Annotated in this window: 102 protein-coding genes and 1 pseudogene (1 of these 103 cut by a window edge); 56 read left to right on the top strand and 47 right to left on the bottom strand. The window is 72.6% G+C overall.

Annotated features, from left to right (window positions below; all coding sequences use genetic code 11):
• Positions 1 to 328: 328 nt before the first annotated feature.
• On the bottom strand, positions 329 to 1186 hold the full coding sequence (gene ygiD, locus ACWEQO_RS21315; protein ID WP_361457110.1) for a 4,5-DOPA-extradiol-dioxygenase: 858 nt from the start codon (positions 1184 to 1186) through the stop codon (positions 329 to 331).
• Between the two features lie 250 nt (positions 1187 to 1436).
• Here ygiD and ACWEQO_RS21320 point away from each other — a divergent pair, with 250 nt between their 5' ends.
• Together ACWEQO_RS21320 and ACWEQO_RS21325 are read left to right on the top strand one after the other, a co-directional pair.
• Positions 1437 to 2261, top strand: a complete 825-nt coding sequence (locus tag ACWEQO_RS21320) for a response regulator transcription factor (RefSeq protein ID WP_452984820.1) — start codon at positions 1437 to 1439, stop codon at positions 2259 to 2261.
• Positions 2258 to 3787, top strand: coding sequence for a sensor histidine kinase (locus ACWEQO_RS21325; RefSeq protein ID WP_452984821.1), 1530 nt, complete (start codon positions 2258 to 2260; stop codon positions 3785 to 3787). The genes ACWEQO_RS21320 and ACWEQO_RS21325 overlap by 4 nt, the downstream gene beginning before the upstream one ends.
• A gap of 39 nt (positions 3788 to 3826) precedes the next feature.
• Here the strand turns inward: ACWEQO_RS21325 and ACWEQO_RS21330 are convergent, their stop codons facing one another.
• The 8 genes from ACWEQO_RS21330 to ACWEQO_RS21365 all read right to left on the bottom strand — a co-directional run bounded on the left by ACWEQO_RS21330 (position 3827) and on the right by ACWEQO_RS21365 (position 14322).
• Positions 3827 to 4258 carry a PepSY domain-containing protein gene (locus ACWEQO_RS21330; RefSeq protein ID WP_452984822.1) on the bottom strand — a complete coding sequence of 144 codons (432 nt, stop codon included), beginning with the start codon at positions 4256 to 4258 and terminating at the stop codon, positions 3827 to 3829.
• A 741-nt stretch (positions 4259 to 4999) separates the two neighbouring features.
• Positions 5000 to 5767: a sulfite exporter TauE/SafE family protein gene (locus ACWEQO_RS21335; RefSeq protein WP_361457098.1), complete on the bottom strand. Its 768-nt coding sequence runs from the start codon at positions 5765 to 5767 to the stop codon at positions 5000 to 5002.
• A gap of 103 nt (positions 5768 to 5870) precedes the next feature.
• Positions 5871 to 6674: a polyphosphate kinase 2 gene (gene ppk2 / locus ACWEQO_RS21340; RefSeq protein WP_361457095.1), complete on the bottom strand. Its 804-nt coding sequence runs from the start codon at positions 6672 to 6674 to the stop codon at positions 5871 to 5873.
• Positions 6675 to 6797: 123 nt separating this feature from the next.
• Entirely contained in the window at positions 6798 to 7436 is a 639-nt protein-coding gene (locus ACWEQO_RS21345) for a vitamin K epoxide reductase family protein (RefSeq protein ID WP_361457092.1), read from the bottom strand.
• Entirely contained in the window at positions 7433 to 8230 is a 798-nt protein-coding gene (gene narI / locus ACWEQO_RS21350; protein ID WP_452984823.1) for a respiratory nitrate reductase subunit gamma, read from the bottom strand. Before narI (ACWEQO_RS21350) ends, ACWEQO_RS21345 begins: the two co-directional genes overlap by 4 nt.
• Positions 8227 to 9069 carry a nitrate reductase molybdenum cofactor assembly chaperone gene (gene narJ / locus ACWEQO_RS21355; protein WP_452984824.1) on the bottom strand — a complete coding sequence of 281 codons (843 nt, stop codon included), beginning with the start codon at positions 9067 to 9069 and terminating at the stop codon, positions 8227 to 8229. Before narJ (ACWEQO_RS21355) ends, narI (ACWEQO_RS21350) begins: the two co-directional genes overlap by 4 nt.
• Positions 9066 to 10622: a nitrate reductase subunit beta gene (narH, locus tag ACWEQO_RS21360; RefSeq protein WP_452984825.1), complete on the bottom strand. Its 1557-nt coding sequence runs from the start codon at positions 10620 to 10622 to the stop codon at positions 9066 to 9068. The genes narJ (ACWEQO_RS21355) and narH (ACWEQO_RS21360) overlap by 4 nt, the downstream gene beginning before the upstream one ends.
• A 1-nt stretch (position 10623) precedes the next feature.
• Entirely contained in the window at positions 10624 to 14322 is a 3699-nt protein-coding gene (locus ACWEQO_RS21365) for a nitrate reductase subunit alpha (RefSeq protein WP_452984826.1), read from the bottom strand.
• A gap of 345 nt (positions 14323 to 14667) precedes the next feature.
• Between ACWEQO_RS21365 and ACWEQO_RS21370 the strand changes: the two genes are divergently transcribed.
• From ACWEQO_RS21370 to ACWEQO_RS21410, 9 genes are all read left to right on the top strand, one after another.
• Positions 14668 to 15252, top strand: coding sequence for a hypothetical protein (locus ACWEQO_RS21370; RefSeq protein WP_452984827.1), 585 nt, complete (start codon positions 14668 to 14670; stop codon positions 15250 to 15252).
• Positions 15249 to 16229, top strand: coding sequence for an Acg family FMN-binding oxidoreductase (locus ACWEQO_RS21375; RefSeq protein WP_452984828.1), 981 nt, complete (start codon positions 15249 to 15251; stop codon positions 16227 to 16229). The genes ACWEQO_RS21370 and ACWEQO_RS21375 overlap by 4 nt, the downstream gene beginning before the upstream one ends.
• A gap of 349 nt (positions 16230 to 16578) precedes the next feature.
• The gene (locus ACWEQO_RS21380; protein ID WP_452984829.1) at positions 16579 to 17847 is read left to right on the top strand and encodes a nitrate/nitrite transporter; all 1269 of its coding nucleotides are present in this window, start codon (positions 16579 to 16581) and stop codon (positions 17845 to 17847) included.
• 55 nt (positions 17848 to 17902) lie between these two features.
• Positions 17903 to 18391: a hemerythrin domain-containing protein gene (locus tag ACWEQO_RS21385; RefSeq protein WP_452984830.1), complete on the top strand. Its 489-nt coding sequence runs from the start codon at positions 17903 to 17905 to the stop codon at positions 18389 to 18391.
• Positions 18392 to 18596: 205 nt separating this feature from the next.
• Positions 18597 to 22298, top strand: coding sequence for a nitrate reductase subunit alpha (locus tag ACWEQO_RS21390; RefSeq protein WP_452984876.1), 3702 nt, complete (start codon positions 18597 to 18599; stop codon positions 22296 to 22298).
• Positions 22298 to 24064, top strand: a complete 1767-nt coding sequence (gene narH, locus ACWEQO_RS21395) for a nitrate reductase subunit beta (RefSeq protein ID WP_452984831.1) — start codon at positions 22298 to 22300, stop codon at positions 24062 to 24064. Before ACWEQO_RS21390 ends, narH (ACWEQO_RS21395) begins: the two co-directional genes overlap by 1 nt.
• Entirely contained in the window at positions 24061 to 24753 is a 693-nt protein-coding gene (narJ, locus tag ACWEQO_RS21400; protein WP_452984832.1) for a nitrate reductase molybdenum cofactor assembly chaperone, read from the top strand. The genes narH (ACWEQO_RS21395) and narJ (ACWEQO_RS21400) overlap by 4 nt, the downstream gene beginning before the upstream one ends.
• Positions 24750 to 25517 (top strand): respiratory nitrate reductase subunit gamma, encoded by a 768-nt coding sequence (gene narI, locus ACWEQO_RS21405; protein WP_361457062.1) that lies wholly within the window; start codon positions 24750 to 24752, stop codon positions 25515 to 25517. The genes narJ (ACWEQO_RS21400) and narI (ACWEQO_RS21405) overlap by 4 nt, the downstream gene beginning before the upstream one ends.
• A gap of 108 nt (positions 25518 to 25625) precedes the next feature.
• Positions 25626 to 26603, top strand: coding sequence for a pyridoxal-phosphate dependent enzyme (locus tag ACWEQO_RS21410; protein ID WP_361457059.1), 978 nt, complete (start codon positions 25626 to 25628; stop codon positions 26601 to 26603).
• A gap of 31 nt (positions 26604 to 26634) precedes the next feature.
• Here ACWEQO_RS21410 and ACWEQO_RS21415 read toward each other — a convergent pair whose 3' ends face one another.
• From ACWEQO_RS21415 to rhaI, 6 genes are all read right to left on the bottom strand, one after another.
• Entirely contained in the window at positions 26635 to 27273 is a 639-nt protein-coding gene (locus ACWEQO_RS21415) for a LutC/YkgG family protein (protein WP_452984833.1), read from the bottom strand.
• A complete protein-coding gene (locus tag ACWEQO_RS21420) occupies positions 27270 to 28766 on the bottom strand; it encodes a LutB/LldF family L-lactate oxidation iron-sulfur protein (RefSeq protein WP_361457053.1) in 1497 nt (498 codons plus the stop codon). Before ACWEQO_RS21420 ends, ACWEQO_RS21415 begins: the two co-directional genes overlap by 4 nt.
• A complete protein-coding gene (locus ACWEQO_RS21425; protein WP_361457050.1) occupies positions 28763 to 29518 on the bottom strand; it encodes a (Fe-S)-binding protein in 756 nt (251 codons plus the stop codon). Before ACWEQO_RS21425 ends, ACWEQO_RS21420 begins: the two co-directional genes overlap by 4 nt.
• Before the next feature lie 73 nt (positions 29519 to 29591).
• Positions 29592 to 31043 carry a rhamnulokinase gene (locus ACWEQO_RS21430; RefSeq protein WP_452984834.1) on the bottom strand — a complete coding sequence of 484 codons (1452 nt, stop codon included), beginning with the start codon at positions 31041 to 31043 and terminating at the stop codon, positions 29592 to 29594.
• A complete protein-coding gene (locus ACWEQO_RS21435) occupies positions 31040 to 33079 on the bottom strand; it encodes a bifunctional aldolase/short-chain dehydrogenase (RefSeq protein WP_452984835.1) in 2040 nt (679 codons plus the stop codon). Before ACWEQO_RS21435 ends, ACWEQO_RS21430 begins: the two co-directional genes overlap by 4 nt.
• A 116-nt stretch (positions 33080 to 33195) precedes the next feature.
• Positions 33196 to 34356, bottom strand: a complete 1161-nt coding sequence (gene rhaI / locus ACWEQO_RS21440) for an L-rhamnose isomerase (protein WP_452984836.1) — start codon at positions 34354 to 34356, stop codon at positions 33196 to 33198.
• A 262-nt stretch (positions 34357 to 34618) separates the two neighbouring features.
• Here rhaI and ACWEQO_RS21445 point away from each other — a divergent pair, with 262 nt between their 5' ends.
• The 9 genes from ACWEQO_RS21445 to ACWEQO_RS21485 all read left to right on the top strand — a co-directional run bounded on the left by ACWEQO_RS21445 (position 34619) and on the right by ACWEQO_RS21485 (position 44117).
• Positions 34619 to 36136, top strand: coding sequence for a sugar ABC transporter ATP-binding protein (locus ACWEQO_RS21445; protein ID WP_452984837.1), 1518 nt, complete (start codon positions 34619 to 34621; stop codon positions 36134 to 36136).
• Positions 36133 to 37173 carry an ABC transporter permease gene (locus tag ACWEQO_RS21450; protein WP_361457035.1) on the top strand — a complete coding sequence of 347 codons (1041 nt, stop codon included), beginning with the start codon at positions 36133 to 36135 and terminating at the stop codon, positions 37171 to 37173. The genes ACWEQO_RS21445 and ACWEQO_RS21450 overlap by 4 nt, the downstream gene beginning before the upstream one ends.
• Entirely contained in the window at positions 37166 to 38203 is a 1038-nt protein-coding gene (locus ACWEQO_RS21455; protein WP_452984838.1) for an ABC transporter permease, read from the top strand. Before ACWEQO_RS21450 ends, ACWEQO_RS21455 begins: the two co-directional genes overlap by 8 nt.
• 62 nt (positions 38204 to 38265) lie before the next feature.
• Positions 38266 to 39351 (top strand): rhamnose ABC transporter substrate-binding protein, encoded by a 1086-nt coding sequence (rhaS, locus tag ACWEQO_RS21460; RefSeq protein ID WP_452984839.1) that lies wholly within the window; start codon positions 38266 to 38268, stop codon positions 39349 to 39351.
• 31 nt (positions 39352 to 39382) lie between these two features.
• Complete coding sequence (locus ACWEQO_RS21465; RefSeq protein ID WP_361457026.1) at positions 39383 to 39703, top strand: L-rhamnose mutarotase; 321 nt, start codon at positions 39383 to 39385, stop codon at positions 39701 to 39703.
• A 195-nt stretch (positions 39704 to 39898) separates the two neighbouring features.
• Positions 39899 to 40924, top strand: a complete 1026-nt coding sequence (locus ACWEQO_RS21470) for a LacI family DNA-binding transcriptional regulator (protein ID WP_452984840.1) — start codon at positions 39899 to 39901, stop codon at positions 40922 to 40924.
• A gap of 165 nt (positions 40925 to 41089) precedes the next feature.
• The gene (locus ACWEQO_RS21475) at positions 41090 to 42391 is read left to right on the top strand and encodes an alpha/beta fold hydrolase (RefSeq protein WP_361457019.1); all 1302 of its coding nucleotides are present in this window, start codon (positions 41090 to 41092) and stop codon (positions 42389 to 42391) included.
• Positions 42392 to 42471: 80 nt separating this feature from the next.
• Positions 42472 to 43215, top strand: a complete 744-nt coding sequence (locus ACWEQO_RS21480; RefSeq protein ID WP_452984841.1) for a PIG-L deacetylase family protein — start codon at positions 42472 to 42474, stop codon at positions 43213 to 43215.
• Between the two features lie 11 nt (positions 43216 to 43226).
• Positions 43227 to 44117, top strand: a complete 891-nt coding sequence (locus tag ACWEQO_RS21485) for a pentapeptide repeat-containing protein (RefSeq protein WP_452984842.1) — start codon at positions 43227 to 43229, stop codon at positions 44115 to 44117.
• Here ACWEQO_RS21485 and ACWEQO_RS21490 read toward each other — a convergent pair.
• Positions 44041 to 44327, bottom strand: a pseudogene (locus tag ACWEQO_RS21490) (cytochrome P450); the annotation flags it as partial. The gene ACWEQO_RS21485 and the pseudogene ACWEQO_RS21490 sit on opposite strands and share 77 nt — an antisense overlap.
• Positions 44328 to 44450: 123 nt before the next feature.
• Between ACWEQO_RS21490 and ACWEQO_RS21495 the strand changes: the two are divergent.
• Entirely contained in the window at positions 44451 to 45182 is a 732-nt protein-coding gene (locus ACWEQO_RS21495) for a DUF2470 domain-containing protein (RefSeq protein WP_452984843.1), read from the top strand.
• A 27-nt stretch (positions 45183 to 45209) separates the two neighbouring features.
• Here the strand turns inward: ACWEQO_RS21495 and ACWEQO_RS21500 are convergent, their stop codons facing one another.
• The 3 genes from ACWEQO_RS21500 to ACWEQO_RS21510 form a co-directional block, all read right to left on the bottom strand.
• The gene (locus tag ACWEQO_RS21500; RefSeq protein WP_452984844.1) at positions 45210 to 46262 is read right to left on the bottom strand and encodes a hypothetical protein; all 1053 of its coding nucleotides are present in this window, start codon (positions 46260 to 46262) and stop codon (positions 45210 to 45212) included.
• Between the two features lie 59 nt (positions 46263 to 46321).
• The gene (locus ACWEQO_RS21505) at positions 46322 to 47557 is read right to left on the bottom strand and encodes an aromatic acid exporter family protein (protein WP_452984845.1); all 1236 of its coding nucleotides are present in this window, start codon (positions 47555 to 47557) and stop codon (positions 46322 to 46324) included.
• A gap of 146 nt (positions 47558 to 47703) precedes the next feature.
• The gene (locus tag ACWEQO_RS21510; protein WP_361457001.1) at positions 47704 to 48198 is read right to left on the bottom strand and encodes an FBP domain-containing protein; all 495 of its coding nucleotides are present in this window, start codon (positions 48196 to 48198) and stop codon (positions 47704 to 47706) included.
• Positions 48199 to 48424: 226 nt separating this feature from the next.
• Here ACWEQO_RS21510 and ACWEQO_RS21515 point away from each other — a divergent pair, with 226 nt between their 5' ends.
• The 3 genes from ACWEQO_RS21515 (at position 48425) to ACWEQO_RS21525 (ending at position 50782) form a co-directional block, all read left to right on the top strand.
• Entirely contained in the window at positions 48425 to 49714 is a 1290-nt protein-coding gene (locus tag ACWEQO_RS21515; protein WP_361456998.1) for an ROK family protein, read from the top strand.
• Between the two features lie 122 nt (positions 49715 to 49836).
• Complete coding sequence (locus ACWEQO_RS21520; RefSeq protein ID WP_361456995.1) at positions 49837 to 50100, top strand: hypothetical protein; 264 nt, start codon at positions 49837 to 49839, stop codon at positions 50098 to 50100.
• 442 nt (positions 50101 to 50542) lie between these two features.
• Complete coding sequence (locus ACWEQO_RS21525) at positions 50543 to 50782, top strand: hypothetical protein (RefSeq protein WP_361456992.1); 240 nt, start codon at positions 50543 to 50545, stop codon at positions 50780 to 50782.
• 86 nt (positions 50783 to 50868) lie between these two features.
• Here the strand turns inward: ACWEQO_RS21525 and ACWEQO_RS21530 are convergent, their stop codons facing one another.
• The 3 genes from ACWEQO_RS21530 to ACWEQO_RS21540 all read right to left on the bottom strand — a co-directional run bounded on the left by ACWEQO_RS21530 (position 50869) and on the right by ACWEQO_RS21540 (position 52733).
• Positions 50869 to 51336, bottom strand: coding sequence for a VanZ family protein (locus tag ACWEQO_RS21530; protein ID WP_452984877.1), 468 nt, complete (start codon positions 51334 to 51336; stop codon positions 50869 to 50871).
• A gap of 205 nt (positions 51337 to 51541) precedes the next feature.
• Positions 51542 to 52204 (bottom strand): DUF4230 domain-containing protein, encoded by a 663-nt coding sequence (locus ACWEQO_RS21535; protein WP_361456986.1) that lies wholly within the window; start codon positions 52202 to 52204, stop codon positions 51542 to 51544.
• 121 nt (positions 52205 to 52325) lie between these two features.
• A complete protein-coding gene (locus ACWEQO_RS21540; protein ID WP_452984846.1) occupies positions 52326 to 52733 on the bottom strand; it encodes an anti-sigma factor antagonist in 408 nt (135 codons plus the stop codon).
• Positions 52734 to 53097: 364 nt separating this feature from the next.
• Between ACWEQO_RS21540 and ACWEQO_RS21545 the strand changes: the two genes are divergently transcribed.
• The 5 genes from ACWEQO_RS21545 to ACWEQO_RS21565 are packed head-to-tail and all read left to right on the top strand — an operon-like array spanning position 53098 to position 57508.
• Positions 53098 to 54900, top strand: coding sequence for an ATP-binding protein (locus ACWEQO_RS21545; protein ID WP_452984847.1), 1803 nt, complete (start codon positions 53098 to 53100; stop codon positions 54898 to 54900).
• Positions 54897 to 55307, top strand: coding sequence for a roadblock/LC7 domain-containing protein (locus ACWEQO_RS21550; RefSeq protein ID WP_361456977.1), 411 nt, complete (start codon positions 54897 to 54899; stop codon positions 55305 to 55307). Before ACWEQO_RS21545 ends, ACWEQO_RS21550 begins: the two co-directional genes overlap by 4 nt.
• The gene (locus tag ACWEQO_RS21555) at positions 55304 to 55675 is read left to right on the top strand and encodes a DUF742 domain-containing protein (RefSeq protein WP_361456974.1); all 372 of its coding nucleotides are present in this window, start codon (positions 55304 to 55306) and stop codon (positions 55673 to 55675) included. The genes ACWEQO_RS21550 and ACWEQO_RS21555 overlap by 4 nt, the downstream gene beginning before the upstream one ends.
• A complete protein-coding gene (locus ACWEQO_RS21560) occupies positions 55656 to 56261 on the top strand; it encodes a GTP-binding protein (protein WP_361456971.1) in 606 nt (201 codons plus the stop codon). The genes ACWEQO_RS21555 and ACWEQO_RS21560 overlap by 20 nt, the downstream gene beginning before the upstream one ends.
• Complete coding sequence (locus ACWEQO_RS21565; RefSeq protein ID WP_452984848.1) at positions 56258 to 57508, top strand: cytochrome P450; 1251 nt, start codon at positions 56258 to 56260, stop codon at positions 57506 to 57508. Before ACWEQO_RS21560 ends, ACWEQO_RS21565 begins: the two co-directional genes overlap by 4 nt.
• Before the next feature lie 144 nt (positions 57509 to 57652).
• On the opposite strand, the gene ACWEQO_RS21570 is transcribed toward ACWEQO_RS21565, so the two are convergent.
• A complete protein-coding gene (locus tag ACWEQO_RS21570) occupies positions 57653 to 58684 on the bottom strand; it encodes a 7-epi-alpha-eudesmol synthase (RefSeq protein WP_452984849.1) in 1032 nt (343 codons plus the stop codon).
• A 328-nt stretch (positions 58685 to 59012) separates the two neighbouring features.
• Between ACWEQO_RS21570 and ACWEQO_RS21575 the strand changes: the two genes are divergently transcribed.
• Positions 59013 to 59405, top strand: coding sequence for a VOC family protein (locus ACWEQO_RS21575; RefSeq protein ID WP_361456962.1), 393 nt, complete (start codon positions 59013 to 59015; stop codon positions 59403 to 59405).
• An 84-nt stretch (positions 59406 to 59489) separates the two neighbouring features.
• Here ACWEQO_RS21575 and ACWEQO_RS21580 read toward each other — a convergent pair whose 3' ends face one another.
• The gene (locus tag ACWEQO_RS21580) at positions 59490 to 59795 is read right to left on the bottom strand and encodes a DUF4235 domain-containing protein (protein WP_361456959.1); all 306 of its coding nucleotides are present in this window, start codon (positions 59793 to 59795) and stop codon (positions 59490 to 59492) included.
• A 712-nt stretch (positions 59796 to 60507) separates the two neighbouring features.
• On the opposite strand from ACWEQO_RS21580, the gene ACWEQO_RS21585 reads away from it, so the two are divergent.
• The gene (locus ACWEQO_RS21585) at positions 60508 to 62337 is read left to right on the top strand and encodes a ricin-type beta-trefoil lectin domain protein (protein WP_452984850.1); all 1830 of its coding nucleotides are present in this window, start codon (positions 60508 to 60510) and stop codon (positions 62335 to 62337) included.
• Between the two features lie 89 nt (positions 62338 to 62426).
• On the opposite strand, the gene ACWEQO_RS21590 is transcribed toward ACWEQO_RS21585, so the two are convergent.
• Positions 62427 to 64865, bottom strand: a complete 2439-nt coding sequence (locus tag ACWEQO_RS21590; RefSeq protein WP_361456953.1) for a SpoIIE family protein phosphatase — start codon at positions 64863 to 64865, stop codon at positions 62427 to 62429.
• A gap of 315 nt (positions 64866 to 65180) precedes the next feature.
• Between ACWEQO_RS21590 and ACWEQO_RS21595 the strand changes: the two genes are divergently transcribed.
• The 4 genes from ACWEQO_RS21595 to ACWEQO_RS21610 all read left to right on the top strand — a co-directional run bounded on the left by ACWEQO_RS21595 (position 65181) and on the right by ACWEQO_RS21610 (position 68558).
• A complete protein-coding gene (locus ACWEQO_RS21595; protein ID WP_279331846.1) occupies positions 65181 to 65426 on the top strand; it encodes a hypothetical protein in 246 nt (81 codons plus the stop codon).
• 3 nt (positions 65427 to 65429) lie between these two features.
• Entirely contained in the window at positions 65430 to 65807 is a 378-nt protein-coding gene (locus tag ACWEQO_RS21600; RefSeq protein ID WP_361456948.1) for a toxin Doc, read from the top strand.
• 352 nt (positions 65808 to 66159) lie between these two features.
• On the top strand, positions 66160 to 67731 hold the full coding sequence (locus ACWEQO_RS21605) for an RICIN domain-containing protein (RefSeq protein WP_452984851.1): 1572 nt from the start codon (positions 66160 to 66162) through the stop codon (positions 67729 to 67731).
• A gap of 392 nt (positions 67732 to 68123) precedes the next feature.
• Positions 68124 to 68558, top strand: coding sequence for a subtilase-type protease inhibitor (locus ACWEQO_RS21610; protein WP_361456942.1), 435 nt, complete (start codon positions 68124 to 68126; stop codon positions 68556 to 68558).
• Positions 68559 to 68703: 145 nt separating this feature from the next.
• On the opposite strand, the gene ACWEQO_RS21615 is transcribed toward ACWEQO_RS21610, so the two are convergent.
• From ACWEQO_RS21615 to ACWEQO_RS21630, 4 genes are all read right to left on the bottom strand, one after another.
• Positions 68704 to 71532, bottom strand: coding sequence for an NHLP bacteriocin export ABC transporter permease/ATPase subunit (locus tag ACWEQO_RS21615; RefSeq protein ID WP_452984852.1), 2829 nt, complete (start codon positions 71530 to 71532; stop codon positions 68704 to 68706).
• A gap of 1 nt (position 71533) precedes the next feature.
• Positions 71534 to 73756, bottom strand: a complete 2223-nt coding sequence (locus tag ACWEQO_RS21620; protein ID WP_452984853.1) for an NHLP family bacteriocin export ABC transporter peptidase/permease/ATPase subunit — start codon at positions 73754 to 73756, stop codon at positions 71534 to 71536.
• Positions 73753 to 74559: an HlyD family efflux transporter periplasmic adaptor subunit gene (locus ACWEQO_RS21625; protein WP_361456933.1), complete on the bottom strand. Its 807-nt coding sequence runs from the start codon at positions 74557 to 74559 to the stop codon at positions 73753 to 73755. Before ACWEQO_RS21625 ends, ACWEQO_RS21620 begins: the two co-directional genes overlap by 4 nt.
• Before the next feature lie 132 nt (positions 74560 to 74691).
• Complete coding sequence (locus tag ACWEQO_RS21630) at positions 74692 to 74907, bottom strand: type A2 lantipeptide (protein WP_361456930.1); 216 nt, start codon at positions 74905 to 74907, stop codon at positions 74692 to 74694.
• Positions 74908 to 75542: 635 nt separating this feature from the next.
• On the opposite strand from ACWEQO_RS21630, the gene ACWEQO_RS21635 reads away from it, so the two are divergent.
• The 5 genes from ACWEQO_RS21635 to ACWEQO_RS21655 all read left to right on the top strand — a co-directional run bounded on the left by ACWEQO_RS21635 (position 75543) and on the right by ACWEQO_RS21655 (position 81881).
• Positions 75543 to 76880: a S1 family peptidase gene (locus ACWEQO_RS21635; RefSeq protein ID WP_361456927.1), complete on the top strand. Its 1338-nt coding sequence runs from the start codon at positions 75543 to 75545 to the stop codon at positions 76878 to 76880.
• Between the two features lie 338 nt (positions 76881 to 77218).
• Complete coding sequence (locus ACWEQO_RS21640) at positions 77219 to 79669, top strand: SpoIIE family protein phosphatase (RefSeq protein ID WP_361456924.1); 2451 nt, start codon at positions 77219 to 77221, stop codon at positions 79667 to 79669.
• 178 nt (positions 79670 to 79847) lie between these two features.
• Positions 79848 to 80915 carry a glucose-1-phosphate thymidylyltransferase gene (locus ACWEQO_RS21645; protein ID WP_361456921.1) on the top strand — a complete coding sequence of 356 codons (1068 nt, stop codon included), beginning with the start codon at positions 79848 to 79850 and terminating at the stop codon, positions 80913 to 80915.
• A complete protein-coding gene (locus tag ACWEQO_RS21650; RefSeq protein ID WP_361456918.1) occupies positions 80912 to 81091 on the top strand; it encodes a hypothetical protein in 180 nt (59 codons plus the stop codon). The genes ACWEQO_RS21645 and ACWEQO_RS21650 overlap by 4 nt, the downstream gene beginning before the upstream one ends.
• Positions 81078 to 81881: a class I SAM-dependent methyltransferase gene (locus ACWEQO_RS21655; protein WP_361456915.1), complete on the top strand. Its 804-nt coding sequence runs from the start codon at positions 81078 to 81080 to the stop codon at positions 81879 to 81881. The genes ACWEQO_RS21650 and ACWEQO_RS21655 overlap by 14 nt, the downstream gene beginning before the upstream one ends.
• A gap of 148 nt (positions 81882 to 82029) precedes the next feature.
• Here ACWEQO_RS21655 and ACWEQO_RS21660 read toward each other — a convergent pair whose 3' ends face one another.
• The gene (locus ACWEQO_RS21660; RefSeq protein ID WP_452984854.1) at positions 82030 to 83967 is read right to left on the bottom strand and encodes a glycosyltransferase family 2 protein; all 1938 of its coding nucleotides are present in this window, start codon (positions 83965 to 83967) and stop codon (positions 82030 to 82032) included.
• Between the two features lie 226 nt (positions 83968 to 84193).
• Here ACWEQO_RS21660 and ACWEQO_RS21665 point away from each other — a divergent pair, with 226 nt between their 5' ends.
• On the top strand, positions 84194 to 84697 hold the full coding sequence (locus ACWEQO_RS21665; RefSeq protein ID WP_452984855.1) for a metallophosphoesterase family protein: 504 nt from the start codon (positions 84194 to 84196) through the stop codon (positions 84695 to 84697).
• Between the two features lie 222 nt (positions 84698 to 84919).
• Here the strand turns inward: ACWEQO_RS21665 and ACWEQO_RS21670 are convergent, their stop codons facing one another.
• Positions 84920 to 85285: a nuclear transport factor 2 family protein gene (locus ACWEQO_RS21670; protein ID WP_361456906.1), complete on the bottom strand. Its 366-nt coding sequence runs from the start codon at positions 85283 to 85285 to the stop codon at positions 84920 to 84922.
• 123 nt (positions 85286 to 85408) lie between these two features.
• Complete coding sequence (locus ACWEQO_RS21675) at positions 85409 to 87163, bottom strand: ABC transporter ATP-binding protein (RefSeq protein ID WP_361456903.1); 1755 nt, start codon at positions 87161 to 87163, stop codon at positions 85409 to 85411.
• Positions 87164 to 87339: 176 nt separating this feature from the next.
• On the opposite strand from ACWEQO_RS21675, the gene ACWEQO_RS21680 reads away from it, so the two are divergent.
• From ACWEQO_RS21680 to ACWEQO_RS21700, 5 genes are all read left to right on the top strand, one after another.
• Positions 87340 to 88428, top strand: coding sequence for an S-(hydroxymethyl)mycothiol dehydrogenase (locus ACWEQO_RS21680; protein ID WP_452984856.1), 1089 nt, complete (start codon positions 87340 to 87342; stop codon positions 88426 to 88428).
• Positions 88428 to 89057, top strand: coding sequence for an MBL fold metallo-hydrolase (locus ACWEQO_RS21685; protein ID WP_361456897.1), 630 nt, complete (start codon positions 88428 to 88430; stop codon positions 89055 to 89057). Before ACWEQO_RS21680 ends, ACWEQO_RS21685 begins: the two co-directional genes overlap by 1 nt.
• A gap of 109 nt (positions 89058 to 89166) precedes the next feature.
• A complete protein-coding gene (locus ACWEQO_RS21690) occupies positions 89167 to 90093 on the top strand; it encodes an SDR family oxidoreductase (protein ID WP_452984857.1) in 927 nt (308 codons plus the stop codon).
• Positions 90094 to 90140: 47 nt separating this feature from the next.
• Positions 90141 to 90947, top strand: a complete 807-nt coding sequence (locus tag ACWEQO_RS21695) for an SDR family NAD(P)-dependent oxidoreductase (RefSeq protein WP_361456891.1) — start codon at positions 90141 to 90143, stop codon at positions 90945 to 90947.
• Positions 90948 to 91115: 168 nt separating this feature from the next.
• Positions 91116 to 91301 carry a hypothetical protein gene (locus tag ACWEQO_RS21700; protein WP_109378756.1) on the top strand — a complete coding sequence of 62 codons (186 nt, stop codon included), beginning with the start codon at positions 91116 to 91118 and terminating at the stop codon, positions 91299 to 91301.
• Between the two features lie 51 nt (positions 91302 to 91352).
• Here ACWEQO_RS21700 and ACWEQO_RS21705 read toward each other — a convergent pair whose 3' ends face one another.
• Complete coding sequence (locus ACWEQO_RS21705; protein ID WP_361456887.1) at positions 91353 to 92708, bottom strand: S1 family peptidase; 1356 nt, start codon at positions 92706 to 92708, stop codon at positions 91353 to 91355.
• Between the two features lie 188 nt (positions 92709 to 92896).
• On the opposite strand from ACWEQO_RS21705, the gene ACWEQO_RS21710 reads away from it, so the two are divergent.
• On the top strand, positions 92897 to 93283 hold the full coding sequence (locus ACWEQO_RS21710) for a PPOX class F420-dependent oxidoreductase (protein WP_452984858.1): 387 nt from the start codon (positions 92897 to 92899) through the stop codon (positions 93281 to 93283).
• Between the two features lie 28 nt (positions 93284 to 93311).
• On the opposite strand, the gene ACWEQO_RS21715 is transcribed toward ACWEQO_RS21710, so the two are convergent.
• Complete coding sequence (locus ACWEQO_RS21715) at positions 93312 to 93734, bottom strand: Zn-ribbon domain-containing OB-fold protein (protein ID WP_361456881.1); 423 nt, start codon at positions 93732 to 93734, stop codon at positions 93312 to 93314.
• A 234-nt stretch (positions 93735 to 93968) separates the two neighbouring features.
• Here ACWEQO_RS21715 and ACWEQO_RS21720 point away from each other — a divergent pair, with 234 nt between their 5' ends.
• Both ACWEQO_RS21720 and ACWEQO_RS21725 read left to right on the top strand, forming a co-directional pair.
• Complete coding sequence (locus ACWEQO_RS21720; RefSeq protein WP_361456878.1) at positions 93969 to 94820, top strand: ATP-grasp domain-containing protein; 852 nt, start codon at positions 93969 to 93971, stop codon at positions 94818 to 94820.
• A gap of 73 nt (positions 94821 to 94893) precedes the next feature.
• Complete coding sequence (locus ACWEQO_RS21725) at positions 94894 to 95547, top strand: peptidoglycan-binding domain-containing protein (RefSeq protein WP_452984859.1); 654 nt, start codon at positions 94894 to 94896, stop codon at positions 95545 to 95547.
• A gap of 34 nt (positions 95548 to 95581) precedes the next feature.
• On the opposite strand, the gene ACWEQO_RS21730 is transcribed toward ACWEQO_RS21725, so the two are convergent.
• From ACWEQO_RS21730 to ACWEQO_RS21750, 5 genes are all read right to left on the bottom strand, one after another.
• Positions 95582 to 95959 carry a hypothetical protein gene (locus ACWEQO_RS21730; protein ID WP_361456872.1) on the bottom strand — a complete coding sequence of 126 codons (378 nt, stop codon included), beginning with the start codon at positions 95957 to 95959 and terminating at the stop codon, positions 95582 to 95584.
• A 333-nt stretch (positions 95960 to 96292) separates the two neighbouring features.
• Positions 96293 to 97210 (bottom strand): MurR/RpiR family transcriptional regulator, encoded by a 918-nt coding sequence (locus ACWEQO_RS21735; RefSeq protein WP_452984860.1) that lies wholly within the window; start codon positions 97208 to 97210, stop codon positions 96293 to 96295.
• A 109-nt stretch (positions 97211 to 97319) separates the two neighbouring features.
• Positions 97320 to 99011: an ArnT family glycosyltransferase gene (locus ACWEQO_RS21740; RefSeq protein WP_452984861.1), complete on the bottom strand. Its 1692-nt coding sequence runs from the start codon at positions 99009 to 99011 to the stop codon at positions 97320 to 97322.
• 96 nt (positions 99012 to 99107) lie between these two features.
• Positions 99108 to 99611 carry an N-acetyltransferase family protein gene (locus tag ACWEQO_RS21745; protein ID WP_452984862.1) on the bottom strand — a complete coding sequence of 168 codons (504 nt, stop codon included), beginning with the start codon at positions 99609 to 99611 and terminating at the stop codon, positions 99108 to 99110.
• An 86-nt stretch (positions 99612 to 99697) separates the two neighbouring features.
• On the bottom strand, positions 99698 to 100360 hold the full coding sequence (locus ACWEQO_RS21750; RefSeq protein ID WP_452984863.1) for a nucleoside/nucleotide kinase family protein: 663 nt from the start codon (positions 100358 to 100360) through the stop codon (positions 99698 to 99700).
• A 60-nt stretch (positions 100361 to 100420) separates the two neighbouring features.
• Between ACWEQO_RS21750 and ACWEQO_RS21755 the strand changes: the two genes are divergently transcribed.
• The 3 genes from ACWEQO_RS21755 (at position 100421) to ACWEQO_RS21765 (ending at position 103436) form a co-directional block, all read left to right on the top strand.
• Entirely contained in the window at positions 100421 to 101185 is a 765-nt protein-coding gene (locus tag ACWEQO_RS21755) for a beta-phosphoglucomutase family hydrolase (protein WP_452984864.1), read from the top strand.
• Positions 101186 to 101298: 113 nt separating this feature from the next.
• A complete protein-coding gene (locus tag ACWEQO_RS21760; protein ID WP_452984865.1) occupies positions 101299 to 102810 on the top strand; it encodes a hypothetical protein in 1512 nt (503 codons plus the stop codon).
• A 125-nt stretch (positions 102811 to 102935) separates the two neighbouring features.
• The gene (locus ACWEQO_RS21765) at positions 102936 to 103436 is read left to right on the top strand and encodes a DUF5709 domain-containing protein (RefSeq protein WP_452984866.1); all 501 of its coding nucleotides are present in this window, start codon (positions 102936 to 102938) and stop codon (positions 103434 to 103436) included.
• Positions 103437 to 103548: 112 nt separating this feature from the next.
• On the opposite strand, the gene ACWEQO_RS21770 is transcribed toward ACWEQO_RS21765, so the two are convergent.
• The 3 genes from ACWEQO_RS21770 to ACWEQO_RS21780 all read right to left on the bottom strand — a co-directional run bounded on the left by ACWEQO_RS21770 (position 103549) and on the right by ACWEQO_RS21780 (position 106321).
• Positions 103549 to 103755 carry a hypothetical protein gene (locus ACWEQO_RS21770; RefSeq protein WP_361456851.1) on the bottom strand — a complete coding sequence of 69 codons (207 nt, stop codon included), beginning with the start codon at positions 103753 to 103755 and terminating at the stop codon, positions 103549 to 103551.
• A 190-nt stretch (positions 103756 to 103945) separates the two neighbouring features.
• Entirely contained in the window at positions 103946 to 105151 is a 1206-nt protein-coding gene (locus ACWEQO_RS21775) for a glycoside hydrolase family 64 protein (protein WP_452984867.1), read from the bottom strand.
• Between the two features lie 267 nt (positions 105152 to 105418).
• Positions 105419 to 106321 carry a Gfo/Idh/MocA family protein gene (locus tag ACWEQO_RS21780; protein WP_361456845.1) on the bottom strand — a complete coding sequence of 301 codons (903 nt, stop codon included), beginning with the start codon at positions 106319 to 106321 and terminating at the stop codon, positions 105419 to 105421.
• A gap of 196 nt (positions 106322 to 106517) precedes the next feature.
• On the opposite strand from ACWEQO_RS21780, the gene ACWEQO_RS21785 reads away from it, so the two are divergent.
• Positions 106518 to 106778 (top strand): DUF5133 domain-containing protein, encoded by a 261-nt coding sequence (locus ACWEQO_RS21785; protein WP_452984868.1) that lies wholly within the window; start codon positions 106518 to 106520, stop codon positions 106776 to 106778.
• 50 nt (positions 106779 to 106828) lie between these two features.
• On the opposite strand, the gene ACWEQO_RS21790 is transcribed toward ACWEQO_RS21785, so the two are convergent.
• Positions 106829 to 107800, bottom strand: coding sequence for a GlxA family transcriptional regulator (locus ACWEQO_RS21790; RefSeq protein WP_452984869.1), 972 nt, complete (start codon positions 107798 to 107800; stop codon positions 106829 to 106831).
• A 198-nt stretch (positions 107801 to 107998) separates the two neighbouring features.
• On the opposite strand from ACWEQO_RS21790, the gene ACWEQO_RS21795 reads away from it, so the two are divergent.
• Positions 107999 to 108469 (top strand): hypothetical protein, encoded by a 471-nt coding sequence (locus tag ACWEQO_RS21795; RefSeq protein WP_361456836.1) that lies wholly within the window; start codon positions 107999 to 108001, stop codon positions 108467 to 108469.
• A gap of 174 nt (positions 108470 to 108643) precedes the next feature.
• On the top strand, positions 108644 to 108859 hold the full coding sequence (locus ACWEQO_RS21800; RefSeq protein ID WP_361456833.1) for a hypothetical protein: 216 nt from the start codon (positions 108644 to 108646) through the stop codon (positions 108857 to 108859).
• A gap of 48 nt (positions 108860 to 108907) precedes the next feature.
• On the opposite strand, the gene tgmB is transcribed toward ACWEQO_RS21800, so the two are convergent.
• The 3 genes from tgmB to ACWEQO_RS21815 form a co-directional block, all read right to left on the bottom strand.
• Complete coding sequence (tgmB, locus tag ACWEQO_RS21805) at positions 108908 to 109891, bottom strand: ATP-grasp ribosomal peptide maturase (protein WP_361456830.1); 984 nt, start codon at positions 109889 to 109891, stop codon at positions 108908 to 108910.
• A 16-nt stretch (positions 109892 to 109907) separates the two neighbouring features.
• Positions 109908 to 110099, bottom strand: a complete 192-nt coding sequence (gene tgmA / locus ACWEQO_RS21810; RefSeq protein ID WP_279331803.1) for a putative ATP-grasp-modified RiPP — start codon at positions 110097 to 110099, stop codon at positions 109908 to 109910.
• A gap of 119 nt (positions 110100 to 110218) precedes the next feature.
• A complete protein-coding gene (locus ACWEQO_RS21815; protein ID WP_452984870.1) occupies positions 110219 to 110539 on the bottom strand; it encodes a YkvA family protein in 321 nt (106 codons plus the stop codon).
• A gap of 224 nt (positions 110540 to 110763) precedes the next feature.
• Here ACWEQO_RS21815 and ACWEQO_RS21820 point away from each other — a divergent pair, with 224 nt between their 5' ends.
• The gene (locus tag ACWEQO_RS21820; protein WP_452984871.1) at positions 110764 to 112065 is read left to right on the top strand and encodes a hypothetical protein; all 1302 of its coding nucleotides are present in this window, start codon (positions 110764 to 110766) and stop codon (positions 112063 to 112065) included.
• Positions 112066 to 112171: 106 nt separating this feature from the next.
• Here the strand turns inward: ACWEQO_RS21820 and ACWEQO_RS21825 are convergent, their stop codons facing one another.
• A protein-coding gene (locus ACWEQO_RS21825; protein WP_452984872.1) for a hypothetical protein crosses the window boundary here: on the bottom strand, positions 112172 to 112831 show its 3' portion. It continues 561 nt past the right edge of the window; only the last 660 of its 1221 coding nucleotides appear in the window; its start codon lies off the right edge, out of view; it ends in the stop codon at positions 112172 to 112174.

Consider the following 112831-nt stretch of genomic DNA (forward strand, 5'->3'; position numbering starts at 1 on the left):
GCGGACGACCGCGTCGGTGTCGGCCTCGATCACGGGGTCCGGCACCGTGTCCCAGGAGGTCTGTGCCGGGCCGTGGTAGACGAGCCCTCGCATGCCTGCTCCCTCCCTCGCCCCCCCTTCGCCGGCTCCTCTCCACCGTCACCCCCGGGGGGCTCCCCGGCAACACGGGAAACCACGCCGGCCGGGGTGGTCGACCCTTGACGCAGGTCAAGAGGAGAACGTCTCGGTTCCGGGCGTCCGCAGCGCGCACGCCCGTCGTCGCCGGTCGGGACCGCTGATCATGAGCATGAGCAGCAGTCATGGTGACCTGCCCCGGTGTCGTGGCTGCTCAGAGGTTGGAGTCGAGCGCCGGGAAGCCGTCCGGAAGGCCGGCGGCAGGCTCGTCGCCCAGCGTGCCCGACAGGTCGCGGTCCAGCCCCAGGGTGTACGCCGCCATGGAGATCGAGCCGGCGGCGTGGCCGTCGACCAGCAGGTCGAGCGGCTGGGTGTCGGCCAGGCCGGCGATGTACAGGAGCGGCAAGTAGTGGTCCGGCGTCGGCACCGCCTGGCCGAAGTCGGCGTGGGCGTCGAGCGCCGCCACCCCGGTCGGGTCCGTCTGGAGGGCCTCCCGCGCCACGTCGTCGAAGCGGAGTGCCCAGTCGTACCCGCGGTCCGGTTGCCGGAAGTCGACCGCCCGGAGATTGTGCACGATGTTCCCGCTCCCGATGATCAGCACGCCCTCCTCCCGCAGCGGGGCGAGCCTGCGGCCCAGCCGCATGTGGTGGTCGAAGTCCTTGAAGGCGTTCAGGGACAACTGGACCACCGGGATCGACGCGTCGGGGAAGGCGTGCATCAGCACCGACCACGTGCCGTGGTCGATTCCCCAGCTGTCGATGTCCTGTCCCACCCAGGTCGGCTTCACCACGTCGGCCACCAGCTCCGCGACGTCGGGTGCGCCCGGCGCCGGGTACTGCACGTCGAACAGCTCCTGCGGGAACCCGTAGAAGTCGTGGATCGTGCGGGGCCGCGGCATCGCGGTGACCGCGGTCGCGTTGGTGTACCAGTGCGCGGAGATCACCAGGATCGCCCGTGGGCGCGGTACGGACGCACCGAACAGCCGCCACGCCTCGGTGTAGCGGTTGCGCTCGAGCGCGTTCATCGGGTTGCCGTGTCCGAGGAACGCGGCCGGCATCGTCCTGCTGCTCACGGAGACTTCCCTTCGACGAAGTGGGTGACGAACGACCCCAGCCTCGCACCGCCAGGGGGCGAGGCACCCGATCGACGACCGGAGGCCCCTGAACGCGGAGCCCCCGCGGTGCGTACGTGACGGTGGAAACGTCGCCCGACGCCCGGGCCCGCCGTGCGAGTGGCCGACGGAAAGCAGCCACCCGGACGAAGGGGCGCGGTGCCGGGCGACTCCGCAAGGTCGTGTGGGGATGCACAGAGGGACAAGACGCATGGGGATGCAGGCGCTGCTCATCGAAGACGACGAGACGATCGCCGAGCCGTTGATGGAGGGGCTGCGGAACTACGGACTGTCGGTCACCTGGGTCGCCACGGGCGCGGAGGGGCTCTCGGGGCCGTTCGGGGATCCGGACCCTTTCGGGGATGTCGTCCTGCTCGACCTGGGGCTGCCGGACATGGACGGCATCGACGTCTGCCGTGGGATCCGGCAGGTCTCGGACGTTCCCGTCATCATTCTCACCGCACGCGGCACGGAGAGCGACAAGGTGCTCGGTCTGGAGCTGGGCGCGGACGACTATCTGGCGAAACCGTTCAGCCTTCGGGAGCTGGTCGCCCGCATCCGCGCCGTCTCCCGCCGCACCGGAACCACGCCGGGAACCACGGCCGGGGCCGCCCCGGCCCACGGCTGCTCCGTCTCAGGGCCCCCCGGCCCGACAGCGGCGGCCGAAACCCCTCCCGCAGCCGGGGACGTCCCCGGCACGCTGGTGGTCGACCGCCGTACGCGGCAGGTGTGGGTGGACCGGTCGCAGGTCGCGCTGACCCCGAAGGAGTTCGAGCTGCTGGCGCTGCTGTGTGAGGACCCCGGGGCGGTCTGCTCGCGCCGCCAGATCCTCGAACACGTCTGGGACCCCTACTACGAGGGCGCCACCAAGACACTCGACGTCCACGTGGCCACGCTGCGCCGGAAACTGGGCCCCCCGGGCTGGATCCAGACGTTGCGCGGTGTGGGGTTCCGGCTCGCGGTGCAGGCGCCTCCCCCCGGGCCGACCGGACGCTCGCGGGGGCACGCGGGTGCCTTCGAGGGCGCCTCTCCGTGACCCGCCGTCTGCTGCTCACCTACCTGAGCATCGCCGCCCTGGTACTGCTCTGCCTGGAAATCCCCCTGGGTTTCGTGTACTCCCGCGCCGAGCGGGACCGCATGATCAACGCTGCCCGTGAGGAAGCGGCTTCGTTGTCGGCCTTCGCCGAACTGTCCCTGGCTTCCGGTCGGGAGGAGCAGGACCTGCCCCGACGCGTGACGGAGTGCGCCGAGCGCATCGGCGGCCGGATCGCCGTGATCAGCCGCTCCGGCAGCCTCATCGCCGCCTCCCACCCCCTGTCCGAGCAGGAGGCGCGTGAGCTGCTGGGGCGGCCGGACGTCGCCGCGGCCCTGAACGGCACCGGTTCCGCCGACGTGCGCACCTCCGGGATGGGCGGCGTGCAGTACCTGTCCGTCGCCGCGCCCGTCGGTCATGCCACCCCGCCCGACGCCGCCGTCCGCATCTCCGTACCCACCGGCACCGTGCACGGCCGCGTCCACCAGGTGTGGCTGCTGCTCGCCCTGGCCGGGCTCACCGTGCTGGCCGTCGTGGCCGGGTTCGCGTTCGCCGTGGCCCGGTGGGCCGCACGCCCCATCCGCGAACTGCAGCGGGCCACCGTCCGCCTCGCCGACGGCAGTCTGCCCGGGCCGGTCGCCGTGACCGACGGGCCACCGGAGATACGCAGTCTGGCCGCCACCTTCAACCAGACCGCCGCCCGTCTGGAACACCTCATGGCCTCCCAGCGTGCGTTCGCCGGCGAAGCCTCTCACCAGCTCAAGACCCCGCTCGCCGCCCTGCGGCTGCGCCTGGACAACCTCGAGCCGGCCGTCGCGCCCTCCGGCCGGGCGTCCCTGACCGCGGCGCTCACCGAGACCGACCGCCTGGCGCGTCTGGTGGAGGGCCTGCTCACGATGGCCGGCCTGGAGGAGAAGTCCGCCACCCGGGACGTGGTCGATCCGCAACGCGTCTGCGCCGAACGGCACCAGACGTGGGCCCCGGTCTTCGAACAGCGGAATGTGCTGCTGGCCCTCACCGGCGAGCGCACCGGGCCCGTGCTCGTCCTGTCCGGCGCCCTCGAGCAGATCCTCGACAACCTGCTCTCCAACGCGCTGCGTCACTCACCGCCCGGCAGCACCGTGACCATCCACCTGCGCGGCCGCCGCGCGTCCGAGCGCCGGCGCGCCGCTGCCGACGGCCGTACATCGTTCGTGGACCTGCACGTCATCGACCAGGGAACCGGCCTGACGGAGGAGCAGCGCCTCCGTGCCTTCGACCGTTTCTGGCGCGCTCCCGACGCCCCCAAGGGCGGCACGGGCCTCGGCCTGGCACTGGTCCAGCGCCTCGCCCACGCCGGCGGCGGCCACGTCACCCTGCGTGCCGCATCCCAGGGAGGACTGGACGCCGTGGTCAGCCTGCCCCGCGCCGATCCCGGCCGTCCCGGTCCCGGCCGGTCTCCTGCCCCGCCGGGCGCCCGCCGTGCAGGCGGTCGCGGAATCCCTCCTCCCGCCGTCACCGCCACGGACGACGAGCCCGCCCCGGCCTGAACGCGTCGCGCCGGGGTCAGGCCGGGGCGGGTGACCGAATCAGTCGTCCTCGTTTTCGTCCTCGTTCTCGTCGTCCTCTGCCCGATCCTCCGACGGCTCCGAGTCCTGGCCGACGATCCGGCCGGTGAAGGCGTCGACGAGGGCCTCGATCTCCCCGCCACGGTCCCGGGCCTCCACTTCCCACACGGCCCTGCCGTCCTCCTCGTCCAGCTCCACCTTGACCACACGGGCGCCGGGACGGCTGTCGGTGACGATCCCGGCGGCCTGGACGGCGTTGACCGGCCGCGGTCCGAACCGCGCGTCCAGCTCCGGGTCGATCTCGATCTCGAAGCCGGCGGACGCGGCACGGACGGTCACCTGCTCGCCGCTCGACGCCTGCTCGGACTGCCCCGCCGGAGCAAGGGCGGCCCCCACGGTCACGGACAGCAGCACTCCGCCACCGGCCAGGGCGATCAGCTTGGCCTTGCGCATCGGTTCCTCCCTCGGAACGAGACCCGGGCGACCCGGACCGCCACAAGGAACCGCAGCACTGCGTCGCGGTTCCCGGCGGTGCCGGTCTCCCCTGTGTGCACCAGGACGCTAGCGAGTCGTGCACTAGGGAAAGGTTCGGGAATCAGCCCGGTCAGGCCAAGGGAACCCTAAATCTTCGGACCCGCTGTGCGCGGTCCGGCGGAGCCTGCCGCGCGTTCCCGCCGTCCTCCGGGCACCCGGTTCGGGAACCGGGACGCATGAGGAGAGAGCATGCAGGGGTCATTCCCGGGACCGCTTTTCGATCGCCCAGGCCCCTTGGACCACGGTGCCCTTCGATGCCGCTCAGAACGACGCGGCGGGGGCGAAGCGCCGTGAGCCCTCGGTACGGGAAGCCTGTCGGACCCTGGAGGAGGGCGCCGACACGGCCACCGTCCAGGTGGTGCTCAGCCATCGCCTCTCCCGGTCGCCGCGGAGCCGGAGCGACTGCCGGGCCGCGCTGCCCCGGCTGACGCCGCCGCCTTCTCCGGGCTGCCCGGGAAGGCGGACACCGGGCCGTACACCTCGTGGACGGCACCGCTTCGCCCGCGGCCCGCGGTGGAGCGCGGTGCGCCCACCGGCGAACGAGGCCGAGGCCGCCCGTCCGGCGCCCACCCTCCCGGAGGGTGCGACGGATGCGACTGAGGAGGTCAGCGGTCCCGGGAGGGGCGCGGGAGGCCGGCGAAGGCGCCGGTGGCAAAGGGGTCAGCGCAGGAGCAGCTGGACGATGGCGAAGGCGCCGACGACGACGATGAAGGCCCGCAGGGCGGGTGCGGGCAGTCGGCGCCCGACCTTCGCACCGATCTGCCCGCCGATGGCCGAGCCCACGGCGATGAGGAGGACGGCCGTCCAGTCGTATTCGGCGACGAAGAGGAAGAACAGGGCCGCGATGCTGTTGACGACGGCGGCGAGGACGTTCTTGACGGCGTTCAGACGCTGCAGGGCGTCATCGAGCAGCATGCCCATCAGGGAGAGGTAGATGATCCCCTGGGCCGCCGTGAAGTAGCCGCCGTAGACACTGGAGAGGAGGATCCCGCCGAAGAGGACGGGACCGCCGTCGGTCCTGGTGAGGGTGCCCGTGCGCGCACGGCGCCGTTGCACGACGGCGGATATGCGGGGCTGCAGCACCACGAGGACCAGCGCCAGCGCGACGAGGACGGGGACGATCGTCTCGAAGGCGGTCGAGGGGAGGGACAGCAGCAGCACCGCTCCGGTGAACCCGCCGACCGACGCGGCGACGCCCAGCCGCAGCACGAGGCGGCGCTGGCCCCTGAGCTCCCTCCGGTAACCTATGGCGCCGCTGATGGAGCCGGGGATCAGTCCGAGGGCGTTGGACACGGTGGCGGTCACCGGCGGCAGCCCGGTGGCGAGCAGGACCGGGAAGGTGATCAACGTTCCCGAGCCGACGATCGTGTTGATGGTGCCGGCGCCGATCCCGGCGACGAAGACCGCCAGTGCCTCCCAGATGGACAAGGCCGTCTCCTTCACGATCGGTGAGCCGCCTCCCCGCCCGGAAGGTCGAGGGGCCGCACCGATCATGCACGAAGGAGACCCGTCCCCGGTCGACGGGGGCGGGTCAAAGGCCCGCCGCGTGGTCGGGGACGTAGGTCTGGAGGTCGCGTGGCGGGCGCTGGTACCCGGTGGAGGGCGGGCGCTCCGGCAGCTCGATGACCGGGGGCGCCACCTCCTGGTAGGGCACGGTGCCCAGCAGGTGGGCGATCATGTTCAGCCGCGCGCTGCGCTTGTCGTCGCTCTCCACGACGTACCACGGCGCCTCGGCGATGTCGGTGTGCACCAGCATCGTGTCCTTGGCCTGGGAATAGGCCTCCCAGCGGGTGAGCGACTCCAGGTCCATGGGAGACAGCTTCCAGCGTCGCAGCGGGTCCTCCAGCCGCTTGCGGAAGCGGGCCTGCTGCTCGGTGTCGCTCACCGAGAACCAGTACTTGCGCAGCAGGATCCCGTCCTCCACCAGCATCCGCTCGAAGATCGGGCACTGGCGGAGGAAGAGCCGGTACTCCTGCTCCGTGCAGAAGCCCATGACGTGTTCGACGCCGGCACGGTTGTACCAGGACCGGTCGAACAGAACGATCTCGCCGGCGGCCGGCAGATGCTCGACGTAGCGCTGGAAGTACCACTGGCCGCGCTGGCGTTCGGTCGGTCTGGGCAGGGCCACGATCCGCGCCACGCGCGGGTTGAGGTGCTCCGATATCCGTTTGATGGTGCCGCCCTTGCCCGCCGCGTCCCGCCCCTCGAAGACGACGACCATCCGGGCTTTCTCCGCCCGTACCCACTCCTGGAGCTTGACCAGTTCCGTCTGCAGCCGCAGCAGCTCGCCCTCGTACACCGCACGGGACAGCTTCACCGTCTTCTTGTCGGCCATGCCGCCTCCACCGCCCGGTGACCCGTGCCGCTGACGGCCGGGTCACCTCGTCCAGGTCGAACACCCGAACGCCACCGTACTGACCGGCGACGGAGCGTGCACCCGGCAGACCGGCCGCGGGGTTCACAGCAGGGTGCGCCAGTACGGCCGGAAACGGGTGAGGACGAGTACGGCGATCACGCCGTACCAGGCGCCGAGCAGCAGCCAGTGGGTGTCCCGGACCACGGCCGGCACCCACCGGGGAGCAGGGAGGATCCCCCGGTCCAGGCAGTGCACGGTGACGTACCAGAAGAGGGCGATGGTGACGGCCCAGACCACGACGCAGTAGGGGCAGAGCTTGTCGAGTTCGTACAGCGACTGGACGATCAGCCAGTGGACGAAGCCCACCCCGGCCAGCGCCCCGGCGCCCAGCGCGAGCCAGAGCCCCCGGTGGAGGCGGGCCCCGGTGAGGGCGGCGACGCCCAGCGCGGCGACGGCGGCGAACGCGCCCAGCCCGAGCAGCATGTTGGGGAAGCCGAACAGGTTGCCCTGCGGGCTGGACATGACGCTGCCACAGCTCACCACGGGGCTGATGTCGCACGCCGGCCGGTGGGCCGGGTCGTTGAGCGACCGCCAGGCGTCCACGGTGAGCCGGAAGGACGCGAGCCAGCCGACGAGCCCGGTGACCAGCAGCACCAGACCCGTCCGGCGGTCGGCGCCCACCGTGTGCGGGGGCCGGACGGCGGCGGGATCCGCCGCGGGGGAGGGGGCGCTCGTGCTCATGAGGCCGGCCGGGAGCCGGAGTGCGGCCGAATCCGCCCGGCGCCGTCGGACGCGCTCCGCACGGCCGCCGTCGACGTGTTCCTGCGCCGGTAGACCAGGTACGGCCGGACGAGGTACCCGACCGGCGCGCTCCACACATGGACGAGGCGGGTGAACGGCCAGGCCGCGAAGAGCAGACAGGCGGTCAGGGCGTGCAGTCGGAAGAGCAGCGGGGCGCCGGTGATCGCCTCGGGCTTCGGGGCGAGGGTGAACAGGCCCCGGAACCAGACGGAGACGGTGGAGCGGTAGTCGTGACCGGGGCCGAAGACGTTGTGTGCGGCGGTGGCGGCGATGCCCAGCAGGACCGTGGCGGACAGCAGCGGGAAGAGGAGCTTGTCGCTGCGGTCGGTGCCGAGCCGGACCCGTCGGCTCAGCAGCCGCCGGGCGCACAGCATGCCGAGCCCGGCGACCATGGCGACACCGGCCACCGAGCCCGCCCGGACGGCCGTGACGTGGTACGTGTGCTCGTCGATGCCGACGGCCTCGGTCCACGAGGCCGGTACGGCGAGCCCCACCACGTGCCCGGCGATCACCATGAACGCGCCCAGGTGGAACAGCGGGCTGCCCCAACGCAGCCAGCGGTGTTCCAGGAGCTGGCTGGTGCGCGAGGTCCAGCCGAACTGGTCCTGCCGGTAACGCCACACGTGCCCGACCACGAACACGGCCAGGCAGACGTACGGAACGGCGACCCACAGCAGCAACTCGGCGCCGCTCACGGGGGAAGAAGCGGCGGCGGTGAGGGACAGGGCGTTCATCGACGGCCTTCCGTACGGCTCGGCAAGGTGGCGGGCGGCGTGAGCGGCGGGGCACCGGGCGGAACCCGGGTCGGTGCGGCGGGCGGCGGGGGCACGAAGGTGCCCGGAGGGGCGAACTCCCCTTCCCCGTGGATTCCGTAGGGGGTGAGCCCGACCTCCTCGTTCGGCGGGCCCTCGGCGGCCAGTCGGGCCACCGCTGCCCGGTCCTCCTCGGTGGGCGGCGGCAGCAGCGTGAGCAGCGCCGCCAGCACATGCCGGTACGGGGAGCCGGCATCGGTCAACGCCCGGTGGATCAGCTCCAGTCCGCGCCGGTGCCGGCGCAGCGGCGCCTCGCCCGCGCCGGCGCCCACAAGGGCGGCGAACTCCAGCACGACCGGGAGGTGGTCGGGCAGTTCACCTCCGTCGGTACCCCACCCCGCCGCCTGGTAGCGCTGGTTCAGGGTCAGCAGGGCCATTCCGCGGCGGCGGGTGTCGCCGTGCAGGTAGTAGGTGAGGTGGAGACTGCTCTTGCGGCGCAGGTCGAACATCTCGACGTAGTGGCGCTCCAGGGCCTCCGGTTCCCGGGCGGCGAGCCAGGCCGTGAAGTCGGCCAGGTGCCCGGCGGCGGGCGACGCCGGCAGTGCGGCCACGGTGGACGTCAGGACCGGCCGGGCGGCGGCGAGTTCGGCGTCCGGGTACTGCAGCAGCAGTGAGCACAGCCGCAGCAGCAGGGCGCGGGCCTCGGCCTCCTCGGGCGTGAGCCGGACCGGACGGCCGGGGGAGGTCCGGGCCGGGCGGCGCACGGCGGCCCGGACACGGGCGCGGACCTGGGCGGGGACACCGGCGGGCAGCGGGTTCACGAAAGGTCTCCGGAGTTCTTGCGGCGCAGGGTGGGGATGCCGAGCAGCACCCGCCGGCCGTCGAAGGACTCCGGCTCGCCGGAGGACTCGACGGGACAGCGGTTCTCCATGGCGGTGAGCGCGGCGGCGTCCTCCTTGTGGGCGGCGGGGACGACGTAGCGGTCCTCGTACTTGGCGACGGCGAGCAGCCGGTGCAGGTCCTCGGCCTCCTGCCCGGTGAGGCCGACGGCCTTGACCACGGCCTCGTCGCCCTCCTCGCCCAGGGTGCGCTCGCGCATGTACGAGCGGAGCGCGGTGAGCTTCATCAGGACCCCGCCGACGACGTCGGTGTCCCCGGCGGTGAACAACTCCGCCAGGTACTCCAGCGGGATGCGCAGCCGGGTGACGGCGGCGAAGACGTGGTCCGGGTCGTCCTGGTCGCCGCCGGCCGCGTCGACGGCGTCGAGCACCGGGGAGAGCGGCGGCACGTACCAGACCATCGGCAGCGTGCGGTACTCCGGGTGCAGCGGCAGCGCCACCTTGTACTTCGACACCAGGGCGTACACCGGGGAGCGGCGGGCCGCCTCCAGCCAGTCCTCGGGGATGCCCGACTCCCGTGCCGCGGCGACGACCTCGGGGGCGGAGGGGTCGAGGAAAACGTTCCGCTGGGCGTCCAGCAGGTCCTCCTCGTCGGGCGTGGCCGCCGCCTCACCGACCCGGTCGGCGTCGTACAGCAGCAGGCCGAGGTAGCGCAGCCGGCCGACGCAGGTCTCGGAGCAGACGGTGGGCTGACCGGCCTCGACACGGGGGAAGCAGAAGGTGCACTTCTCGGCCTTGCCGGTGGCGTGGTTGACGTACACCTTCTTGTACGGGCACGCCGTCACGCACATCCGCCAGCCGCGGCACTTGTCCTGGTCGACCAGGACGATGCCGTCCTCGACCCGCTTGTACATCGCGCCGGACGGACAGGCCGACACACAGGCCGGGTTGAGGCAGTGCTCGCACAGCCGGGGCAGGTGGAAGAGGAAGGTCTGCTCGAACTCGAACCTGACCTTCTCGGCCCACTCGCCCGACAGGTCGGGGTCACGGCCGGCGTTCTCCGGGGCGCCGCCGAGGCCGTCCTCCCAGTTGGCGCCCCAGGTGATCTCGGTGGCCCTGCCGGTGATCACCGAGCGGGGCCGGGCCACGGGCATGTCGGGCCCGGCGGGGGCGCTGATGAGGTTGTCGTAGTCGTAGGTGACCGGCTCGTAGTAGTCCTCCAGGGACGGCAGGTCGGGGTTGGAGAACAGCGACAGCAGCCGCTTGACCCGGCCCCCGGAGCGCAGCACCAGCCGGCCGCGCCTGTCGAGCATCCAGCCGCCCTTCCACTGCTCCTGGTCCTCGTAGCGGCGGGGGTAGCCGACACCGGGCTTGGTCTCGACGTTGTTGAACCAGGCGTACTCGACACCGGTGCGGTTGGTCCACGTCTGCTTGCAGGTGACCGAGCAGGTGTGGCAGCCGATGCACTTGTCGAGGTTCATCACCATCGCGATCTGGGCCATCACGCGTCCGACAGTGGCTTCGCCACGGGGCATGTCAGTACTCCACTTGCTGGCTGCGGCGGCGGATGACGGTGACCTCGTCCCGTTGGTTGCCGGTCGGGCCGTAGTAGTTGAAGGCGTAGGTGAACTGGGCGTAGCCGCCGGCCAGATGGGTCGGCTTGAGCAGCAGCCTCGTCAGCGAGTTGTGCATGCCGCCGCGCTTGCCGCTGACCTCGGTCCTCGGCACGTTCACATTGCGGTCCTGGGCGTGGTACATGTACACGGTCCCCTCGGGCATCCGGTGGGTGACCACGGCCCGGCAGGCGACCACGCCGTTGCGGTTGTACGCCTCGATCCACTCGTTGTCCCTGACGCCGATCTTCTCGGCGTCCTCCAGGGACATCCAGATGACCGGACCGCCGCGGGACAGGTCGAGCATGTACTTGTTGTCCTGGTAGTTGGAGTGGATGGACCACTTCGAGTGCGGGGTCAGATAGCGGACCGTGACCTCCGCCCGGCCGTCCTCGCGCAGTTGCTCGTCGCCGTAGTGCCGCGGGGTGTTCAGCGGCGGGCGGTAGACGGGGAGCTGTTCACCGAGTTCGGTCATCCAGTCGTGCTGGACGAAGAAGTGCTGGCGGCCGGTGAGGGTGTGCCACGGCTTCCTGTGCTCGGTGTTGATGACGAACGGGGAGTAGCGGCGCCCGCCGGTCTCCGAGCCCGACCACTCGTAGGAGGTCATCACCGAGCGCGGCCGGCTGCGGGTGTCGGCGAAGGTGATCCGCTCGGCCTCGCGTTCGGAGGCGAGCTCCACCAGGCCCTCGCTGCCGGTCTGCCGCTCGAGTTCGCGGAAGCCCTCGGTGGCCAGGCGACCGTTGGTGGTGCCGGACAGGGCCAGGATCGCCTCGCACATGTCGGAGGCGGTGGCCAGCGAGGGCCGGCCGGCGCCCACTCCGTCGCGGACGGTGCCGCAGCGGTGGCGCAGGTCCTCGATCTCCCGGTCGGGGTGGACGGTGACGCCCTTGGTGGTGGTGCCCAGGGTGTCGAGCAGCGGGCCGATGGCCCGCATCTTCTGCCCGGTGGCCGCGTAGTCCCGCTCGACGACCACCAGTTTCGGCATGGTGCGCCCCGGGACCGGCTCGCACTCGCCGGTTTTCCAGTCCTTCACCACCCCTCCGGGCTGGGCGAGTTCGTCGGGGGTGTCGTGCAGCAGCGGCACCGCGAGGACGTCGGTCCGCCTGCCCAGGTGCTCGGCGGCCAGTTCGCTGAACCGGTCGGCGATGGTGAGGAAGGTGTCGTAGTCGGTGCGCGCCTGCCAGGGCGGGGCGATGGCCGGGGTGAAGGCGTGCACGAAGGGGTGCATGTCCGTGCTGGACAGGTCGTCCTTCTCGTACCAGGTCGCGGCCGGCAGGACAACGTCGGAGAGCAGGCCGGTGGAGGTCATCCGGAAGTCCATGGTGACCAGCAGGTCGAGTTTGCCCTCGGGCGCCTCGTCGTGCCAGACCACCTCCCGCGGGCGTCCCTCGGGCGGGGTCTCCTCGGAGCGGACGGCCGCTTCCGCGCCCAGTAGATGCCGCAGGAAGTACTCGTTGCCCTTGCCGGAGGAGCCCAGCAGGTTGGCCCGCCACACCGTCAGCACCCGTGGGAAGTTCTCGGGCGCGTCCGGGTCCTCGGCGGCGAACCTCAGCCGTCCCGACTTGAGTTCGTCCACGATGTGCTCGGCGACCGGGCGGCCCCGCGCCGCGGCCTCGTCCGCCAGGTCGAGGGGGTTGCGGTCGAAGCCGGGGTGACCGGGCGTCCAGCCCAGCCGCACGGCCTGTGCCAGGCAGTCGGCGAACGTCTTGCCCCGGAGCTTGCCCTTGCCCAGCGGGGAGGTCAACTCGTCGGCCCCGAAGGCCTCGTAGCGCCACTGGTCGGAGTTGAGGTACCAGTACGAGGTGCCCGTCATGTGCCGGGTGGGCCGCTGCCAGTCGAAGGCGAAGGCGAGGTGCTGGAAGCCGGTGAGGGGGCGGACCTTCTCCTGGCCGACGTAGTGCGCCCAGCCGCCGCCGTTGACGCCCTGGCAGCCGGTCATCGTGGTCAGCGCCAGGAACGCGCGGTAGATGGTGTCGGAGTGGAACCAGTGGTTGGTGCCGGCCCCCAACGCGATCATGGAACGGCCGTTGGTGCGCTCCGCATTGCGGGCGAACTCCCGGGCGATCCGGGCCGCCTGCCCGGCGGGCACCGAGGTGACCGTCTCCTGCCAGGCGGGGGTGCAGGGCTGCGAGGCGTCGTCGTACGAGGACGGCCAGTCGCCGGGCAGCCCCGGCCGCTCGACACCGTACTGGGCCAGCATCAGGTCGAAGACGGTGGTGACCAGGCGTCCGCCGATCCGGTGGACCGGCACCCCGCGCACCATGCTCGAACCGCCTTCGGTGGGACCCTCGTCGAAGCGGGGCAGCGCCACCGTGGCCCGCTCCCCGGCCCGCTCCAGCAGGCTCAGTTCGGGTACGACGTCGCCGAGGTCGAGGTTCCAGCTGCCCGCGCCGGACTTCGCCCAGCGGAAGCCCAGGGAGCCGTTCGGGACGACGGGCTCGCCCGTGGCGGAGTCCAGCAGGACCGTCTTGGAGTGTGCGTTCTCGTCGTCGCGTCCCAGGTCGGCGGCGGTCAGGAAGCCGTCGGGCACCAGGTCCGCGCCGCGCTCCCGCAGCGTCACCAGGAAAGGCGCGTCGGTGAACTTGCGTAAGTAGTCCTGGAAGTACGGCACTTCACGGTCGACGAGGAACTCGCGCAGGATCACGTGCCCCATCGCCATGGCCAGCGCGCCGTCGGTGCCCGGGTGCGGGGACACCCACTCGTCGGCGTGCTTGACGTTGTCGGCGTAGTCCGGGCTGACGGCGACGACCTTGGTGCCGTTGTAGCGGGTCTCGGTCAGGAAGTGGGCGTCGGGCGTGCGGGTGACGGGGATGTTGGAGCCCCACATGATCAGATAGCCGGCGTTCCACCAGTCCGCGGCCTCCGGCACGTCGGTCTGGTCGCCGAAGACCTGAGGGGACGCCACCGGGAGGTCCGCGTACCAGTCGTAGAACGACAGCAGGGTGCCGCCGATCAGCGACATGAAGCGGGAGCCGGCCGCGAACGAGGCCATCGACATCGCCGGGATCGGCGAGAAGCCGACCACCCGGTCCGGACCGTGCTGTTTGACGGTGTGCACATGGGCGGCGGCGACCAGTTCGGCCACCTCATCCCAGTCGGCCCGCACCAGCCCGCCCTTGCCGCGCGCCCGTTTGTAGGCGCGCGCCTTCGCCGGATCGCCGGTGATCTCCGCCCACGCCGCCACCGGGTCACCGAGCCGCCCCCGGGCCTCGCGCCACATCTTCAGCAGCGTGCCGCGCACATACGGGTAGCGCACCCGGCCGGGGGAGTAGGTGTACCAGGAGAACGACGCCCCGCGCGGGCAGCCGCGGGGCTCGTACTCGGGGCAGTCCGTGCCGATCGACGGGTAGTCGGTGGCCTGGTGCTCCCAGGTGATGATGCCGTCCTTGACGTACACCATCCACGAGCACGAGCCGGTGCAGTTCACCCCGTGGGTGGAGCGCACCACCTTGTCGTGCGACCAGCGGTCCCGGTAGAAACCCTCCCACCGGGGATCGCCCCCGCCGAACACGGCACGGCCGTCGGCCGACACCTCACGGCGCGTCAGCAGCCGACGGGCCGAAAGAGGCCAGTCACGGGCGGTACGTGACTCCCGCGGTCCTGCGTTCTGATCGTTCTCCATGGTCAGGAACGCTAGGCGGCGATGATCTCCGCGCACCTGGGTCCGGCGGCCCCCACCGGCAGACCTTCCGACCCTTCGTGCCCACCCCTGACGGGGACCAACGGCCCTGCCGGAGAAGACCATCGGCCGCTGCCCCGGCCACGGCGCCGGGTGGATGCTGACGGCGACCGAACCGGAGGTGTCCCGTGCCCGACCGCATCGACCGTCCCCGAGACCGCGCCGGTACTCCGGGGAGGGCCGCACGGTGAGCGCCGCCGCGGGCACCGCACTGCGGCTGGAGGTCACCGACACCCCTGCCCAGCGGCACGCCGAAGCGGGCGCGCACGGCACCGTGGAGGTGATCGGGTGGTGGACACCGTCGGCCGGTGGTTCCTGGTGCGGTTCGCGCATGTGGCGGGCGCCGCCCTGTGGGTCGGCGGGCCGCCGGCCCTGTCGCTGGTGATCCTGCCGCCGGCCCGGCGGCTGCTCGCCCCGGAGGCCGAGGACCGTTTCACCGCCGCGGCCGTCCGCCGCTTCGGGATGCTCACCGGCACGGTCTTCCTGCCCGTGCAGCCGGCCACCGGATGGGCCATGGCCCGGCACCGGGGCGTCACCTGGGAATCCCTCGCCGGGCCCGGCAACGGTCGCACCCTCGTGGCCAAGCTCGCCCCGTTCGCCGTGGTGTTGCTCGCCGCGGCGGGCCATGGGATCGCCCATTCCAAGGGCCGTACGGAGGCGGCCCGGACTGACGGTCGTCGCCCTGGTCGGCTCTCTGGGGGCCGTCCTGCTCGCCACCGCCCTGCCGGCCACCCGACCCCTCACGAGAACCGGGCCACATGGCCCGCGGGGTGGGGCCGGTCAACCCTCCTGCCGGAGCGGGACCACGGCGCAGAGTTGACGGAGCGGAGGGGACACTCCGCGAGGAGCCGTTGCGAAGGAGCCGTGCCGTGACGCAGACCCGGGAACTGGATGCCACCGCCGTTCATGACCTGCTGGCCGCGGCGGTCGCGGCCCCGTCGATCCACAACACCCAGCCCTGGCGGTTCGGCCTGGACCCGGACAGCAGGACGATCCAGGTCAGGGTCGACCGCCGGCGGAAGCTGCCGGCCGCCGATCCCCAGTTGCGCGCCCAGCACATATCGGTGGGCGCGGCCGTCTTCAACCTCCGGGTGGCCGCGGAACGTCTGGGCTGGGTTCCCGTCGTCCGGCTGCTCCCCGCCGCGGACGATCCGGACCTGCTGGCCACGGTGCAACTGGTCGGGACCACCACGGCCGGGCAGCTGCCCCTGGCCGGACTGTACGAGGCGGTCGAACGCCGGCACACCAGCAGGATGCCGTTCACCGGCCGCCCGGTACCGGAGCCGATCGCGACCGAGATGATCAGCGCGGCCCGCGTCGAGCAGGCCCACCTGGACGTCCCCGACATCATCGGCACCCGGCGCCTGCTGCACCTGACGGCGGCCGCCGAGTCCCGCAACGCCGCCGACCCGGCGAGCGCCGGCGAGATGCGCACCTGGATCACGCCTCGGGAGGAGAGTGCCCCCTACGGCATCCCCCTCAGCGCCCTGGGGCCGCGGGACGCGGCCGGCCGGATGCCGGTCCGGGACTTCGACGGCGTGCTGCGCGTGCCGCGGCTGCCGGCCGTACGGTTCGAGCGCCACGCGCAGGTGGCCCTGTTGTGGACCCCCTACGACCGGCCGGAGGACTGGCTGAGGGCAGGGCAGGCCCTGGAGCGCGTGCTGCTGACGGCCACCCGGCACGGGGTGCGCACCTCAATGCTGCACCAGGCGATGGAGTGGCCGGACCTGCGGGCGGCCATGGCAGGACCGAGGCGGCGGTGCTGCCCGCAGCTGCTGATCCGCTTCGGGTACGGCGCCGGCGGCGGACGTACTCCCCGTGCGTCGGCCCACCCCCTCCCCGGCCCATGACCTGGGCCGGACCGGTGACCGCTCCGCCGAGCCGGGACCGGCACCGGGACCGGACGGGGACGTTCGGCCCACCGTCCGGGACGAGGGGACAGGCCGTCACCACCGCTCGGGGCCGTTGTTTCACGATTCGGCCCTCCGGGAACCGAGGGGAACAAAGCCGGCCGGTGGGACGACCGGACCCCGCCCCGGGGACCGGTCCGCCCGGTGTCAGGGACCCATGGCCCCTGCGGAGGGAAGACCCCGGAACCGGACAGTGGTCACGGGGCTTCGGTCTGCGGGCAAGGGGCCCACGGTCTCCGCACGGTCCCGGTGCCGCGGCACCCACGGAAGAGGAAGGGACGGACACAGCATGGTCCAGTCGCCGAAGTCCAAGAACGGCAGCCCGCCGTCGGGCGCCGGGGTGCCCGGCCCGGCGTGGCTGATGCTGGCTCTGGCCACCATCGGCTTCGCCGTGAACTTCTGGGCGTGGGCACTGCTCAGCCCGCTCGGTCCACGCTTCCACGACACCCTGGACCTGACCTCGTTCGAACAGTCGCTGCTGGTCGCGGTCCCCGTCGTGGTCGGCTCCCTGGGCCGTATCCCGGTCGGTGCGCTGACCGACCGGTTCGGCGGGCGCCTGATGTTCCCGATCGTGTCGGCGGCCACGATCGTGCCGGTCCTCTACCTGGGCCTGGCCGGGCACTCCTCCCTCACCGCACTGCTCGTCGGCGGGTTCTTCCTCGGCATCGGCGGCACCGCCTTCGCCGTCGGCGTGCCCTTCGTCAACGCCTGGTTCCCGCCCGAGCGGCGCGGACTGGCCATCGGCGTCTTCGGCGCCGGCATGGGCGGCACCGCCATCAGCGCCCTGACCACGGTCTCCCTGGTCGACGCGAACGGCATGGAGACCCCGTTCCTGATCACCGCCGTGGTGCTGGCCGTGTACGCCCTGGTCGCCGCGCTGGTGCTGCGCGACGCACCGGGCCGCACCGTACCGAGCCTGCCGCTGGGCCGGCGGCTGGCCGCCACCATGAAGCTGGGCATCACCTGGCAGGCGTCCGCGCTCTACGCCGTCGCCTTCGGCGGCTACGTCGCCTTCTCCGTCTACCTGCCCACCTACCTCAGGACCGGCTACGACCTCACCCAGGCCGACGCCGCCAACCGCATGGCCGGATTCGTGCTGCTCGCGGTGGCGATGCGTCCCGTCGGCGGCTGGCTGTCCGACCGGCTGGACCCGGTCCGGGTCCTGGCCGGCTCACTGGCCGTGGTCGTGGCCGGCGCGCTCGCGCAGTCGTTCACCCCGGCGCTGGCGCCGGTGGGGACCATCGCTTTCCTCGCCATGGCGGCCGCGCTCGGCGCGGGCAGCGGGGCGACCTTCGCGCTGGTGGCGCGGCTGACCCCGGCCGACCAGGTCGGCTCGGTCACCGGTGTGGTCGGCGCCGCGGGCGGCCTGGGAGGGTTCCTGCCGCCGCTGGTGATGGGCACGCTGTACGGGGTGTACGGGTCGTACGCCTTCGGTCTGGTGCTGCTCGCGATGGTGTCCGCCGCAGCGCTGGCCTACACCCTCACCGGTGTCCGCGCCGCGGCCGAGAGGGCCGGGCGGGACACCGAGGACCGGCACCCCGCCGGGAGCACCGCGTAAGAAGAAGGAACGAAGAGGAAGCGAAGAGAAAGCGAAGAGGAAAGGAGAAGGTCCGGTGTGCGAGTACTGCGGCTGCCAGTCCCTGGCGTCGATCGACGAACTGACCCGTGAACACGACGAGGTCGTCCGCCTGATCAGTCACCTGCGCCCCGCCCACGAGGCCGGTGACGTGGTCCGGATGGCACAGGCGGCCCGGGAGATAGCGGCCGTGCTCGGCCCGCACACCCGGGTGGAGGAGGGCGGCCTGTTCCCCGCCATGGCCGAGGACTTCCCCGACCAGATCGCCGCACTGGAGGCGGAGCACCGGCAGGTCGACGCGGTGCTGGAACAGGCCGCCGACGGAGCCGTCCCGGGCGACCCGGCCTGGCCGGACCGGCTGATGGCGGCGATGGAGCTGCTGCGCGACCACATCCTCAAGGAGCAGGACGGCGTCTTCCCGGCCGCGCTCGCGGTGCTCAGCACCGAACAGTGGGCCGTGGTCGACGCGGTGCGTGAGGAGGTGGGCGGCACCCTGCCCCGCCCCGCTGCCGCCGCGGAGACGTAGAACGGGGCTCCCCGCACCCGGACAGCCGCACTCCACCCTTGTTGATCTTCATAAAAAAGCAGGATCTGTGGTGTGGTGTTGACCCTGGGGTGGGAAGCGGCCCTAGAGTCGAGAACGGCCGAAACCGATCACGATTCGAACGGGCCACCTGTGCCCGGAGCGGAGTGGCACGGTGAGCACGGAGATCAGCCCGGGACGGGCGGGCATGGACGGTGATCTGGCGGAGGCCCTGGTGCGCAGCCGCCGGTTCTTCACCCGGGCGGAGGTCTCCGAAGACCTGCGCACCCTGCACCGGAGCGGCGGACGCCAGGCGGACGAGTTCTACCGGGACCGCTGGTCGCACGACAAGGTGGTGCGCTCCACCCACGGGGTGAACTGCACCGGCTCGTGCTCGTGGAAGGTGTACGTCAAGGACGGCATCATCACCTGGGAGGCCCAGCAGACCGACTATCCGTCGGTGGGTCCCGACCGCCCCGAGTACGAACCGCGCGGCTGCCCCCGGGGAGCCGCCTTCTCCTGGTACACCTACTCGCCGACCCGGGTGCGCTACCCGTACGTGCGGGGCGTGCTGCTGGAGATGTACCGGGAGGCCAAGGCCCGCCTCGGCGATCCGGTGGCGGCCTGGGCCGACATCGTCTCCGACCCCGAGCGCTCCCGCCGCTACAAGCGGGCACGCGGCAAGGGCGGCCTGGTGCGGGCCGGCTGGGCGGAGGCGGCGGAGATGGTGGCCGCCGCGCACGTGCACACCATCAAGGAGCACGGACCGGACCGGTTGGCCGGGTTCTCGCCGATCCCGGCCATGTCGATGGTCTCGCACGCGGCCGGCGCACGCTTCTACTCCCTGCTCGGCGGCGCGATGCTGTCGTTCTACGACTGGTATGCGGACCTGCCGGTGGCCTCGCCGCAGGTCTTCGGCGACCAGACCGACGTACCGGAGTCGGGGGACTGGTGGGACGCCGGATACCTGATCATGTGGGGCTCCAACCTGCCGGTGACCCGCACCCCGGACGCGCACTGGATGGCCGAGGCCCGCTACCGGGGCCAGAAGGTGGTCGCGGTCTCCCCGGACTACGCCGACAACGTGAAGTTCGCCGACGAGTGGCTGCCGGCCCAGCCGGGCACCGACGGCGCCATGGCCATGGCCATGGGCCATGTGATCCTCAAGGAGTTCTTCGTCGACCGGAGTACGGAGTACTTCACCCAGTACGTCAAGCGGTACACCGACCTGCCCTTCCTGGTCACCCTCGACGAGGCCGGAACCGGAACCGGCACCGAGACCGGTGCCTACCTCCCGGGCAAGTTCCTGACCGCCGCCGACCTCGGTGGTGAGGCCGCCGAGGCCGAGCACGCGGAGTTCCGCACCGTGCTGCTGGACGCGGCCACCGGGGAGCCGGTGGTGCCGAACGGCACGCTCGGCGACCGCTTCGGCGAGTCCGGGGCCGGGAAATGGAACCTCGACCTGGGCGACACCGACCCGTCGCTGTCCGCCGACGGCACCCTTGAGGCGCCGGTCACCGTCCTGCTGCCACGCTTCGACGCCCCGGACGGCTCGGCGGGCCGGCTGCGGCGCGGGGTGCCGGTGCGCCGGATCGCCGGCCGGCTGGTGACCACGGTCTACGACCTGCTGCTGGCCCAGTACGGAGTGGCCCGGGAGGGACTGCCCGGCAGGTGGCCCACCTCGTACGAGGACGCGGAGGAGCCGTACACACCGGCCTGGCAGGCCGCGATCACCGGGGTGGACGCGGGCCGGGTGGCCCGCATCGCCCGGGAGTTCGCCGCCAACGCCGAGGAGTCCCGCGGCCGTTCGATGATCATCATGGGGGCGGGGACCAACCACTGGTTCCACTCCGACACCATCTACCGGTCCTTTTTGACCCTGACCACGCTGACCGGCTGCCAGGGCGTCAACGGCGGCGGCTGGGCCCACTACGTCGGCCAGGAGAAGGTCCGCCCGATCACCGGCTACTCGGCGGTCGCCACCGCCGCCGACTGGAACCGGCCGGCCCGGCTGATGATCCAGACCGCCTACTGGTACCTGCACGCCGACCAGTTCCGCTACGACCCGTTCTCCGCGGACACCCTCGCGGCGGCCGGTCCGGGCGGGGCCGGTCCGTTCGCCGGGAAGACCACGGCGGACGTCATCGCGCAGTCGGCACGGATGGGCTGGATGCCGTCGTATCCGACCTTCGACCGCAACCCGCTCGACCTGGCGGACGACGCCGCGGCCGCGGGCCGCCCGGTCGCCGACCACGTGGTGGACGAACTCAAGGCGGGGCGGCTGAGGTTCGCCGGCGAGGACCCGGACGCCCCGGAGAACTTCCCGCGGGTGCTGACCGTCTGGCGGGCGAACCTGCTGGGCTCCTCCGCCAAGGGCAACGAGTACTTCCTCAAGCACCTGCTGGGAACCGACGCCTCCGTGCGGGCCACCGAAGCCCCGCCCGGGGCCCGCCCGCGGGACGTGGTGTGGCGGGAGGAGGCCCCGGAGGGGAAACTCGACCTGCTGCTGACCCTGGACTTCCGGATGACCAGCACCACGGTCTTCTCCGACGTCGTCCTGCCGGCCGCCACCTGGTACGAGAAGTACGACCTGTCCAGCACGGACATGCACCCCTTCGTGCACGCCTTCAACCCGGCCATCGCCCCGCCGTGGCAGACCCGCAGCGACTGGGACGCCTTCCACACCATCGCCAAGGAGTTCAGCCGGCAGGCGGCCGGCCACCTGGGCGTGCGCACCGACGTCGTCGCGGCGCCGCTGCTGCACGACACCCCGGACGAGATGGCGAACCCGCGCGGCCGGGTCCGCGACTGGAAGGCGGGGGAGTGCGAACCGGTCCCGGGCCGGACCATGCCGAAACTCGTCACCGTCGAACGCGACTACGCGGCCGTCGCCGACAAGATGGCCGCGCTCGGACCGCTGCTCGACACCCTCGGCGCCACCACCAAGGGCATCACCTTCAAGGTCGACCGCGAACTGGAGTACCTGCGGCACAAGAACGGCACCGTGCGCGGCGGCACGGCCGACGGCCGGCCGTCGCTCGCGCGGGACACCCACGCCTGCGAGGCGATCCTCGCCCTGTCCGGCACCACCAACGGCCACCTCGCCACCCAGGGCTTCCACAGTCTGGAGGCGCGCACCGGCACCCGGCTCGCGGACCTGGCGGCCGAACACGAGGGCAAGCGGATCACCTTCGCCGACACCCAGGCCGCGCCGGTCCCGGTCATCACCTCGCCGGAGTGGTCCGGTTCGGAGACCGGCGGGCGCCGCTACTCGCCGTTCACCGTCAACGTCGAGCGCCTCAAGCCCTGGCACACCCTCACCGGCCGGCAGCACTTCTACCTCGACCACGACTGGATGTCCGCACTCGGTGAGGAACTCCCCGTCTACCGGCCGCCGTTGAACATGGACGCCCTGTTCGGCGAGCCGCCCCTCGGGGACGTCGGCGAACTGGGCGTGACCGTGCGCTACCTGACCCCGCACAACAAGTGGTCCATCCACTCCGAGTACCAGGACAACCTGTTCATGCTCTCCCTCTCCCGGGGCGGCCCGACGATCTGGATGAGCAAGGAGGACGCCGCGAAGATCGGCGTGCACGACAACGACTGGGTCGAGGCCGTCAACCGCAACGGTGTGGTCGCCGCCCGCGCGGTCGTCTCGCACCGCATGCCGGAGGGCACCGTCTACATGCACCACGCCCAGGACCGGCTCATCGACGTGCCCCGCACCGAGACCACCGGCCGGCGCGGCGGCATCCACAACTCCCTGACCCGGCTGCTGATCAAGCCCAGCCACCTCATCGGCGGCTACGCCCAGCTGTCGTACGCCTTCAACTACCTCGGCCCCACCGGCAACCAGCGCGACGAGGTCACCGTCGTCCGCCGTCGCTCGAACCAGGAGGTGACGTACTGATGGCCGTCGGCGAGGCATCCGCCGGGCCCGCCCCCATCGGGCGGGTGATGGCGCAGATGGCGATGGTGATGAACCTCGACAAGTGCATCGGCTGCCACACCTGCTCGGTCACCTGCAAGCAGGCGTGGACCAACCGCTCCGGCGTCGAGTACGTCTGGTTCAACAACGTCGAGACCCGTCCCGGCCAGGGTTACCCCCGCCGCTACGAGGACCAGGACACCTGGCAGGGCGGCTGGGAGCTCAACAAGCGCGGCAGGCTGGGGCTGAAGGCGGGCGGCCGGTTCAAGAAGCTGATCCAGATCTTCTCGAACCCCAAACTGCCCTCCCTGGACGACTACTACGAACCCTGGACGTACGACTACGAGACGCTCACCAACGCCCCGCTCCAGGAACACACCCCCGTCGCCCGCCCCAAGTCCCTGATCACCGGCAAGGACATGAAGATCGCCTGGTCCGCGAACTGGGACGACGACCTCGGCGGCTCGCCCGACCACGGCGACCAGGACGTCCTGCTGAACCAGGTCTCCGAGAAGATCAAGTTCGAGTTCGAGCAGACCTTCATGTTCTACCTGCCGCGCATCTGCGAGCACTGCCTCAACCCGTCCTGTGCGGCCTCCTGCCCCTCCGGAGCGATCTACAAGCGGGAGGAGGACGGCATCGTCCTGGTCGACCAGGACAAGTGCCGGGGCTGGCGGATGTGCGTCACCGGATGCCCGTACAAGAAGGTGTACTTCAACCACCGCACCGGCAAGGCCGAGAAGTGCACCTTCTGCTTCCCGCGCATCGAGGTCGGACTGCCCACCGTCTGCTCCGAGACCTGCGTCGGCCGGCTGCGCTACATCGGCCTCGTCCTCTACGACGCCGACCGGGTCCTGGAAGCCGCCTCCACCCCCGACGACACCGGCCTGTACGAGGCGCAGCGGCAGGTCTTCCTCGACCCGGACGACCCCCGGGTCGTCGCCGCGGCCGAACGGGCCGGCATCCCGCGGGACTGGATCGAGGCCGCGCAGCGCTCCCCGATCCACTCCCTGATCAACACCTACAAGGTGGCCCTGCCGCTGCACCCGGAGTACCGGACCATGCCCATGGTCTGGTACATCCCGCCCCTGTCCCCGGTGGTCGACGCCGTCCGGGACACCGGACGCGACGCCGAGGACCACCGGAACCTCTTCGCCGCCGTCGACGCCCTGCGCATCCCCGTCGACTACCTCGCCCAGCTGTTCACCGCGGGCGATCCGGCCCCCGTCGACGCGGTCCTGCACCGCCTGGCCGCCATGCGCGCCTACCTGCGCGACATCAACCTGGGCCGCGAACCGGACGACGCGATCCCCGAGGCGGTCGGCATGACCGGCGAGCAGGTCTACGACATGTACCGGCTGCTGGCCCTGGCGAAGTACGACGAGCGGTACGTCATCCCGCCCGCCCACGCCGAACAGGCCCACCGGCTCGAGGAACTGGCCACCGAGTGCAGCCTCGACTACGAGGGCGGCCCCGGCATGGGAGGCTCCGGTCCCTTCGGCGAGACCTCCGGCGGCGCCGCCCCCATCGCCGTGGAGAACTTCCAGGCCCTGCGCCACCGCCAGACCTCCGACACCCCGGCCGCCCCCACCGGAAAAGCCACCCGGGTGAACCTCCTCAACTGGGACGGCAAGGGCTCCCCACCCGGCCTGTTCCCGGACACACCGTCCCGGGGCGACGGCGACGGCGACGGGGGCGGAGACGGCCCGGGCACGAACGGCGACGGAAAGGCGGAGCCGACACCATGAAGCGGAAGTCCCCGAAGCCCGCCGGGCTCCCGAAGAGCACCCGGGCGTCCCGCACCCGGCCCTGGCACCCCTCCGCCTGGCAGGTCCAGTCCCTGCTGCTCGCCTACCCCGACGACGGGTTCGGCGACCACCTGGCCCTGGCCCGCCGGGTCGCCGAGGCCCTCCCCGACCCGGCCGTGGCCCGCCCCCTGCTCCGCTTCGCCGCACACGCGGAGCGGACCGCCCCCGCCGACCTGGCCGCCGCCTACGTCGCCACCTTCGACCACCGCAAACGCTGCTGCCCGTACCTGACGTACTACGCGCACGGCGACACCCGCAAGCGCGGCATGGGCCTGCTGAGGCTGAAACAGACCTACGCCGCGGCCGGCTGGCGGCTCGCCGACGACGAACTGCCCGACCACCTCGCCGTCGTCCTCGAGTTCGCCGCCGCCGACCCCGCCGCGGGAGCACGCCTGCTCACCGAACACCGGGCCGGCCTCGAACTGCTGCGGCTGGCCCTGAACGACGACGAATCGCCCTGGGCGCACGTCCTGGACTCCGTCTCCGCCACGCTGCCCGCCCTCGCCGGCGACGACCGCGAAGCCGTCCTGCGGCTCGCCGCCCAGGGGCCGCCCGAGGAACAGGTCGGACTCGATCCGTACGCGTCCCCCGTGTTCCTGCCCGACCCCGTCGTAGGAGGTCCCCGATGACCGCGTCCGCGCAGCCCGCCACCCTGGCGGCGGAGGCAGGCACCGGCGGCGTCCTGCTCTGGGTCGCCCTGCCCTACGTCTGCCTCGCGGTGTTCGTCCTCGGCCACATCTGGCGCTACCGCTACGACAAGTTCGGCTGGACCACCCGCTCCTCCCAGCTGTACGAGCGGCGGCTGCTGCGCATCGGCAGCCCGCTGTTCCACTTCGGCATCCTCGTCGTGCTGATCGGCCACATCGTCGGCCTGATCGTCCCCAAGAGCTGGACCGAGGCCGTCGGGGTGAGCGAGGACGTGTACCACGTCGGCGCGGTCGTCCTCGGCACCGTCGCCGGCGTCGCCACCCTCGGCGGGATCGCCGTCCTGATCTACCGGCGGCGCACCGTCGGCCCGGTCTTCTCCGCCACCACCCGCAACGACAAGGCGATGTACCTCTCCCTCACGGCGACCATCGTGCTGGGCCTGGCCGCCACCGTGGCCGCGAACATCGCCGGCGGCGGCTACGACTACCGCGAGACCATCTCCCCCTGGTTCCGCTCCCTCTTCTACCTCCAGCCCGAGCCGGCCCTGATGACCGGCGCCCCGGTGCTGTTCCAGCTCCACGCCCTCAGCGCCCTGCTGCTCTTCGCGGCCTGGCCCTTCACCCGCCTCGTCCACATGCTCACCGCCCCCCTCGGGTACCTGACCCGCCCCTACATCGTCTACCGCAGCCGCGACACCGCCCTCGGCACCCGCACCCCGCCCCGGGGCTGGGAACGCACCGGGTAGGCACGGACAGCGCACGCGCTGCCGTGTCGTCACCGTCCGGCCGTTCGGAGTCCGCCGTGTCCTGGCCGCGCCCTTTCGGCCGACGGTGACGGGACATACAGTCACCGCATGACGACCACCACCCCGCTGATCACCCTCGACGACGTCCGTGCCGCCGCCGAACAGCTGGAGGGCGTCGCCCACCGCACGCCGGTCCTGCGCTCCCGCACCCTGGACGCGCTCGTCGGCGCCGAGGTCCACCTCAAGTGCGAGAACTTCCAGCGGGTGGGCGCCTTCAAGTTCCGCGGCGCCTACCACGCGGCCTCCCGCCTCACCCCCGAGCAGCTGTCCCGGGGCATCGCCGCCTACTCCTCGGGCAACCACGCCCAGGCCGTCGCCCTGGCGGCCCGGGAACTCGGCACCACCGCCGTCATCGTCATGCCCGAGGACGCCCCGCCCTCGAAGCGGGCGGCCACCGAGGCGTACGGCGCCCGGATCGTCACGTACGACCGGTACACCGGCGACCGGGTCGCCGTCGCCGAGGCCCTGGCCGCGGAGCACGGCCTGGCGCTCGTCCCGCCCTACGACCACCCGCACGTCATCGCGGGACAGGGCACGGCCGCGCTCGAACTCCTCGAAGAGGCAGGAGAGCTGGACGTACTGCTCGCGCCGGTCGGCGGTGGTGGGCTGATCGCCGGAAGCGCCACCGCGGCCAAGGGCCTGTACCCCCGAACGCGGGTGATCGGCGTGGAGCCGGAGGCGGGGGACGACACCAAGCGGTCCCTGGAGGCGGGGCACCGCGTGAGCATCCCGGTCCCGCGCACCATCGCCGACGGACAGGCACTGCACACACCGGGCGAACTGACGTTCTCCGTCAACCGGCGGCTCCTCGACGGGATCGTCCTCGTCGGCGACGACGAGATCAGGGACGCCATGCGGTTCGCCTTCGAGCGCCTGAAGATCGTCCTCGAGCCGAGCGGCGCCACCCCGCTGGCCGCACTGCTCACCGGCCGCACGGGCCCCCTCCCGCACCGGGTCGGCCTGATCCTCTCCGGCGGCAACGTCGACGCGGCGCGCTTCGCCCGGCTCTGCGGACCCCACGACTGACCCCCGTCGCCCGCGACGCGCCGCACCGGTCTCAGCCGACCAGGACGACCTCCAGGGTGCGGGGGCCGTGGACGCCCTCCACCCGGTCGAGTTCGATGTCGCTGGTCGCCGACGGGCCGGAGATCCAGGTGAGCGGGCGGGCCGGGTCGAGGCGTTCGAGGGCGTACGGGACGGAGGGGACGACCTGGGCGGCGCGGACGACGCAGATGTGGTGGTCGGGGACGAGGGTGATGCGGCGGCGGCCCTGGTCGGGCGAGCCGTCCAGCACGATCGTGCCGGTCTCGGCGACGGCGACCGCGCAGGCGGTGACCACGCTGTCGACCCGGTCCAGCTCGTGCGGGGTGCTCTCCGCCCGGTCCGCGACCCGCGTCACGCCGGTCCGCGCGAGCCAGGCCTCGTCCAGCCCCGGCGGGACGAGCACCGAGGAGGCGCCGCGCGCGGACAGAAGTCCGGCGACGGTCCCGGCCAGACCGGCGGCGTCGGTGCGGTGCACGAGCGCCCGGTAGTCGGCCAGGTTCTCGGCGAGGAGGTCCAGCGTCTCCGCGGCGCTCAGCCGCCCGTGCTCGCGCAGATACCGCCGGGCGACCGCCCGCTCGTACGGGGTGTCGTCCCTCGGCACGTCCGCGAGGGCGCGTCGCACCCGGCCCAGGATCCGTTCCCTGCTGCTCATTCGGCCGCTCCCTTCACGTCGTTCCCGCCCCGCGTACGCCGCCACCAGTCCCGGAACGGCTCGGCGGGGACCGGTGGGAGGTCCCGGGTCCCGCTCCACGCCCGGCCGGGGCCCGGCAGGGTGCGCGGGTGGAGACGGCGGGTGCGGGAGGCGAGGCGCTGACCGGCGCGCAGCACACCCGGATAGGTGAACGCCCAGCGCGCCGCGCGCATCGCCGCACGCTCGGCGGCGTGCCCCTTCGCGGGCCTGAGCACCACCTTGTTGCCGCCCCGGACGACCTCTCCGCCCTCCACGACCCGTTCCCGCAGGTGCACCAGCACCTCGGGGATGTCGATGGCGACCGGGCACACCTCGTAGCAGGCCCCGCACAGCGACGAGGCGTACGGCAGGGACGCGTCGATCTCGCTCGCCGTGCCCCGCAGCTGGGGGCTGAGGATGGCGCCGATCGGGCCCGGATAGACGGAGCCGTAGGCGTGGCCGCCGGCCCGCTCGTAGACCGGGCAGACGTTGAGGCAGGCCGAGCAGCGGATGCAGCGCAGGGCCTGGCGGCCCACCTCGTCGGCGAGGGTGTCGGTGCGGCCGTTGTCCAGCAGCACGAGGTGGAAGGCGCGCGGGCCGTCCGCGTCGGTGGTGCCGGTCCAGGTGGACGTGTACGGGTTCATCCGCTCGGCGGTGGAGGAGCGGGGCAGCGTCTGCAGGAACACCTCCAGGTCCCGCCAGGTCGGCACGATCTTCTCGATGCCGACGACCGAGATCAGCGTCTCGGGCAGGGTCAGGCACATCCGCCCGTTGCCCTCGGACTCCACCACCACCAGCGTGCCGGTCTCGGCGACCATGAAGTTGGCGCCGGAGACGCCGACCTTGGCGCGCAGGAACTTCTCCCGCAGGTGCAGCCGCGCGGCCTCCGCGAGTTCGGCGGGCGTGTCCGTCAGGCCCTCGGGCGCGGGACGGCCCCACGCACCCATCTCGGAGCGGAAGACGTCCCGGATCTCACCGCGGTTGCGATGGATCGCCGGGACGAGGATGTGCGAGGGCCGGTCCCTGCCCAACTGCACGATCAGCTCGGCCAGATCGGTCTCGTAGGCGTGGACGCCCGCTGCCTCGAGGGCCTCGTTGAGCTCGATCTCCTGGGTGGCCATCGACTTGACCTTGACGACCTCCGACTCGCCCGTCCCCTTGACGAGTCCGGTCACGATCCGGTTGGCCTCGTCCGCGTCGGCGGCCCAGTGGACGGTGCCGCCCGCGGCGGTCACCGACTCCTCCAGCTGCACCAGGTAGTGGTCGAGGTGCCGGAGGGTGTGGTCCTTGATCTGCTTGCCGGCCTCCCGCAGCTCCGCCCAGTCGGACACCTCCGCGACGGCCTTGGCCCGCTTGGCGCGGATGGTGTGCGTGGCGTGCCGGAGATTGCCGCGCAGGGTGGTGTCGCGCACGGCCTCCCGGGCGGCGCTCGGAAACGCGGGAAAGCCGGGCATCCCGACGAACGTCCCACTCATACGGCCGGTTCCTCCTCCGTGCTCGCCAGGATCTCCGCGAGGTGCACCGGCCGCACACCGGTGCGCAGCCTGGTCATCGTCCCCCCGATGTGCATCAGACAGGAGTTGTCCGCCGCGCACAGCACCTCGGCGCCAGTCGACTCGGCGTTGCGCACCTTGTCGGCGCCCATCGCCGCGGACACGTCGGGGTTCTTCAGCGCGAACGTGCCGCCGAAGCCGCAGCACTCCTCCGCTCCCGGCAGCTCGACCAGCTCCAGCCCCCGCACGGCCTCCAGGAGGCGCCGGGGCCGCTCGCCGAGCCCCAGGGAGCGCAGCCCGTGGCAGGTGGGGTGGTAGGTCACCGTGTGCGGGTAGTACGCGCCGACATCCGTCACCCCCAGCACGTCCACCAGGAACTCCGTGAGTTCGTACGTCTTGGGCACCACGGGCGCCAGCGTGGCCGCAAGGGCGTCCCCGCGCCCCTGGGCACGGGCCCGCTCGCCCATCCGCGGATACAGCTCCCGCACCATCGCCCCGCACGACCCGGACGGCGTCACGATCGCCTCGTGGTCCCGGAAGACGTCGGCGAAGTGCTCGGCGAGGGGTTCCGCCTGGCGCCGGTACCCGGTGTTGTAGTGCGCCTGACCGCAACAGGTCTGCGCCGTCGGGAAGTCGACCTCGACACCCAGCCTGGTCAGCAGCTTCACGACGGCGCGCCCGGTGTCCGGATACAGCGTGTCGTTGACGCAGGTCAGGAACAGGGCGACACGCATCGCGGCTCCTTGTGGATCGATCGTCGGGTGGGTGCAGGGTAGTGCGCGGGCACCGCGCGGGGGAGACCTCCGGTCAGTCCCGGGCGAGCCGGGCCCGAGCGGCCTCCCACCGCCGGGTTCCGCCACGCGGTTCGTACCGCGTCAGCGACTGGGTACGGGTGAGCAGGCGCCGCATCCCGGCCAGGTCGCCGGCCCGCCCGCGCGCACCGGCCTGGACGAGGACGTTGCCCAGCGCGGCCGCCTCGGCCGGGCCGGCCACCACCGGCAGCCCGCAGGCGTCGGCGGTCAGCTGGCACAGCAGGGCGTTGCGGGTGCCGCCGCCCACGATGTGCACGACGTCGACCGACCGCCCCGCGAGCCGCTGGGCGTCCTCGACCGCGCCGCGGTGCGCGAGGGCGAGCGAGTCGAGGATGCAGCGGGTGACCTCGGCGGGGGAGCCGGGCACCGGCTGCCCCGAGACACGGCAGGCCTCGGCGATCCGCTCCGGCATCCGCCCCGGCGCCAGGAACGCCGCGTCCCCGGCGTCCACCACGGACCGCAGCGCCGGCACCTTCGCCGCCTCCAGGAGCAGTGCCCCCAGATCCGGGTCGCCCCAGGCCCGTACGCACTCCTGGAGCAGCCACAGACCCATGATGTTGCGCAGGTACCGGACGGTGCCGTCCAGCCCCAGCTCGTTGGTGAAGTTGGCGGCGCGGCTCTCCTCGGTCAGGACCGGGGCGTCCAGTTCGAGACCGGCCAGCGACCAGGTGCCCGTGCAGATGTAGGCGAACCGTTCACCGGCGGCGGGCACGGCGGCCACCGCGGAGGCGGTGTCGTGCGAGCCGACCGCCGTCACCGGGACGGGCCCGGCCAGCCCGGTCTCCTCCAGTACCTCGGGGCGCAACTCTCCCGCCGGATCGCCGGGTCGGCGCAGCGGTGCGAACAGGGAGAGATCGATGCCCAGCCGCTCCGCGACCGGGCGGGACCAGTCGCGGGTGCGCGGGTCGATCAGCTGCGTGGTCGAGGCGTTGGTCAGCTCCGTGCCCTGCTCACCGGTGAGCCAGTACGTCAGCAGGTCCGGGATCAGCAACAGCCTTCGGGCCTGTGCCAGTTGGGCGGTGCCGCGGGCCGCCGCCAGCTGGTACAGGGTGTTGAACGGCGCGTACTGCAGACCGGTCGCCGCGTACAGCTCCTCGGCGGGCACGCTCGCCCACACCTTCTCGGCGACCCCCTCCGTACGGGGGTCGCGGTAGTGCACCGGGTTGCCCAGCAGCGCCCCGTCCGCGTCGAGCAGGCCGTAGTCCACGGCCCAGCTGTCGATGCCGACGGACACCGGTTCCTCGCCCACCGCCCGCAGCCCGTCCAGCACCCCGGCGTACAGCCCGAGGACGTCCCAGCGCAGCCCCTCGGGCACGCGCACGGGCCGGTTGGGGAAGCGGTGGACCTCGGTCAGCTCCAGGCTGTCGGGGCCGACCCGGCCGACCATGACACGCCCGCTGGACGCACCGAGGTCGACCGCGGCGTACGGCCGCACGGCGGCGCTCATCGAAGGAACGCGGCGGCGACGCCGGCGTCGACCGGGACGTGCAGTCCGGTGGTGTGGGTCAGATCGCCGCCGGTCAGCGCGAACACGGCGTTCGCCACGTGCTCGGGCAGCACCTCCCGCTTCAACAGCGTGCGCTGTGCGTAGAACTCGCCCAGCTTCTCCTCCGGCACCCCGTACACGGCCGCGCGCCGGGCGCCCCAGCCGCCCGCGAAGATCCCGGAACCGCGCACCACACCGTCCGGGTTGACACCGTTGACCCGGATCCCGTGCTCGCCCAACTCGGCTGCCAGCAGCCGCACCTGATGGGCCTGGTCGGCCTTGGTCGCGGAGTAGGCGATGTTGTTGGGACCGGCGAACACCGCGTTCTTCGACGCGATGTACACGATGTCCCCGCCCAGCCCCTGCGCGATCATCACGCGGGCCGCCTCGCGGGAGACGAGGAAGGAACCGCGGGCCATGATGTCGTGCTGGAGGTCCCAGTCCTTCGCGGACGTCTCCAGCAGCGGCTTGGAGATCGAGATCCCGGCGTTGTTCACCACCAGGTCGACCCCGCCGAAGGCGAGGACGGCGGCCCTGAAGGCGGCGGCGATCTGCTCCTCGTCGGTCACGTCGACGGTCACGGCGACGGCCTTGTCGGATCCGCCCAGCTCCTCGGCCACCGCGGCCGCGTTGTCCCCGTTCAGGTCCGCCACGACGACACAGGCGCCCTCGGCGGCCAGCCGCCGCGCGATCGCCTTCCCGATGCCGCTGCCGGCGCCGGTCACCAGCGCCACCCGGGTGGCGAGCGGTTTCGGCTTCGGCATCCGCCGCAACTTGGCCTCCTCCAGGGCCCAGTACTCGATCCGGAACTTCTCCGACTCCTCGATCGGCGCGTAGGTGGAGACCGCCTCGGCGCCGCGCATCACGTTGATCGCGTTGACGTAGAACTCGCCGGCCACGCGAGCGGTCTGCTTGTCCTTGCCGAAGCTGAACATGCCAACGCCGGGAACCAGCACGATCGCCGGGTCGGCCCCGCGCATGGCGGGGGAGTCGGGCAGGGCGTGGCGCTCGTAGTAGGCGGCGTACTCCGTGCGGTAGGCGGTGTGCAGCTCCGTCAGCCGGGCCACGGCCTCGTCCAGGGGGGCCGCCGGCGGCAGATCGAGGACGAGCGGCCGGACCTTGGTACGCAGGAAGTGGTCGGGGCAGGAGGTACCCAGCGCGGCCAGCCGCGGGTGCTCGGCACGGGCCAGGAAGTCCAGTACGGCCTCGGAGTCGTCGAAGTGCCCGACCTGGGCCCGGTCCTGTGAGGCGACGGCCCGCACGTACGGTGCCAGTGCGGCGGCCCGCTCCCGCCGCTCACCCTCGGGCAGGGCCTGGTACCCCTCGATCACCGGCCCGAACGGCTCCGGCCGGCCGCGCTCGGCGAGGAACCTCTCGGCGGTGCGGATGATGTGCAGCGAGTTGCGCTCGCACTCCTCGGAGGTGTCGCCCCACGCGGTGATCCCGTGTCCGCCGAGCACGCATCCGACGGCCTGCGGGTTGGCCTCCTTCACGGCGGCGATGTCCAGACCGAGCTGGAAACCGGGCCGCCGCCACGGCACCCACACGACGGTGTCGCCGAAGCACTCGGCGGTCAGCTTCTCCCCGTCGGCGGCGCAGGCGAGCGCGATCCCGGAGTCGGGGTGGAGGTGGTCCACGTGGGCGGCGTCGACGAGTCCGTGCATCGCGGTGTCGATGGAGGGAGCCGCACCGCCCTTGCCGTGCAGGCAGTAGTCGAACGCGGCGACCATCTCGTCCTCGCGCTCGACCCCGGGGTAGACGTCGGTGAGCGCCCGCAGCCGGTCCAGCCGCAGCACGGCCAGCCCCTGTGCGGTCAGCGTCCCGAGATCCCCGCCGGACCCCTTGACCCACATCAGCTCCACATCACCCCCGGTGACGGGATCGGTCTCGACGCCCTTGGCGGAGGTGTTCCCGCCGGCGTAGTTGGTGTTCCGCGGATCGGCGCCGAGCCGATGCGAACGGGCGAGGAGGGCGGCGGCTTCGTTGTCGGTTGCCATAAGCGATCAGTCCTTGTGGAGAGTGGAGGAGTGAAGTGCCCCCAAAGGGGCGCGGGGAACTGCGCGACCAGCCACAGACGGCCTGCAGTCCGCGACGAACAGCACAGGGCAGACGCTCACGCCCCCCACCCCGCTTGCTCCCCGCCGACCCGATCGGCCACGATCTCCTCCGCCCATCCGCAGGCGCGGTACGCACTCATCGGGTCGGGGTCCAACCCCATCTCCTCCCGCACCTCACGCAGCAGCGGCCGCACGTCCGTGTTGTACGCGTCCATCAGCACGGCGTTGGCCTCCAGCACCTCCCCCGAGGCCTGCGCCGCGGCCAGCGCCGCCCGGTCCACCAGCAGCGCCTTCGCCGTGGCTTCCTGCACGTTCATCACGGAACGGATGATCGCCGGGATCTTCGCCTCGATGTTGTGGCACTGGTCGAGCATGAACGCGGTCTCGGGCGTGAACCCGCCCCCGCGGACGACCTCGTACATGATCCGGAACAACTGGAACGGATCCGCCGCACCCGCCATCAGGTCGTCGTCGGCGTAGAACCGCGAGTTGAAGTCGAACCCGCCGAGCTTCCGCTCCCGCAGCAGCGTCGCGACGATGAACTCGATGTTGGTCCCGGGCGCGTGGTGCCCCGTGTCCACCACGACCTGTGCCTTCGGCCCGAGCTTCAGGCAGTGCGCGTACGCGGTGCCCCAGTCCGGGACGTCCGTGGTGTAGAACGCCGGCTCGAAGAACTTGTACTCCAGCAGCATCCGCTGGCCCTCGCCGAGCCGCTCGTAGACCTCCGCGAGCCCCTCGGCGAGCCGGTCCTGCCGGGCCGGGATGTCGTCCTGGCCCGGGTAGTTCGTACCGTCGGCGAACCACAGCTTCAGGTCCTTCGACCCGGTCGCGTCCATGATGTCGACGCACTCCAGCAGATGGTCCACGGCCTTCCTTCGCACCGCCGCGTCCGGGTGGCAGATGCTGCCCAGCCGGTAGTCGTCGTCCTGGAAGGTGTTGGAGTTGATCGTGCCGAGCCGCACCCCGCGGTCCTCGGCGTGCTCGGCCAGCGCGGCGTAGTCGTCGACCTTGTCCCACGGGATGTGCAGCGCCACCAAGGGCGCGACCCCCGTGAACTCGTGCACCTTGGCCGCGTCCTCCAGCTTCTCCTGGGGGGTGCGGGGCACGCCCTGCTGCGCGAACACCTTGAAACGGGTCCCCGAGTTGCCGTACGCCCACGACGGCGTCTCGACGGCCTGTGTCTTGAGAGCGGCCTTCGCCGCGGCGAGCTCGGTCACGTCAGGGCTCCTGTGACATCGGGTCGTATCGACCACTGAGTGAAACGATTCAGGACGGGAAGTTATGGCGCTCCCGCAGGGGTGTCAACCCCTGCGGCCAAGACCGTGATCCGTGATCCGGGTGTGACCTGAAGCTGTCGAAATCTTTTCGACCGGAACCCATTGACGTGACATGCGCAGCGCGCCTAACGTCCCGGCAACCCAGTTGAAACCTTTCACGGCGTCGCCAGGGTCGTCCCGCCGACGTCGTCGAGGAGCCCTCATGACCCACCCGTCCGACACGGGTCCGGCCCCGGTTCTCGCACTGAGGGACATCTCCAAGTCCTTCGGCGCGGTCCGCGCGCTGCGGGACGTCTCCCTGGAACTGTTCCCCGGCGAGGTGCACGCCCTCGCCGGCGAGAACGGCGCCGGAAAGTCGACACTCATCAAGACGCTCGCCGGAGTGCACCGGCCGGACGCCGGCCGGGTGCTGCTCGACGGCGAGCCCGTCGTCTTCCACGGCCCGGGCGACGCCCGCGACGCCGGAATCGCCGTGATCTACCAGGAGCCCACGCTCTTCCCCGACCTGTCGATCGCCGAGAACATCTACATGGGCCGGCAGCCCCGGCGTGCGCTCGGCCGGATCGACCACAAGGCCACCCGCACCGCGACCGCCGCCCTCATGGGGAGGCTCGGCGTCGAACTCGACCCCGACCGGCCGGCCCGCGGACTGTCCATCGCCGACCAGCAGATCGTCGAGATCGCCAAGGCCCTCTCCTTCGACGCCCGTGTCCTGATCATGGACGAGCCGACCGCCGCCCTCACCGGCAGCGAGGTCGCCCGCCTCTTCGACGTCGTGCGCACCCTGCGCGACCAGGGCGCCGCCGTGCTGTTCATCTCCCACCGGCTGGAGGAGATCTTCGAGATCTGCGGGCGGGTCACCACCCTGCGCGACGGCGCCCGGATCGCCAGTGAGCCGCTGGACGGCATGAGCGAGGACGACCTGGTGCGCCGCATGGTCGGCCGCGACCTCGAGGAGCTGTACCCCAAGCAGGAGGTGCGCCCCGGCGGGATCGCCCTGAGCGTGCGCCGGCTGACTCGTGAGGGGGTCTTCACCGACGTCTCCTTCGACGTGCGGTGCGGCGAGATCGTCGGCCTCGCCGGACTCGTCGGCGCCGGGCGCACCGAGGTGGCCCGCGCCGTGTTCGGCGTCGACCGCTGGGACGCCGGCGAGGTCGAGGTCGACGGACGCGCGCTCACCAACGGCGCCCCGTCCACCGCCATGGCCGCGGGCCTCGCCCTGGTCCCCGAGGACCGACGCGCCCAGGGCCTGGTGATGGACATGTCCATCGAGCGCAACATCGGTCTCACCGGACTGCGGACGACCGTGAGGGCCGGCCTGATGGACCGGGGCGCCGAGCGCAGCCGCTCCCTCGACTGGGCGGTCAAGCTCCAGGTCAAGTACGCCCGGATCGCCGACACGGTGAACACCCTGTCCGGCGGCAACCAGCAGAAGGTCGTCCTCGCCAAGTGGCTCGCCACCGGCCCCAAGGTGCTGATCGTGGACGAACCCACCCGGGGCATCGACGTCGGCACCAAGGCCGAGGTGCACCGGCTGCTGTCCCAGCTCGCCGCCGACGGCGTGGCCGTGCTGATGATCTCCTCCGACCTGCCCGAGATCCTCGGCATGGCCGACCGCGTGCTGGTGATGCACGAGGGCAGGCTCACCGCCGAGATCCCCCGCACCGACGCCACCGAGGAAACCGTGATGGCCGCAGCCACGGGGAGGACCGCCGCATGACGGTCGCCGCTCCCGAAGAAGCCCCCGTCGCCGAGGCGCCCCGAGGGGGAGCCACCCGGCTGGTCGACCGCGTCTTCACGATGCGCGAACTCGCCATCCTGCTCGTCCTCCTGGTGATGATCGCGGTCGCCCGGGCCGGCAACAGCGAGTTCCTGTCGGAGCAGGGCATCAAGGACCTGCTGCTGAACGCGACCATCCTGGTCCTGGTCGCCACCGGCCAGGCCCTCGTCGTCATCACGCGCAACGTCGACCTGTCCGTCGGTTCCACGCTCGGCATCAGCGCCTTCGCGGCCGGTCTCCACCTTCAGGGCGGCGGGAACCCGGTCGTCGCCGTCGCCCTCGCCGTCCTGCTCGGCATCGGCTTCGGCCTGCTCAACGGACTGCTCGTCAGCCTCGGCCAGGTGCCCGCCCTCGTGGTCACCCTCGGCACGCTCTACATCATCCGGGGCATCGACTCCATCTGGGTCGGTTCCCGCCAGATCACCGCGGCCGACCTCCCGGGCGGATTCGTCGACTTCGGGTCCGGCGGCATCTCGGCGGTGCCGTACCTGGCGATCGTCGCCCTCGCGGTGCTCGCGGCGACGGCGTACTACCTGAAGCACTTCGGCAGCGGACGCGAGCTGTACGCGCTCGGCTCCAACCCCGAGGCCGCCCGGCTGGCCGGCATCCCCGTACGCAAGCGGATCCTCGCCGCGTACACCTTCTGCGGCGCCCTCGCCGGACTCGCGGGCGCCCTGTACCTGGCCCGGTTCGGCAACGTCGACTCCGGCACCGGCAGCGGCTACGAACTCACCGTCGTCAGCGCCGTCGTGGTCGGCGGCGTGGTCTTCACCGGCGGCTCCGGCAGCGTCTACGGCGCGGCGCTCGGCGCGCTGCTGCTGACCTCCGTCAACAGTGTGCTGCCCGCGCTCGGCGTCAGCTCCGTGTGGGTGCTCGCCATCAACGGCATCCTGCTCATCCTCGCCATCGCGGTCGACCGGATCGTCGCGCTGCGCGTGGCCACCGCCCTGAAGAAGAGGAACGCCCGCCATGGCTGACCCCGCTCTCGCGCGCGCCGTCCGCCGGTCCCCGTCCGTGCGGTGGGACACGGTCGTGGGCGCCCTGCTCGTCGTGGTCCTGCTGCTGTCCTTCGCGACCGTCGACGGCTTCGGCAACGCGCTCAACCTGTCCTTCCTGATCGGCAACACCCTGCCGATCGCGCTGATCGCCCTGCCCATGACCCTGCTCGTCGTCTCCGGCGAGATCGACCTCTCCGTCGCCTCCACCGCCGGCCTGTCCGGCGCGGTGATGGGCGCCCTGTGGAACCAGGGCCTGGCCATCGAGACGATCATCCCGATCTGCCTGCTCATCGGTGTGGTCTGCGGACTGGTCAACGGTCTGCTCGTGACCCGGCTCGGGCTGCCCTCCCTCGCCGTCACCATCGGCACCCTCGCCGCCTACCGCGGCATCGCGCAGATCGTGCTCGGCTCCGACGCGGTGACCGACTTCCCCGCGCAGTACCTGGACCTCGCCGCCGGACGCATCGGCGACACCTTCGTCCCGTACGCCTTCCTGCCGTTCCTGGTGCTGCTCGCGATCGCCGTGGTCGCGCTGCACGCCACCCCGTTCGGGCGGTCGCTGTTCGCCATCGGCGCCAGTGAGGAAGCCGCCCGGTTCGCCGGCATCCGGGTCGGGCGGCAGAAGCTGGTCCTGTTCACCCTGACCGGCCTGATGGCCTCCCTCACCGGAGTCTTCTGGGCCCTGCACTACGCCAGCGCCCGCTACGACAACGCCACCGGCCTCGAGCTCTCCGTCGTCGCCGCCGTGCTGCTCGGCGGCATCGACTTCGACGGCGGCAAGGGCACCCTCGGCGGCGCGATCGCGGGCGTCTTCCTGCTCGGCGCGCTGCAGAACGTGATGAGCCTCGTCAACGTCTCCGCCCAGTCGCAGATCGTCGTCACCGGCGTCCTGCTCGTCGTCTCCGTGCTCGGCCCGCGCGTCGCACGACAACTCTCCGCGGCTCGTGCCGGACGCCGGGCGGCGTCCGGCACGCCACCGGCGCCCAGGACACCGACCCCGGCCCCGTGAACCCACCTCGCCCGCCTCGTCCGCCCGCCCGTCCCGCCCTCCTCGCCCGTAAGGAATCCACCATGCGCAAGACCTCCCTCCGCCGGACCTGCGCGGCGCTCGCCGCCGTCACCTCCCTCGCCCTGGCCGCCACCGCCTGCGGCGGCACCACCAAGGACGACGTCAAGAGCGAGGGCGGCGGTCGGGCCGCCACGGCCGGCAAGGCCGACCCGAACGCGCCCACCAGGAAGGGCCTGACCGTCGGCTTCCTCCCCAAGCAGGTCAACAACCCCTACTTCACCACCGCCGACAAGGGCGGCGAGAAGGCCCTGAAGGAGCTGGGCTCCACCTACAAGGAGGTCGGCCCCTCCAGCGCCACCGACACCGCCGGCCAGGTCTCCTACGTCAACACGCTCACCCAGCAGCAGGTCGACGCCATGGCCGTCTCCGCGCAGGACCCCGGCGCGCTGTGCACCGCGCTCAAGCAGGCCATGAAGAACGGCATCAAGGTCGTCACCTACGACTCCGACACCACCGCCGACTGCCGCAACGCCTTCATCTCGCAGGCCAGCGGCGAGGACCTGGGCCGGACCGAGGTGCAGCTGCTCGCCGAACAGATCGGTTACAAGGGCGAGATCGCGATCCTGTCCGCCGCGCAGACCGCCACGAACCAGAACGCCTGGATCGAGTTCATGAAGGACGAACTCAAGGACCCCAAGTACAAGGACATCAAGCTGGTCAAGGTCGCCTACGGCAACGACGACGCCCAGCAGTCCTTCCAGCAGACCCAGGGACTGCTCCAGGAGTACCCGAACCTGAAGGGGATCATCTCCCCGACCACCGTCGGCATCAAGGCCGCCGCCCAGTACCTCTCCGGTTCCAAGTACAAGGGCAAGGTCAAGCTGACCGGCCTCGGCACCCCCAACGACATGCGCAAGTACGTCAAGAACGGCACCGTCGAGGCGTTCGAGCTCTGGGACCCGGAGAAGCTCGGCGAACTCGCCGCGCGCACCGCCGTCGCCCTGGCCTCCGGCCAGATCACCGGCAAGGAGGGCGAGACCTTCGAGGCCGGCGCGATGGGCGAGTACACCATCGGCAAGGACGGCGTGATCAACCTGGGCAAGCCCACCGTCTTCAACGCCGAGAACATCGACCAGTTCGACTTCTGAGCATCAACGCGCAGGGAGGGAGCGGTACTTCATGCAGCGCGTCTGTTTCCTGCTCAAGGTCCGCCAGAACAAGCTCGCCGAGTACCGCGAACGCCATGCCGCCGTGTGGCCCGAGATGCGCGAGGCGCTCTCGGCCACCGGCTGGCACAACTATTCGCTCTTCCTGCGGGACGACGGCCTCCTCGTCGGCTACCTCGAGACGGAGGACTTCGAGGCCGCCAAGGCCGGCATGGAGGCCACCGAGGTCAACGCCCGCTGGCAGGCCGAGATGGCCCCCCTCTTCGAATCCCTCGACGGCGCCCGCCCCGACGAGGCGATGCGACCGCTCACCGAAGTCTTCCACCTCGCCTGAGAGCGGAGCCCGCCACGGTGGGACGACGCACCCCGCCGGCCGGAGCCGCCCTCGGCACCGCGACCGGCCCCGTCCCGGCAGCAGCAGGGGCGGCCGTGCCGGTAATGTGAAGGCTCACCCGCCGCCCTGTGAAGTCCCGCCCGCCACTCTGCGGAGTCCCACCCGCCCCCACGTTTCCTCGGAGGTTTCTGCCCGATGGCCCAGTCGGTGGGTATCAAGGACGTCGCCCGCGTCGCCGGAGTCTCCGTCGGCACGGTCTCCAACGTGATCAACCGCCCGGACACGGTCGCCGTCGAGACCCGGGCACGGGTGCTGTCCGCCATAGACCGGCTGGGCTACGTCCGCAGTGAGTCGGCGCGGCAACTGCGCGCGGGCCGCAGCCGGATCATGGGCCTGCTCGTCCTCGACATGGGCAACCCCTTCTTCGTCGACGTGGCGCGCGGCGCCGAGCGCGCCGCGCGTGCGGCCGGACTCGGCGTGATGGTCTGCAACAGCGACCAGAACGCGAGCGAGGAGGCCGAGTACCTCTCCCTCTTCGCCGAGCAGCGGGTGCGGGGCGTACTGCTCACCCCGGCCGACGCCACCGGCCGCACCATCGAGGCCTTCCGCCGGCACGGCATCCCCTTCGTGCTGGTCGACCGGGTCGCCGAGGGCACCACCGAGTGCTCCGTCTCCGTGGACGACGTGACGGGCGGCGCGCTGGCCGTGCGCCACCTCGTCGACGCGGGACACCGGTCCATCGCCTACGTCAGCGGACCGCCCGGCCTGAACCAGGTCCGGGACCGGCGCACCGGCGCCCTGAACGCCCTCGCCGAGGCCGGACTCGGTCCGGAGAGGCTGCGCGAGCTGCCCACCGACCGTCTCGACGTCGCCGCCGGACGGGACGCGGGCGCCAGGCTGCTCGGCCTCGCCGACCGCCCCACCGCCGTGTTCTGCGCCAACGACCTGCTCGCCCTCGGCGTGCTCCAGGCCATGTACGCGGCCGGCGTCGGCGTCCCGGACGACCTGGCGATCGTCGGCTACGACGACATCGAGTTCGCCGCCGCCGCGGCCGTCCCCCTCACCTCGGTACGGCAGCCCGCCGTCACCATGGGCGCCCTGGCGGCGGAGCTGCTGCTGGAGGAGACGGAGGCCGGAACAGCGGCCGCACCCCACGAGCACCGGAGGGTCGTCCTGCGCCCGGAACTCGTGGTCCGGCGTTCCAGCCTGTTGGCGCGTTGACCGTCGCATGCAAAGAACGGAAAGAGCGGAAAGGGATTAAAGGACTGAAAGAGCCGAAAGAATGGGAAGGTGCGAAAAGGATTGAGTGATCCCGGGCTCGAAGGCCGGACGGACATGTGTTGAACTGGGTCGCGATCCGACAATTCATTCGTCCCAGGAGTCCCGTTGACCGTCAGCTACCGCCAGCCCGGCGTCGTCCTCACCGACCGCCGCTTCACCGTGCCCCTCGATCACGACGCCCCCTGCGGGGAGACGATCGAGCTGTACGCGCGTGAGGCCGTCGCCGCGGACAAGGCGGACCGGGACCTGCCGTGGCTGATCTACCTCCAGGGCGGCCCCGGCTTCGGGGCGAACCGTTTCATCGGGCAGCAGGCCTGGCTCGGCCGGGCCCTGAAGGAGTACCGCGTCCTGCTGCTCGACCAGCGCGGCACCGGCCGCTCCACCCCCGCCAACCGGCAGACGCTCCCGCTGCGCGGCGGCCCCGCCGAGCAGGCCGACTACCTGGCACGCTTCCGCGCCGACTCCATCGTCCGCGACTGCGAGGCGATCCGCCCCGAGGTCACCGGCGGCGCCCCCTGGACCGTCCTCGGCCAGAGCTTCGGCGGCTTCTGCACGGTCGCCTATCTGTCCACCGCCCCCGAGGGCCTCGCCACCGCCGTGATCACTGGCGGCCTGCCCTCCCTGGACGCCCACGCCGACGACGTCTACCGGGCCGCCTACCCGCGCATCGAGCGCAAGGTCGCCGCCCATTACGCCCGCTACCCGCAGGACGTCGAGCGCGCTCGCCGAATCGCCGACCACCTCCTCGTCCACGAGGTCGTCCTCCCCAACGGCTACCGGCTCACCGTCGAGGCGTTCCAGTCCCTCGGCATCCTCCTCGGCAGCGGTGACGGCAGCCACCGGCTGCACTACCTCCTGGAGGACGCCTTCGTCCGCACCTCGGCGGGCCCCGCGCTCTCCGACGCCTTCCAGGAGCAGGTGCAGGGCCTGCTGTCGTACGCGGGGCACCCGCTGTACGCGCTCGTCCACGAGTCGATCTACGGCCAGGACGGCCGGGCCACGGCCTGGTCGGCCGAGCGGGTGCGGGCCGAGTTCCCGCAGTTCGACGCGGCGAAGGCGCTCGCGGGCGACGGGCCGCTGCTGTTCACCGGCGAGACCGTCCACCCCTGGGTGTTCGACTGCGACCCCGCGCTGCGCCCGCTGCGCGAGACCGCCGAACTGCTGGCCGCCCGCACCGGCTGGACGCCGCTGTACGACCCGGCCCGCCTCGCCGTCAACGAGGTCCCGGTCGCGGCGGCCGTCTACCACGACGACATGTACGTCGACACGGACCACTCCCTGCGTACCGCGCGGGCGATCCGCGGCCTGCGCACCTGGGTCACCGACGAGTTCGAGCACGACGGCGTGCGCGCGGGCGGACCCCGTGTGCTGGATCGGCTGCTGGCGCTGGCCCGGGGCGAGGTGTGAGCGCGGGGGCGAGGCGTGACCCCGGTGCTCCGCGCGGGCCCCGGGGGAGGGCCGGCGGTGGTACGGGTTAGTCTGCGGACATGACCGAGGTGACGTTCGCTCAACTCGAGCCCATGCCCGACGACTGGCAGCGCGCGCTGGCAGTGGTCGCCCACCCCGACGACATCGAGTACGGCTGCGCCGCCGCGATCGCGACCTGGACCGACGCCGGCCGTGAGGTCGTCTATCTGCTGGCGACCCGCGGCGAGGCGGGCATCGACACCCTGGAGCCCGCCGAGGCCGGTCCGATCCGGGAGCGGGAGCAGAGGGCGAGCGCGGCCGTGGTCGGCGTGTCGACCGTGGAGTTCCTGGACCACCGGGACGGCGTCGTCGAGTACGGCACCGCCCTGCGCCGGGACATCGCCGCCGCCATCCGCCGCCACCGTCCCGAACTGGTGGTCACTCTGAACCACCGGGAGACCTGGGGCGAGACGTTCTGGAACACCCCGGACCACGTGGCGGTCGGCCGCGCGGTGCTCGACGCGGCCGGGGACGCCGGCAACCGGTGGATCTTCCCGGAACTGACCGAGCAGGGCCTCGAACCCTGGAACGGCGTCCGCTGGGTCGCCGTGGCAGGCTCCAGCATGCCCACCCACGCCGTGGACGCGGCCGCCGGTCAGGAGCGGGCGGTGCGCTCCCTGCTCGAACACCGCACCTATCTCGAGGCGTTGACCGACGAGGATCCCGAGGCGTACGTACGCAGCTTCCTGCCGGGGGACGCCCGGCAGTCGGGCAAGCGGTTCGGGAACCGGCCGGCGGTCACCTTCGAACTGTTCCCCCGGTGACGGGCGGCGGCATGGACGACGGAAACACCCGGGACGCGAAGGGCGCGTCGGCCCCGGACCTGCGCGGCGACTGCGGGGAGTGCTTCGGGCTGTGCTGTGTCGCCCTGCCGTTCACCGCGTCCGCCGACTTCGCGGTGGACAAACAGGCCGGCAGCCCCTGCCGGAACCTGCGGGCGGACCACCGCTGCGGCATCCACGCGCGGCTGCGGCAGGAGGGATTCAGCGGCTGCACGGTCTACGACTGCTTCGGCGCCGGGCAGAAGGTCTCGCAGCTCACCTTCGGCGGACAGGACTGGCGCACCGGGCCACCGGAGCGGGCCCGCCGCATGTTCGAGGTGTTCCCGGTCGTCCGCCAGCTGCACGAACTGCTCTGGTACCTGACCGAGGCGCTCACCCTGCCCGCGGCGCGTCCGGTCCACGCCGAGCTGCGCCGGGCGCTGGAGAAGACCGGGCGGCTCACCCGCGGAACCCCTGAAGAACTGGGCGCGCTGGACGTGGGCGCCCACCGGCAGGACGTCAACGTGCTGCTGCTGAGGGCGAGCGAACTGGCGCGGGCCGGGGCACGCGGGCGCAGGAAGGACCGCCGGGGCGCGGATCTGATGGGTGCCCGTCTCAAGGGAGCCGATCTGCGCGGGGTCAGTCTGCGGGGCGCCTACCTCATCGCCGCCGACCTCACCGGCGCCGACCTGCGGGGCGCGGACCTGATCGGCGCCGACCTGCGCGACACCGACCTCACGGACGCCGATCTGACCGGGGCGTTCTTCCTCACCCAGCCCCAGCTCAACGCGGCCCGGGGAAGCGCCGGCACCAAACTGCCCGGGTCGCTCACCCGTCCCGCGCACTGGACGGCCGCGCCGTCCGCCGCTCCGGGTGCGGCCACGGTCCCTCCGGCGCCGGCGTGAGCCGCTCGGTCACGCGCAGCCGGCAGTCCGGATCGGGCCGCGGTTCGTAGCGGCGCAGCGTCAGTCCGAGAACCGGCGTCGCCTCGTGCGGCGCGAACCGGCGCCCGGTGCGGGCCCGCGCGCCCCCGTGTCGGACGGCTGGGAAACGTACGAGGGCCGGGACCGCACGGCCGGCGCCTCGAACCGGTCCGGGTCGAACCGCTCGGCGTCGGGCCACGCTCCCCGGAGTCCCGGTGCGGCATCAGGGCCGGCGCCGGCAGCCGCACTCCCCGGTTGGCGTGCGCCCCGATCTTCGCTAGGTTAGGCAAGGCTTACCTAAGAGGAGGTTCGGGGATGGGTGATGACACGCACGTCTGGACGGCCGAGCCCGGTGCGGCGGAACGGGCCCGCTCCGTGCTCGCCGCCGCATGGTCCTGCGCGGTGACCGCGGGGGGCTTCCGGGAGGAGTTCGTCGAAGTGCACGGGATGAGCGACGACGGCCGCGTCCTGCTGGAGGCGCCCGAGGAGAGCGCGCTGCTCACCGCCGCGATCTGCGCGCCCCGCGGAGAACCGTCCGCCGTGCTGGAGTTCGCCGACGTCGCACCCGTCCCGGTGCGCAAGAGGATCCGGGCCAGGCTGTGGCTCGCGGGCCGGTTCACCGTCGAGGACGGTCGGCTCGCCCTCCGGGCCACGCGTGTGGTGCTGCGGCAGGCGTCCGGAGCCGTCGTCGTGGACCCGGACGAGTTCGCCGCGGCACGCCCCGACCCGCTCGCCACCGCCGAGGCCCGGCTGCTGACCCACCTCGCCGACTGCCACGGCGACGCGGTCGACCGGCTCACCCGTCTGGTCGACCCGGGCAGCCTGCACGGCGCGGTCCGGGTGCGGCCGCTCGCCGTCGACCGGCACGGACTCACGCTGCGCATCGAACGCCTCCGCACCGGCGGCGACGTACGGCTGCCGTTCCACCGGCCCGCCGACGACCTCGGCCGGCTCACCGAGCGCATGCACGTACTCCTCTCCCGGGCGAGCACGGTCTCCTGCCCCCGGCCGCTGCCGCAACGGCAGCGTGCCGACGGGGACGGCTGAGGAGGCCCCGGGCCCGGTCGCCCGCCCCTACCAGTCGCCGTCCTCGACCGGCTCGCCCTGTGCGTCCCCGAGCGGTTTCACCTGATGCGGCGACGGGGGCTGCCAGGGCTCGTGGTCGTCCCCGAGCCAGTCGCCGACCGGTTTCACGGACCGGAGCGTGTCGGACGGCTCGAGGTCCTGCGCGTCCTGGTCGTAGTAGTCGAACCAGGGCAGCCCCGCCCGGGTGTAGGCGGCCCGGTCCACCGGGGACGGCGGCGGCGCCTCACCCGTGATGCTCCGCCACCGGGGAGGCGTCACCAGGTGGACGAAGACCCGGCCGGCGGGCCGCTCGGACCAGTCCGTCAGCGGCCGGTCGTCCTGGTACACCTCCTGCCGCATCGAACCGCCGACACCGAGCCCCATGGCCGCGGCGGCCCGGGGCGCGCCGCCGGACGCCCCGGGCGCCGCGCCCGGCGCGGGCGGCGCCGCCATGGCGGGCGCGGCGCCGAAGCCCGCGGTGCGGGCCGAGAACCGCGCCCGCTCCGCCCGCAGGCGCTCCTGCTCCTCCTCGCGCCACCGGGCCAGCGCCCCGGGGTTCAGCGGGAAGGACTGCAACTGGACACCGCCCCACACCTCCTCGCCGGTGACCTGGCCCTCGACGGTAGCGCCCAGCCCCAGCGGCACGGCCACGAACTGGCGGACCGTGCCCTTCCCGGAGTTGATGCCGTCCAGCCAGGGCTGCCGGGGCAGCACCAGGTAGTTCTGCGGGTCACGGGCCGGCCGGTCGCTCCACGGGCGGCCGGAGACCGCACACACCTTGCCGGCCCCCACCTGCAGCGCGACCGGCTCCCTGGTGCCCGCGAAGCTCAGCCACATGGCCTCCCGCAGATACACCGGGAGCATCACACCGCCGCGCACCCGCCAGGCTTCGGGCACCGACTCCGCGTAGTCCGCGACACGCCGTACCGGGAACTCGCCCAGGCCCGGCGGCAAGGAGTGGGTTCCGGTCTCCGGCAACCGCAGCGTACGGATGAACCGCACCGCCGCACCGCCAGGCAGCAGCAAGGTGTTCCCGTCGATCCGCACGGTGGTGTCGGTCATCCGCGTGCCCCCTTCGTCTCTCCGCGGCCGACGGCACGCACGCCGTCGACCCGGTCCCGTCACAGAGAACGCCCGGCGGCACCCCGCTGGTTCCGGCGCAGCCGCTCCCGCATCCGGGTGAGCCGCGGCAGGCGTTCACGCTGCTCGCGTGCGTGCCGGTCCAGCTCCTCCAGCAGCCGTTTCGAACGGTGCTCGATGGCCATCTCGTCGAGGATGCGGTCGACCTCGGTCAGCAGCGCACCGTGCAACTGCCACTGACGGGCGTCCCGCCGCACCTCCTCCAGCAGCAGTCGGGCCAGCCGGTCGCGGGTCGTGGCGGCCTGCTGCAGTTCGGTGATGAGCCGCTCCTCCGCGGACTCCGCGCTCTCGCTGACGCTCGCGGTGACCAGTACCGAGAAGCTGACCACCGCGTCGGAGACCTCGGACAGCAACTGTTCGACAGCGGCACCCGCCTCCGGTGGGAACAGGGGGTCCGGCTCGCGTTCCTTCGCGAGGTCGGTGAAGGTGCGCGCCAGCACCCGCAGGACGACCGTGCAGATCTCCAGGGTGTCCAGACCGGTGCGCAGCACGACCCGGTGCAGCAGGCCCTCCCGCACCCGCGGGTTCAGCCGCAGGCTGTCCTCGGCCTGCCGGAGGTCCGCGTCCACCTCGGAGATGTCGTGATCGAGCCGGCGGGCCTCGTGCAGCCGGGCCGCCGCACGGTGGTGGGGGGTGTGCTCGGAGGCCTGCTCGCCCAGGCGCAGCATCAGCTGCCGTACCCGCCGGGCCAGCGACTCGATCGACTCACCGGCCTCCTCCACCCACACCGGAGGGGCCAGCAGGAGGTTGAAGGAGAGCCCGACGACGGCGCCGATCAGCGTCTCCACGATCCGCGCCCACGCGGTGTCCCCGTGGTGGGTCACCCCGAGCACCAGCATCGCGCTGATCGCCACCTCGGGTACGAACTCGTCCACGCGCACGAGGTGGCCGACGATCAGTGAGGACAGGATGAGCAGGCCCAGACTCCACCAGCTCAGCCCCACCAGCAGGCTGAAGAGGATGGCGACCACCACCCCGGTCACCACGGCGTTCACCCGGCGTACGCCGGTGGTGAGCGTGGAGAACAGGGTGACCTGGACGACGAGCAGAGCCGTCAGGGGAGCGGTGAGCGGTGCGGCCTCCGGGCTCAGCCGCACCGCGATGACGTAGGCGATCGTCGCCGCCGCCGCCGAACGCAGCGTCTGCACGACCACGGGATCACGCCGCTGCTTGACGAACTGCCTGGCCGGCGCCACCCACTCACGAACCACTCGCATCTTTCGACGGTTCCCCCTCCCCGGACGCGTCGAACGTGTTCAGGCAGGACCGTAGTCACCCGGGTGACGAACCGGTGCATCCACTGACGAACACTGACCGGTGGGCACCGGCGGGCACCGGTGCCCACCGGTGCCGCGGCCGGGTGTCACACCTTGTCGAGGAAGGCGTGGAGGTTGTTCAGCGTGCGGGTGACCTGCTCCTCCAGGGTGAGGGTCTCCTCGAAGCGGGGGCCCGTCTCCGGGATCTTCCTGCCGCGCAGATAGAGGGAGCAGGCGAGGTCGGTGCACATGTAGGCGCCGACCGAGTTGCCCTCGCGCCCGGCCGTGCCCGCCCTGCGCGCGGTCATCAGGGAGACGCCTCCGCGCGGATGGGTGGTCAGGCACAGCGAGCACATGCTGCGGTGCAGGAACCCGCGACGGGCGGGCTGGAAGCGCAGCGCCACCCCCATCAGACGGCCCTGGTCCGCGCGCTCGGTGACGAGGTAGCCGCGGTCGGGCGCGCCCGGGTCCCGCCAGCCCAGGAAGTCCAGGTCGCTCCAGGCCCGCTCCCCGAGGTCGTGGGGCACGAACAGGCGCTTGGCCTCACCCTTCGAACAGTTGACGAAGGAACCGCGGATGTCTTGTTCGGTGAGTGATCTCATGGGGTTCTTCCAGTCCGGCCTTTCTGAACCTGGAGGTTCTGGTTCCGGCCCAGGGTAGGGATCTCGAAGGAGCGTGAGCCAGTGCTTTTCCCCGAGGAGGCCTCGTCGTGGGCCGGCCGTGGTGGTCCACAGTTAGTTCACAACATTAAATAAGGAGGGAGGGAAGTCGCGCCGATCCGGCCCCGACGGTATGTTGCAGGTCGGGCAGGGTTTCGGGAGGAGTCATATGGCGGGGCGGAACGGGCGCACGGTACGCGACCTCAGACGGGCCAACCGTACGGCCGTGCTGCAGCGGCTCTACTTCGACGGCCCGCTCAGCCGCTTCGAGCTCGGCCCGGCGACCGGGCTCAGTTCCGGCTCGGTGAGCAATGTCGTCGCCGACCTGATCGGTGACGGCCTGGTCGAGGAGGCGGGCAGCGTCGACTCCGACGGCGGTCGCCCGCGCACCCTGCTGCGGGTGGTACCGGCCAGCGGCCACATGATCGGCGTCGATGTCGGCGAGACCCGGGTGCGGATCGAACTGTTCGACCTGACTCTCACCGAACTCGCCCGGGCCGAACGCCCGCTGGATCAGCGGCGCTACGAGGTCGAGGGCATCGTCGACCACATCCGTGCCGGAATCACCGAGGTGCTCGCCACCGCCGGCCTCGATCCCGAGCGGCTCCTCGGTGTCGGCATCGGCGTCCCCGGCATCGTCGAGCACACTCCCGACCGGGGTGCCGTCGTGCACGGGCAGACCATCGGCTGGGACGCCGTCGAGCTGGAGTCCCTGCTGCGCGGCGGCTCGCCCCTGCCCGAGGGCGTCCGCCACTTCATCGACAACGGGGCCAGGACCCTCGGCCAGGCCGAGATGTGGTTCGGGGCCGGACGCGGCGCCCGCAACGCCCTCGTGGTCCTCTTCGGCTCCGGCGTCGGCGCCTGCCTCGTCACCCCCGAGGTGGAGCACGGCCGCGCGGTCGAATGGGGGCACCTGACCGTACGGGTGCGGGGCCGCCGCTGCCGCTGCGGCGCACTCGGCTGCCTGGAGGCCTACGCGGGCGCCGAGTCGCTGCTCGCCCGGTGGCGGGAGGAAGGCGGCCGGGGTCCCGGCGGGACCGACGAGGAGACGGCGCTGACCTCGATGCTCGCCGCCGCCTATCCCGCCGACGGCACCGCCGCCGACCCGGTCGCCCTCGCGGTGCTGGAGGAGACCGCCGAGTACCTGGGAGCAGGCCTCTCCGACCTGATCAACCTCTTCCAGCCGGAGCGCATCCTGATGGGCGGCTGGGCGGGCCTCCAGCTCGGCTCCCGCTTCCTGCCCGCCGTGCGCAGGCACGCCCTGTCGTACGCGCTGCGCCACCCCGCCGAGAACGTGACGATCGAACTGGGCAGCCTCGGCCCCGACGCCGTCACCGTCGGGGCCGCGATCCTGCCGCTCGCCGACTTCTTCGCCCGCGGCGGACGGCGCCCCGACCCGGACCCGCAGTCCCCGCCGCCCGCCTGGCGCAGGGCGCTCCAGGAACGGACGCCGCGCTGAGGTTTCGCAGCTCACGGCGCAGGTACCCGCGCGGCAGCCCGAGCGACGGCGGTACGGACGCGTCCGTACACGCCGGCCGTGCGTGACGGCGTGCGGAGGACGTGCGGAGGAGGGAGAGGACCATGACCGACCACCGTGACGAAGGACCGGGCGAGAACGGCCAGGGCGTCCCCCGGGACATGCCCGACCAGCAGGCCGGTGAGGGCGAGGACCCCTGGGAGGTCGCACCCGCCGCTGCCGAGGAGAAGTCCGCCGGACCGGATGCGTCCGGTGAGCGGCGGCCCGACGTCCCCGACACGGACGAGGCCGGCACCGGCCGCCGGGGCGCACCGCACTCAGCCTCCGCCGACCCGGACCAGCCGGTACCGGACGAGCCCTCCGGCTGACGCGCGGCACGAACCGCACGGAGGGAGACACGGGAAAGGGGAAGCCCCGGCCGTGACGGGGGAATCACGGCCGGGGCGGTCAGGGGTGGGCGCGGAGGGCGGTCGCCTCTCGGCGGACGGCTCCACAGGGCTTCAGCCGGACGATCGTCCCTGTGGGCGGAAGATGAGGCCCGGGGACACTGTTCCCTCCGCACCCACGCCTCTCCCAACGGGGAACGGCCTCGGGGTGTGCCGTCCGCATGCCCGTTCTGGGGTGATGCGCATCACCCCGAACCGTGCCCCGGAGCGTGGACGTGACCGAGGGCCCGCAGGTCGGGCGGCCCCCGGCGTATGCGCACAGGGAGCGGTGCTCCGTGGTTCCCGGGTCCGGCCGCCGGGCTCCCGCCTGCCGGGTGCGTCACCGAACCCGCGTTCGGCCGGTTTGCGGCATACCCTGTGATACATGACGGAAAGCGGGAGTCTGTACGTGACCCGTCCACGGATCATGGTGCTCGGCGTGCAGCCCGGTACGCCGCCGTTCCGGATCGTGGAGATCGACGGAGAGGTGATCGGCGAGGCGAGGGCGATCACCGATGTACTGCTGGCCGCCGCCGCGTTCGGGATCACGGTCCATGATCTCGACGACCCGGACACGGTGCGCTGGGTGGGAGGGGACAAGTTCACCTGGACCGTTCGCCGGTAGAAGCCGGCAGAAGCCGGTGGAACGCGAGAGCGGACGCGGGGAGGGCGACGCCCTTCACCCCGAGGGTTGTGGTGGCGCCGCCCGGATCACGCCCGTCCCCGGCCCGTCGGCTCGGCCTCGGGCGTCGGCCCGGCCTTCGGCCTCCGTGCGTGCACGGCACGGCTGAGCCGCCGTCCGAGCAGCAGATATCCGATCAGCGCCCCACTGGTGTTCAGGATGACGTCGTCGATGTCGAAGGCGCGTCCGGTGATCATGGCCCCCTGCGCGAACTCCACCATGAGCATCACGCTCCCGGTCAGCAGCAGCACGCGCAGGAAGCCGCGGGTGCGCGGGGCCACCACCGGCGCGAGGAGACCGAAGGGCACGCCCAGCAGGATGTTGCCGCCGACCTGACGCAGGGCGTCGCGCAGTGCGGGCTGGTCGAGATAGGCCCGCAGGGAACGGCCGGGGTGCAGATTGGTGTGGATCAGCGCCTCCGAGGCGGGGGAGGGCTGCAGGGTGAGCCGGGCCAGCAACATCGCGAAGGCGACCATGAAGGTGAAGGCGCACGCCATCGCGAGCAGCCGGACCGGCAGGGGCAGCGGGCGCGGCCCTCCGGCGCCGGGGGCGGGCCCAGGACCGCTGCCCGGCGTGCGGCGCCACCCGAAGAACCGGCGTGAGGCAGTGCGGGGCATTCCGTCCTCCTATGGTCAACTGCGGTGCCAGACAGCTCAGTTACCCGGTGGCGGGCCCATCACGCCGACCCTGTGCCGGTACGGCTCAGTCGCCGTAGGCGATCTCCACCTTCGTGAACCCCAGGGAACGCAGCAGTCCTTCGAGCATCCCCGTGGTGTTGCTCTCGGCGCGGGCGGTCAGCCCGCTCTCCTTCGCCGCGTCACCGATGTGCCGTACCGCGAGCTTCTGGACGGCCTGCTCGCTGTTGGGGTTGTCCGAGAAGAGGTCCCCGAGACGGTCGAGCAGCCCGCGCTGCTTGGAGACCGCGTAGGACCGCTCGGGGTCGAGTGCCGGGGTACCCAGACGGGCGTGCGGCAGCCGCAGCGTGGCGGACGTACGGTCCTCATCGACCTGGACGTCGTCCTTGCCGAGCTTTCCGAGGTCGACGTAGGCGTCGACGGTGCCCGCGCCCACGTACAGGGTGCGGCTGCCGCGGACCGCGTCGGGCAGGAACCTGGCGTCCTTCTCCAGGTCCACCACGACCTGGAAGTTGCCGGTCGCCGCGTCGTACCGGCTGATGTCCTGGATGGACTCCAGGAGCGCGGGACCGGAGCGGTCCTGGGCCTCCGTGCCGAACAGGTCCTTCAGCCCCGGCAGTACGCTCAGCCGGACACCGGCGAACAGCACGGCGAGCACCACCACCACCGCGGTCAGTGCCTTCGCCCAGCCCGGTATGCGTCCGGGCAGGCGCCTGATGGGAGTCGTCATGGTGACGGCCCTCCTTCCTACTGACCGGATGCCCCCCACTTCCCGTGACAGACAAGGAAGTTGAGATGTGGAAGACATCGCCGGGAGCATGCGGGGGCGCACGCGGTGGCGGCCCGGACGCTCACCCCGGGCCGGGGGTGCTCCCGGGATGCCCCAGGACCGCGTCCAGGGTGGGCCGAGGGGGCAGCAGTCCGGCCAGGCCGGTGATCCGCAACAGGCGCAGGGTCAGTGCGTGGGTGCACACGAGGTGCAGCCGGCCCCGCTGGTCCAGCACCCGCTGCCGGGCGCGGTACAGCAGGCGCAGACCCGAGGCGTCCAGGAACTCGACCCGGGTCAGGTCGAGCACGATGCGGCACTCGGGGGCCGAGGTCGCCGCATCGAGGTGCGGGACGACCTCCGCCTCCGCGGCTATGTCGATCTCGCCGCAGAACTCCAGCACGGTGTGCCCCCGGTCCTGGCGGACGCGGAGATACCGGGTAGGCGGTGCAGGTTGGTGCCGCACCACGCCATCGCCTCCAGCCTGCTCCATGCATGATGGGATCGGCCCAACGCCGGTCCCTGTACTGCAAGTTACCTTCGGGCGGGTGGATGCGGGCATGTTTGAATGTCATATGTCTTCGAATTGCAGCCAAGTTCTTCCGGGCGACGATCGTCGTTGGGTCCAACTGCCATGCATATAAGGCAACTTGTGCCTCATCGGGTCTCCCCCGGAGCGTGACGGAACCCTCACCTCCGCCGCCCCTCGAAGGTGATCCTGCTGTCGCGGAAACCGATAAGCTCCTTGTCAGCGTTGCGAGTTGAAGCGATCGCGCCGCGTCCGTTCGCGGTCCGCACTCCTGAGTGCGATCCCTTGCACACCCCCCTGTTCGATCGTGTTGCTTCGAAGGATGCAGATGGAACTCGCCACTCCGCCACCGGCGGTGCGGCCCCCTGTCGCCTGGTACAGCTGGTGGTTGATGCCGCTGGGCCTGGGCGGCGGGACGGTCGCCGCCACGTTCATGAGCTCGGATCGCATGACGACGGCCCTCGCCGGTGCCGCCACCACGGCGGCCGGTGCGGTGTGCGTACGGTTGTTGCTCCGCACCCGGACCCGACTGGCCCGGACGGAGCACGCCCTGCGCGCCGCGCAGGCCGACCACGAGGAGCGGCTCACCGAGCGGGACTCCGCGCACGAACGGCTCCTCGCCGAGCGGGACACGGCACACCAGGACCGGCTCGCCGCCCAGGCGCAGTCCTTCGAGGCGAAGCTCGCCGAGCAGGCCGAGCGCCACGACGCCCGGCTGGCCGAGCAGGCCGCCGGGCACGAGGTGCGGATCGCCGAGCAGCGTGAGGCCCTGCGAGAGCAGTCGGCGCACCGACTGGCCGCGGTGACCCGGCTCGCCGACGAGCAGTTGCCGGAGGCGATCGAGCGGCTGCGCGCCGGTGACGCCATCGACGACGTGCTGCCGGGCGTCGACCGGAAGGCCGAGGGCGGCGCCGAACTCCAGACCGAACTGCGCAGGACCCTGCGGATCGCCCTGATGGCGCTCGAGGAGGAGTTCGACCGCTCCACCTCCGCCGAACAGGCCGTCATCAGCATCGGCAACCGCATCCATGTGCTGACCAGCAAACTCCGGGGCCGGCTGCACGAACTGCAGGGCGAGCACGGCCGCCTCCCGGTCGTCGCCCGCGGCCTGATGGAACTCGACCAGGAGATCGGCCCCGCCGACTGCCTCGCCGCCAGCGTCGGCGTGCTCGGCGGCTCGGACCGGCCGGGCAGGCAGTGGCAGGAGCCGCAACGACTGCTGAGCGTGATGCGCGGCGGCATCGGCCGGATCAAGGACTTCCACCGGGTCCAGCTGCGCCGGCTGCCCGAACTCGGCGTCGACGGCGGCCTGGTGGACCACCTCACGCTGATCTTCGCGCATCTGCTGGACAACGCGGCACGCTACTCGCCGCCCACCGAGCCCGTGGTCGTCTCCGGCAAGGAGGTCCCGAACGGCGTCGGCATCGAGATCCAGGACTCCGGCAAGGGCCTGAGCGAGGAGAAGAAACGCGAGGCCGAACACGCCCTCGCGGGCACCGCGCCCGGCGCGGGGATCGGCGGCATCACCGAGGACGCGAACATCGGCCTCAGGGTCGTCGGCGTCCTCGCCCGCCGCTACGGCATCCGCGTCACCTTCACGGACTCGCCGTGGCTCGGCACCTCGGTGGTGGTCGTCGTACCGCACAAGTACTTCAACCGGCTGCCCGCGGCCGCCGCGGCGCCGACCGCCCCCGCACCGAGGGCCCCCGCCGCCCCGTCCGTCCTGCCGTGGACCGCGGTCACCGACGACGGTGAGGCCGACCGCTGGCCGGCCGACTCCACCGTGTCCCCGGAGCCCGACGGTCCACCGGCCACCACACCCGGCGGACTGCCCCGCCGCCGCAGCACCAGGCGGACCGAGCCGCAGCCGCAGCCGACGGGACGGCGCGAGCGCGGCGGGCCGAGCACCGTCACCCCCGTACCACCGGACGCGTCCTTCGCCGGCCTCGCCGCCTTCGCCACCGCCGGACGCGACATCGCCGGACGCGACAGCACGGCACACGGCACGGGGACGCACGATTCCCGAGAACGCGACACCGGCGCGGCGCCCGAAGCGGCCACCACCGGTGACACCCCCGCAGGACGCGAGTCCACCGAGCACCGCACCGAGGAGAGCGACCACACCCCATGACACAACAGGGAAACGACGTGAGCTGGGCGCTCCGCGATCTCGTCGAGAGCATCCAGGAGATCCGTTTCGCCCTCGTGGCCTCCAGCGACGGCAAGGCCATCACCTCCTTCGGGGCGGAGGACCCCGACGACGTGGACCGCTTCGCGGCCGTGGTGGCCGGTCTGCAGGCGCTGGCCCAGCCGGTCGCCGAACAGTTCCCCTCCCACGCGGGGCAGCTGCGGCTGGCGATGATCGAGGTCGACGGAGGCCATCTCTTCGTGGTCCGCGCCGGCGTGGAGACCTACCTCGGCGTGCTCGCCCGCGAGGGCCTCGACCAGGGCCTGCTGGGACACCAGATGAGAGACCTCGCCCGCAGAATGGGAGAGCTCCTCGGCACCACTCCGCGCCTGGAGGAGCACTCTGGATGAGTGCTCCCCGCCGTCCGTCGGATCCGTCCGGTCTCGAGCGTTACTACGTCCTCACCGGAGGACGCAGCGGACCGGGCGGTTCGGCGTCGAGTCTCGACGTGGCGACCCTCGTCGTGTCCCGCTCGGCTCCCGCCCCGGGGATGCAGCACGAACACGAGGAGATCGTCCGGCACTGCCGCGATCCGCTCTCGGTCGCCGAACTCGGCGCCCACCTCGGACTGCCGTTCAACATTCTCGCCGTGCTGCTGTCGGACCTGCTGGACGAAGGCCACGTCGAAGCCCGTGACCCCATGCCGGCCCACGACGCCGGCCACGGGCCCGACCTCGCGCTCCTTGAGGAGGTACTCAGTGGACTTGAAAGGCTTTGAGCAAGCCGGCCGGCACACGGCCGGGGGCACCCGCTCGGTGAAGGTGATGATCGCCGGCGGCTTCGGTACCGGAAAGACCACGATGGTCCGGTCGGTCAGCGACATCAAGCCGCTCACCACCGAGGAGACCCTCACCCAGGCCAGCGCCGCCGTCGACCGGCTCGTCGGTGTCGCCGACAAGGCGGAGACCACCGTCAGCCTGGACTTCGGCAAGATCGGCATCAACGACAGCCTGGTCCTGTACCTGTTCGGCACACCCGGTCAGGAGCGGTTCTGGTTCCTGTGGAACGGGCTGTTCAAGGGCGCGCTCGGCGCGGTCGTCCTGGTGGACACCCGGCGGCTGGCCTCCAGCTTCCGGGCGATCGAGGAGATGGAGCGGCAGGAGGTGCCCTTCGTCATCGCCCTCAACGTCTTCCCCGACTCCGAGCACTATCCGGTGGACGAGATCCGGGACGCCCTGGACATTCCCGAACACATCCCGGTCGTGGCCTTCGACGCACGGGACCGGGCCGCCAGCCGCGATGTGCTCGTCGCCCTCATCCACCACCTGCGGGAACGTTCGGCCGTGGCCGTGGAGCCCCGATGAGCGACCCGACCGAGAACGCCCCCGGCCCGGCCCGCGGCTGCCCCGTCGCCCACCACGGCGCGGACCTCACCCGGCTGTACGGGCAGGAGGCCGCCGCCGACCCGGGCGGCATCCACGAGCGGCTGCGCAAGGAACACGGGTCGGTCGCGCCGGTGCTCCTGGAGGGCGACGTGCCGGCCTGGCTGGTGCTCGGCTACCGGGACAACCGCCGGGTGCTCGACAACCCCCGCCAGTTCACCCGGGACGCCCGGATCTGGCGGGACCGGCGCGAGGGCCGCGTCGCGGACACCTCACCGCTGGTCCCGATGCTCGGCTGGCGCCCCGACTGCGTCTCCCAGGACGGCGAGCCGCACCGCAGGCTGCGCGGAGCCGTCACCGACGGGCTCCAGGCCGCGGTCGGCCGCGGTGTCCGACGGCACGCCACGCACTTCGCGAACAAGGAGATCGACGCCTTCGCGGATTCGGGCAGCGCCGATCTGGTGAGGGACTACGCCGACTACCTGCCGATGCTGGTGCTCACCCGTGTCCTGGGGCTGCCCGAGGCGGAGGGGCGCGACCTGGTCGAGTCCTGCGCCCAGGTCCTCAGGGGCGGCGAGGACGCCGTCACCCACGACAGCCGCATCCAGGAGATCCTCGGGGCGCTCGTCGTGCGCAAGCGGTCCGAACCCGGCAGCGACCTCACCACCGCCCTGCTGGCCCACCACGCCGGACTCGACGAGGACGAGGTGGTCAGCCATCTGCGGCTGGTGCTGATCGCCGGCCACACCACCACCAGCAACCTGCTGGCCAGGGTGCTCGAACTGGTCCTCACGGACACCGCACGGCTCTCCGGACTGATCAGCGGCCGGCTGAACGTCTCCGCGGTCGTCGAGGAGGTCATGTGGAACAGCCCCCCGCTGGCCGTTCTGCCGGGCCGGTTCGCCACCAGCGACCTGGAACTCGGCGGTCACCGCGTCCGCGAGGGCGACCTGCTGGTGCTGGGCCTCGCGGCCGGCAACCAGGACCCCGAGATCCGCCCGGACGCCGGGGTCTCCGTGCAGGGCAACCAGTCGCACCTGGCGTTCAGCGGGGGACCGCACGAGTGCCCGGGCCAGAACATCGGCCTGGCCGTCATCGAGATCGCCGTGGACGTCCTGCTGCACCGGCTGCGGGACCTGCGCCTGGCGGTGCCGCCGGGAGAGCTGTCCTCGACCGCCTCCACCTGGGAGACCCGGCTGGACCGCCTGCCCGTCGAGTTCGGCGTCTGACGCCGGAGCGGCGGGCGACACCACCGGCGCAGACGACACCACCGGCGCAGACGGCGCCGCCGGGGCCGCGACCGCCGACCGGGCCGGCCGCCGTGACCGGTGGTGCTGCGCGGTCCCGCAGAGGGGCCGCGCAGCACCACCGGCTCACACGGTCAGCAGGTCGTCGACCGAGCCGCGGCCCGCCTGCTCGGCCGTGGCCACCGCCCCCTCCTTCGCCGCCGCGTAGCGGCCACTGGTCAGGGCCCACTCGTAGTTGCCCTCGATCCAGTGCTGAATGGCCTGTACACCCATGTCCACCCGGACGCGCTCCTCCGAGTCGAGCCCCAGTTCGTCGCACATGCCGGGCACCCGCGACTCGAGGGCGAGGTACTCGTCCAGGCAGGCGGTCGTCATGCGGTACGCCTCGGCGGCGGCCTTTTCCCAGGAGCAGCCGCGCTCCCGGTGCAGTACGGCGATCAGGTTGTGGCCGTCGCCGCGGCGCCGCTCCCGCTCGAAGGAGTGGATGTCGTTCATGAACCCGATGGTGTCCGCGGCCAGATCACGCATCCGCTCCATCAGCGGATGCGCCATCGCCCGGGCGGGCACCTCGAAGCCGCGGCTGCGTTCGCCGACGTCGATGCTGTGGTGGATGCCGACGGTACGGCGCCGGAACTCGGTGTACTCGTCGAGGCCGAGCGTCCCGGCCAGTCCGCGGGCCGCCAGGTCGACCTCCTCGCAGTGGGCCACCAGGAACCGGCCCCAGGACGCCGCGAACCGGGTCCGCCAGGTCAGGGACATGCCATCCGAGAGGTGTTCCCAGACCTGTGCCCAGGCCAGCGTGATCGGGCAGACCACCCGAGGGGTGCTCCCCGCCGGCCGCAGCGGGGTGACGATCAGCTCCCGTGCCACGTCCGCTATCAGGTCCGCGCGGTCCGGCCGGCCGGAGTCGAACTGGTCGTCGAAGAGGAAGGCCAGGGAGAACCAGTTCATCAGGACGACCATGTCCTCGGCCGAGGCGTACGGATAGGTGCGGGCGGCGGCCTGCGGCAGGTCCCAGGACCGGTACTCGTCGAACCCGTCCCGGCTGCGGACCAGGCCCATCTCCCACACCCAGCGCAGATGGCGCGCGCGGGCGTGTTCCAGATGCTCGCTGACGGGGGTGCCGAAGGGGAGGTCGAACCGGACGTCCTGAGACATGTGCTTCCTTTCGGGAGACGGAACGCAGAGTCCCCCAGCCCTGCGGGCGGGCCGTCCTCGCGACCGCCCGCACACTTGAACTCGGCTTCACGGGACGAAAGTTGAACCGGGAAGCGGTACGTAGCTGCCCAGATCCCAAATGATCTACACCGAGCGTTCCTCGTGATGTCTGTTACTTCACAAGCCACTTGAGGTGCTTACCGCCTCAAACTCCCCTGAAGTCACTGGACTTGGCGCACGGATTGAAACCGTCGAGTGGGGACAGGTGCCAGGTACGGGCCGGGGCGCCGCCCCGGGCCCGGACGGACCGGATCCCGCGGAGGAAGACATGGCACTGGTACATGCCGGAGTGGTGGTGCTCGACTGCGCCGAGCCCGAGAAACTCGCCGAGTTCTACCGGGAGCTGCTGGAGGGCGAGGTGGCCGACGCCGACACCGACCGGGTGGAGATCCGGGCCGCAGACGGCTTCCGGCTGGCGCTGCGCCGCGACGTCAACACCACCGCACCGAGCTGGCCGCGCCCCGAGAACTCGCTCCAGGCGCACCTGGAGTTCGCGGTCGAGGACCTGGACGCCGCGGAACGCCTGATCGTGAGCCTCGGCGGCCGTGCGGTGGAGACGAGGGAGGTCGTCGGGCCCCGGGAGGAGCGCGGCTACGCGGATCCGGCCGGGCACTCCTTCACCCTGCGCCGCGGGACGCCGGTGGGGCCGAAACAGGGCTGACGGGCGCCTCCCCGCGAAGACGCCCGGGCCCCCGCGCCGGGGACGGGGCCGGAGCGGGGGAGCAGGGGCAGGGCGCCGCCCCGGTCAGTCGCGTCCGCCCTTGTCCGGGACCGGCCAGTAGCCCGTCGAGCGCTCGATGGCCTTGGCGCCCGCGCGGTCCACGGCGCTGCGCACCGCCGCGAAGATGGCGCCCTGGATCGCGGCGGCCAGCAGGATCTCGCCCCAGCGGCGGTCCCGGTCCAGCGCGTCGGGCGCGTTGTCCTCGTGCCGGATCACCTTCCACGTCTTCTGGAAGGCGAGTCCCGCCAGGGTGCCGCTCGTCCAGCCCAGCACGAACCCGATGGGTTTGTACGCCAGGGGCAGCTTCTTCTTCTTGGTCTTCTTCGCCACGTGGATCTCCCAGGTCGGTTCCGGCGTTCAAGAGTCCCTGTGACCACGTTCCCCGTTTTGCGCCATGGGCACGGCCCCACCGCACCCGACCGGGTGCCCCGGGAACGCGAGAGGCGCGGGAGGCGGACCGGGGAACCCCGCCGCCGGGGCCCGGCTCACGGGTGCCCGCCGGCCGGGCCGCCATGCACGGCGGAGCGCGGACGGAGCCGGCCCCCGGACGGGAGCGGATCGACGGCCCTGCGGTGTCCCCGCGGACGCCGGCCGGTTGATCACCGCCGAGCCGATCACCGTCGAACCGACCACCGCTGAGCCGACCGTCCCGGCGGTGCCCCGGCCCGCTCGCTTTTCCGGCTGCCCTTTCCGGACACCGGGCGTCGAACCGGGTGATCGGGTGCACGGAATCGAGTATCCCGAATCCTGTTGACGCTTTGTCAAAACTCTTTTTCCGTAGGAGAAATGCGCGAAATCACGGGGTGCCTTGTTCCTCCTCGTTGACCTGTGCAAAAGTGGGTCGCACCGGCGTGCGGACGATATCTTTTGTCCTGGCGTGCGCGTGGCCGCTCCCGCGGGCCGATCGGCTCCTGAAGAGCTGCTCCGGACGGATGTTCGAAATGCCGAATCCCGTGCGGACGGGCTTCCGTCGTATCGTCGGTGAGGCTGCGGGCCCGTTGGTACGGACTTTATTCCGCGCATCCTCGAAAGGACTGCATCCGTGAAGGACACCGGCCTGTCGCATTTTCGGGTTCCGGCCCATTCGTCCGAGGTGACGGACGAGCAGCTGGCCGCCGAGTTGCGGAAGTGGACGGGTGCCACGCCGGCACTGCACCCCGCCGGTGAACTGCTCGACCGGCACTGGGAGTCGGTCTTCGGGTACGCCCGGCTGTGCACCGACGGACCGCGGTCCGCCGGGATGCTCACCACCGCCGCGTTCACCCGGCTCTTCGGCGAGACCCTGAAGCACAACGGACCGAGCTCCGCGTGGCGTCCCCAACTCCTCGTCACGGTCCGCAGGATCGCCGCCGAGTGGATCGGCGACCACCGGCGCGAGATGCTCCGCCCCGACCTCACCGCCGAGTCCGGTGACGACCGGCGGCCGGCCGCCCGACTGCTGCCGCCGCCCGAACGGCGCCTGCTGTCAGGGGCGTTCCAGCGACTGCCGCAGGCGGCGCGCTGTCTGCTGTGGCACGCGGAGGTCGAGTCGGAGCCGCTCCACGTCCCTGCCGGGCTGCTCGCACTGGACGAGGAGAGCGCCGGCATCGAACTGCGCCGGTCCCGGGACCGGTTGCGCGACGAAGTCCTCCAACTCCACGGCGAACTGGCCCCCGACCAGGAGTGCCGGCGCTATGTCCGTCTGCTCGAGGTGACCTACCGGCGAGCGGGCACCGAACTCGATCCGGACCTGCGCACACACCTGGACGGCTGCGTCCACTGCCGGCACGCCGCGGACCAGCTCGCCCGCTTCACCACCGGACTCGGCACGGCCCTGGCGGAGGCGGTCCTCGGCTGGAGCGCACGGGAGTACGTGGCGAGCCGGGCACGAGCAGCCGACGCCGCCGACGGGCCTGCGGAGGGGGCCATGGACGGTGGTACGGCGGCCGCGGAGCGGCCGACGCCCGAGAGCATCGTCGACATGGCCTTCCCCGGCTCCGGAGACGGGCCCTCGGGTGCGACGGAGGAGTCGTTCACCGGCCCGGCGCCGATCCCGCCCCTCCCCGCCGAAGAACCCCGCACCGCTCCCGCCGCGCCCCCGGTCCCGAGCACCGCCCCCTCTCCCGTCGGGCACCCCGCCCCCCGCCCCGCCGCCCGCTCCGGGCGACGTGCGGCGCCCCGCACCGGTTCTCGCGGTGCCGTGCTCCGCGCCGGTTCCCGCGTCGCCCGGAAGACAGCCCGCCGGGCCGCGCGCCGGCGCAACCTCGCCGCGGGCATCCTCACGGTCAGCGGGCTGATCGTCCTTCCGCTGGTGCTGTGGACCTCGGGCGGCTCCGACGCCTCCGCGCGGGGCACCGGCCGTCCCTCCGGGACCCCCGGTGCCGAGGAGAGGCCCCCGTCGGCCGGCGGCCCCCCGCGGTCCGGCTCCGGCGAGGTGGTGAAGGGCGCCCTGCGCGGCCGGCTGCACAACACCGCCTCCGGCCTGTGCGTCGGCGTGGTCGGCGACCGCGCCGTCGCGGGAGCCGAGACCGAGCTCACCGCCTGCTCGGCGGGCACGATCCAGCAGTGGACGTACGAGACGGACGGGCTGCTGCGCAACGCCGCGGAACCGGACCTGTGCCTCGACTCCCGTCTCGGTTACTCGGTGCGGCTGGCCCGGTGCACGGGCCCGGCGCGGGCGAACGCCGACAGCGCGCGCTACGACTTCACCGTGCAGGGCAGCCTGGTGCCCCGCTCCGGCCAGGACCTGGGGCTGGCGCCCGCGGCGACCGACGGCTCGGGTGCCCTCGTCCTCAAGACCCGCGACGATTCGGACGCCCAGCGCTGGGCGATCCGTGCCTCGGAGTCCGACCCGCGGAAGAAGACCGCCGACCGGGGCGCCGACGGACCGTGACGGTGAGGCGTCCGCCGCGGACGGACGCCCGCCCCCGCGTCAGGGGCCAGCCCCGCGTCAGGGGCCGGCCCCGAGGGTGCGGAAAGCGCTCACGGCTCCTCCTGCTCCAGCGGGCCCAGTTCGGCCCAGATGGTCTTGCCCTCGGCGGTGTGCCTGCTGCCCCACCGCCGGGTGAGCTGGGCGACCAGGAGCAGTCCCCGCCCGCCCTCGTCCCAGGTCTTGGCGCGCCGCAGGTGCGGGGCGGTGTGGTTGGTGTCGGACACCTCGCAGATCAGCGTCGCCGCGTCGCAGATGAGCCGGAGCCGGATGGGCGGGGCGCCGTAGCGGATCGCGTTGGTGACCAGCTCGCTCACCACCAGCTCGGCGGTGAACGACGCCTCGGTCAGGGACCAGACGTCCAGCTGGTCCAGGACCTGTTTGCGGATCGGTGCGACCAGCGCCGGATCGGCCGGGATGTCCCAGGTGGCGACCCGGGAGGACGGCAGCCCGCGGGTACGGGTCAGCAGCAGGGCCGCGTCCTCCGTCCTGCTGCCCGGACCGAGCAGGGTGTTCAGGACGCGGTCGCAGGCCTCGTCGAGCGAGCCCGAGGCCGCGTCCGACAGGGCGTCGGTGAGCATCGCCCGGCCGGTCCCCGTGCCGCCCGCCGGGCCTTCGGTCAGCCCGTCGGTGTAGAACGCCAGCACCGAGCCCTCGGACAACTCCAGCTCCACGGACTCGAAGGGCAGACCGCCCAGGCCCAGCGGCGGTCCGGACGGCAGGTCGAGCACGCGGGCCGGCCCGTCCGGCGGAACCAGCACGGGCGGCGGATGCCCCGCCCGTGCCAGGGTGCAGCGCCGGGACACCGGGTCGTACACCGCGTACAGGCAGGTCGCGCCGACCTCGCCGTGACCGCCGTCGGCGGCCTCGCCACGGCCGCCGTCGACGTCGCCGGCCGACTCATGGGCGAGGTGCAGGACCAGGTCGTCGACGTGGGTGAGGAGTTCGTCGGGGGCCAGATCGATGTCGGCGAGGGTGCGGACGGCCGTACGCAGCCTGCTCATCGTCGCGGAGGCCTGGATGCCGCGGCCCGCGACGTCCCCCACCACGATGGCCACCCGCATCCCGGACAACGGGATCACGTCGAACCAGTCGCCGCCCACACCGGAACGCGCGGCCGGCAGATACCGGGAGGCGGAGTCCACCGCGGCCGTCCGGGGCAGGCCGCGGGGGAGCATGCTGCGCCGGAGGGTGCGGGTGGTCTCGCGCTCGCGGGAGTAGCGGCGGGCGTTGTCGATGCAGACGGCGGCCCGTGCCGTGACCTCCTCGGCGAGCAGCACGTCGTCGTGGGTGAAGGAATCGGGGTGCCGGAACCGGGTGAACACCGCGACGCCGAGCGTGGTACCACGGGCCTGGAGGGGGACGGACAGGATCGAGTGGACGCCGAGCTCCCGGATCTGCCGGGCCTGGGTCTCGTCGGCCGCGAGCCACGGGTTGAGGTCGCCCGAGGGCACCGAGGCGACGACGCTGTGACCGGCGATCAGCGAATCGGCCTGGGGCGCGGTGGCCGGGTAGACGATCACCTCGTCCGGGCCGGCGATCGGCTCGAAACCGCCCGGGGCGTAGGCCCGGTGGGCCATCCGGCGCAGCGCGACCGGCAGGGCCGGCGGGCCGGTGGCGCCGGCACCCAGGTCGTTCTGTTCGAGCAGGTCGTTCTGCTCGAGCAGGTCGACGCTGACGAAATCGGCGAGCGCGGGCACACAGACCTCCGTCAGCTCCTGCGCCGTCCGGGTGACGTCGAGGGTGGTGCCGATGCGCATGCTGGCCTCGTTGACGAGCTGCAGCCGGGCCCGCGCGCTGTACTGCTCGGTGAAGTCGTGAGCCGTCACGCACACGCCGGCCACCCGGCCGCCGTCGTCGGTGAGGGGCGCGATCCGGGCCAGCCAGGCCTGTGCGCGACCCGCCCCGGAGAAACGTACGCGGGTCTGCATGTCGTGGCCCCGGCCGCTCCGCAGCACCTGGCTCATGTGCCGCTCCAGCTCGAAGTGCCGGGGCCGGCTGCCCAGCTCGGTGGGCCTGAGTCCGCGCAGCTGGCGGGCGGGCAGCCCGAGGAGGGCCGCCATCGCGTCGTTGACACCGCGCAGGCGCAGGTCCCGGTCGAAGACCGCGGTGGCGCACGGGGACTGGAGCATGGCCGCCCGGAGCAGCGGATCCTCGGCCGGGTCGGTCTCCCCGGACCCCAGCGGTGTGACGGCCAGCCAGTCGCCGGTGCCGCCGTCCTCCCGCAGGACGCGGTGGGCGAGGACCCACACGGTGACGGTGCCACCGTCCTGGTGCCGAAGCGCGAGCGTGCCGTGCCAGAGCGTGCCCGACGGCGGTGGGGGCGGTTCGGCGCCGGCGACGAGCAGGTCGGCCGCGGGGCGGCCGACCACCTCCTCGGCGCGGTGGCCCAGCAGCAGCCGGGCGCCTTCGTTCCACCGCACGAGGGTGCCGTCGGCGGCGATGACGGCGCGGGCCGTCACCGGATCGTCGAACGGGTCGTCCGGCCTCATCGTCGCCACTCCATCGCGCACACTCACCGTGAACTGGTGGACCGCCAGAGTTCCAGCCTAGTGCGTCGAAGCCGGACGTGGCCCGCCACCCCGGCCGGCCCGGGACCGCGGGGCCGGGACGGGAGTGGCGGGCGCGACGCCCGAAGCGGTCGCCGGGGCAGGCTCCTCGCGGTGCCCGTACCGGCGCCGGAGACGCCGTCCCGTTCCGCGGGGCGATACTTCCCGCACGCTCCCGCCTGTCCGGTCGGTACCGGTTCATCACTGCTCTGAGCTGCTGGTATTTACGATTGAGTACCTGAGCGGTACCGTGAGGGCATGCCTGCTCTCAATGTGGAGTTCAGTGACCGTGAACTCGAGGACCTGCGGCAGATCGCCAAGGAGCGCGGTACATCGATGAAGGCGCTCGTGCGCGAGGCGGCCGCGGCCGACATAGCGCGCCACCGGGCGCTGCAGGAGGGCGCGGAGGCGTTCCGCCGGTTCTTCGCCTCCCACGCCGACGAATTCGCCGCCGCCTTCCCGGACGACGAACCGCGCGCCAAGGACGAAGGGCGGGCCGCCTGACCGATGGGACCCGTCCTGCACATAGACGTGCCCTGGCTGCTCCAGCGGCACGAGGAGGTCCTCCCGGACCAGCCCGCCATCAACGACTTCTCGGCGCTGGTCGCGGCCGTCGCCCGGCACCGCGTCGACCCGCCCCGCCTCGGCGTGAACTCGGACCCGGCCTGGCGGGCCGCCGCCCTGCTGCACACCCTCGCCCTGCTCCGGCCGCTGCCGTCGGCCAACGCCCGCTTCGCCTGCGCGACGGCCGTGGCGTACATGTTCGTCAGCGGAGCGGGCATCGACCCGCCCTACGGCGCGATCGTCGACCTGGCCCGCGATCTGATGTCCGGCGCGGCGGACGTCTACGCGGCGGCGGACCGGCTGCGGTCCTGGCAGATCTGACGCCGCCGCCCGGAATGCGGACCGGGGAGAACACAGCGGAGACGCCGGGGAGAACGTGCAGGTGGAAAGCGGGCGCGAGGGGCGCCGGCCGGGCTTTTCACGTCGGCGTTCCGGTCGGCGGGCGGAGGTGGTCCGAGTGCCTTGTTGGCCGTGTACGGGTGTGCGAGAGTGAGCCGCCCGCGAGGGGGTAAAATCCGGGGTCGCACGCGCGTTGACGAACCGGATCCGATTTCACCGTCGGTGAATTCGCGACCTCCCGCGCAAAGCCGCCAAGAGGTATGGACCATTCGGGGACTTTCCTTCTGGGCGTCAGAACTTCTGTGTCACCTGCGCGTGGGAAGGAACCACCTCAGTGCCCACCCCTCATTCCCGTCGGTCCCCGTATCCCCCTCCCGGCGGGAATCCGGGGGAGTCCGACGAGGCCCTCGCCACGTGGCTGCGGGGTCGTCCGGAGAGCGAGGCCGCCCGGTCCGTGGCGCTGCTGACGGCCCGTCACTGGACGTCCATGCACGACTACGCGGCCATCTGCCTCGCCTCGTCGGGGCCGACGGCCGCCATGGTCACCGCGGCGGCACAGCACCGGGTCCTGGACCGGATCGCCCTCGGCGAACCGGCCGTCGCGCTGCGCCCGGTGCTGCTGGTGGCCGTGCGGGACACGGTCCGGGAATGGGCCGCCGACGACCGCACCGCGGAGACTCTGCCCGACCTGCAGAAACCCGCGGGCGGACGCGGTATGCGCGCGGCGAAGACGATGACGCCGGACAACCGCACGCTCGCCCAGCGCTCCTTCCGCTCCCTGCCGGCCCTCGCGCGCTGCGTGCTCTGGCACGTGGAGGTCGAGGCGGAGCCCGTGTCGGTGCCGGCCGGTCTGCTCGGCATCGATCCCGACATCGCGTCGGGCGCGCTCGAGCAGGCGCGTGACGCGTTCCGTCAGGGCTGCGTCCAGGCCCACCAGGAACTCGCGCCCACGAAGGACTGCCGGTTCTACAACCGCCTCCTCGACGTGCCCATCCGCCGGGGCAAGGCGCTGCTCCCCGACGTGCAGCAGCACCTGACGGACTGCCGCCACTGCCGGAACGCGGCCGAGCAACTGAGCCATTTCGAGGGCGCTCTCGGCACGCTCCTCGCCGAGGCGGTCCTCGGCTGGGGCGCCCGCCGCTACCTCGACTCCCGCCCCGGCCGGGCGGCGCCGGGCCCGCGCGGCGGCCGCGCCGCCCGCCGCGGGCACCGCGGCGGGCGGTCCGGCGGCAGCCGGCGCCGTCTCCTGTCCCGGATACCCGCACCCGCCCGCCTCACCGGCCTGGGGCTCCCGGACGCGGTGCGCTCCACCCGTACCCTGCTCACCGGCCTCGGAGCCGTCTCGGCCGGCGTGCTGGTGAGCGTGCTCATCGCGGGGCCCCCCGCGACCGAGGGCGGTACCGGCCCGACGGGGGCCGCCAGCGCGGCCGGCGGCCGCGGGGTCGTACCGACCGAGTCCCCGCCGGGCGTGGCCGGCCTGCCCACGGGGCTGGAGCAGACCCTGCTGCGCAACGCCGCCTCCGGCCTGTGCCTCGACACCCGGGGCGAGCCCAGGAACGGCGTCGGCACCCGGCTGGCGCCGTGTTCCTCGGGGTGGAGCCAGCAGTGGACCTACGAGGACGACGGACTGCTGCGCAGCGTGGCCGATCCCGGCCTGTGCCTGGACTCGCACAAGGACGCCGGCGTGGTCGTCCTCGCCACCTGTGCCGAGGAGAACGACGGCCGGGGCGACGACGTGCGCTACGACCTCACCGTGCAGGGCGAGTTGCTGCCCCGCTGGGACGAACGGCTGGCGCTCGCCCCGGCCGGCCCCGACGCGAACGCCGACGTCGTCGTCAGGGTGCGGGACCGGGCCGAGGACCAGCGCTGGGTGCCCGAGCCGGTGGAGTCGGCCGAGGACTCCTGACGCGAACCGTGAACCGTGTGCCGGGGCGGGGCGGTTCACCGCCCCGGCAGGGCGAGGGGGAGATCCGGTCCGGCGATCGGACGGCGGACGGATCATGAACACGAGTTGTCGCGGAATGGTCGACCGGTAGCGGGATCGGAATGTTTCAGGCCTATTGCTGAACGATGGGGATTCGGCCATCTGGCCACTTCGTACACGCGGCACCCCTGTGATTACAGGGTCCACACTTCCGCTTTCCGTGACTTCGCGCCACTGATTCAATACGCAAGGTTACCGAAACCGGCGGGGTCGACGTGTGTTTCCGGGGCGGACTCGGCAGACTCCCGCTCGCCGGTCCGGCACCACCGAGCACGGCCCGGCACCTCGTCGAAACGAGCGGAAGGATGCACACAATGCGGAACACCGCGCGCTGGGCCGCCACCCTCGCCCTGACGGCCGCGGCCGTCTGCGCACCTCTGTCCCACGGCGCGTCGGCCGCCCCGAGCGGCGATGCGTCCGCGCTCTACGCCCCGTCGGCCCTCGTGCTCACCATGGGGCGCGGTGAGAGCGCGGCGGCCGTCACGCCGGAACGCGCCGTCACCCTGACCTGTGCCCCCGAGGCCTCGGGCACCCACCCGGCCGCGGCCGCGGCGTGCGGGGAACTGGCCGAGGTGGGCGGGGACCTGCGCGCGCTGACCGCCGCGGAGGGAGTGTTCTGCACCAAGCAGTACGACCCGGTCGTGGTCACCGCCGAAGGCGTGTGGCAGGGGCAGCGCGTGTCCTACGAGCGCACCTTCCCCAACGAATGCGTGATGAACGCCCATGGTTCGGGCGTCCTCACGTTCTGAGACCGGGACCGCACGGTTCCCGTGACCGCGCGGCGGTCGGGGTACTGGGGAGTACCGACCTCCTCGCGGAACGTGCGGTCTCGCACAAGGAGGCCGGCGGGCGGAGTGGGGCCGCCCGCCGGCCTCCGGCGTTCACGGGCCGTCGTCACGCCAGCTGCCGCCGCACCAGTTCGTGCAGCCGCCCGGCCGGGTCGGCGAGCAAGTGGGCCGGGGGACCCTGCTGGACCACCTTGCCGTGCTCCATCACCACCACCCGGTCCGCGTCCAGCACCGTCGACAGCCGGTGCGCGATGACGACCCGGGTGGCCCGCAGCGCCCTGGTGCTCTCGATCACCGTGCGCTGCGTCTCGTTGTCCAGGGCGCTGGTCGCCTCGTCGAAGAAGAGGATGCGCGGCCGGCGGATCAGCGCCTGGGCGATCATCAGCCGCTGCCGCTGGCCGCCGGAGAGCGTGCCGCTGCCCGAGACGATGGTGTGCAGCCCCATCGGCATCCGCCGGATGTCCTCGGCGAGCCCCGCCATCTCGGCCGCCGCCATCGCCTCCTCGGGCGTGTACGGCTCGGTGCCGCAGATGACGTCCAGGAGGGAACCGGTGAACGGCTGGGCGTGCTGGAGCACCACACCGCACTGCCGGCGCACCGCCGACCGGTCGAGCGCGGCCAGGTCCTGACCGTCGTACAGCACACTGCCCGACAGCGGCCGGTCGAAGCCGATGAGCAGCCGCAGCAGGGTGGACTTGCCGCAGCCGCTGGGGCCGACCACCGCCACGAACTCGCCCGGCCGCGCCTCGAAGGAGACGTCGTCGAGGACCAGCGGGCCGTCGTCGGAGTAGCGGAAGGACACCCGCCGTGCCTCGAGCGCCCCGCTCAGCGGGCCCGGCCGGGTGCTCGCCGCCCGTACCTCGGGGGTCGCGTCCAGCACCGGCCGGATCTGCTCGAACAGCGGCAGCACGGCCACCCCGGAGACGAACGCGCCGGTCAGCTGGGTGACCGAGGTCAGCACCATCGTCACCGACGTGTTGAAGGCGAGGAACTCGGCCGCCGTCATTGAGCCGCGCGCCGGGCCCGCCAGCAGCATGAACATCGCCAGTGTGCACAGCGGCAGACAGACCGCGCCCAGCACCGCCGTCAGGTTCTTGATCCGGCCGGCCCTCTGCTGGAGCTCACGGCTGCGGGCGAACTCGGACGCCCACGCCCCGTACGCGTAGTTCTCCGCCGCCGCCACCCGCAGCTTCGGCAGTCCGCGCAGTGTCTGGAAGGCCTGGTTGTTCAGCTTGTTGGTGAGCACCACCAGGCGCCGCTGCCACCGCACCTGCCACAGTCCGAGCCCCGTGAACACCGCGGCGACGACGACGAGCATCCCGATCGCGGCCAGCGCCATCGGCACGCTGAACCACAGCAGCAGCCCCAGGTTCATCGCGCCGACGGTGACCGACTGGGCCACCGTCGGCCCGACCCCGGCCAGCAGCCGGCGGATCGCGCTGATCCCCATGGCCGCGCTCGCCAGCTCACCGGTCGAGCGCTCGGTGAAGAACGACGTCGGCAGCCGCAGCAGCCTGTCCCACACGGCGGGCTGGAGGGTGGCCTCCACCCGGCCCTCCAGCCGCAGCAGGGTGAGGTTCTGCAGCAGCATGAAGGCGGCGGCCACCACACTGCCGATGATCACCGCGAGACAGACCTGCGCGATCAGCCCGGTCTGCGCCTTCGGCACGAACTCGCCGAGCACCTTGCCCGTGGCGATCGGCACCAGCGCCCCGATCGCCACCGTGACCAGACCGCTGAGCAGCAGCCCCGTCAGATCGCCGCGGGTGCCCGACACGCAGAACCGCAGCAACCCGAGCGGACCGAGCCGCCGCTCGGGCAGCGGTCGGTAGAACATCACCGCCCGCTGCTCGAACTCCACGGCGTTCGCCTTCTCCACCGGCGTCTCACGCCCCGTCGCGGGATGCACCGCGACGTATCCGCCGCGCCGCCACAGCAGCGCCACCGGCGCGCCGGACAACGCCCGGTGACCCACCAGCGGACCGACGTCGTCCCGCCACCAGCGCCCCTCCAGCCGTACGGCACGGGTGCGCAGACGGGACGCGACGGCGATCTGCTCGACCGGATCGAGACGATCGCCGCCGGTGCCGGGCCGGTCCGGCCCGGCGAGCGAGATCCCGGCCGCCCGCGCGACCAGCTCGCAGGCCGCGTACGTGGCGTCCGCGTCGGCCGCGGTCGTTCCCCGCGCCGACCGCTCGCCGATGGCGGCGAGCAGCGTCCGGTCGGCCCGGTCGCGGACCGCCTCACCGGCCCTGATGCCCTCGGCGGCGCGTGTCTCATGGGTGTGCTCCACCTGCTCGATCCAGCGGTCCAGCGTGCTCATCAGCCGGTACTGCTGGTCGACCAGGCTCTGCCACAGCGCCGGGTCCATCAGCAGGTCCGCCGCGGCCTCGGCGCCGTACGGCGAGCCGTACTGCACGCTGCCCGGCGGCACCTGCATCCAGAACACGTCGTCGTCGCCGGGCGCGGCGGCCCGCTCGGCGGCCATCGGCGCCTGGAAGAGCACCGACAGACTGCGGCCCACACCGAGGGCGAGGGCGTACTCCAGCGGACTCGCGGCCGGCGGGACGTACTGCGGATCTCCGTACTCGTCGTACGACCAGGTCCGGGTGTCCGCCGCCCGGTACAGCTCGCGCAGGCCGATACGGTGCACCACGCAGTCCCGCAGCGGCCGGGCCACCAGGGTGTGCCGCGGTCCCGCGCCGGGGCCGAGCAGCAGCGAGCCCGCCTCCAGCCGGCCCAGGTGGTGCCAGTGGCCCCGCTCCTCGGCGTCGACGGCGAACAGGTCCACCGCGCCGGCCGCGATCAGCCACAGTGTCTGCGGCCCCGCCAGATCCAGCCGGTTGAACCCGGCACAGTCCGTCCGCGTGCCCAGCGCACCGAGCGCACCCAGCACGAGGTCGCCCCCGTGCCCCTCCCGCACGGTCGTCGTCATCTCACCGCTCCCCGACCAGCGCGGCGTACGCGCCCCCGCGCGCCACCAGTTCCTCGTGCCGGCCGCGCTCCACGACCGTGCCGTGGTCGAGGACGACGATCTCGTCGCTGTCCCGGACCGTGCTCAGCCGGTGCGCGATCACCACACAGGCACAGCCGCGCCGGCGCAGGTTGTCCATCACGACCAGCTCGGTCTCCGCGTCCAGCGCGCTGGTCACCTCGTCCAGCACCAGGATGCTCGGCCGCCGCACCAGCGCCCGCGCGATCTCCAGGCGCTGGCGCTGCCCGCCGGAGAAGTTCCGGCCGTCCTGCTCGACCCGGCTCCGGATGCCGCCGGGCCGGCGCGTGATCACGTCGTACAGGGCCGCGTCCCGGAGCGCCTCCTCCACCGCCTCGTCCGGGATCGACGGGTCCCACAGCGCCACGTTGTCGCGGACGGTGCCCTCGAAGAGGAACACCTCCTGGTCGACGAAGGACACGGACGCGGCCAGCGCCCCGCGCGCGATGTCCTCGATGCGCTGCCCGTCGATCCGGATCACGCCCTCCCACGGCGTGTACAGGCCCGAGAGCAGCCGGGAGACCGTGGACTTGCCGCTGCCGGAGCCGCCGACCAGCGCCACCTGCTGCCCCGGCCCGACGGTCAGGTCGAAACCGGTCAGCAGCGGCTCGTCCAAGGGGCTGTAGCCGAAGGTGAGGTTCTGCAGTTCGACATGGCCGTACAGCCGGCGCGTGGACTCCCCGGCGCCGGGGCGGCCGTAGAGCGGGTCGGCCCGGAAGTTCTCCACGTCCTTCAGCCGGGTCACGTCCGCCGCGAAGTCCTGGATCCGGCCCGCGACACCGTTGAGCCGGGTCAGCGGCGCGGTGAACCGGGTGACCAGCGCCTGGAAGGCGACCAGCAGACCGACCGAGATGTACCCCTCGACCGCGCGCATACCGCCGATCCACAGGATCAGCGCGCTGTTGAGCGTGGCGAGCGTCGGCGCGACCACGCCGAGCCAGGCGCTCGGCACCCCGAGCCGCTGCTGTTCCTCCAGCGTGATCGCGTGCTGCCCGGCCCACTTGCGGAAGTAGCCGTCCTCGCCGCCGGTCGCCTTCATCGTCTCGATCAGCTGCAGACCGGTGTACGCCGTGTTGGTGAGGCGCGCGGTGTCCGCGCGCAGTTTCGCCGTACGGGTCGCGCGCAGCCGGACGACGATCCGCATCGCCAGGACGTTGAGCAGCGCCACCCCGATCCCGACGAAGGTGAGCTGAGGGTCGTACGTGTACAGCAGCACCGCGTACAGCACGACGACGACGGCGTCCACGCCCGCCGCCGACAGGTCCCGGGACAGCGTCTCGGCCACGGCGTCGTTGGACTGCAGGCGCTGCACCAGGTCGGCCGGGCTGCGCTGGGAGAAGAACGTCACCGGCAGCCGCAGCAGATGCCGCAGGAAGCGGGCGCTGGACAGCGTGGAGGAGACGAGCCGCCCGCGCAGCAGGTTGGCCTGCTGGAGCCAGGTCAGCACCAGGGTGAGCAGCACACAGGCGCCCATCGACGTGAACAGCACGCCCAGCATCGACGTCCGGCCGCCGATCAGGAACTCGTCGATGAAGGTACGGCTGAGTCCGGGCACCGCCGCGCCGACCGCCACCAGCAGCAGGCTCGACAGCACCACCGCGGGCAGCGTGCCCGCCGTGCCGCGCAGCCGGGCCGGCATCGCGCCGAGGACGCCCGGTCTGCGACCGCCCCGGGTGAAGTCCGGCCCGGGTTCCAGCGTCAGGACGACACCGGTGAAACTGCCGTCGAACTCCTCCAGCGGCACGAACCGGCGGCCCTTGCCGGGGTCGTTGACGAACACCCCGCGACGGCCGAACCGGCGGCCCATGCCGTCGTAGACGACGTAGTGGTTGAACTCCCAGAACAGGACGGCCGGCGCCGCCACCTCGGCGAGGGCGGCCAGATCCATCTGCATGCCCTTGGCGGTCAGCCCGTAACCGCGGGCCGCCTTCAGCAGGTTGCTCGCGCGCGAGCCGTCCCTGGAGACACCGCAGGCGATCCGCAGCTCCTCCAGCGGGACATGGCGTCCGTAGTGGCCGAGCACCATCGCCAGCGAGGCGGCGCCGCACTCCACGGCCTCCATCTGGAGCACGGTGGGCGTACGGACGGCCTTCCCGCGCGCCTTGGGGGCCTTGCGCCCGGGCGGGGCGGCACGGCGCCGGCCGCGGGTCTCCTGTGCGGTGGTCACGGCAGCAGCCAGTCGACGGGACGTTCGTCGGACAGCCGGACGGCGCCCGAGGCCAGGGTCATCGAGGTCAGGGGGAACGGCGGTCCCTGGGCGGAGGACCACCGGTAACCGCTCTTCGTGGCGGACGACTTCTCCAGTCGGACCGTGACGGCCACCGGCCTGCCCTTCCTCGTGAACTGCTCGCCCAGCTGGCTGTCCCCGAGGAACGCGGTGATCTGCTGGGCGGACTGCGCGGAGCGGTCCACCGACTTCACCTTCCCGCGCAGCACGCCGTACTCCTGGCTCGGCACCGACTGCACGGTGAGGTCGACCGCGGCGCGCGCGGGAATACCGGCGGCGCTCTCGGCGGGGACGTAGACGGTCGCGTACAGCGGGTCGTCGGCGTCGGCGACCTTCTCCACGGCGGCGACGTCCGCGCCGGTGGCGATGATCTGCCCGACGTCGGCGGCGAGTGCGGTGATCCGGCCCGCGTCCAGGGTGCGGACGACGGTGTCGCCCTGCTCGGTACGGACCTTCAGGAGGGGGGAGTCCGCGGGCAGCCGCTCTCCTCGCTTCGCGAGGACCGCGGTGACCTGCCCGGCGAGAGGGCTCTGCAGGACGTAACTGCCCTGCCCGTGCGTCAGGACGGCGGGTGCGGCCACCGTGGAGGTCACGGACCCGGTCACCGCCCACACGGAGGCGGCCGCCATGGTGACCACGGTCACGGAGAGGACCAGCCAGCCCTGCGGCCGGGCGAAGCGCACCGGGAGATCGAGTTCCTCGGGCGACCGGAGTCTGACGAGGGCCTGTTGGCGGAACTGCACGGTACTTCCCTCACCTGCGTGAACTCTGCGGAGAACGGCGGGGTACGGCTCGGCCGAGCCGGCGGGGTCCGGAGCGACACCGAGTCCCGGAGCCGGGGGGCGGCTCCGGGACTCGGCGGCACAAGGGCGCGATCAGAGACCGGCGACCAGGTTCGTGACCGGGGCGGTGTTCAGGCCGGTGACACCCTCGGCGGTGCCGACGGCCGTGTCGACCAGACCGGAGACCGGGGCGATGCCGTCCACCGAGCCCGTGACGGCGCTCACGGCGTTCACGGACAGGCCGCCGGAGACGTTGTCGAGCTCGGCGTCGGAGATCTCGGCGGTCTCGACCTGGGGGGTGGAGTTCATGAGGGAAATTCCCTTCGTATGGGAGTGACACAAGGGGGAGAGCGGCTCCTCAGGGACAGAGGAAAGCCGCGACCACGAGCGCCGGACCCCGTCGCCGGGTGTCCGCAACGGCCTCGCGGTGCGATGGATCAAAGCACGCACCGACTCCGGGCTTCCACTCGAACAAGCCTCCCACCAGGGGAGTTGCGACCTTGTGGCGCACAGGAGTGCAGAGAAGGGCACGGCCCGGTGGCGACTTCTTCACACGGCTCGCGGAATCGCCCCGTCCCGCCGCTTGCGCCCCTCGAACCGGAATCCGGCACACCGGTCCCAAAGGTGTGAGGGGGACGGCCGGCCCGTGGACGGCCTCCGGCTCCGGTGACCGCGTCGGGAAGCCGATGTGCAGATTCACCGAAGCCGGGATCCCGGTCGCCGTTCACGACGGAGAGTGCGTGCCCGGTCGCGACGCGTACCGCATCCGGATGTCCGCCCAAACGGTCGGCAGAGCACATGAGTTGGCCGATTTCGCAGGGTGAACCGGGTCTCCGCAGAAGGATTTGAACGCCTCGCCGGGCCCGTGCGTACCAACAGCCATCCAGGCGCCGACAGCCGCCGAACGGCGGCACGACTCCGGTCCCCCCAGGAGGTCGAGAAGTTTGAGTCACAAGCGAATTCCGAAGCGCAAGGCCGCGATAGCGGTGGGCGGTGCGGTGGCGCTCGGCGCCGCCGCGCTCCTGCTCCCCAACGCCAATGCTTCACAGGACGGCGCGACGGACGGCGCCACGGCGGCGGCGCCGAAGACACTGAAGGCCACGGACGCCTCGGACCTCGCCTCGAAGCTCCCCGGGCTCCTCGGCGACGCGTTTGCCGGTTCCTACTACGACAAGGGCAAACAGCGACTCGTCGTCAACGTCGTGCCCGGCGACGACACCAACGTGATCGTGCAGGCGAAGAAGGCGGGCGCGACCGTCCGCGAGGTCGACAACAGCATGAGCGAGCTGGAGGCCGGCGCGCGGACGCTGAAGACCGAGGCGACCATCCCCGGCACCTCGTGGGCCGTCGACCCGCGCACCAACAAGATCCTGGTCACCGCCGACTCCACGGTGACCGGCGACAAGTGGGACAGACTGGAGTCCACCGTGCGGGACCTCGGTTCCGGCATGGCGACCATCAAGAAGTCCGAGGGCACGTTCAGGACGTTCGCCTCGGGCGGGGACGCCATCTTCGCCGCCAACTCCCGCTGCTCCCTCGGCTTCAACGTCACCGCGGGCGACGGCACCCCCGCCTTCCTGACGGCCGGTCACTGCGCGCTCGGCGGACGGCAGTGGTCCGACCAGCAGGGCGGTGCCCCGATCGCCACCATCGACCAGGCCGTCTTCCCCGGTGAAGGCGACTTCGCGCTCGCCACGTACGACGACCCGAACACGCAGGCGCCGAGCGACGTCGACGTGGGCGGCCAGACGGTGCAGATCACCGAGGCCGCCGAGGCCACCGTCGGCCAGGAGGTGTTCCGGATGGGCAGCACCACCGGGCTCGCCGACGGCCAGGTACTCGGTCTCAACGCCACGGTGAACTACCCGGAGGGAACGGTCACCGGTCTCATCCAGACCGACGTCTGCGCCGAACCCGGCGACAGCGGCGGCTCGATGTTCACCCGGGACGGTCTCGCGATCGGCCTGACCTCGGGCGGCAGCGGCAACTGCACCGTCGGCGGCGTGACGTTCTTCCAGCCGGTCACCACTGCCCTGGCCGCGGTCGGCGCGACCCTCGGCGAGGGCGGCGCGGGCGCCGGCGTCGGCGCCCAGGCGGGCGACGAGGACGCGGACGGCGGTGCGGACGTCGGCCAGGAGGCCGGCGACGGAGCGGGGCAGGAGGCCGACCAGGGCGCCGGCCAGGGCGCCGGTGACGAAGCCGGACAGGGAGCCGGCCACGGGAACGGCCACGGGGCCGGCCGGGACGCGGAGGACGGCGGCGGTCGGACCAGGACCCACTGACCGGATCCACTGACCGGACCCACCCACTGGACCCATCGACCGGGACCTGCCCGACCGCACCGGGCGGAGCACCCGCGGTGGGCCGCCGCCCCGGACCCCGCCACGCGACCGTGGCAGGGTCCGGGGCGGCGGCACAGACCGGCCGGCACGCCCCCGGAACCGGCGCCGGGCGACTCCCCGGTCCGTCGGTGCGGAGGGCGGGGAGCGACCCGGGGAGAGGCCCGCCCCGGTCGTCGGACACCTCGCCGGACCGTCGAGGCCCGAGCGGACCGCCGGCCGGACCGCCGGACCGCGACGTGGTGCCGCAGGGGCTGCGCGGGGCTCGTACAAGCGCTGTAATGGCCAACGTGGTCGGTGAGGGCGCTGCGGGACGCAGCACGAGAACGCTGCGAGCGGAAGCCGCCCTGACGGCGATCACCGCCGAACCGGAGACACCGGACCGGTTGCGCCGGGTCCTGGAACAGGCCCTCGTCTTCGCCGGCGCCGCGCTCGTCGCCGTGTACACGTCCAGCGTGGAGGGCGAGCAGCTGCTCCTGGTCGAGTCGGCCGGGATCCCGCGGAGCCTGTGCGGGGTGCGCGACAGCTACTCCGTCGCCGGGCGCTCCCCGGCCGCCGAGGCCGTACGGGGCGGCCGGCCGGTGTGGCTCGGGCCGGCGGAGCTGGCCGCCCAGGCCCAGGCACGGCGCGTACCCGCCCGTGACTTCTTCCTCGCCGCCCTGCCCGTGCGCCACGACCCCGGAGGCTGCCTGCTCGCCGTCAGCGAGCGCCCCGGCGGCTTCGACCTCGAGGACAGGGCCTGCCTGGGGCTCGTCGCCGACGCGGTCGCCTTTCCCGAGCCGCCGGCCGCCGACGGCGGCGGCGAGCTGCCGCCGGGAACCTTCAGCATCGCCATGGACACCGGACGGGTCCGGCTGGGGGATGAGGTCCTGGACCTGTTCGGTCTAGGTCCGGAGGACTTCGACGGGCAGGTGGAGACCCTGATGGGACTGACCGTGCCGGAGGACCTGCCCTCCGTGATGTCGGTGGTCGAGGCCGACCACCTGACCGTCGGCGAGCGCGAGCTGGAGTTCCGGGTGCTGCAGCCCACCGGCCCGCCGAAGTGGCTCCGGCTCCGCGGCCGGCTGCTCCAGGGCGGAGAGGGCCGCCCGGCCCGTCTCGTGGGCTCCGTCGCCGACGCGTCCACGCTGCGCTCCGACGTCACCGACGTGGCCCGGGTGCAGCGCCTCGCCGCCACACTCGACATCGCGGTCACCGTCCGCGATGTCGGCCGGGCCGTGGTCGCCGCCCTGCGCGGGCCGCTCAGGGCCGACCGGATCGCGGTCGCCGAACTGGAGAACGACCGGCTCGTCGTCACCGTCCTCGACCCGCCGGAACCGGACGCCTGGCCGGAGCTGTGGCGCGCGGAGTGGCGCGGCGAATGGCCCGAGGCACCGGTGCGCACCATGCCCACCCTCGCCGCCGTCCTGCGCGAGGGCCGGCCCCGGATCTGGCCCGCGGGCAGCCCGCTGGAGACCTCCCTGGCCGAGGTCGGCCCCGGCGGCCTCGCGATGCTGCCGCTGCCCGCCGGCAACCGGATGGCCGGCGCCTGCCTCATCGGTTGGGACGCCCCGCACGACTTCGGAGCCGACGAACGCGCCCTGCTCACGGCCGCCGCCGGCCTCGCCGGACAGGCCCTGATGCGGGCCCGTTCCCTCGACGCCGAACACGAACTGGTCGGCATGCTCCAGCGCCAGCTGCTGCCGCGCCGACTGCCCCGGCTGCCCGGCGCGGTCGCCGTCGCCCGCTATCTGCCCAGCACGGTCGGCCTGGAACTCGGCGGCGACTGGTACGACGTGATCCCGCTGCCCGACAACCACGTCGCCCTCGTCATCGGCGACGTCCAGGGGCACAGCGCGGGCGCCGCCACCCTCATGGGACAGCTGCGCACCGCGCTGCGCGCCTACGCCGTCGAGGGGCACGCGCCCGACGTGGTGGCGTCGCGCGCCAACCGGCTGCTCATCGACATGGAGAGCGACCTCTTCGCGACCTGCTGCTATGTCGACGTCGACCTGGAGCAGGGCTCCGCCTGGTGCGTACGCGCCGGGCACCTGCCGCCGGTGCTGCGGCACCCGGACGGCCGCACCGAGATCGCGGAGGCGGAGGGCGGCCCACCGCTCGGCGTCATGACACAGGCCGACTTCCCCATGAGCCCGCTCCGGCTCCGGCCCGGCACGACCGTCGCCCTCACCACGGACGGCCTGGTCGAGTCCCACGAGGCCGACATCGACGAGGGCATGGACGACTTCGCCCGCCGGCTCGCCGCCGCCGACCCGGCCGACCTCGGACTCGTCGCCGACACCCTGCTCGGCAAGGCCGCGCGCAGCGACGACGTCGCCCTGCTGCTGATGCGCTACGACGGCATGGCCCTGCGCCCGCTGCGGGAGAGCTGGACGGTGTGGCGGGTGCCCCAGGCGGTGGGCCACGCCCGCCGCTTCACCCGGCGCACCCTGCGCTCCTGGGGCGTGACCGAGGATCTCGACGCCGCCCTGCTCATCGTCTCCGAACTGGTCACGAACGCCCTCGTGCACACCGAAGGACAGGTCCGCCTCGACCTCATCCTCGTCGGCGACCGGCTCCGCCTCACGGTCGCCGACGCCTCGCCGCGCAGTCCCGTCAAGCCGAGCAGCATCAGCTGGGAGGCCACCGGCGGCCGCGGCATCCTGCTCGTCGAGGCGGTGTCGGCGGCCTGGGGGACGCTCCCGGTCAGCGGCGGCAAACAGGTGTGGGCGGAACTCGTCCTGCGCCGGTGAGCAGGTGGTGGCACCGGCCGCCGACCACGGTCCCGGCGCCCGGGTCATCCCTTCGAGTGATACGGCCGACGGGCGCGCACCGGGACAACGGCGACCGGACGGCTCCCGGCGGGGATTTCTCGATGAACCGTCAGAAGAAGTGACATTCCATTCGCCGCGCACCACTATGGTGAGTCAGATGAAGGCTCTCGTGCTCGCCGGCGGCGCCGGGACCCGGCTGAGGCCGATCACCCACACCTCGGCCAAGCAACTGGTGCCCGTGGCCAACAAACCCGTGCTCTTCTACGGGTTGGAAGCGATCGCGGACGCGGGTGTCACCGAGGTCGGAATGATCGTCGGTGACACGGCCGCGGAGATCGAGAACGCGGTGGGCGACGGATCGAAGTTCGGCCTGCAGGTCACCTACATCCCCCAGGAGCAGCCGCTGGGGCTGGCGCACGCCGTGCTGATCGCCCGCGACTGGCTCGGCGACGACGACTTCGTGATGTACCTCGGCGACAACTTTATCGTCGGCGGCATCACCGGTCTCGTCGAGGAGTTCCGCAGGCACCGGCCCGACGCGCAGATCCTGCTCACCAGGGTCGCCGACCCGCGCTCCTTCGGTGTCGCCGAACTCGACGCGGGCGGGCAGGTGATCGGCCTGGAGGAGAAACCCGAGCGTCCCAAGAGCGACCTCGCCCTCGTCGGCGTCTACCTGTTCACACCCGCAGTCCACGACGCGGTGCGCGCCATCAAGCCGTCCTGGCGCGGCGAACTCGAGATCACCCACGCCATCCAGCACCTGATCGACTCCCGAGCCGAGGTGCGCTGCACCGTCGTCCAGGGCTACTGGAAGGACACCGGCAACGTCGTCGACATGCTGGAGGTCAACCGGTCCGTCCTCGAAGGGATCGAGCGCCGGATCGACGGAGAGGTGGACACCGCTTCCGAGACCATCGGCCGGGTGGTGGTGGAGGAGGGGGCCCGGATCAGCAACTCGCGTGTGGTCGGCCCCGCCGTCATCGGCGCCGGCACCGTCGTCAGCGACTCCTACGTCGGACCGTTCACCTCCGTCGCGGAGAACTGCCGGATCACCGACAGCGAAGTCGAGTTCTCCATCGTGCTGCGGGACTCCTCGATCGAAGGCGTCCGCCGCATCGAGTCCTCACTGATCGGCCGTCACGTCGAGGTGACCCCGGCGCCCAGCGTCCCCAGCGCCCACCGGCTCGTCCTCGGAGACCACAGCAAGGTGCAGATCCATTCATGAACCTCCTCGGCGCCGGAGCCGACGACCTCATCATCGAGGCCCGCCGCCCCACCGCCGACGCCGTCGACGGCCGTCGGCAGGACATCGGCCTGCCGACGCCGCGCGACCGGCGTGTCGCCCTGCACGAAGCACCGCCCCGTATCCGCAAGGAGAGTCACCTTCGTGAAACGCCATGAGTTCCTGCGGGAACTGCACAAGGCCAGCGCCAACCGCAACTACCTGGAGATCGGCGTCAACGACGGCCGCAGCCTGCGCCTGTCACGCGTCCCCAGCATCGCGGTCGACCCGGCCTTCAAGGTCGTCTCGGAGCTGAAGTGCGACGTTCACCTGGTCAAGGCCACCAGCGACGACTTCTTCGCCCGTGACAACCCGCTGGCCCACCTCAAGGGCGGCCGCCACCCGCTGCGCAACCTCCGCCGCGGCCGCAGCCCCATCGGACACTGGCGGCGCACCACGCTCGACCTGTCGTTCATCGACGGCATGCACCTGTTCGAGTACGCCCTGCGCGACTTCATGAACGTGGAGAAGCACTCCGACTGGGCCAGCGTGATCGTCCTCGACGACATGCTGCCGCGCAGCGTCGACGAAGCGGCCCGGGACCGGCACACCACGGCCTGGACCGGTGACGTCTACAAGATCACCGAAGTGCTGGCGCGCTACCGTCCCGACCTGGTCACCGTCCTGGTCGACACGCAGCCCACCGGCCAGCTCGTGATCTTCGGCGCCGACCCGGACAACACCGTGCTGCACGACAAGTACGACGAGATCATGGCCGAGTACAAGGTGCCCGACCCGCAGAAGGTCCCCGAGACGATCCTGGAGCGGGCCGGCGCGGTGCCGCCCGAGGCGCTGATCGAGGCCGGCTTCTGGCGCCCGCTCGTCCAGGCCCGCAACCGCGGCCTGTCGCGGCGCCTGGGCTGGGAGCCCCTGCGCCGCGCGCTCGACCAGGTCGGCGTCAGCCGCTGAGTCCTCCCGGCCGCGCCGCCCTCCGCAGCGTGCGCGGCAGGCCGCGCACGAGGGCAGCCGGCCGGGGCGCTCCGCCTCGGCCGGCGTGGGTCTCTGCTCGTCCTGGGACGACAGCACGGGGGCATCCACCGGCCCGGTGCGCGTGCCGTCACCGCCTTCGGGAGATCAGTGGAGCCGCCCTCCTCCGGACGGCGCCGAGCATCCGCCGCGCCCTGCGCACCAGGTTCCGTACGGCACCGGGGCGCGGAATCGGCACCACCAGCGCCCCGCCCCCGCCGGTGCGGAGCGCGAACGGCAGTCCCTCGAAGCGCGGTTCGGCGGCGTCCGGGTCCAGGCAGAGCGCCACCCGCCAGATCCCCCGGGAGAGCTCCGGGGGCAGCGCCGCCTCCAGCCGCGACCCCGGCCGTTCCGGTTCACCGGCCAGCGTGCCCGGTGCGTACAGGGTCCGGCCGCCGGACGAGAACCGGAGCCGCACCCCGGCGCCGTCGGCGGCGTGCAACGGCACCCGGGCGCGCAGCCGCGCCCCCGAGACCGTCACGTCCGCCCGCCGCACCCGGCCCAGACCGAGCCGGCCGCCCCGGACGGCGACGTCCAGGGAGAGATTGCCGTGCGGCTCCGTCCAGTACGGCAGGCACGCCCGGCCCGCGGCGACGCCCGCGTACGGCTCCGGGCGGGCGGCGCGCGGGGCCGGACCCAGCCGGCACTCCTTGGTCCAGCCGCCGAGCTTGACCCGTACGACGGCGTCCCAGGTCCCGTCTCCGGGGAGCGTGCCCGGGTCGACCCCGGCGGTCGCACGCAGCACCAGCCGCACCCGCTCGCCGTCCTCGACGGGCAGCGTCTCCCGGGTGAACTCCACGGGCTGGAAGTACTGGGCGGAGCTGGCCCGTTCACGCAGCAGCAGATCCACCGAGGCCCGGTCGAAGCGGGCCGCGGTCTGAGCACCGACCCACGCCACCGCCTCCTCCACGTTCTTCGGGGTGTCGGTCAGCGGAGCAGGGGCGGCGCCGACGGGGGACGTCATCGGCGCGCCCGCGGAGACGTACTCGGCGGTGAAGCCGAGACGCAGCGAACCGCCCTCCCACTCCACATCCGTGGGCGCCGCCTGCGGCGCGACCCCGGCCTCCCACTGGGCGAAGGCCACCACGTCGTCGTACCGGTCCGCCGCCGTCAGCGAGGCGACCACCTGCTGCGTCGGCTGCAGTCCGGCCGCGACGGCCGGGCCGAACCGCTCGACGACCACCTTGTGGATCTCCGCGAACAACTCCCTGCGGTAGTCGTCCGGCAGCCCCAGCAGCCGCCGGGCCCGCAGCCGCTCCACCATCTCCACCCGCAGCCAGCGACGGAACAGCCTGTCGCGCACCGGGCCGGGCTCGGTGTACCGCTCGACCACGTCGAGCGCCTCACGGAGGTTCTCGAAGTAGCCCACCGGGTCGAAGCGCTGGAAACCGGCGTTCGAGGCGTCGTCGCGTCTGATGTGGTAGTAGCAGACGTAGTCGCTGAGCACGGAGACGTTGGCCGCCCGCAGATACGCCTCCGTGACGAAGACGTGGTCCTCCAGGCGCCGCCGCCCCTCCGGGAAGCGCAGCCCGATGTCGTCGAGGAACGCCCGGCGGAACATCTTGTGCGGGGTGAGACTGTCGATCAACGGCGCGTTCTCCACCGTGGCCCGCGGATGGTTGCGGCGGAACAACTCCACCGGCACACCGCGGTTCCTGCCGGCCATCTTGCCGACGACCACATCCGCGCCGTTGGCCACGCCGTAGGCGTACATCCGCTCCAGGGCCTCGTCGCCCAGGTGGTCGTCGTTGTCGACGAACATCACGAACTCGCCCCGGGCGGCGGCGATCCCGACGTTGCGCGGCTTGCCGGACCAGCCGGAGTTCTCCTGGTGGATCACCCGCACCCGGGGGTCCTCGGCGGCCAGCCGGTCGAGCCGTGCCGGAGTCCCGTCGGTGGAGCCGTCGTCGACGAAGATCACTTCGTAGGAGTCGGGCGGCAGCGACTGCCGGCGCAGGGAGGAGATGCAGTCCTCGATGTAGATCCCCGGGTTGTGGACGGGAACGATGACGCTGACCTTGACCGGCATCTGGATTTGTGGCCCTTCGGGTCGCTTGCCGCTGCACGGGCGACTTCTTCCGCGGTGTCCGATCGTAACTCCGTGGTCACCGCGGTCCCGTCGTGCAAACGCCGTCGAGACCGTGCCGTGATCCTCCCGCCCGGGCTGCGCCGATCGGCTTGCCCGGGCGCCCACTTGGGCGTGGCGGCACGGCCGCGCCGGGCGCGGCCCGGGGCGAGCCCCTAGTGTGCCGACCGTGCGCCTGCTCCTGATGTCCGACACCCACCTGCCCGTGCGGGCGAAGCGGCTGCCCGCGCCCCTGCTCGACGAACTGCCGCGGGCCGACGTCGTGTTCCACGCGGGAGACTGGGTCGACACGGCCACGCTCGACCTGCTCGAGAGCCGCAGCCGCCGGCTGGTCGCCGTGTACGGGAACAACGACGGGCCCGAACTGCGCGCCCGTCTGCCGGAGATCGCGTACGCCGAACTCGACGGCCTACGCTTCGGAGTGGTCCACGAGACGGGCCCCGCGAGGGACCGGGAGGCCCGGTGCGCCGCACGCTTTCCCGAGCTGGACGTACTGGTCTTCGGGCACAGTCACATCCCGTGGGACTCCACCGCCGCCACGGGCCTGCGTCTGCTCAACCCCGGGTCGCCGACGGACCGCCGCCGACAGCCCCACGCCACCTACCTCACCGGCACGCTCACCGACGGTCGGCTTGTCGATCTGGAACTGCACCGGCTGCCACCACGCCGGTGACATCGGCTCCCGAGGCATCCGCGCCCGTCGGGCACCGGTGACCGGTGCCCGACGGGCCGGACCGCTTCGCTCCGGTGGAAGCGGCCCGGACGCTGCGAGTAGTTGCTCTGTCACGGACCTCCTTCCCGCGATCGGAGGTGATACGAGCCCCATTACCCACCCCGACCGGGTTAACACACCCTTTTCATCTCTTTTGTCGGATCCGGTGCCGACCGCGGCGGATCACTCGTCCCAGGCCTGGATCATCGTCTGATCGGTGATCTTGCCGTCCCGCAGTGAGAGCATCGACTCCGAGAGCACCCGCACTCCGTCGGGGTACACGCAGCTCTCGCTGTACGCGGCATGATCGCCCTGGACGACGCACCGCTCCAGCCGGTGCGTCATGTCACGGCTGTACACGTCGTCGAGCATGGCGGCGATCTCGTCCCGGCCGTGCAGGACCTTCGGGTTGCTGGGCTGGGTGTTGCGGTCCACGATGCGCAGCTCGGCGTCGTCCGCGTAGAGCGAGACCATGGGCGCCGACGTCCGCGCCTCGATGCCCCGGCGCAGTGTGTCGGTGCCGAAACCGGCGTCTGCCGAGGTTGTCATGGCGGCCTCCTTGGAGGGCCCGGCCCGGTCCCGGGCGGGCCGCACCGGGTCTCTCCTACGAGACTCCTCCGGCCCGGTGGGAGCCGCAAGCCCGGCCCGCGTGCGACGCGCCGCCGAAAGGGCTCACCCGCTCGTCGCGAGGAACTGCGTCGCCGCCAGCTCCGCGTACAGCGGATCGGCGGTCACCAGCTCACGGTGGGTTCCCACCGCGCGGACCCGGCCGGCGTCCATCACCACGATCCGGTCGGCCATCGTCACCGTCGACAGCCGGTGCGCGACGACCAGCACCGTCGTCGTACGGGCCACGTCGGCGACGGTGTCGCGCAGCGCCGCCTCGTTCACCGCGTCGAGCTGCGAGGTGGCCTCGTCGAGCAGCAGCAGCCGGGGACTGCGCAGCAGCGCGCGGGCGATGGCGACCCGCTGGCGTTCCCCGCCGGACAGCTTGGTTCCGCGGTGCCCGACCAGCGTGTCGAGCCCGTCCGGGAGCCTGGCCACCAGCCCGCCCAGCCGCGTCGTCTTCACCACCCGCGCCACGGCGTCGTCGTCCGCCTCCGGGTTCCCGAGCAGCAGGTTGTCGCGGAGGGAGCCCGACAGCACCGGAGCGTCCTGCTCCACATAGCCGATCGAGGCCCGCAGCTCCGACAGCTCCCAGTCGGCCAGATCGCGTCCGTCGAGGGTGATCACGCCCGCGTCGGGGTCGTAGAAGCGTTCGATGAGGGAGAAGACGGTGGTCTTGCCCGCGCCGGACGGGCCCACGAACGCGGTCATGCCCTGAGCGGGCACGGTGAACGTCACCCCGTGGTGGACGTACGGCAGATCGTCGGCGTAGCGGAAACGCACGTCCTCGAAGGCGAGCGCGGCGGGAGCGGTGCCCGGTGCCGGCAGGGGCGCGGCACCGGCCGCCGGCTCGGCGGGCAGCCGCAGCGCCTCCTGGATGCGCGCCAGCGCGGCACTGCCCGTCTGGTACTGCGTGATCGCGGCGACGACACTCTGGATCGGAGCCATGAGATAGAAGACGAACAGCAGGAACGCCACCAGCGTGCCGATGTCGATGGCCTCCGTCGCCACCCGCGCGCCGCCCACCGCGAGCACCGTGATGAACGCGACCTGCATCGCGAGCCCGGCCGTGTTGCCCGCCGCGGCCGACCACCCGGCGGCGCGTACGCTCTGCCGCCAGGACTCCTCGGCGGCCTCGTGCAGCGCGCGCTCCTCCCGCGGCTCGGCCCCGGACGCCTTCACCGTGCGCAGCGCGCCCAGGACCCGCTCCAGCGAGGCGCCCATCACGCCGACCGCGTCCTGCGCCCGCCGGCTGGCCCGGCTGATGCGGGGCACGATCACGCCGAGTATCGTCCCCGCGCCCACGATCACGGCGAGGGTGACCGCCAGCAGCACGGGGTCGACGAAGCCCATCAGCACGACGGTCGCGATCAGTGTGAGGCCGCCCGTGCCGAGGCCCACCAGCGAGTCGGTGGTGACCTCGCGCAGCAGGGTGGTGTCGGAGGTGATGCGGGCCATCAGGTCGCCGGGCTCGCTGCGGTCCACGGCCGTGATGCGCAGCCGCAGCAGGTACGACGACAGCGAGCGCCGCGCCCCGAGCACCACCGACTCCGCGGTGCGCCGCAGCACGTACGAGCCCAGCGCGCCCAGCACGGCGTTGGCGACGACGAGCGCCGACATCAGCAGCAGCGCGCCGGTGATGGCCCGGTCGGCCGACAGGTCGTCGATCAATTCCCGGGCGACCAGCGGCAGCATCAGCCCGGTCGCCCCCGTCAGCAGGGAGAGCGCGGCCCCGCCCAGCAGGGCCCACCGGTGCGGTCGTACGTATCCGAGGAGTGCCCGCCAGGCGGGCGGACCGGTCTTCTGCGCTGCGATGCTCACGTCGCTCCCTGGGCGTCGGACGGAAGGCTCAGGCTACGTCGCGGGAGCCGGGCCGTGACAGGGCGGGCAGGCCCGCACGGGCGCCGCGACCTGCGGTGGAGCCCACCGGCCGAGACACCGGCAGGTCGCGTAGGGTCTCAAGAAGATGTACACCGGAAGATGAAGGAGCCAGCACCATGGCGCAGGAAGTGCGCGGCGTGATCGCACCGGGCAAGGACGAGCCGGTACGCATCGAGACGATCGTCGTACCCGACCCGGGGCCGGGCGAGGCGGTCGTCCGTATCCAGGCCTGCGGTGTGTGCCACACCGACCTCCACTACAAGCAGGGCGGCATCAGCGACGACTACCCCTTCCTGCTCGGCCACGAGGCCGCGGGCGTGGTGGAGTCGGTGGGCGACGACGTCACCGACGTGGCACCCGGTGACTTCGTGATCCTCAACTGGCGGGCGGTGTGCGGCACGTGCCGCGCCTGTCTGCGCGGACGTCCCTGGTACTGCTTCGACACGCACAACGCCAAGCAGAAGATGACCCTCGCCTCGACGGGCCAGGAACTCTCCCCGGCCCTGGGCATCGGAGCCTTCGCCGAGAAGACCCTCGTCGCCGCCGGACAGTGCACCAAGGTCGACCCCGAGGTCGCCCCGGAGGTCGCCGGCCTGCTGGGCTGCGGCGTGATGGCCGGCATCGGCGCCGCGATCAACACCGGCGACGTCGGCCGGGGCGACAGTGTCGCCGTCATCGGCTGCGGCGGCGTCGGCGACGCGGCCATCGCCGGGTCCCGGCTCGCCGGAGCGGCGAAGATCATCGCCGTCGACATCGACGACCGCAAGCTGGAGACCGCCCGCTCCATGGGCGCCACCCACACCGTCAACTCCCGTACGTCCGACCCCGTCGAGGCGATCCGCGAACTCACCGGCGGCTTCGGCGCCGACGTCGTCATCGAGGCCGTCGGCCGCCCCGAGACGTACCAGCAGGCCTTCTACGCCCGCGACCTGGCCGGAACGGTCGTCCTCGTCGGCGTGCCCACCCCGGAGATGAAGCTCGAACTGCCGCTCCTCGACGTGTTCGGCCGCGGCGGCTCCCTGAAGTCCTCCTGGTACGGCGACTGCCTGCCCTCCCGGGACTTCCCGATGCTCATCGACCTGCATCAGCAAGGCCGCCTGGATCTCGGTGCGTTCGTCACCGAGACCATCCAACTCGACGAGGTGGAGAAGGCCTTCGAACGGATGCACAAGGGCGACGTCCTGCGCTCGGTGGTGGTGCTCTGATGGCCGCCCGCATCGAACACCTCGTCACCTCGGGACAGTTCAGCCTCGACGGCGGCACCTGGGACGTCGACAACAACGTGTGGATCGTCGGCGACGACCACGAGGTGATCGTCATCGACGCCGCGCACGACGCCGACGCCATCGCCGAGGCGGTGGGCGACCGCCGGCTGAAGGCGATCGTGTGCACCCACGCGCACAACGACCACATCGACGCCGCTCCCGCCCTCGCCGAGCGCACCGGGGCCAAGATCTGGTTGCACCACGACGACCTGCCGCTGTGGAAGCAGACCCACCCCGACCGCGACCCCGACTCCTGGCTCATCGACGGCCAGGTGATCGAGGCGGCCGGCGCCGACCTCACGGTGCTGCACACCCCCGGACACGCGCCGGGCGCGGTCTGCCTGTACGACCCGGGGCTGGCCACCGTGTTCACCGGAGACACCCTGTTCAAGGGCGGCCCCGGCGCCACCGGCCGTTCGTTCTCCCACTTCCCGACGATCATCGACTCGATCCGGGACCGGCTGCTGACGCTCCCGCCGGAGACCGAGGTGCGCACCGGCCACGGCGACTCGACCACCATCGGCGCGGAGGCGCCGCATCTCGAGGAGTGGATCGCCCGCGGCCACTGACGCGCCGGGAAACCCGGAAACCCGGGAAACCGGAAAAGGCGACAGAGGATGTCCGGCTTACCCGTCACTCTCATAGCGACAGCAGATCGTCGGTGACGGGAGGCCGGACATGCCGGGGCAGTGGGCAGCATCGTTGAAGGACAAGGTGGCGCTGGTCGCCGGGGCGACCCGGGGGGCCGGACGGGGCATCGCCGTCGAACTGGGCGCGGCGGGCGCCACCGTCTACGTCACCGGACGCAGCACCCGTGAGCGGCGCTCCGAATACGACCGCCCCGAGACCATCGAGGACACCGCCGACCTGGTCACCGCGGCCGGCGGCCGGGGCATCGCCGTCCCCACCGACCACCTGGACCCCGCTCAGGTCAAGGCCCTCGTCGACCGCATCGCCGACGAGCAGGGCCGTCTCGACGTCCTCGTCAACGACATCTGGGGCGGCGAGCACCTCTTCGCATGGGACGCCCCCCTCTGGGAGCACGACCTCGACAAGGGGCTGCGCCTGCTCCGGCTCGCGGTGGAGACCCACGCCGTCACCAGTCACCACGCCCTGCCGCTGCTGCTGCGCCACCCCGGCGGACTGGTCGTCGAGGTCACCGACGGCACCGCGGACTACAACCGCGACACCTACCGCGTCTCCTTCTTCTACGACCTCGCCAAGACGTCCGTCCTGCGCATGGCCTTCGCCCTCGGTCACGAGCTCGGTCCGCGCGGCGCCACCGCGGTCGCGCTCACCCCGGGCTGGCTCCGCTCCGAGATCATGCTCGACGAGTTCGGCGTGCGGGAGGACAACTGGCAGGACGCCCTGACCCGCGTCCCCCACTTCGCCATCTCGGAGACCCCGCGCTACGTGGGCCGGGCCGTCACCGCCCTCGCCGCCGACCCGCGGGTGTCCCGCTTCAACGGCGCCTCCCTCTCCAGCGGCGGCCTCGCCCGGGAGTACGGCTTCACCGACCTCGACGGCAGCCGCCCGGACGCCTGGCGCTACCTGGTGGAGGTCCAGGACCCGGGCAAACCCGCGGACACCACCGGCTACCGCTGACGTCCCGCCCCTCCCCGGGTGATCGTCCGGCGCAGTAGCGTTCCCGCATGACGACCGACACAGGGCGCTTCGCGGGGTACGGCATTCTGATCACGGGCGCGGCACGCGGCATCGGGGCGGCGACCGCCCTGCGGTTCGCACAGGAGGGGGCACGTGTCCTGATCGCCGACGTGGACGGCGCCGAGGCCGGGCGCACCGCGTCGGCGCTCCGGGAGCGAGGCCTGTCGGCCGAGGGCGTCACCTGCGACGTGGCGGAGCGCGCGTCGGTCGAGGCAGCCGTCGCGCATGCCGTGGACGCCTTCGGCTCGCTCGACGTCCTGGTCAACAACGCCGCCCACTGCACACCGGAGACCCCCCTCTTCGAGGACGAGCCGGACCGGGCCTGGGCCCGCGACCTCGACGTCACCCTCACCGGCGCGTACCGCTGCTGCCGCGCCGCGCTCCCGCACCTCGCCGCCGGCGGCCGGGGCGCCGTCGTCACCATCGGCTCCGTCAACGGCATCCAGGACTTCGGCAACCACGGTTACAGCGCCGCCAAGGCGGGTCTGGCCTCCCTCACCCGTACCCTCGCCGGTCACGCCGGGCCCCGGGGCGTGCGGGTCAACCTGGTCGCTCCGGGCACGGTGCGCACCAGGGCGTGGACGGGCCGGACCGACGGCCTCGCGGCCCTCGAGGCGGTGCGCGGGCTCTACCCGCTGGGCAGGGTGGGCGAACCGGAGGACATCGCGGCCGCCGTGGCCTTCCTCGCCTCCCGCGACGCATCGTGGATCACCGGCACCACCCTGGTGGTCGACGGCGGTGTCACGGCGGTCAACTCGGGATTCCGTCAGGCGCTGGCGGAGCCGGAGAGCTGAGCCGGGCACCCCGTGCGACGGGGGCGGGGCGCGGGGGCGAGCAGCGGCCGCAGTGTGAACTCGCCCATGTTGCACGGCAGATGGACGTGATCAGTAACACTGTCCGATACGCCCCATGCGCCGGATATCCGCGTTGTTGCTCACGCGGCTTTCACAACCGGGGGTCGTATGCTTCACAGCATGTCCACCACTCTTGAACCCTCCTCCGAGCGATCGGCTGCCGAGGTCAACGAGGAGATTCGGGCCCTGTGGCTCCGGTCGGGCGGGACACTGAGCGGCGAGCAGCGCGCGGAGTACCAGCGTCTCGTCCAGGAGTGGGCCTCGGCCCTTCCGCGGCGGGCCGAGGCGGCCTGAGCGCCGCACAGGCCCGCCGTCCCTCGCTCACACCCCCCCCTCGAACGGGGCCTAGCCCCACGTCGCCGAGTAGTGGCGCCGGTACGCCTTGCGGTCCTGCTCCGTGCGGATCCAGCGGGTCGCCACCAGTGCCGCCAGGCTGCCCCCGATGACCAGGGTGCCGGGACCGACCGCACGCGGGTCGGCCAGTCGGGACAGCACGCTCGACGCGGTGTCCTCCGTCGCCGACGAGCCCGGTGACGCGGAGTCCGGCGCCACCGCGCCCTGTGTCTCCGGCGGAGTTGCTGTGCCCGAGCCGTCGCCGGCCTTCGGGGCCACGATGAGGTCCACCTTGAGCTGCGACAGCGCCTTCGTGACCGGCTGGAAGAACGTCGTGCCGCCCGCCTGCCGGCAGTCGCCGCTGCCGCCCGACGTCACACCGAGCGCGATGCCCTCGGAGAACATCGGGCCGCCGCTGTCGCCGGGTTCGGCGCACACATTGGTCTCGATGAGGCCGCTGACCGTGCCCTCCGGGTAGTTCACCGTCGCGTTGAGCGCGGTCACCTCCCCGTCGCGCAGCCCGCTGGTGCTGCCGCTGCGGAAGATCCGCTGGCCGACCTCGGGGTCTCCCACCCCCGTGATCCGCACGCCCCGTCCGTCACCGATCGCCACCACGCCCGCGCCCTCGCCCGCCCGGCCGTCGTCGTACTCGATCAGGGAGTAGTCGTCGCCGGGGAAGCTGCCGCCGACCGTGGTCCCGATCTGCTGCCTGCCCTGGTCGTCGGCGAACCAGACGGACCCGTCGGGCCCGCAGTGCCCCGCGGTGAGGATGAAGTCACGCTTGCCGTCGGTCACGTTGAAGCCCGCGGAACAGCGCCCGGCGGTCGACAGGATGGGCACCGCCCCGTTGAGCAGGGTGGTGAAGGCGCCCCCGGTGCGCTCCATGCGGACGAACCCGCCCGCCTCCTCCGCGACCCGGGTCAGATCGGACCAGTCGTCCGCGGACACCGTGCTGTCGCCGCGGACCACGACCTCGTTGGACCGATAGTCCACGGACCAGGCCGTTCCGGGCACGCGCGGCGCCGAACGCAGGCTCTGCGTGGCCGACTTCAGATCGCGCATGCTGTGGCGCACCATCTTCGGGTCGGCGCCGGCCTTCCGTACCTCGGCCGCCGCCTTCTCGTCGGTGACCGCGACGACCGTCCGTCCGTCGGCGTCGAGCCAGCTGCCCGCCGTGCGGGAGGCGCCGAGCCGGGAGACGAGTTCGGAGCCGGGTCCGGTGGCCTCCTCGGCGGCGTAGGGAGCCGTGTCCGGCTCCGACGGCTCACTCGCGACGGCACGGGTCACCATCGTTCCTCCGAGGAGGAGTCCGCCGACGGCTGCCAGCCGTGTCACTCGCCGGACGACCCGTCGTCGTGCGTGCCTCATGCATGACTCCCGAACCAGAACAGCGCGGTGCGAACACCGCGGGGCCTCCCCTGAGTCGAGCGCCCTCTCTTCATACGCGCGCGGGCCCCGTCGTGTTCACCGCCGAGGTGATCCGAAAATACGCGGCCGCGCCGGCCGGTGCGCACCGGCCGGACGGGAGGGCGCGGGCAGGTCCTAGACTGCCGGGTATGGGCGACACGACGTGGGAACAGCTCGGAGCGGGAAAGTACCTGTTGGTCACCAGCTACCGGCGCAACGGGACGCCGGTGGCCACCCCGGTGTGGGTGGTGCGGGACGGGGACGCGCTCGGTGTCTGGACCGTCGCCGACTCCTGGAAGGTGAAGCGCATCCGCGCCCGCGCCGACGTCCTGGTCGGCCCCTGCGACATACGGGGCACCCCGACCGGCGACCAGCTCCCGGCCACCGCGGAGATCTGCGATCGGGCCACCACCGCCCGCTACCGCGAGCTGATCGCCCGCAAGTACGGTCTGACGGGGCGGCTGACGCTGCTCGGCAGCCGCCTGCGCCGGGGCCGGGACGGCACCGTCGGAATCCGCATCACCCCGACTGCCTGAACGGCTCCGGACGGTGCCCGGCGGGGCGTCAGGTCCAGGCCCGGTAGGGCTCGTCGATCAACTGGAAGACCGGTTCGCCCCGTACGGGGTCCTTGGCCGTGGACAGCCGCACCCGGTCGCCGCCGTGGATGCCGATGGGCGGGCCCATGACCCGGCCGCGTACGACGAAGCCCTCGGCCATCTCGATCAGGGACACGTTCCGGGCCGCCGGCGTGTTGCGGTGCACCACCGTGGAGTGGCGGACCATTCCGACGCCCGTGCTGAGCTCCGTGCGCAGGTCGCTGCCCTGGCAGACGGGGCACAGCAGTCGCTGGTACACGGCGGTGCCGCACCAGGTGCACCGCTGGAAGGCCATGGCCTCGACGGAGGCGGAGGTGCCGCTCCGGGGTTCGAGCAGACCCGTCACGGAGCCGGTTGCCTGCTGAGCCACGTTTCCTGAGGGGTGATACACGCTGGTCAACTCCCTGCACTCGGCCGGAAATCCCGCGTGCACGGTCGTCCGGCACGCCCGTGCCCGGTCCGTCTCGCCACCGAGCACGGCCACAGAGTATGGCACTCAGTGCCACCCGTAAAGGCACTCGGTATCACAATCTCTCCATGCGGACGGATCCGGTATGCCCGGTGTCGTATCGGAGACCGGGCGCCGTTCATATGATCAGGGCGCCGTCGTCCCGAGGAGTCCCGCATGCCACCCGCGCGCCCCCGCCTCCGAGCCCGTCCCCGCCTCCTGTACGTCACCGACCTGGCCTACCCGGCCCGTGGGCGCCGCTACGGCGACGAGGACGTCTTCCTCACCTCCCGGCTGCGCGAGGACTTCGACCTGGCGCTGTGTCACCCGCGGGACGCCGCCGCACTGCTGGACGGCTTCGACGCCGTCGTGGTCCGCAACAGCGGTCCCGTGCTGTCGTACCCGGACGCCTACCGGACCTTCCGTGAACGGGCCACGGCGACCGGCACACCGGTCTACAACCCGCTCACCGGCCGGGGCGACATGGCCGGCAAGCAGTACCTGCTCGAACTGGGCGCCGCCGGCCACCCGGTGATCCCCACCGTCGACCGGACGGAGGACCTCGACCGGCTGCCCGCGGCGGACCGGTACGTGGTCAAACCCCGGCTCGGCGCCGACTCCGTGGGGCTGCGCGTCGTCGGCCGGGACGCCGTGGACGGCCTCGTCGACGGCAGCGTCCTGGTGCAGCCGCACATCGACTTCGCCTACGAGGTCTCCTTCTACTTCGTCGACCACGACTTCCAGTACGCCCTGTACGCTCCGCGCACCGACCGGCGCTGGCAGTTGGAGCCCTACCGGGCCGGCCCGGGCGACCTGGAGTTCGCCCGGCGGTTCGTCGAGTGGAACACCCTCGACCACGGCATCCAGCGGGTCGACGCCTGCCGCGCCCCGGACGGCGAACTGCTGCTGGTCGAGTTGGAGGACCTCAACCCGTACCTGTCCCTCGACGCCCTGGACGAGGCGTCCCGGGAGGCCTTCGTGTCCGCCGTGACGGCCTCCCTGCACCGCTTTCTGCGCGCCGCGGGCTGAACCTCCGCCGCTCTCCTCCCGTATCCCTCACCGTGGGCGGATCCGCCCACGTGCGGAACGGAAGGAGAGCGGCATGCCGACGCCGTCCGATCCAGGGCAGTCGCACGACGGCCCGACCCTGGAACCCGTCCGCGTCCTACGCCCACGCCGCACGGACGCGCTCGCGGAGATGTTCCGGGAGTTCGAACGGGAGAAACGGGAGGGGCGGGGAGACGGGGGAGACTACGAGTCCGTCACCCTGCCCCGGCCGCCGACCGGCGCGGAGGAGGAGACACAGGAACTCCCGCCGGTCGCCCCCGAACCGGTTGTCCGGCCGGCGGCGCGGCGTGCCGCTGCGGCGGTCGCCGTGGCCGCGGCGGCGGTGCTCGGGTTCGGCGGCGCGGTCCTGCTCCTCGGCCTTCTCGGCGACCGCACCGACGACCGGGCCGCCGCCGGCCCCAGCCCCTCCGCGAGCCCTCCGGTGAGTGCGCCCGCCGCGCCGCCCGAGCCGGCCCCGGCGGGTCCCGGATTCCTCAGCGAGGGCGACGCCGGGCCCGAGGTGACCGAACTCCAGGAACGGCTCCTGCGCATCCCGGACGTCTACCGCGACGGTGCCACCGACGGCCGGTACGACGCCACCCTGACGGCAGCCGTCGCCCGTTTCCAGCTCTGGTACGGCATCCGGGGCGACGAGACCGGCGTCTACGGAGACGACACCCGCCTCGCGCTGGAGTCCCGTACGGGATGACGCCGGACGCCGGCCCCCGCGCCTCCCGTCGTGGTCAGCGGCCCGCTGCCAGCAGGGCCCGGGTGACCGCGCGCACGCTGCGCGCGATGTGCTGCAACTGCATGACCTCGGCCGCGTACAGCTTGATCGTGTGCTCGATGGCCCCTTCGTGCAGCCCCAGCCGGGGCAGATCGGCCCGTGCGGTCTGCAGGGCGGTGCGGGCCACCCGGATCTCGTGCTCGACCTGGATCTGGGCGTGCCGGGCCAGCAGGACGGGGTGCCGGATGAACGCGGGATAGCTCGCGTAGCGCGCCGGCACCAGCTCGCGCAGCCACTTGGCGGCCGAGCGTTCCCAGTCGTAGCTGCCGGGCGCCTTGACCTGGCAGGGCCAGTCCGGACTGCTGAGGCGCGTGGACGTCACGGTCATGATCATCGCTCCGGGTGTGCGGCGTCGTAGGGATGCACGACGGGGTGGGGCGGCCCCGGGCCGGGGAAGGCCGAAGGCCGCCACGGGCGGCCGGGCAGGGGCTGCCCGGCCGCCCCCTGGCCGTCGGAGCGGGTAGGGCCCGGCGGCCACGGGTGTTCGGGGCGTGGATCGCGGTCCGGAGCGGACGCGTCACGGCCCGGGAGCAGTATTTATATATGCCATCTACTTTGCAAGGCGTATGAAAACATTCATGTGTGCTTCATGTGCTTCAAAGGGACGGCTCGCCTGTCGGCCGCGTACGTCCGTGGCCCGCGGCACGGGCCGGCGGCCGGCCGCCGCTCACTCCTTGAGGAAGAACCGGTGCTGGTCGGCGACCTGTTCGTACTCCTCGAGCCGGGCCTGGGTGCGCTCCGGATCCGCGTCCGTCATGGCCTGCAGCAGCGCCGCGCACATCACGCCCGGAGCGGCGTAGGAGTCGAACACCAGGTGCGACCCGGTGCCGGTGGCGAAGGTGACGTCGGCTTCGTCGGCGAGGGGGCCCAGCGCCAGATCGGTGATCAGCGCGACCCTCAGCCCGGCGTCCCGGGCGACCCGCACCGCCGTCAGGGTCTCCTGGGCGTGCCGGGGCATGGAGAACACCAGCACCCAGGTGCCGCCGGCCTCCCGTGACTGCAGGAGCGCGTCGTAGGCGACGCTGCCGCCCCGGGTCACCAGCCGGACGTCCGGGTGGATGCGACGGGCGGCGTAGGCGAAGTACTCGGCCAGCGAGACGGAGATGCGCAGCCCGAGCACGGTCAGCGGGGCGGACGCCGACAGCGTGCGACCGGCCTCGATGACCCGGTCCGCGTCGGCGAGGTCCCGCCGCAGGTTCTCCAGGTTCTCGATCTCGGCGTCCACCGCCGCCTGCAACTCGTTGCCCCGGTACGCCTCCGCCGGCCCGCCGGGGAGCGTGCCGAGGGCGATCGCCTGGAGCTTCTCCCGCAGCGCGGGGTACCCGCTGAACCCGACGACCGAGGCGAACCGGGTCACCGAGGGCTGGCTCACCCCGACCCGCTCGGCGAGGTCCGTGATCGACAGGAACGCCGCCTCGGTGAGGTGCTCGATCAGGTACTGGGCGATGCGCCGCTGACCCGGGGAGAGCCGGGGCCGGTCGAACAGCGTGCGGAGTTGGGACGTCGGGGACACCTCCGTGGTCCGCCCCGCCTTCCCCGAGGTGATCGCGGACGCCTGGGCGCGTACCTGCTGCGGCGATGGCACCGGGGTGCCTCCTTCGTCTCCCACGAATGTTCAATTTAGCCCACGCACGGTGGCGACCGGGCTCGAGCGACACCGAGGCCGCCGGGCGGCCGACGTCCGTGCGGGCCCGTCACCGCCGGTAGAGGGTGATGGAATGGCCGACGTCGTCGACCGGACGGCTGCTGTCGATCAACTCGGCCAATCTGCCGGTCGCCTTGGCCGCCGCCGAGTCCGACACGGCCAGCACCCCGCGCACCCGGCCCGGTGGCACCCGCAGCGGATCGGCGGCGCGGATGCCGTAGTACGACGGCACCCCGCTGCCCTTGTACACCAGCCAGATCCGCTCCCCCCGGTACCGCTCGCGCAGCCGATCGGCGAGCCGGCCGAGATCCTGGCCCCAGTCCACGTTGGAGTCGTGCAGCCGCAGCCGCGTCTTCGCCGGGCCGCCGAAGGCCTCGTTGGAGTACGGCAGATAGTGCGGATACGTCCGCAGCGAGCCGGCCGCGACGAACGCCACCAGCACCGCGGTGACCACCGGCACCCACCGCCACCGCAGGACGAGCACGCACCCCGCCGCCACCGCGAGGAACATCGGCAGGAACAGGGCGTACCGCGTGCCGAAGTCCCGGCTGCCGTACATGGCGGCGGCCAGCAGCACCGCCGGAGCCGCCGTCAGATACGGCGCCGCGGGCCGCAACCGCCGCACCGCCACCACCGCGGCGGTTCCGGCGGTCCACAGCGCGAGCGCGCCGAGCGGCGTTTTCACCAGCAGCGCGGCCGGCAGGTAGTACCAGAGGGAGCCGGTGTAGACCCGGCCGAAGAGGAAGCCCTCCCAGGGGCGGTTCTCGAGGGCGAACTGGACGCGCACGCCGTCCCGGTAGGGCTCGGGGAACGGCAGCGACTCCACGGCCAGGCCCCGCAGTCCGTGCACCGCGGGCACCTGCTGCGGATCCCAGCGCAGTCGCGGATCGACGACCAGGTAAGCGGCCCAGACGACGGCGACCGCGACCAGCCCGACGACGGACGCCCCGGCGAGCGCCCGCAGCAGCCTGCGCCCCGCGGCGCCCCCGGACGCCCGCCAGACCGGCACCGCGGCGAGGGCGAGCAGCACCGGAATCACGGGCAGGGTGCTCATCTTCGTCGCCAGCGCCGCCCCCAGCGCCGCACCGGCGAGCGGCAGATGGAGCCGGGGCCGCAGCCGGGCCCGCCACAGCAGCCACACCGAGGTCAGGACGGACCCGGCGGCCGGTACGTCGAGCGTCGCCAGGGAGCCGTGGGCGATCACGTCGGGGGAGAGGCAGTACAGCGCGAGCGCGACCGACGCACCCGCGTCACCGGTGAGTTCGCGGGCGAAGGCGAACACCACGAGCCCGAACAGCAGCGTCAGCGCGATCACCGGAAGACGGGCCCACAGCATCAGCCGCCACGGGTCGTTGCCCGACTCGTACAACAGATGCCGCCCCAACTCGCTCTGGTTCCCGCGGAATTCGGGATCGAGGTGTGGATCCGCGACCGCGACCCCGGCGGCGACCACCAGCTTCCCGAGCGGGGGATGCTCGGGGTTGTACCGCAGGCTGCGCTCCTCCAGATACACGGCGGCCGCGCCCACGTACACCGGCTCGTCGATCGTCGGAGTCTGCCGCACGGCGGCGGTCACCATCGCGACGGCCATCTGCCCGAGCAGCAGCACCGTCACCACGGCCACCGGCCACCGCCGCCCCGGGCCGGCCGGGCGGACCACGGCCGCCGTCGGCACGGACCCCCGCTCACCCTCGCCGGGCAACGCCCGCCGCGGCCCGCGCCCCACCGGAAGACGACTCATACCGCCCCACTCTCGCACCGCCGCGCCCTTGTCGGGCGTCAAGCGGCCGGAGGGGCGCGCCGTTCCTCCGGGCGGCGGCGGGGCGGCGGGTGAGTGTCAGGCAGCGCGCCGCACGACGGCCGGCGCCTGAGCGGCGAGGTCCGCCAGCGGGGCGCCGCTCAGCCGGCACACCGTCCAGTCGCCCAGGAACTCCGCCCCGAGCGACCGGTAGAAGCCGATCGTCGGCTCGTTCCAGTCCAGCACCACCCACTCGAAGCGCTCGAAACCGTTCTCCCGGCAGATCGCCGCGAGGGCGGCCAGCAGTGCCCTGCCGTGCCCGGCGCCCCGGACGTGCGGACGTACGAAGAGGTCCTCCAGGTACATCCCCCGGGCGCCCGTCCAGGTGGAGAAACGCGGGAACCACAGGGCGAAGCCCGCGACCCGGCCGTCGGCGTCGTCCTCGGCGATCAGGACGGACGCGGCGGGGTGCGCGCCGAACAACGCCTCGCGCAGCTGCTCCTCGGTGGCGCGGGACTGCTCGGCGGCCTTCTCGTAGGCGGCGAGTTCGTGGATCATCGCCAGGATCTCGGGGACGTCGTGCACGGTGGCGGTTCGGATCATGGCCCGGAGCATGAAGCACCGGGCCGTGCCGTGTCCATCGGGAACGACCCGGTGGACGGCCCGAGCCGCTCAGGGCGGCGGCGCACTCATGCCGCGGTGTCCGCGCGCGGCACCGCGGACGTCGGCACCACGAGGTCGGCGCGGCGCCGGGTCGGGGCGATCAGTTCGGCGTTGGGCTGGTCCGTGCGAAGGGCCCAGGCCACCGCCTCGTCATGGCGTTTGCCGAACTCCTCGTGGCGGGCCACCAGCCGGCGCAGCCGCTCCTCCTCGTCCAGCTCGCAGAACCACACCTCGTCGAGCTGCGGCCGGACCCGGGCCCAGGCGCCGGTGTCCAGCAGCAGGTAGTTCCCCTCCGTGACCACCAGCCGGGCCGTCGGCGGCACCGGCACGGCACCCGCGACCGGCTGCTCCAGCACCCGTTCGAAGCCGGGCGCGTACACGACGTCGTCGTACGTCTCCTCGCGCAGGCGTCGCAGCAGCTCCGCGTACCCGGCGGCGTCGAAGGTGTCCGGGGCGCCCTTGCGGTCCCGGCGGCCGAGGCGGTCCAGTTCGGCGTCGGCGAGGTGGAAGCCGTCCATGGGGACGTGCGCGACCCACGGCTCCCCGGTGCCGTTCAACTCCCGCACCAGGTGCCCGGCGAGCGTGGACTTGCCGGAGCCCGGGCTGCCGGCGATGCCGAGCACCGCGCGCCGGCCGATCCCGGTGAGGGCGCGGGCGCGGCTGAGGAGACCGTCGAAGGTGGGCGTCACACGGACGAGTCTGTCATCCGCGCTGTTCGTGTCCGCCGCCGAGCGGGGAAGGTGTCCGGTATGACGGATCTGGGCCTGCCCAAGACCATCCTGGCCTGCCTCTTCGACCTCGACGGCGTCATCACCAGGACGGCCGCCGTGCACGCGGCGGCCTGGAAGGAGACGTTCGACGCCTTCCTGCGCGAGCGGGACGGTGCCGGCTTCCGGCCCTTCGACGCCGGCGACTACGCCGAGTACGTCGACGGCCGTCCGCGTGCCGACGGCGTACGCACCTTCCTCGCCTCCCGGGCCGTCGGACTGCCCGAGGGGGAACCCGGGGACCCGCCCGACGCCCCGACCGTGCACGGGCTCGGCAACCGCAAGAACGAGCTGCTCCTGGAGCGGATCCGAGCCGGCGGGGTCGACGCCTACGACGGCACCCTGCGGTACATCGGGGCGGTCCGCGCCCGCCGGCTGCGCACCGCTGTCGTCTCCGCCAGCGCCAACTGCCTCGACGTGCTGCGCGCCATCGGCGCCGAGCACCTCTTCGACGTCCGCGTCGACGGCGTGGTCGCCGCCGAACGCGGCCTGCCGGGCAAGCCGCGCCCCGACACCTTCCTCGCCGCGGCCCGGGACCTCGGGGTGCCTCCCGGCCGGGCCGCCGTGTTCGAGGACGCGCTGGCCGGCATGGACGCGGGCCGCGCCGGTCACTTCGGATACGTGGTCGGCGTGGACCGCGTCGGACGACCGGACGCGCTGTACGCCCACGGCGCCGACCGGGTCGTGACGGACCTCGAGGAGCTCCTCGAGGGACCGGGGGAGCGGCGGCCCCCGCGGACGGGATGAGGCGAACGGCCGTACTCCGCTCTCCCCGCCTGTCCCTTGCGGGTTAGCTTGTCCGTGTTCGCGCAGTTCGCCTGCCGGCGGCTCGCCGGAGCGAGGGATGCAAGGGACGGACGATGCCCGACGGAAGCGGCCTGCTCCTCACCGGAGGACGGCGACGCGCGCACACGTCCCCGGGCGCGCCCCGCCCGGCCGCCGGCGCCGCACCGCTCGTGGCCCTGGCCGCCGTCTTCGCCCTCGCCCAACTCGTCCTGGTCCGACCGGGCCTGGGACTCGGCTGGGACGAGATCGTCTACGTCAGCCAGGTCACGTCCCACCACCCGGCCGCCTTCTTCAGCGCCCCGCGCTCCCGCGGCGTCTCGCTCCTGGTGGCGCCCGTCGCGTCCTGGTCCTCGTCCACCGTCCTGCTGCGCGTCTACCTCGCCCTGCTGTCCGGCCTCGCCCTGTACCTGGCGCTGCGCGCCTGGCGTGGCCTGTTCCCCACCCGGGTCCTGGTCGCCGCCGGAGCCTTCTACGCCTCCCTGTGGGTGACCCTCTTCTACGGCCCCCAGGCCATGCCCAACCACTGGGTCGCGATCGGCGCCCTGATCACGGTCGGCTCCTTCCTGCGGTACCACGCCGACCGCGCGGCGTGCGGCGCGCTGTGGGGCGTCGTGGCGGGGGCCGCGCTGATGGCGTGGATGCGGCCCACCGACGCCGTCTGGGTGACGGTCCCCCTGTTCGTCCTCGCCCTGGCCGGCCGCCACTGGCGGCTGCTGCTCGCGTCGGCGGCGGGTCTCGCCGCGGGCGCGGCCGAATGGGTGGCCGAGGCCTACGCGGGCTACGGCGGCCTGGGGGAGCGGCTGGCCGAGGCCTCCCGCATCCAGGGCGGGCTCGGTTGGCACCTGGCCGTCGACGACCAGCTGCGCAGCCTGGGCGGGCGCGGCCTGTGCCGCCCCTGCACCGGGCCGATGCCCCATCCGGTGATCACCCTCTGGTGGTTCGCCCTGCCCCTGCTCGCCGTCCTCGGACTGGTCGTCGCCGTACGGGCCCGGCGTGCCCTGCGTACCGTGACACCGCTGGCCTGCGCCACCACGGCCGCCCTCCCGTACCTGTTCATGATCGGGTACGCGGCGCCCCGCTTCCTCCAGCCCGCCTACGCCCTGCTCGCGATTCCCGTCGCCGACGGACTGTGGCACCTGGTCGGGAAACCGGACGGGAAGCGGCACCCGGGAGGGAGACGGCGCCCGGTCGTGGCGGCACTGGTCGCGCTCGCCCTGGCCGGCCATCTGGCGGTGCAGCTGGCCGTCCTGGTGCGCACCGTCGACCGCAACACCGAAAGCCGCCGGGACTGGACCCGCGCCGCCGGCGAACTGCACCGGCTCGGGGTCCGCCCGCCCTGTCTGATCACCGGCCACGAGGCCATCCCCGTCGGCTACTACACCGGCTGCTCCTCCGGCGAGACCGGCGGGAACAACGAGAACATCACGGTGGCGGAGATCCTGCGCACCGCGGACCGCGTCCCCGTGGCCGCGCTCACCGGCCCCGGCGGCGTCCCACCCCACTACGCGCGGCCCTGGCCGGTCCACCGGGTCGGCGACCTCGAGGCCCGCATCGCCCCGGCACCCCGGCAGGACGCCTCCGGCTGACGCCCGGACCGCCGGGGCGCGGCAGGACCCCGCAGGTCGAATCGGGGTTGGACGGCTCATAACGGGAAACGTGAACCGGACACCCGAGAGGAACGAGCCGACCCAACACGACCAGGGAGGACACCGTGGGCACCGATCCGATGGCGGACGACGTGTACCAGCCCACCGGAGGCAACGAGGAGCAGGAGGACGCCGCGCCCCTCGACCGGCAGAACGCCGTCGACGAACGGACCTATGACGACATCCTGGACGAGGGCTACTCCCCGCCGGAGAAGCCGCTCGGCGTGACCCGGCACGGCACCACGGCCGCCGAACAGCACGAGGGCGAGAGCCTGGACCAACGGCTGGCCCAGGAAGTGCCCGACACCGCCGTGCCCGGCGGGGACGGCGTGGGGGACCTCCCCGGGGGAGAGGGCGAACCGGTCGACCCGGAGACCGGCACCGAGCGTGCCGGACGCCTGGTCGCACCGGACGAGGGCGTCCGCACCGACAGCACGAAGGAGGCCGTCGCCGAGGACGTCGGCATCGACGCGGGGGCCGCCGGTGCGGAAGAGGCCGCTGTACACGTCGTGGAGGACGAAACGGCGTTGCCGGAGGGCCGGGACGGGAACCGGGACAGGACCTGAGCCGGTCGGACCCGCCCCGGCCTGCTCGGGCCCGGCCTGCTTCGTCCCGGCAGGTCGGGGCCGATCGGGCCGGGACCTGGCATCCGGGGCGCCACACCACCGGGCCCGGGGTTCAGGGAAGCAGCTTGTCCAGTGCGGCGGGTCCCTCCTCCGCCAGTTTGCGCTTGGCCCATTCGAGACTCTGCGGGGTGAGGTCCTTGCCGGAGGCAAGGACGAGGTCCTCCGGCGACACATCGGTGCCGGTACGGGCGTGGAGCAGGCCGTCCGGGGTGGTGCGGTCCTCGGACGGCCTGGACTCCTCGGGCTGTGACGTCGACATCTTCTGGCTCCTCGGGTCCGGACGTTGTAGCGGCCCGGTGCGGTCATCGGGTCCGATATCACCATTCAACGCGGGAGCCCGCCGTGCATCCGGAACACGTGGGGCACCGCCTCGAAGGGCCGCTCCTCACGTGCAGGAGTACCTTCCCCGGCCCGCGGAAAACACTGCGAAGACGCCGTCCGGACGGGCCTTAGAAGGGCGACAGCGTCAGGCGCAGGCCGGTGGGGGCCGTGTCCTGGATGTAGGAGGCGAAGTCGGCGACGTCGTCGAAGGCGAAGCCGTACGCCTTTCCGTCCCGGGTGGCCGTGTGCACGGCCTTGGAGTAGTGGTTGGTGAGCTCGGTCCGGTAGAAGGCCGAGGCGTCGGTGGTCGGCTGGTCGGGGTGGCTGAGCAGCGTCGAGCGGTTGAAGCCGGCGCCGAGCACGGCGGCGACCGGGCCGGTCGTGCCGTCGTTGGGAGCGGCGAGCGCGCCGTCGCAGAAGAGCACGTCCCGGGTGGACGGCTTGCCGAAGGAGACCTGGGCGGGCCCGTCGAAGGTGAACCGGTCGCCGCGCACCCGGCCGGTGAAGGTGCCGGCGTTGGTGGTGATCTTCAGGTCCCGGCCGGTGTAGGTGCTCCACACCTCGTCGATGTACGGGGCGAGGTAGTCCTCGGCGAACAGGCCCGAGTCCAGTCCGTGTCCCGGCGCGATGATCCGGGTGTCGTCCACGACGAGCCGCGAGAACGCCTCCGCCCGCCTGACGGCGTCGAACACGGCACGGCGACCCCCCTCGCGGAAGGCGCCCGTGGTCTGGTCCTCGGAGCCGGTGAGCCGGATGCTCAGCGGCAGGCTGAACATGTCGACCATCGTGGTGTTGCAGAACATGCCCGCGGAGTTGTGGGTGAACTCGGCACAGTCGTGCAGCACGCCGTAGTTGGGGTCCGAGGTGACCCAGCCCGCCGGATACTGCAGCGCCGCGTTGCCGTCGCCGTCCGCGACGGCCTTGAACTTGAGCTTCCCGCCGAGGGCCACGTAGACACGGCCGGACATGTACGGCAGGGACAGCCTGGTCTCGCCGCTGCCGGCCAGGCTGATCGCGTAGTCGGTGAAGCCGTCGGCGCCGTTGTCCGACAGGGCGATCGGGGCCAGGGCGCCGTCGGGGGTGACCCGCACCTGACGGCCGTCCTGGTTGCCCACGATGTAGAGGTGCACGCTCGCGTTGTCGAAGGAACCGCTGTTGTTGACGACCGTCAGCGGGAGGGAGCCCGCGGCGGCCGTGGCGGCCTTCGTGCCGGCGGGCGACTCCGCGAGGGCGTGGGGGGCGAGCGCGGCGACGGCGGGCGCGGCCACGGCTGCCCCACCGAGGGCGAAGAGGACCTTCCGGCGGCCGAGGGAACGCTGGTGACGAGGAGTCATGTGGGGGGTCTCCTGAGGTGATCGTGGGGGTTCCGGACGGCGTCGACCCGGCCTGGGACCTCGGGAGTGGAGCGCCCCAAGGAGCCTGAGAGCGCTCTCAGGCCGTGCGCCGACGCCTGCGCACGGCCTTGATGGTACGGACCGGAACGACCCCCGCCAACGGTCCGACTTGTCCCTCGACCTGCCCTGAACAGCGGTTACTTGAACGGTGTACGGAAACCCCGCGATTGCTTAAGCGCTTCTTAAGCGTCGTTTAAGCCGGAGACGTCAGGGGCCGGAACGGACCGCTCCGCTGTCGAGCAGGGTCTCCGCGGTGGCCAGGATCTCGGTGACGCGGAGCGCGAACGCGGCGTCGCAGGGATGAGGCCTGCCGGTGTCCGCGGCGGCGCGGAGCGCGTCGACGGCCCGTCCGAGGGCGGGGACCGCCCCGTGGGCCGTCTCCGGCAGGACGGTGACGCCGGACTTGCCGCGGAGTTCCACGGTGGCGCCGGCGGCGGCCGGGGGCGCGGTCAGGCTCAGGGTGATGGTGCTCGAAGCGTCGCTCGTGTGCTCCAGCACGAGGTGGACGGTGTCACCGGGGCCGTGCGCCGCCGCCGACACCCGCCGGACGTCGCCGAGCAGGGGCAGCAGTACGGACAGGGCGTGCGGGCCGACGTCCCACAGCGCCCCCTTCTCCCGCCGCCAGGGCGAGTCCGCGAACGGACTGTCGCCGGAGGTGAACACCGATCCGAGCCACTCCGCCCGCGCGGTGAACCAACTGCCCACGCCCGCCTGCTCACTGATCCACGCGGCCGGTTCGGGCTGGAAACGGGTGGTGAAGAAGACCACGGAGGCGACCCGCGTCTCCTCGACCGCCTCCGCCACCGCCCGCCCCTGCGCCACCGTCGGGGCGAGCGGCTTGTCGAGCAGCAGATGGCGTCCCGCCCGCGCCGCACGGACCGCGAGGCCGGCCTGCACGTCCGGCGGCAGGGCCACGGCGACGGCGTCCACGTCGGCGATCAGGGCGTCGACGTCGTCGTACGCGCGCGTGCCGTGCCGGCCGGCCAGCTCCGCGGCGGCGTCGGAGCGGCGGCCCCACACGCCGACGAAGTCGAGGTCCCGGTGCCCGCTCAGCGCGGGGGCGTGTGCCATCTGCGCCCAGGGGCCGGTGCCGAGCAGTCCGATACGCATGCCGTCGCTTCTCCCGAGCCGTGTCCGCCGCCGGCCGGTGGTGCCCGGCCCGATGTCGGCCCGAGCGTGTCACACCGGCCGGGGCGACGGAGCACCGGGTCTCACCGATTCAGGCCAGTCGAGCAAATGGGATGAATGTTTCGGTGCGCTCCGGGTAAGCGCCCGTCACACTCGGAGATCAGAGAGAGGCGTTTTCGTGCTGGTACCGGATCCCAAGAGGGTCAGACAGTTGCTGACGCGTTACGCGACGCTGCGGATCGCGCAGGCGGAGCGGTACTCGCCCGTCGCGGCGCGCGAGCTGGAGGACATCACGTACACGCTCTGCGTGATGACGGGAACGGCGGGCATCCGCGAGGCCGTCGCCCGCGCGGACGCGCTGCTCACCGGGGAGCGGACCGTGACGGACGTCCGGACCACGGACGTGGACGACGAGAGCGGCCGGGCCCTGGTCGGGTGACGGCTTTCGGGCCGTGTTCCGCCGTTCCGCCGCAGCAGGCGGGTCTTCGGCTACGAGCCGGCGCCCGCGACGGGCCGTCGCCCGTGGAACGCCGACCGGTACGCATGCGGTGTGGTGCCCACCACCTTGCGGAACCGCTCACGGAACGCCGTGGGTGAGCCGAACCCCGACTGCTGGGCGATCCGTTCGACGGTGTAGTCGCTGTTCTCCAGCAGGTACTGTGCCCGCCGCACCCGCGCCCGCAGCAGCCACTGCACCGGAGTGCTGCCCGTCTGCTCACGGAACCGGCGGCCGAAGGTGCGCTCGCTCATCCCGGCGCGCGCCGCCATCGTCCCGAGGGTGACCTCGTGCGCCAGATTGTCCTCGAGCCACTCCATGAGCGGTTCCAGGGCCGACCCGCGGGGCACGGGCGGGTGCTGGTGCACGATGAACTGGGCCTGCCCGCCCTCCCGTTCCAGCGGCATGACGGACATCCGGGCCGTGTTCGCGGCCACGGCCGAGCCGAGGTCCCGGCGGATCATGTGCAGGCACATGTCCAGGGCGGCGGCGGCGCCGGCCGAGGTGAGGATCTGCCCGTTGTCGACGTAGAGCACGTCGGGCTGCACCTCGACGTGCGGAAAGTCACGGGCCAGCCGGCTCGCTGCCACCCAGTGCGTGGTGGCGCGCAGCCCGTCCAGCAGCCCGGCCTCCGCCAGGACGAACGCGCCCACGCACACCGAGGCGATCCGGGTGCCCGCCCCGGCCGCCCGGCGCAGTGCCGCGCGGACGGCGGGGGAGAGCGGCGCGGCACCCTCGGCGCAACCCGGGACGATGATCGTGTCGGCGTCCGCCAGGGCCTCCAGCCCGCGGTCGACGCGCAGGACCAGCCCGCCGTCCGCCACCACCTCGGGTGTCTCCGCGCACGGGCGGACCCGGTAGGCGGGCCGGCCGTCGGGCAGGTGCGTCCAGTCGAAGGTCTGCATGGGGGCCGCCATGTCGAACGGGATGACCCGGTCGAGCAACAGAATCGCCACGGAGTGCATGAGCGCCACGATAGACGGATTCCCGCCACCGGCAGGAGCCGGGCGGAGCCGGGGCGGCGGTACGGCGACGTCCGGGAGGGCAGCTCGGGGGTGTTGGCGGGAACCCGTCGGAAGCTGTCGATCCAGCCCCTGGGCGCTCGTCCCCGGGACTTCTAGCGTGGGCCCGGCACCGCTGCCCGCACCAAGGAAAGAGCCCAGGTGACCAAGTTCCTGCTGTCCGTCCACGTCCTCGCCGCCATCATCGCCGTCGGTCCCGTGACCGTCGCGGCGAGCATGTTCCCGCCGGCCGTGCGCCGGGCCGCCGCCGAGGGCGGCGGGCCCGCGGCGGCGGGGGCGACCACGGTCGGAGTGCTGCACCGCATCTGCGGGGTCTACGCCCGGATCGGGATCGCGGTGCCCGTCCTCGGGCTCGCCACGGCCCTCGCCATGGGGGTCCTGGGCGACGGCTGGCTCATCACCTCCATCGCCCTGACGGCGGCTGCCGCGGGCATCCTGATCGCCTTCGTCCTGCCCGGCCAGGAGGAGTTCGTCGAGCAGTTGGCACAGGGCCATGCCGTCGACCGGCGGGCCACGGTGCGACTGGCCATGTCCACCGGTGTGTTCAACCTGCTGTGGGCGACGGTCACGATCCTCATGATCGTTCGCCCCGGCTCCACGACGGGAGCCTGACCGAGCCGGGCCGGGCCGCGCCGGGCCCGGCCCGGGGCTCGCGCGGGCCGCCCCTCCTGTCCCGGTCTGCGTCAAGTCGTACGGGTGAATTCCCGCGTCATGGTGTCCGGGCACCTACACTCGGCAGTCGCGCCTCCCGCTCCGGGGGCGACGAGCAGAGAGGCGCGTTGCCGGGTGTTCCAGGATTCCCCCATCTACGACCGACTCATCACGGAGCGCGGCGATGTGCCCGCGCAGGTCCGCCGGGAGGCCGAACGAGTGAGCAGGGAACTGGAGCTGGTCATGCGGCCCCTGCAGTCCTCCGGGTACACCCCGGGCCTCGACCGTCCGCAGTCTCCGGGAAACGGCTGGCAGCGCACCGCCCTGTTGCCCGGCCCCCGGCCGCACTGACCCGGAGGGAACGGCCCGCACCGCCGCGCCCGGAGGTGGTAGCGGGTCTCAACGCGCCGTGGTGCGCACCCCGTTGACACCCGGGGTCTCCTTGGGCAGGGGCCGGGCCAGCCACTCGGCGACGGCACGGGCGATCGGCTGTCCCGTCTCCACCTCGACGAATCCGAACTGACCTGACTGGTTGCACTCCAGGAACCACCACGTTCCGTCCGCGTCCTCGGCGAAGTCGAAGGCTCCGTAAGCCAGTTCGGCCTCGCGCAGATAGGCGCGGACGGCGTCGGCGGTGCGTGGCGGCACCTCGACCGGCTCCCAGGGAGAGGGGGATGTGGCGAAACGCACGTCGACCTCCGTCGGTTCCGTGTCCGGGGCCGTCGCCTTGCGGGCGGCCAGCAGGCGCTCGCCCACGACGGTGAGCCGGATGTCGGCCCGCTTCGCGATCCGCCGCTGGAGCAGCGTCGGCCCGAACGCCACGGCGGCGAAGTCGGTGTCCGGAGCCACCCGGCTGGTCGGCACGGCCCGCGGCGGGTCCTGCGGATGCGCGCCGGAGACCGGTTTGACCACCAGGTCCGGGAAGCGCTCGGCGAACTCCCGGGCGGCGCGCGGAAAAGTGGTGATCACCGTGGCGGGCACGGGCAGGCCGCAGCGCTGGGCCAGTCGTAGCTGCCACGGCTTGTGACGGGCCTGCCGGGCCGCGTCCGGATGGTTCATCCAGCGGGCGTCCGAGCCGCGCAGCATGCCGTAGAGGGCCTGGGCGGCCTCCTCGGTCAGCCACGGGGACGGCCGGGCCGCCCGCCCGGCCGGGACGCCCGGCCTGCGCACCCACACGGACCGCAGCCCGCCGATGCTCACCAGCCTTCCCCCGGCGGAGAGATGACCGCGAAAGCGGCCGTGGACGTATTCACCCGAGAGCGAGACCCCGCCGGTCAGGTCTGCCGGGTCGAGGCGCACCACCGGAACCCCGGAGCCGTGCAGATGCACGACCACCATGTCGGCGGTCACGTCCTCTTCACAGGTGAGGATCAGTACGGTCATCGTCTGTGGTCCATGGTCAGTCGTCGAAGTGGGTCTTGGACCCCGCGGTGGACGTCGTGGTGCCCACCTCCCGCAACAGTGCGTGATCGCAGGCCGCCACCCGTCCGTCGACGAGTACGTTCAACTGCAGTCCAGAGTCGTACACATACGGAGTGGTTACGGCCAACTCCGGTGCCGGACGTGCGTAGTTGAGCGCGAACGGTTGCATCGTCTCTCCCTCGTCGGTACCGCGCCGACCAGCGACGGCCCACCGTGCGCCGCTGCTTGGTCCGCCGACTTGTTTTGGCTTCCAGAGACTTATACGAATCGAACGGGTGGTTGGTTTCCTTACGGAGCGTAGTCGTCGGCGGGTTCACGGTCCGGTCGCCGGGGCGTCGCCCCGAGGGAACGTGCGCCGAGGGGGCCGCGCATGGTGCGCAGGGCGAGCAGCAGGACGCCGATGTCGTCCAGATATATGGGGTCGGGCAGCAGGTCGGCCGGCAGCACCAGATAGAGGACCGCACCCCAGAAGACCCAGCGCGGGCCCGTGGGCAGGCCGGCGTCCCGCAACGCCCGCCGGGTGCGCACCAGCCGCACCAGGAGGGCCACGGCGCAGGCCAGTACGGCGGCCGCGACGACGGCGACGACGAGTACCACGGTGGTGTCCACGGGTGTCCTCCTCCAAGTGCGGCGAGGCGATGGTGTCTCTGTCTGGATGCCCGGTAACGGCCCCGGCTATGGCATCCGTCGGAAGCATGGAGCAATACAGGTCATACCCATGGCCCAGCCGAGTGGCCGTGTGGAGCGAGGGGGCCTAGTAATGGTCCACGTAACGTCGCTCGTCGTACGTCCGGGGGCGAGGAGCGGCCTCAGCCTTCTTCATGGAGCCGAGCATGACCACCTGCTCTTCGTCACCCTCCTCGAACACCTCGAACGAATCCGCGATACTCGCCGGGACGGATCCGGCCCTTCCACCACCTCCGACGACGCCCCCTCCGTCCGCCGGGACGGTCTCCGTCACCGGCGCCGGCCTGCTGGACCCGGCCCCGCCCGGCACCGGGGACGCCGTCGGCGGCCTGATGTGCGCGGCGGTCTCGGACCGCCCCCTGGAGGAGGTCGCCGACCTCATCACGTCGCTGGCACGCTCGCCCGAGCACACGCCGACCGTGGTCGACGCCCTGCGCGCCGTCGGGGTGGGCCGGCCCGTGGAGGACGTCGCCCGTCTGGTCGCCCTGCTGACCCGGCCGCCCCGCGACGCCGACAGCGCCGACGAGGTGATCCGAGCCGCGGCGGCGCACCGTCCCGTGGCGGACGTGACCCGGCTGGTGGAGCTGCTGCAGAACGAGGAACTGGCGCCCCACTGTCGTGAGGAGGCGCTGCGGGCCGCGGCTTCCGGCCGCTCCGTCGAGGAACTCATCGAGTTGATAGACCGGCTGGCCGCCCAGGAACCGCCGGAACGCTCCGGCAGCCCGGTGACGGCCCCGCCCCGCTCCGGGGACGGCGACGGGTACGCGGACGACGCGTACGGCGCGGACGACGACCGGCACCGAGCCCCGTACCGGGCCGGGAGCAGCGGCCAGGGCGGGGACGGGCGCGGAACGACGCCGGAGGCCGGGTACCGGACCCTCCACCGCGGTGCCCGGGGCGCGGCGGCCCTGCGCTCGAGACGGCGGGTCAGGCACCACCGGCCCCGCACGCGAACGGGGCAGGGCACGCGACCCGGCCGGAGACCCGACGGCACCGTCCCCGTGCACCCGCCCGAACCGGCGGACCGGTCCCTGACCTGGTCCAGCTGGCTCGCCGCGGTGGCCCTCGCCCTGTGCGCGGTGGCCCACTTCCCCCTGCACTGCGACGGTTCCGCGCTGGGTCTGCACGCCCTCACCGTCGGTCTGTCGGTGCTCTGCACGGCGCTGGCCCTGATCCTGGTGGTGCGCCCCGGCGCGCTGGTGCTCGCGCCGGCGGTCGTCGTACCCGCGGCCCTGGTCGGGGCGCACGCCTACGGTTCGTCCTTCCCGTCCGTCCTCCTGTCCCGGGCCGTCCGCCTCGCGCTCGCCCCGCAGTGGCTGGCCGGCGCGACGGCGATCACCGCCGCGCTGCTGGCGCTGACGGCCCTGATCGTCCGGGTGGTGTCCCCGTTCCCCGGCAGGCACTGGGCGGTGTGGCCGGCGCCCGGGACACACCGGGCGCCGGACTGAACGCACGCCGGCCGAGGAGGGACGCCGGGTTCACCGGGCCCGGGCCGGAACCGGCCCGGCGCGGGCCGACCGGGCGCGGGCCGACCGGGCAGCGACGGGGAAAGCCCTACGGGTCCGAAGCCGCCGACCGTCCGTCGGTGGCCGGCGGGGCCCCGTGCTCCTCCTCGGCGGCCCCGGGGCGACGCGCCGCCCTGGGGCCGAACTTCAGGCGCTCCAGCGTGCGCGTCAGCTGCCGCACGGGCGACGGAGCCGGCGTACTGCCGGGCGGCAGGGCGCGGGGCCCGGAGGCCGCGGCGGACTCCCGGTAGGCGGCCAGCGCCTCGTGCGCGCTCTCGGCCGCCTCGCGGTACAGGTCGCGGGACTTCGTCATGGCCTCCAGCGCGTCGGCGTACATGGCGACCAGCCGGCGCTCCCGGGCGAGCTCCTCCTCCAGGGTCAGCAGGCGCCAGTCCTCCCGCAGCGCGGTCAGGGCGGCCTCGGCGCCTTCCGGCAGCGGAAGCGGCAGCGCCGCGAACCGGCTCACCGTGTCGACCAGGTCGGCGGGGCGGGTGCCGTCCAGGAACACCGCGCGCACCGAGAACTCCCCGGCGTCGTAGCCGTCCGGGACCGGTCCGCCGGGCAGGACCACCGCACCGCCGCGCGGCACCTCGACACCGGAGTCCCGCAGCGCCCAGTTCACGACCCGCAGCTGATGCGGCGCGGCCCGGTGCTCCACCACGCGATGCCGCAGCCCCGACGGCAGCCAGTAGGCGAGCGGCAGCAGGCC

Source organism: Streptomyces sp. NPDC004051, assembly GCF_053604275.1.

Coding starts and splice junctions, on each gene's coding strand:
- ACWEQO_RS21320 (WP_452984820.1), top strand. CDS start 1,437: ATGGGGATGCAGGCGCTGCTCATCGAAGACGACGAGACGATCGCCGAG.
- ACWEQO_RS21330 (WP_452984822.1), bottom strand. CDS start 4,258: ATGCGCAAGGCCAAGCTGATCGCCCTGGCCGGTGGCGGAGTGCTGCTG.
- ppk2 (WP_361457095.1), bottom strand. CDS start 6,674: ATGGCCGACAAGAAGACGGTGAAGCTGTCCCGTGCGGTGTACGAGGGC.
- ACWEQO_RS21345 (WP_361457092.1), bottom strand. CDS start 7,436: ATGAGCACGAGCGCCCCCTCCCCCGCGGCGGATCCCGCCGCCGTCCGG.
- narI (WP_452984823.1), bottom strand. CDS start 8,230: ATGAACGCCCTGTCCCTCACCGCCGCCGCTTCTTCCCCCGTGAGCGGC.
- narH (WP_452984825.1), bottom strand. CDS start 10,622: ATGCCCCGTGGCGAAGCCACTGTCGGACGCGTGATGGCCCAGATCGCG.
- ACWEQO_RS21365 (WP_452984826.1), bottom strand. CDS start 14,322: ATGGAGAACGATCAGAACGCAGGACCGCGGGAGTCACGTACCGCCCGT.
- ACWEQO_RS21380 (WP_452984829.1), top strand. CDS start 16,579: ATGGTCCAGTCGCCGAAGTCCAAGAACGGCAGCCCGCCGTCGGGCGCC.
- ACWEQO_RS21390 (WP_452984876.1), top strand. CDS start 18,597: ATGGACGGTGATCTGGCGGAGGCCCTGGTGCGCAGCCGCCGGTTCTTC.
- narH (WP_452984831.1), top strand. CDS start 22,298: ATGGCCGTCGGCGAGGCATCCGCCGGGCCCGCCCCCATCGGGCGGGTG.
- narJ (WP_452984832.1), top strand. CDS start 24,061: ATGAAGCGGAAGTCCCCGAAGCCCGCCGGGCTCCCGAAGAGCACCCGG.
- narI (WP_361457062.1), top strand. CDS start 24,750: ATGACCGCGTCCGCGCAGCCCGCCACCCTGGCGGCGGAGGCAGGCACC.
- ACWEQO_RS21410 (WP_361457059.1), top strand. CDS start 25,626: ATGACGACCACCACCCCGCTGATCACCCTCGACGACGTCCGTGCCGCC.
- ACWEQO_RS21415 (WP_452984833.1), bottom strand. CDS start 27,273: ATGAGCAGCAGGGAACGGATCCTGGGCCGGGTGCGACGCGCCCTCGCG.
- ACWEQO_RS21420 (WP_361457053.1), bottom strand. CDS start 28,766: ATGAGTGGGACGTTCGTCGGGATGCCCGGCTTTCCCGCGTTTCCGAGC.
- ACWEQO_RS21425 (WP_361457050.1), bottom strand. CDS start 29,518: ATGCGTGTCGCCCTGTTCCTGACCTGCGTCAACGACACGCTGTATCCG.
- ACWEQO_RS21430 (WP_452984834.1), bottom strand. CDS start 31,043: ATGAGCGCCGCCGTGCGGCCGTACGCCGCGGTCGACCTCGGTGCGTCC.
- ACWEQO_RS21435 (WP_452984835.1), bottom strand. CDS start 33,079: ATGGCAACCGACAACGAAGCCGCCGCCCTCCTCGCCCGTTCGCATCGG.
- ACWEQO_RS21445 (WP_452984837.1), top strand. CDS start 34,619: ATGACCCACCCGTCCGACACGGGTCCGGCCCCGGTTCTCGCACTGAGG.
- ACWEQO_RS21450 (WP_361457035.1), top strand. CDS start 36,133: ATGACGGTCGCCGCTCCCGAAGAAGCCCCCGTCGCCGAGGCGCCCCGA.
- ACWEQO_RS21455 (WP_452984838.1), top strand. CDS start 37,166: ATGGCTGACCCCGCTCTCGCGCGCGCCGTCCGCCGGTCCCCGTCCGTG.
- rhaS (WP_452984839.1), top strand. CDS start 38,266: ATGCGCAAGACCTCCCTCCGCCGGACCTGCGCGGCGCTCGCCGCCGTC.
- ACWEQO_RS21465 (WP_361457026.1), top strand. CDS start 39,383: ATGCAGCGCGTCTGTTTCCTGCTCAAGGTCCGCCAGAACAAGCTCGCC.
- ACWEQO_RS21470 (WP_452984840.1), top strand. CDS start 39,899: ATGGCCCAGTCGGTGGGTATCAAGGACGTCGCCCGCGTCGCCGGAGTC.
- ACWEQO_RS21480 (WP_452984841.1), top strand. CDS start 42,472: ATGACCGAGGTGACGTTCGCTCAACTCGAGCCCATGCCCGACGACTGG.
- ACWEQO_RS21485 (WP_452984842.1), top strand. CDS start 43,227: ATGGACGACGGAAACACCCGGGACGCGAAGGGCGCGTCGGCCCCGGAC.
- ACWEQO_RS21495 (WP_452984843.1), top strand. CDS start 44,451: ATGGGTGATGACACGCACGTCTGGACGGCCGAGCCCGGTGCGGCGGAA.
- ACWEQO_RS21500 (WP_452984844.1), bottom strand. CDS start 46,262: ATGACCGACACCACCGTGCGGATCGACGGGAACACCTTGCTGCTGCCT.
- ACWEQO_RS21505 (WP_452984845.1), bottom strand. CDS start 47,557: ATGCGAGTGGTTCGTGAGTGGGTGGCGCCGGCCAGGCAGTTCGTCAAG.
- ACWEQO_RS21510 (WP_361457001.1), bottom strand. CDS start 48,198: ATGAGATCACTCACCGAACAAGACATCCGCGGTTCCTTCGTCAACTGT.
- ACWEQO_RS21515 (WP_361456998.1), top strand. CDS start 48,425: ATGGCGGGGCGGAACGGGCGCACGGTACGCGACCTCAGACGGGCCAAC.
- ACWEQO_RS21520 (WP_361456995.1), top strand. CDS start 49,837: ATGACCGACCACCGTGACGAAGGACCGGGCGAGAACGGCCAGGGCGTC.
- ACWEQO_RS21525 (WP_361456992.1), top strand. CDS start 50,543: ATGACGGAAAGCGGGAGTCTGTACGTGACCCGTCCACGGATCATGGTG.
- ACWEQO_RS21530 (WP_452984877.1), bottom strand. CDS start 51,336: ATGGCGTGCGCCTTCACCTTCATGGTCGCCTTCGCGATGTTGCTGGCC.
- ACWEQO_RS21535 (WP_361456986.1), bottom strand. CDS start 52,204: ATGACGACTCCCATCAGGCGCCTGCCCGGACGCATACCGGGCTGGGCG.
- ACWEQO_RS21540 (WP_452984846.1), bottom strand. CDS start 52,733: ATGGAGCAGGCTGGAGGCGATGGCGTGGTGCGGCACCAACCTGCACCG.
- ACWEQO_RS21545 (WP_452984847.1), top strand. CDS start 53,098: ATGGAACTCGCCACTCCGCCACCGGCGGTGCGGCCCCCTGTCGCCTGG.
- ACWEQO_RS21550 (WP_361456977.1), top strand. CDS start 54,897: ATGACACAACAGGGAAACGACGTGAGCTGGGCGCTCCGCGATCTCGTC.
- ACWEQO_RS21555 (WP_361456974.1), top strand. CDS start 55,304: ATGAGTGCTCCCCGCCGTCCGTCGGATCCGTCCGGTCTCGAGCGTTAC.
- ACWEQO_RS21565 (WP_452984848.1), top strand. CDS start 56,258: ATGAGCGACCCGACCGAGAACGCCCCCGGCCCGGCCCGCGGCTGCCCC.
- ACWEQO_RS21570 (WP_452984849.1), bottom strand. CDS start 58,684: ATGTCTCAGGACGTCCGGTTCGACCTCCCCTTCGGCACCCCCGTCAGC.
- ACWEQO_RS21575 (WP_361456962.1), top strand. CDS start 59,013: ATGGCACTGGTACATGCCGGAGTGGTGGTGCTCGACTGCGCCGAGCCC.
- ACWEQO_RS21590 (WP_361456953.1), bottom strand. CDS start 64,865: ATGAGGCCGGACGACCCGTTCGACGATCCGGTGACGGCCCGCGCCGTC.
- ACWEQO_RS21595 (WP_279331846.1), top strand. CDS start 65,181: ATGCCTGCTCTCAATGTGGAGTTCAGTGACCGTGAACTCGAGGACCTG.
- ACWEQO_RS21600 (WP_361456948.1), top strand. CDS start 65,430: ATGGGACCCGTCCTGCACATAGACGTGCCCTGGCTGCTCCAGCGGCAC.
- ACWEQO_RS21610 (WP_361456942.1), top strand. CDS start 68,124: ATGCGGAACACCGCGCGCTGGGCCGCCACCCTCGCCCTGACGGCCGCG.
- ACWEQO_RS21615 (WP_452984852.1), bottom strand. CDS start 71,532: ATGACGACGACCGTGCGGGAGGGGCACGGGGGCGACCTCGTGCTGGGT.
- ACWEQO_RS21630 (WP_361456930.1), bottom strand. CDS start 74,907: ATGAACTCCACCCCCCAGGTCGAGACCGCCGAGATCTCCGACGCCGAG.
- ACWEQO_RS21640 (WP_361456924.1), top strand. CDS start 77,219: ATGGCCAACGTGGTCGGTGAGGGCGCTGCGGGACGCAGCACGAGAACG.
- ACWEQO_RS21645 (WP_361456921.1), top strand. CDS start 79,848: ATGAAGGCTCTCGTGCTCGCCGGCGGCGCCGGGACCCGGCTGAGGCCG.
- ACWEQO_RS21650 (WP_361456918.1), top strand. CDS start 80,912: ATGAACCTCCTCGGCGCCGGAGCCGACGACCTCATCATCGAGGCCCGC.
- ACWEQO_RS21660 (WP_452984854.1), bottom strand. CDS start 83,967: ATGCCGGTCAAGGTCAGCGTCATCGTTCCCGTCCACAACCCGGGGATC.
- ACWEQO_RS21670 (WP_361456906.1), bottom strand. CDS start 85,285: ATGACAACCTCGGCAGACGCCGGTTTCGGCACCGACACACTGCGCCGG.
- ACWEQO_RS21680 (WP_452984856.1), top strand. CDS start 87,340: ATGGCGCAGGAAGTGCGCGGCGTGATCGCACCGGGCAAGGACGAGCCG.
- ACWEQO_RS21685 (WP_361456897.1), top strand. CDS start 88,428: ATGGCCGCCCGCATCGAACACCTCGTCACCTCGGGACAGTTCAGCCTC.
- ACWEQO_RS21690 (WP_452984857.1), top strand. CDS start 89,167: ATGCCGGGGCAGTGGGCAGCATCGTTGAAGGACAAGGTGGCGCTGGTC.
- ACWEQO_RS21695 (WP_361456891.1), top strand. CDS start 90,141: ATGACGACCGACACAGGGCGCTTCGCGGGGTACGGCATTCTGATCACG.
- ACWEQO_RS21700 (WP_109378756.1), top strand. CDS start 91,116: ATGCTTCACAGCATGTCCACCACTCTTGAACCCTCCTCCGAGCGATCG.
- ACWEQO_RS21705 (WP_361456887.1), bottom strand. CDS start 92,708: ATGAGGCACGCACGACGACGGGTCGTCCGGCGAGTGACACGGCTGGCA.
- ACWEQO_RS21710 (WP_452984858.1), top strand. CDS start 92,897: ATGGGCGACACGACGTGGGAACAGCTCGGAGCGGGAAAGTACCTGTTG.
- ACWEQO_RS21720 (WP_361456878.1), top strand. CDS start 93,969: ATGCCACCCGCGCGCCCCCGCCTCCGAGCCCGTCCCCGCCTCCTGTAC.
- ACWEQO_RS21725 (WP_452984859.1), top strand. CDS start 94,894: ATGCCGACGCCGTCCGATCCAGGGCAGTCGCACGACGGCCCGACCCTG.
- ACWEQO_RS21730 (WP_361456872.1), bottom strand. CDS start 95,959: ATGATCATGACCGTGACGTCCACGCGCCTCAGCAGTCCGGACTGGCCC.
- ACWEQO_RS21740 (WP_452984861.1), bottom strand. CDS start 99,011: ATGAGTCGTCTTCCGGTGGGGCGCGGGCCGCGGCGGGCGTTGCCCGGC.
- ACWEQO_RS21745 (WP_452984862.1), bottom strand. CDS start 99,611: ATGATCCGAACCGCCACCGTGCACGACGTCCCCGAGATCCTGGCGATG.
- ACWEQO_RS21755 (WP_452984864.1), top strand. CDS start 100,421: ATGACGGATCTGGGCCTGCCCAAGACCATCCTGGCCTGCCTCTTCGAC.
- ACWEQO_RS21760 (WP_452984865.1), top strand. CDS start 101,299: ATGCCCGACGGAAGCGGCCTGCTCCTCACCGGAGGACGGCGACGCGCG.
- ACWEQO_RS21770 (WP_361456851.1), bottom strand. CDS start 103,755: ATGTCGACGTCACAGCCCGAGGAGTCCAGGCCGTCCGAGGACCGCACC.
- ACWEQO_RS21775 (WP_452984867.1), bottom strand. CDS start 105,151: ATGACTCCTCGTCACCAGCGTTCCCTCGGCCGCCGGAAGGTCCTCTTC.
- ACWEQO_RS21780 (WP_361456845.1), bottom strand. CDS start 106,321: ATGCGTATCGGACTGCTCGGCACCGGCCCCTGGGCGCAGATGGCACAC.
- ACWEQO_RS21790 (WP_452984869.1), bottom strand. CDS start 107,800: ATGCACTCCGTGGCGATTCTGTTGCTCGACCGGGTCATCCCGTTCGAC.
- tgmB (WP_361456830.1), bottom strand. CDS start 109,891: ATGACCGTACTGATCCTCACCTGTGAAGAGGACGTGACCGCCGACATG.
- tgmA (WP_279331803.1), bottom strand. CDS start 110,099: ATGCAACCGTTCGCGCTCAACTACGCACGTCCGGCACCGGAGTTGGCC.
- ACWEQO_RS21820 (WP_452984871.1), top strand. CDS start 110,764: ATGACCACCTGCTCTTCGTCACCCTCCTCGAACACCTCGAACGAATCC.